148 protein-coding genes, 2 tRNA genes and 20 pseudogenes (1 of these 170 only partly in view) are annotated in these 106,602 nt (G+C 43.2%); 81 read left to right on the top strand and 89 right to left on the bottom strand.

Annotated features, from left to right (window positions below):
- The 4 genes and pseudogenes from K6984_RS11110 to K6984_RS33225 all read right to left on the bottom strand — a co-directional run.
- A pseudogene (locus K6984_RS11110) lies at nucleotides 1-258 on the bottom strand (IS701 family transposase); the annotation flags it as partial.
- Between the two features lie 79 nt (nucleotides 259-337).
- A pseudogene (locus K6984_RS11115) lies at nucleotides 338-790 on the bottom strand (IS30 family transposase); the annotation flags it as partial.
- 78 nt (nucleotides 791-868) lie between these two features.
- Nucleotides 869-1,687, bottom strand: a complete 819-nt coding sequence (locus K6984_RS11120; protein ID WP_221895609.1) for a transposase — start codon at nucleotides 1,685-1,687, stop codon at nucleotides 869-871.
- Nucleotides 1,660-1,788, bottom strand: a complete 129-nt coding sequence (locus K6984_RS33225; protein ID WP_263458720.1) for a hypothetical protein — start codon at nucleotides 1,786-1,788, stop codon at nucleotides 1,660-1,662. The genes K6984_RS11120 and K6984_RS33225 overlap by 28 nt, the downstream gene beginning before the upstream one ends.
- Between K6984_RS33225 and K6984_RS11125 the strand changes: the two genes are divergently transcribed.
- Nucleotides 1,745-1,975 (top strand): hypothetical protein, encoded by a 231-nt coding sequence (locus tag K6984_RS11125; RefSeq protein ID WP_221895610.1) that lies wholly within the window; start codon nucleotides 1,745-1,747, stop codon nucleotides 1,973-1,975. The two genes, K6984_RS33225 and K6984_RS11125, sit on opposite strands and share 44 nt — an antisense overlap.
- Here the strand turns inward: K6984_RS11125 and K6984_RS11130 are convergent.
- On the bottom strand, nucleotides 1,933-2,178 hold the full coding sequence (locus tag K6984_RS11130) for a hypothetical protein (protein WP_221895611.1): 246 nt from the start codon (nucleotides 2,176-2,178) through the stop codon (nucleotides 1,933-1,935). The genes K6984_RS11125 and K6984_RS11130 overlap by 43 nt on opposite strands.
- 390 nt (nucleotides 2,179-2,568) lie before the next feature.
- Here K6984_RS11130 and K6984_RS11135 point away from each other — a divergent pair, with 390 nt between their 5' ends.
- A complete protein-coding gene (locus K6984_RS11135) occupies nucleotides 2,569-2,727 on the top strand; it encodes a hypothetical protein (protein WP_221895612.1) in 159 nt (52 codons plus the stop codon).
- 188 nt (nucleotides 2,728-2,915) lie between these two features.
- On the opposite strand, the gene truA is transcribed toward K6984_RS11135, so the two are convergent.
- The 6 genes from truA to K6984_RS11165 form a co-directional block, all read right to left on the bottom strand.
- Complete coding sequence (gene truA / locus K6984_RS11140; RefSeq protein ID WP_221895613.1) at nucleotides 2,916-3,728, bottom strand: tRNA pseudouridine(38-40) synthase TruA; 813 nt, start codon at nucleotides 3,726-3,728, stop codon at nucleotides 2,916-2,918.
- Between the two features lie 11 nt (nucleotides 3,729-3,739).
- Nucleotides 3,740-4,459, bottom strand: a complete 720-nt coding sequence (locus K6984_RS11145) for a DUF2959 domain-containing protein (protein WP_221895614.1) — start codon at nucleotides 4,457-4,459, stop codon at nucleotides 3,740-3,742.
- The gene (locus K6984_RS11150; RefSeq protein WP_221895615.1) at nucleotides 4,452-5,033 is read right to left on the bottom strand and encodes an amino acid kinase family protein; all 582 of its coding nucleotides are present in this window, start codon (nucleotides 5,031-5,033) and stop codon (nucleotides 4,452-4,454) included. The genes K6984_RS11145 and K6984_RS11150 overlap by 8 nt, the downstream gene beginning before the upstream one ends.
- The gene (pabB, locus tag K6984_RS11155; RefSeq protein WP_221895616.1) at nucleotides 5,030-6,409 is read right to left on the bottom strand and encodes an aminodeoxychorismate synthase component I; all 1,380 of its coding nucleotides are present in this window, start codon (nucleotides 6,407-6,409) and stop codon (nucleotides 5,030-5,032) included. The genes K6984_RS11150 and pabB overlap by 4 nt, the downstream gene beginning before the upstream one ends.
- Nucleotides 6,410-6,836: 427 nt before the next feature.
- The gene (locus K6984_RS11160; RefSeq protein WP_221895617.1) at nucleotides 6,837-7,922 is read right to left on the bottom strand and encodes a hydantoinase/oxoprolinase family protein; all 1,086 of its coding nucleotides are present in this window, start codon (nucleotides 7,920-7,922) and stop codon (nucleotides 6,837-6,839) included.
- A complete protein-coding gene (locus K6984_RS11165; protein ID WP_221895618.1) occupies nucleotides 7,912-8,931 on the bottom strand; it encodes an ATP-grasp domain-containing protein in 1,020 nt (339 codons plus the stop codon). The genes K6984_RS11160 and K6984_RS11165 overlap by 11 nt, the downstream gene beginning before the upstream one ends.
- On the opposite strand from K6984_RS11165, the gene K6984_RS11170 reads away from it, so the two are divergent.
- Nucleotides 8,903-9,634 carry a HisA/HisF-related TIM barrel protein gene (locus K6984_RS11170; RefSeq protein WP_221895619.1) on the top strand — a complete coding sequence of 244 codons (732 nt, stop codon included), beginning with the start codon at nucleotides 8,903-8,905 and terminating at the stop codon, nucleotides 9,632-9,634. The genes K6984_RS11165 and K6984_RS11170 overlap by 29 nt on opposite strands.
- A 162-nt stretch (nucleotides 9,635-9,796) precedes the next feature.
- On the opposite strand, the pseudogene tnpC reads toward K6984_RS11170, so the two are convergent.
- Both tnpC and K6984_RS35690 read right to left on the bottom strand, forming a co-directional pair.
- Nucleotides 9,797-10,615, bottom strand: a pseudogene (gene tnpC / locus K6984_RS11175) (IS66 family transposase); the annotation flags it as partial.
- Nucleotides 10,616-10,856: 241 nt separating this feature from the next.
- Nucleotides 10,857-11,216 (bottom strand): type IIL restriction-modification enzyme MmeI, encoded by a 360-nt coding sequence (locus tag K6984_RS35690; RefSeq protein ID WP_338024488.1) that lies wholly within the window; start codon nucleotides 11,214-11,216, stop codon nucleotides 10,857-10,859.
- Between K6984_RS35690 and K6984_RS11185 the strand changes: the two genes are divergently transcribed.
- Entirely contained in the window at nucleotides 11,173-11,427 is a 255-nt protein-coding gene (locus K6984_RS11185) for a hypothetical protein (RefSeq protein ID WP_221895620.1), read from the top strand. The two genes, K6984_RS35690 and K6984_RS11185, sit on opposite strands and share 44 nt — an antisense overlap.
- On the opposite strand, the pseudogene K6984_RS11190 reads toward K6984_RS11185, so the two are convergent.
- Both K6984_RS11190 and K6984_RS11195 read right to left on the bottom strand, forming a co-directional pair.
- Nucleotides 11,386-11,876 (bottom strand): annotated as a pseudogene (locus tag K6984_RS11190) (type IIL restriction-modification enzyme MmeI); the annotation flags it as partial. The gene K6984_RS11185 and the pseudogene K6984_RS11190 overlap by 42 nt on opposite strands.
- Nucleotides 11,877-12,008: 132 nt before the next feature.
- The gene (locus K6984_RS11195) at nucleotides 12,009-12,170 is read right to left on the bottom strand and encodes a hypothetical protein (protein ID WP_221895622.1); all 162 of its coding nucleotides are present in this window, start codon (nucleotides 12,168-12,170) and stop codon (nucleotides 12,009-12,011) included.
- On the opposite strand from K6984_RS11195, the gene K6984_RS11200 reads away from it, so the two are divergent.
- The 3 genes and pseudogenes from K6984_RS11200 to K6984_RS11210 all read left to right on the top strand — a co-directional run bounded on the left by K6984_RS11200 (nucleotide 12,127) and on the right by K6984_RS11210 (nucleotide 14,902).
- Nucleotides 12,127-12,381, top strand: coding sequence for a hypothetical protein (locus tag K6984_RS11200; protein WP_221895623.1), 255 nt, complete (start codon nucleotides 12,127-12,129; stop codon nucleotides 12,379-12,381). The two genes, K6984_RS11195 and K6984_RS11200, sit on opposite strands and share 44 nt — an antisense overlap.
- Before the next feature lie 399 nt (nucleotides 12,382-12,780).
- Nucleotides 12,781-13,308, top strand: a pseudogene (locus tag K6984_RS11205) (IS30 family transposase); the annotation flags it as partial.
- A gap of 295 nt (nucleotides 13,309-13,603) precedes the next feature.
- Nucleotides 13,604-14,902, top strand: coding sequence for a transposase (locus tag K6984_RS11210; protein ID WP_221895624.1), 1,299 nt, complete (start codon nucleotides 13,604-13,606; stop codon nucleotides 14,900-14,902).
- Nucleotides 14,903-15,143: 241 nt separating this feature from the next.
- On the opposite strand, the pseudogene K6984_RS36125 reads toward K6984_RS11210, so the two are convergent.
- A pseudogene (locus K6984_RS36125) lies at nucleotides 15,144-15,350 on the bottom strand (type IIL restriction-modification enzyme MmeI); the annotation flags it as partial.
- 70 nt (nucleotides 15,351-15,420) lie between these two features.
- Here K6984_RS36125 and K6984_RS11220 point away from each other — a divergent pair.
- Nucleotides 15,421-15,675, top strand: a complete 255-nt coding sequence (locus K6984_RS11220) for a hypothetical protein (protein ID WP_221895620.1) — start codon at nucleotides 15,421-15,423, stop codon at nucleotides 15,673-15,675.
- Here K6984_RS11220 and K6984_RS11225 read toward each other — a convergent pair.
- Nucleotides 15,634-16,124: pseudogene (locus K6984_RS11225) on the bottom strand (type IIL restriction-modification enzyme MmeI); the annotation flags it as partial. The gene K6984_RS11220 and the pseudogene K6984_RS11225 overlap by 42 nt on opposite strands.
- Before the next feature lie 132 nt (nucleotides 16,125-16,256).
- Nucleotides 16,257-16,418: a hypothetical protein gene (locus K6984_RS11230; RefSeq protein WP_221895622.1), complete on the bottom strand. Its 162-nt coding sequence runs from the start codon at nucleotides 16,416-16,418 to the stop codon at nucleotides 16,257-16,259.
- On the opposite strand from K6984_RS11230, the gene K6984_RS11235 reads away from it, so the two are divergent.
- Both K6984_RS11235 and K6984_RS11240 read left to right on the top strand, forming a co-directional pair.
- Entirely contained in the window at nucleotides 16,375-16,629 is a 255-nt protein-coding gene (locus K6984_RS11235) for a hypothetical protein (protein ID WP_221895623.1), read from the top strand. The genes K6984_RS11230 and K6984_RS11235 overlap by 44 nt on opposite strands.
- A gap of 399 nt (nucleotides 16,630-17,028) precedes the next feature.
- Nucleotides 17,029-17,556, top strand: a pseudogene (locus tag K6984_RS11240) (IS30 family transposase); the annotation flags it as partial.
- 347 nt (nucleotides 17,557-17,903) lie between these two features.
- On the opposite strand, the gene K6984_RS11245 reads toward K6984_RS11240, so the two are convergent.
- Both K6984_RS11245 and ychF read right to left on the bottom strand, forming a co-directional pair.
- Nucleotides 17,904-17,981, bottom strand: a tRNA-Met gene (locus tag K6984_RS11245).
- Between the two features lie 82 nt (nucleotides 17,982-18,063).
- On the bottom strand, nucleotides 18,064-19,155 hold the full coding sequence (gene ychF, locus K6984_RS11250; RefSeq protein WP_221895625.1) for a redox-regulated ATPase YchF: 1,092 nt from the start codon (nucleotides 19,153-19,155) through the stop codon (nucleotides 18,064-18,066).
- A gap of 88 nt (nucleotides 19,156-19,243) precedes the next feature.
- On the opposite strand from ychF, the gene K6984_RS33230 reads away from it, so the two are divergent.
- Together K6984_RS33230 and K6984_RS33235 are read left to right on the top strand one after the other, a co-directional pair.
- Nucleotides 19,244-19,372 carry a hypothetical protein gene (locus tag K6984_RS33230; protein ID WP_263458596.1) on the top strand — a complete coding sequence of 43 codons (129 nt, stop codon included), beginning with the start codon at nucleotides 19,244-19,246 and terminating at the stop codon, nucleotides 19,370-19,372.
- Between the two features lie 27 nt (nucleotides 19,373-19,399).
- Nucleotides 19,400-19,525 carry a hypothetical protein gene (locus tag K6984_RS33235; protein WP_263458618.1) on the top strand — a complete coding sequence of 42 codons (126 nt, stop codon included), beginning with the start codon at nucleotides 19,400-19,402 and terminating at the stop codon, nucleotides 19,523-19,525.
- Nucleotides 19,526-19,596: 71 nt separating this feature from the next.
- Here the strand turns inward: K6984_RS33235 and K6984_RS11255 are convergent, their stop codons facing one another.
- Together K6984_RS11255 and K6984_RS11260 are read right to left on the bottom strand one after the other, a co-directional pair.
- A complete protein-coding gene (locus tag K6984_RS11255) occupies nucleotides 19,597-20,772 on the bottom strand; it encodes an NnrS family protein (RefSeq protein WP_221895626.1) in 1,176 nt (391 codons plus the stop codon).
- A 59-nt stretch (nucleotides 20,773-20,831) separates the two neighbouring features.
- On the bottom strand, nucleotides 20,832-21,638 hold the full coding sequence (locus K6984_RS11260) for a ferritin-like domain-containing protein (protein WP_221895627.1): 807 nt from the start codon (nucleotides 21,636-21,638) through the stop codon (nucleotides 20,832-20,834).
- A gap of 32 nt (nucleotides 21,639-21,670) precedes the next feature.
- Between K6984_RS11260 and K6984_RS11265 the strand changes: the two genes are divergently transcribed.
- Nucleotides 21,671-22,051: a VanZ family protein gene (locus tag K6984_RS11265; protein WP_221895628.1), complete on the top strand. Its 381-nt coding sequence runs from the start codon at nucleotides 21,671-21,673 to the stop codon at nucleotides 22,049-22,051.
- Between the two features lie 312 nt (nucleotides 22,052-22,363).
- Here the strand turns inward: K6984_RS11265 and K6984_RS11270 are convergent, their stop codons facing one another.
- Nucleotides 22,364-22,573 carry a sulfite exporter TauE/SafE family protein gene (locus K6984_RS11270; protein WP_230988047.1) on the bottom strand — a complete coding sequence of 70 codons (210 nt, stop codon included), beginning with the start codon at nucleotides 22,571-22,573 and terminating at the stop codon, nucleotides 22,364-22,366.
- On the bottom strand, nucleotides 22,545-22,709 hold the full coding sequence (locus tag K6984_RS11275) for a hypothetical protein (protein WP_221895630.1): 165 nt from the start codon (nucleotides 22,707-22,709) through the stop codon (nucleotides 22,545-22,547). Before K6984_RS11275 ends, K6984_RS11270 begins: the two co-directional genes overlap by 29 nt.
- Between K6984_RS11275 and K6984_RS11280 the strand changes: the two genes are divergently transcribed.
- A complete protein-coding gene (locus K6984_RS11280) occupies nucleotides 22,666-22,944 on the top strand; it encodes a hypothetical protein (protein ID WP_221895631.1) in 279 nt (92 codons plus the stop codon). The genes K6984_RS11275 and K6984_RS11280 overlap by 44 nt on opposite strands.
- Here the strand turns inward: K6984_RS11280 and K6984_RS11285 are convergent.
- The gene (locus tag K6984_RS11285; RefSeq protein ID WP_221895632.1) at nucleotides 22,854-23,525 is read right to left on the bottom strand and encodes a sulfite exporter TauE/SafE family protein; all 672 of its coding nucleotides are present in this window, start codon (nucleotides 23,523-23,525) and stop codon (nucleotides 22,854-22,856) included. The two genes, K6984_RS11280 and K6984_RS11285, sit on opposite strands and share 91 nt — an antisense overlap.
- Nucleotides 23,526-23,537: 12 nt before the next feature.
- Between K6984_RS11285 and K6984_RS30920 the strand changes: the two genes are divergently transcribed.
- Entirely contained in the window at nucleotides 23,538-23,690 is a 153-nt protein-coding gene (locus K6984_RS30920) for a hypothetical protein (RefSeq protein WP_230988024.1), read from the top strand.
- A gap of 56 nt (nucleotides 23,691-23,746) precedes the next feature.
- Here K6984_RS30920 and K6984_RS36130 read toward each other — a convergent pair.
- From K6984_RS36130 to K6984_RS11305, 4 genes and pseudogenes are all read right to left on the bottom strand, one after another.
- Nucleotides 23,747-23,824, bottom strand: a pseudogene (locus K6984_RS36130) (hypothetical protein); the annotation flags it as partial.
- Between the two features lie 132 nt (nucleotides 23,825-23,956).
- Nucleotides 23,957-24,040 (bottom strand): annotated as a pseudogene (locus K6984_RS33240) (multicopper oxidase domain-containing protein); the annotation flags it as partial.
- A gap of 85 nt (nucleotides 24,041-24,125) precedes the next feature.
- A complete protein-coding gene (locus K6984_RS11300) occupies nucleotides 24,126-24,350 on the bottom strand; it encodes a hypothetical protein (protein ID WP_221895633.1) in 225 nt (74 codons plus the stop codon).
- 74 nt (nucleotides 24,351-24,424) lie between these two features.
- A complete protein-coding gene (locus tag K6984_RS11305) occupies nucleotides 24,425-24,664 on the bottom strand; it encodes a hypothetical protein (RefSeq protein ID WP_221895634.1) in 240 nt (79 codons plus the stop codon).
- Nucleotides 24,665-24,967: 303 nt separating this feature from the next.
- Here K6984_RS11305 and K6984_RS33245 point away from each other — a divergent pair, with 303 nt between their 5' ends.
- Together K6984_RS33245 and K6984_RS11310 are read left to right on the top strand one after the other, a co-directional pair.
- Complete coding sequence (locus tag K6984_RS33245) at nucleotides 24,968-25,096, top strand: hypothetical protein (RefSeq protein WP_263458596.1); 129 nt, start codon at nucleotides 24,968-24,970, stop codon at nucleotides 25,094-25,096.
- A 27-nt stretch (nucleotides 25,097-25,123) separates the two neighbouring features.
- Nucleotides 25,124-25,384, top strand: coding sequence for a hypothetical protein (locus K6984_RS11310; protein WP_221895635.1), 261 nt, complete (start codon nucleotides 25,124-25,126; stop codon nucleotides 25,382-25,384).
- Here the strand turns inward: K6984_RS11310 and K6984_RS11315 are convergent.
- A complete protein-coding gene (locus K6984_RS11315; RefSeq protein WP_221895636.1) occupies nucleotides 25,358-26,350 on the bottom strand; it encodes an IS30 family transposase in 993 nt (330 codons plus the stop codon). The genes K6984_RS11310 and K6984_RS11315 overlap by 27 nt on opposite strands.
- Before the next feature lie 44 nt (nucleotides 26,351-26,394).
- On the opposite strand from K6984_RS11315, the gene K6984_RS11320 reads away from it, so the two are divergent.
- From K6984_RS11320 to K6984_RS11330, 3 genes are all read left to right on the top strand, one after another.
- Nucleotides 26,395-26,625 carry a hypothetical protein gene (locus K6984_RS11320; RefSeq protein ID WP_221895637.1) on the top strand — a complete coding sequence of 77 codons (231 nt, stop codon included), beginning with the start codon at nucleotides 26,395-26,397 and terminating at the stop codon, nucleotides 26,623-26,625.
- A 58-nt stretch (nucleotides 26,626-26,683) separates the two neighbouring features.
- Nucleotides 26,684-28,090: a transposase gene (locus tag K6984_RS11325; RefSeq protein ID WP_221895638.1), complete on the top strand. Its 1,407-nt coding sequence runs from the start codon at nucleotides 26,684-26,686 to the stop codon at nucleotides 28,088-28,090.
- 107 nt (nucleotides 28,091-28,197) lie between these two features.
- Nucleotides 28,198-28,506 carry a hypothetical protein gene (locus K6984_RS11330; protein WP_221895639.1) on the top strand — a complete coding sequence of 103 codons (309 nt, stop codon included), beginning with the start codon at nucleotides 28,198-28,200 and terminating at the stop codon, nucleotides 28,504-28,506.
- Here K6984_RS11330 and K6984_RS11335 read toward each other — a convergent pair.
- Nucleotides 28,477-29,052, bottom strand: a complete 576-nt coding sequence (locus K6984_RS11335; protein ID WP_221895640.1) for a hypothetical protein — start codon at nucleotides 29,050-29,052, stop codon at nucleotides 28,477-28,479. The two genes, K6984_RS11330 and K6984_RS11335, sit on opposite strands and share 30 nt — an antisense overlap.
- A 207-nt stretch (nucleotides 29,053-29,259) precedes the next feature.
- Between K6984_RS11335 and K6984_RS36135 the strand changes: the two are divergent.
- Nucleotides 29,260-30,495: pseudogene (locus tag K6984_RS36135) on the top strand (ABC transporter transmembrane domain-containing protein); the annotation flags it as partial.
- A gap of 43 nt (nucleotides 30,496-30,538) precedes the next feature.
- Here the strand turns inward: K6984_RS36135 and K6984_RS11345 are convergent.
- Nucleotides 30,539-31,630: a transposase gene (locus K6984_RS11345; protein ID WP_221895641.1), complete on the bottom strand. Its 1,092-nt coding sequence runs from the start codon at nucleotides 31,628-31,630 to the stop codon at nucleotides 30,539-30,541.
- Between the two features lie 291 nt (nucleotides 31,631-31,921).
- Between K6984_RS11345 and K6984_RS11350 the strand changes: the two are divergent.
- The 5 genes and pseudogenes from K6984_RS11350 to K6984_RS11370 form a co-directional block, all read left to right on the top strand.
- A pseudogene (locus tag K6984_RS11350) lies at nucleotides 31,922-32,494 on the top strand (ATP-binding cassette domain-containing protein); the annotation flags it as partial.
- Nucleotides 32,491-33,327 carry a PHP domain-containing protein gene (locus K6984_RS11355; protein ID WP_221895643.1) on the top strand — a complete coding sequence of 279 codons (837 nt, stop codon included), beginning with the start codon at nucleotides 32,491-32,493 and terminating at the stop codon, nucleotides 33,325-33,327. The pseudogene K6984_RS11350 and the gene K6984_RS11355, both read left to right, overlap by 4 nt.
- 109 nt (nucleotides 33,328-33,436) lie before the next feature.
- Nucleotides 33,437-33,522, top strand: a tRNA-Leu gene (locus K6984_RS11360).
- Nucleotides 33,523-33,608: 86 nt separating this feature from the next.
- Complete coding sequence (locus K6984_RS11365) at nucleotides 33,609-33,860, top strand: hypothetical protein (RefSeq protein WP_221895644.1); 252 nt, start codon at nucleotides 33,609-33,611, stop codon at nucleotides 33,858-33,860.
- 18 nt (nucleotides 33,861-33,878) lie between these two features.
- Entirely contained in the window at nucleotides 33,879-34,037 is a 159-nt protein-coding gene (locus K6984_RS11370) for a hypothetical protein (RefSeq protein WP_221895645.1), read from the top strand.
- On the opposite strand, the gene K6984_RS33250 is transcribed toward K6984_RS11370, so the two are convergent.
- The 3 genes from K6984_RS33250 to K6984_RS11380 form a co-directional block, all read right to left on the bottom strand.
- Nucleotides 34,027-34,152 (bottom strand): hypothetical protein, encoded by a 126-nt coding sequence (locus tag K6984_RS33250; RefSeq protein WP_263458721.1) that lies wholly within the window; start codon nucleotides 34,150-34,152, stop codon nucleotides 34,027-34,029. The two genes, K6984_RS11370 and K6984_RS33250, sit on opposite strands and share 11 nt — an antisense overlap.
- A 187-nt stretch (nucleotides 34,153-34,339) precedes the next feature.
- Nucleotides 34,340-35,368, bottom strand: coding sequence for a transposase (locus K6984_RS11375; RefSeq protein ID WP_338024497.1), 1,029 nt, complete (start codon nucleotides 35,366-35,368; stop codon nucleotides 34,340-34,342).
- Between the two features lie 56 nt (nucleotides 35,369-35,424).
- Nucleotides 35,425-35,586 (bottom strand): hypothetical protein, encoded by a 162-nt coding sequence (locus tag K6984_RS11380; protein WP_221895647.1) that lies wholly within the window; start codon nucleotides 35,584-35,586, stop codon nucleotides 35,425-35,427.
- A gap of 12 nt (nucleotides 35,587-35,598) precedes the next feature.
- On the opposite strand from K6984_RS11380, the gene K6984_RS11385 reads away from it, so the two are divergent.
- The 4 genes and pseudogenes from K6984_RS11385 to K6984_RS11395 form a co-directional block, all read left to right on the top strand.
- Nucleotides 35,599-35,775, top strand: coding sequence for a hypothetical protein (locus tag K6984_RS11385; RefSeq protein ID WP_221895648.1), 177 nt, complete (start codon nucleotides 35,599-35,601; stop codon nucleotides 35,773-35,775).
- On the top strand, nucleotides 35,754-36,167 hold the full coding sequence (locus K6984_RS11390; protein ID WP_221895649.1) for a helix-turn-helix domain-containing protein: 414 nt from the start codon (nucleotides 35,754-35,756) through the stop codon (nucleotides 36,165-36,167). The genes K6984_RS11385 and K6984_RS11390 overlap by 22 nt, the downstream gene beginning before the upstream one ends.
- A gap of 106 nt (nucleotides 36,168-36,273) precedes the next feature.
- Entirely contained in the window at nucleotides 36,274-36,402 is a 129-nt protein-coding gene (locus K6984_RS33255) for a hypothetical protein (RefSeq protein ID WP_263458596.1), read from the top strand.
- Between the two features lie 164 nt (nucleotides 36,403-36,566).
- Nucleotides 36,567-36,836 (top strand): annotated as a pseudogene (locus K6984_RS11395) (transposase); the annotation flags it as partial.
- Nucleotides 36,837-36,838: 2 nt separating this feature from the next.
- Here K6984_RS11395 and K6984_RS11400 read toward each other — a convergent pair.
- Complete coding sequence (locus K6984_RS11400; protein ID WP_221895650.1) at nucleotides 36,839-37,216, bottom strand: hypothetical protein; 378 nt, start codon at nucleotides 37,214-37,216, stop codon at nucleotides 36,839-36,841.
- Between the two features lie 133 nt (nucleotides 37,217-37,349).
- On the opposite strand from K6984_RS11400, the pseudogene K6984_RS11405 reads away from it, so the two are divergent.
- From K6984_RS11405 to recN, 3 genes and pseudogenes are all read left to right on the top strand, one after another.
- A pseudogene (locus K6984_RS11405) lies at nucleotides 37,350-37,823 on the top strand (transposase); the annotation flags it as partial.
- A 62-nt stretch (nucleotides 37,824-37,885) separates the two neighbouring features.
- Nucleotides 37,886-38,767: an NAD(+) kinase gene (locus K6984_RS11410; RefSeq protein ID WP_221895651.1), complete on the top strand. Its 882-nt coding sequence runs from the start codon at nucleotides 37,886-37,888 to the stop codon at nucleotides 38,765-38,767.
- Between the two features lie 2 nt (nucleotides 38,768-38,769).
- Nucleotides 38,770-40,449, top strand: coding sequence for a DNA repair protein RecN (gene recN / locus K6984_RS11415; protein WP_221895652.1), 1,680 nt, complete (start codon nucleotides 38,770-38,772; stop codon nucleotides 40,447-40,449).
- 563 nt (nucleotides 40,450-41,012) lie between these two features.
- Here recN and lpoB read toward each other — a convergent pair.
- Genes lpoB through K6984_RS33260 form a run of 3 tightly spaced genes read right to left on the bottom strand, consistent with a single transcriptional unit; the run spans nucleotide 41,013 to nucleotide 42,196 of the window.
- Nucleotides 41,013-41,627 carry a penicillin-binding protein activator LpoB gene (lpoB, locus tag K6984_RS11420; RefSeq protein ID WP_221895653.1) on the bottom strand — a complete coding sequence of 205 codons (615 nt, stop codon included), beginning with the start codon at nucleotides 41,625-41,627 and terminating at the stop codon, nucleotides 41,013-41,015.
- Between the two features lie 30 nt (nucleotides 41,628-41,657).
- Complete coding sequence (locus tag K6984_RS11425; protein ID WP_221895654.1) at nucleotides 41,658-42,095, bottom strand: DUF1425 domain-containing protein; 438 nt, start codon at nucleotides 42,093-42,095, stop codon at nucleotides 41,658-41,660.
- The gene (locus K6984_RS33260; RefSeq protein ID WP_263458722.1) at nucleotides 42,074-42,196 is read right to left on the bottom strand and encodes a hypothetical protein; all 123 of its coding nucleotides are present in this window, start codon (nucleotides 42,194-42,196) and stop codon (nucleotides 42,074-42,076) included. Before K6984_RS33260 ends, K6984_RS11425 begins: the two co-directional genes overlap by 22 nt.
- Here K6984_RS33260 and K6984_RS11430 point away from each other — a divergent pair.
- Complete coding sequence (locus tag K6984_RS11430; RefSeq protein WP_221895655.1) at nucleotides 42,153-42,380, top strand: hypothetical protein; 228 nt, start codon at nucleotides 42,153-42,155, stop codon at nucleotides 42,378-42,380. The two genes, K6984_RS33260 and K6984_RS11430, sit on opposite strands and share 44 nt — an antisense overlap.
- A gap of 45 nt (nucleotides 42,381-42,425) precedes the next feature.
- On the opposite strand, the gene K6984_RS11435 is transcribed toward K6984_RS11430, so the two are convergent.
- Together K6984_RS11435 and K6984_RS11440 are read right to left on the bottom strand one after the other, a co-directional pair.
- A complete protein-coding gene (locus K6984_RS11435; protein ID WP_221895656.1) occupies nucleotides 42,426-43,967 on the bottom strand; it encodes a COG3014 family protein in 1,542 nt (513 codons plus the stop codon).
- Nucleotides 43,968-44,367: 400 nt separating this feature from the next.
- Nucleotides 44,368-45,309, bottom strand: coding sequence for a CsgG/HfaB family protein (locus K6984_RS11440; RefSeq protein ID WP_221895657.1), 942 nt, complete (start codon nucleotides 45,307-45,309; stop codon nucleotides 44,368-44,370).
- 84 nt (nucleotides 45,310-45,393) lie between these two features.
- Here K6984_RS11440 and K6984_RS11445 point away from each other — a divergent pair, with 84 nt between their 5' ends.
- From K6984_RS11445 to cobT, 6 genes are all read left to right on the top strand, one after another.
- On the top strand, nucleotides 45,394-45,819 hold the full coding sequence (locus tag K6984_RS11445) for a hypothetical protein (RefSeq protein ID WP_221895658.1): 426 nt from the start codon (nucleotides 45,394-45,396) through the stop codon (nucleotides 45,817-45,819).
- Between the two features lie 105 nt (nucleotides 45,820-45,924).
- On the top strand, nucleotides 45,925-47,379 hold the full coding sequence (locus tag K6984_RS11450) for a transposase (RefSeq protein WP_230988026.1): 1,455 nt from the start codon (nucleotides 45,925-45,927) through the stop codon (nucleotides 47,377-47,379).
- Nucleotides 47,380-47,666: 287 nt separating this feature from the next.
- Nucleotides 47,667-48,965, top strand: coding sequence for a transposase (locus tag K6984_RS11455; RefSeq protein WP_221894003.1), 1,299 nt, complete (start codon nucleotides 47,667-47,669; stop codon nucleotides 48,963-48,965).
- Nucleotides 48,966-49,221: 256 nt separating this feature from the next.
- Nucleotides 49,222-49,665, top strand: a complete 444-nt coding sequence (locus tag K6984_RS11460; RefSeq protein WP_221895659.1) for a universal stress protein — start codon at nucleotides 49,222-49,224, stop codon at nucleotides 49,663-49,665.
- A gap of 3 nt (nucleotides 49,666-49,668) precedes the next feature.
- A complete protein-coding gene (cobU, locus tag K6984_RS11465; protein WP_221895660.1) occupies nucleotides 49,669-50,193 on the top strand; it encodes a bifunctional adenosylcobinamide kinase/adenosylcobinamide-phosphate guanylyltransferase in 525 nt (174 codons plus the stop codon).
- Between the two features lie 2 nt (nucleotides 50,194-50,195).
- Nucleotides 50,196-51,236, top strand: coding sequence for a nicotinate-nucleotide--dimethylbenzimidazole phosphoribosyltransferase (gene cobT, locus K6984_RS11470; protein ID WP_221895661.1), 1,041 nt, complete (start codon nucleotides 50,196-50,198; stop codon nucleotides 51,234-51,236).
- Here the strand turns inward: cobT and K6984_RS11475 are convergent.
- Together K6984_RS11475 and K6984_RS36140 are read right to left on the bottom strand one after the other, a co-directional pair.
- On the bottom strand, nucleotides 51,233-51,631 hold the full coding sequence (locus K6984_RS11475) for a DUF3465 domain-containing protein (RefSeq protein ID WP_221895796.1): 399 nt from the start codon (nucleotides 51,629-51,631) through the stop codon (nucleotides 51,233-51,235). The two genes, cobT and K6984_RS11475, sit on opposite strands and share 4 nt — an antisense overlap.
- 257 nt (nucleotides 51,632-51,888) lie before the next feature.
- Nucleotides 51,889-53,351, bottom strand: a pseudogene (locus K6984_RS36140) (IS1634 family transposase).
- A 495-nt stretch (nucleotides 53,352-53,846) separates the two neighbouring features.
- On the opposite strand from K6984_RS36140, the gene K6984_RS33265 reads away from it, so the two are divergent.
- The 5 genes from K6984_RS33265 to K6984_RS11500 all read left to right on the top strand — a co-directional run bounded on the left by K6984_RS33265 (nucleotide 53,847) and on the right by K6984_RS11500 (nucleotide 58,456).
- The gene (locus K6984_RS33265; protein ID WP_263458596.1) at nucleotides 53,847-53,975 is read left to right on the top strand and encodes a hypothetical protein; all 129 of its coding nucleotides are present in this window, start codon (nucleotides 53,847-53,849) and stop codon (nucleotides 53,973-53,975) included.
- 27 nt (nucleotides 53,976-54,002) lie between these two features.
- A complete protein-coding gene (locus tag K6984_RS33270) occupies nucleotides 54,003-54,134 on the top strand; it encodes a hypothetical protein (protein ID WP_263458723.1) in 132 nt (43 codons plus the stop codon).
- A gap of 795 nt (nucleotides 54,135-54,929) precedes the next feature.
- A complete protein-coding gene (locus tag K6984_RS11490; protein WP_221895664.1) occupies nucleotides 54,930-55,136 on the top strand; it encodes a thiosulfate oxidation carrier protein SoxY in 207 nt (68 codons plus the stop codon).
- A gap of 302 nt (nucleotides 55,137-55,438) precedes the next feature.
- On the top strand, nucleotides 55,439-56,701 hold the full coding sequence (gene moeA, locus K6984_RS11495) for a molybdopterin molybdotransferase MoeA (protein WP_221895665.1): 1,263 nt from the start codon (nucleotides 55,439-55,441) through the stop codon (nucleotides 56,699-56,701).
- A 177-nt stretch (nucleotides 56,702-56,878) separates the two neighbouring features.
- Nucleotides 56,879-58,456, top strand: coding sequence for a SulP family inorganic anion transporter (locus K6984_RS11500; protein ID WP_221895797.1), 1,578 nt, complete (start codon nucleotides 56,879-56,881; stop codon nucleotides 58,454-58,456).
- Between the two features lie 504 nt (nucleotides 58,457-58,960).
- Here K6984_RS11500 and K6984_RS11505 read toward each other — a convergent pair.
- Complete coding sequence (locus tag K6984_RS11505; protein WP_221895666.1) at nucleotides 58,961-59,128, bottom strand: hypothetical protein; 168 nt, start codon at nucleotides 59,126-59,128, stop codon at nucleotides 58,961-58,963.
- Here K6984_RS11505 and K6984_RS11510 point away from each other — a divergent pair.
- From K6984_RS11510 to K6984_RS11525, 4 genes are all read left to right on the top strand, one after another.
- Nucleotides 59,085-59,378, top strand: coding sequence for a hypothetical protein (locus K6984_RS11510; RefSeq protein WP_221895667.1), 294 nt, complete (start codon nucleotides 59,085-59,087; stop codon nucleotides 59,376-59,378). The genes K6984_RS11505 and K6984_RS11510 overlap by 44 nt on opposite strands.
- On the top strand, nucleotides 59,350-60,279 hold the full coding sequence (locus K6984_RS11515) for a magnesium transporter (RefSeq protein WP_221895668.1): 930 nt from the start codon (nucleotides 59,350-59,352) through the stop codon (nucleotides 60,277-60,279). Before K6984_RS11510 ends, K6984_RS11515 begins: the two co-directional genes overlap by 29 nt.
- 92 nt (nucleotides 60,280-60,371) lie before the next feature.
- Nucleotides 60,372-60,530, top strand: a complete 159-nt coding sequence (locus K6984_RS11520) for a hypothetical protein (protein ID WP_221893723.1) — start codon at nucleotides 60,372-60,374, stop codon at nucleotides 60,528-60,530.
- Between the two features lie 39 nt (nucleotides 60,531-60,569).
- Nucleotides 60,570-60,989 carry a winged helix-turn-helix domain-containing protein gene (locus K6984_RS11525; RefSeq protein WP_221895669.1) on the top strand — a complete coding sequence of 140 codons (420 nt, stop codon included), beginning with the start codon at nucleotides 60,570-60,572 and terminating at the stop codon, nucleotides 60,987-60,989.
- Nucleotides 60,990-61,360: 371 nt separating this feature from the next.
- Here the strand turns inward: K6984_RS11525 and K6984_RS33275 are convergent, their stop codons facing one another.
- Nucleotides 61,361-61,483, bottom strand: coding sequence for a hypothetical protein (locus tag K6984_RS33275; protein WP_263458724.1), 123 nt, complete (start codon nucleotides 61,481-61,483; stop codon nucleotides 61,361-61,363).
- On the opposite strand from K6984_RS33275, the gene K6984_RS11530 reads away from it, so the two are divergent.
- From K6984_RS11530 to K6984_RS11535, 3 genes are read left to right on the top strand one after another with little or no spacing between them, the layout of a single operon-like run.
- A complete protein-coding gene (locus tag K6984_RS11530; RefSeq protein WP_221895670.1) occupies nucleotides 61,440-61,595 on the top strand; it encodes a hypothetical protein in 156 nt (51 codons plus the stop codon). The two genes, K6984_RS33275 and K6984_RS11530, sit on opposite strands and share 44 nt — an antisense overlap.
- A complete protein-coding gene (locus K6984_RS33280) occupies nucleotides 61,544-61,672 on the top strand; it encodes a hypothetical protein (protein ID WP_263458691.1) in 129 nt (42 codons plus the stop codon). Before K6984_RS11530 ends, K6984_RS33280 begins: the two co-directional genes overlap by 52 nt.
- Nucleotides 61,673-61,699: 27 nt before the next feature.
- On the top strand, nucleotides 61,700-61,981 hold the full coding sequence (locus K6984_RS11535) for a hypothetical protein (protein ID WP_221895671.1): 282 nt from the start codon (nucleotides 61,700-61,702) through the stop codon (nucleotides 61,979-61,981).
- A 10-nt stretch (nucleotides 61,982-61,991) separates the two neighbouring features.
- Here K6984_RS11535 and K6984_RS11540 read toward each other — a convergent pair whose 3' ends face one another.
- Entirely contained in the window at nucleotides 61,992-62,162 is a 171-nt protein-coding gene (locus K6984_RS11540) for a hypothetical protein (protein WP_221895672.1), read from the bottom strand.
- Between the two features lie 12 nt (nucleotides 62,163-62,174).
- On the opposite strand from K6984_RS11540, the gene K6984_RS11545 reads away from it, so the two are divergent.
- From K6984_RS11545 to K6984_RS11555, 3 genes and pseudogenes are all read left to right on the top strand, one after another.
- The gene (locus K6984_RS11545) at nucleotides 62,175-62,360 is read left to right on the top strand and encodes a hypothetical protein (RefSeq protein WP_221895673.1); all 186 of its coding nucleotides are present in this window, start codon (nucleotides 62,175-62,177) and stop codon (nucleotides 62,358-62,360) included.
- Nucleotides 62,279-62,488, top strand: coding sequence for a hypothetical protein (locus tag K6984_RS11550; RefSeq protein WP_221895674.1), 210 nt, complete (start codon nucleotides 62,279-62,281; stop codon nucleotides 62,486-62,488). Before K6984_RS11545 ends, K6984_RS11550 begins: the two co-directional genes overlap by 82 nt.
- 31 nt (nucleotides 62,489-62,519) lie before the next feature.
- Nucleotides 62,520-63,086: pseudogene (locus tag K6984_RS11555) on the top strand (IS6 family transposase); the annotation flags it as partial.
- 399 nt (nucleotides 63,087-63,485) lie between these two features.
- Here K6984_RS11555 and K6984_RS11560 read toward each other — a convergent pair.
- Nucleotides 63,486-63,980 (bottom strand): DnaJ domain-containing protein, encoded by a 495-nt coding sequence (locus K6984_RS11560; protein ID WP_221895676.1) that lies wholly within the window; start codon nucleotides 63,978-63,980, stop codon nucleotides 63,486-63,488.
- 146 nt (nucleotides 63,981-64,126) lie between these two features.
- Nucleotides 64,127-65,317, bottom strand: coding sequence for an organoarsenical effux MFS transporter ArsJ (gene arsJ, locus K6984_RS11565; protein ID WP_221895677.1), 1,191 nt, complete (start codon nucleotides 65,315-65,317; stop codon nucleotides 64,127-64,129).
- Here arsJ and K6984_RS33285 point away from each other — a divergent pair.
- Nucleotides 65,295-65,423 (top strand): hypothetical protein, encoded by a 129-nt coding sequence (locus K6984_RS33285; RefSeq protein ID WP_263458596.1) that lies wholly within the window; start codon nucleotides 65,295-65,297, stop codon nucleotides 65,421-65,423. The two genes, arsJ and K6984_RS33285, sit on opposite strands and share 23 nt — an antisense overlap.
- A 27-nt stretch (nucleotides 65,424-65,450) precedes the next feature.
- Entirely contained in the window at nucleotides 65,451-65,624 is a 174-nt protein-coding gene (locus K6984_RS11570) for a hypothetical protein (RefSeq protein ID WP_221895678.1), read from the top strand.
- A 141-nt stretch (nucleotides 65,625-65,765) separates the two neighbouring features.
- On the opposite strand, the gene K6984_RS11575 is transcribed toward K6984_RS11570, so the two are convergent.
- A complete protein-coding gene (locus tag K6984_RS11575; RefSeq protein WP_221895679.1) occupies nucleotides 65,766-65,951 on the bottom strand; it encodes a hypothetical protein in 186 nt (61 codons plus the stop codon).
- A gap of 12 nt (nucleotides 65,952-65,963) precedes the next feature.
- Between K6984_RS11575 and K6984_RS11580 the strand changes: the two genes are divergently transcribed.
- Both K6984_RS11580 and K6984_RS11585 read left to right on the top strand, forming a co-directional pair.
- Entirely contained in the window at nucleotides 65,964-66,188 is a 225-nt protein-coding gene (locus K6984_RS11580; protein WP_221895680.1) for a hypothetical protein, read from the top strand.
- A gap of 20 nt (nucleotides 66,189-66,208) precedes the next feature.
- Complete coding sequence (locus K6984_RS11585; RefSeq protein WP_221895414.1) at nucleotides 66,209-66,424, top strand: hypothetical protein; 216 nt, start codon at nucleotides 66,209-66,211, stop codon at nucleotides 66,422-66,424.
- On the opposite strand, the gene K6984_RS11590 is transcribed toward K6984_RS11585, so the two are convergent.
- Together K6984_RS11590 and K6984_RS11595 are read right to left on the bottom strand one after the other, a co-directional pair.
- Nucleotides 66,414-67,112 (bottom strand): transposase, encoded by a 699-nt coding sequence (locus K6984_RS11590; protein WP_221895798.1) that lies wholly within the window; start codon nucleotides 67,110-67,112, stop codon nucleotides 66,414-66,416. The genes K6984_RS11585 and K6984_RS11590 overlap by 11 nt on opposite strands.
- Entirely contained in the window at nucleotides 67,061-67,243 is a 183-nt protein-coding gene (locus tag K6984_RS11595; RefSeq protein WP_221895681.1) for a hypothetical protein, read from the bottom strand. Before K6984_RS11595 ends, K6984_RS11590 begins: the two co-directional genes overlap by 52 nt.
- Before the next feature lie 90 nt (nucleotides 67,244-67,333).
- Between K6984_RS11595 and K6984_RS33290 the strand changes: the two genes are divergently transcribed.
- Entirely contained in the window at nucleotides 67,334-67,462 is a 129-nt protein-coding gene (locus tag K6984_RS33290) for a hypothetical protein (RefSeq protein WP_263458596.1), read from the top strand.
- A 55-nt stretch (nucleotides 67,463-67,517) separates the two neighbouring features.
- Here K6984_RS33290 and K6984_RS11600 read toward each other — a convergent pair whose 3' ends face one another.
- Nucleotides 67,518-67,658, bottom strand: coding sequence for a hypothetical protein (locus K6984_RS11600; protein ID WP_221895682.1), 141 nt, complete (start codon nucleotides 67,656-67,658; stop codon nucleotides 67,518-67,520).
- A 12-nt stretch (nucleotides 67,659-67,670) separates the two neighbouring features.
- Here K6984_RS11600 and K6984_RS11605 point away from each other — a divergent pair, with 12 nt between their 5' ends.
- Entirely contained in the window at nucleotides 67,671-67,847 is a 177-nt protein-coding gene (locus K6984_RS11605) for a hypothetical protein (protein ID WP_221895683.1), read from the top strand.
- Here the strand turns inward: K6984_RS11605 and K6984_RS11610 are convergent.
- Nucleotides 67,844-68,218 carry a hypothetical protein gene (locus tag K6984_RS11610; RefSeq protein WP_221895684.1) on the bottom strand — a complete coding sequence of 125 codons (375 nt, stop codon included), beginning with the start codon at nucleotides 68,216-68,218 and terminating at the stop codon, nucleotides 67,844-67,846. The two genes, K6984_RS11605 and K6984_RS11610, sit on opposite strands and share 4 nt — an antisense overlap.
- Before the next feature lie 93 nt (nucleotides 68,219-68,311).
- Here K6984_RS11610 and K6984_RS11615 point away from each other — a divergent pair.
- From K6984_RS11615 to K6984_RS11620, 3 genes and pseudogenes are all read left to right on the top strand, one after another.
- Nucleotides 68,312-68,485 (top strand): annotated as a pseudogene (locus K6984_RS11615) (IS6 family transposase); the annotation flags it as partial.
- A 52-nt stretch (nucleotides 68,486-68,537) separates the two neighbouring features.
- Complete coding sequence (locus tag K6984_RS33295; protein WP_263458596.1) at nucleotides 68,538-68,666, top strand: hypothetical protein; 129 nt, start codon at nucleotides 68,538-68,540, stop codon at nucleotides 68,664-68,666.
- A 144-nt stretch (nucleotides 68,667-68,810) separates the two neighbouring features.
- Nucleotides 68,811-69,306 (top strand): annotated as a pseudogene (locus K6984_RS11620) (IS6 family transposase); the annotation flags it as partial.
- Nucleotides 69,307-69,588: 282 nt separating this feature from the next.
- On the opposite strand, the gene K6984_RS11625 reads toward K6984_RS11620, so the two are convergent.
- The 3 genes from K6984_RS11625 to K6984_RS33300 form a co-directional block, all read right to left on the bottom strand.
- Nucleotides 69,589-70,887, bottom strand: a complete 1,299-nt coding sequence (locus K6984_RS11625; protein WP_221895624.1) for a transposase — start codon at nucleotides 70,885-70,887, stop codon at nucleotides 69,589-69,591.
- A gap of 198 nt (nucleotides 70,888-71,085) precedes the next feature.
- Entirely contained in the window at nucleotides 71,086-72,474 is a 1,389-nt protein-coding gene (locus K6984_RS11630) for an FAD-binding oxidoreductase (protein ID WP_221895685.1), read from the bottom strand.
- Between the two features lie 180 nt (nucleotides 72,475-72,654).
- Entirely contained in the window at nucleotides 72,655-72,780 is a 126-nt protein-coding gene (locus K6984_RS33300) for a hypothetical protein (RefSeq protein ID WP_263458725.1), read from the bottom strand.
- Between the two features lie 12 nt (nucleotides 72,781-72,792).
- Between K6984_RS33300 and K6984_RS11635 the strand changes: the two genes are divergently transcribed.
- Entirely contained in the window at nucleotides 72,793-72,942 is a 150-nt protein-coding gene (locus tag K6984_RS11635) for a hypothetical protein (RefSeq protein ID WP_221895686.1), read from the top strand.
- 43 nt (nucleotides 72,943-72,985) lie between these two features.
- Here K6984_RS11635 and K6984_RS11640 read toward each other — a convergent pair whose 3' ends face one another.
- A complete protein-coding gene (locus K6984_RS11640; RefSeq protein WP_221895687.1) occupies nucleotides 72,986-74,959 on the bottom strand; it encodes a diguanylate cyclase domain-containing protein in 1,974 nt (657 codons plus the stop codon).
- A 28-nt stretch (nucleotides 74,960-74,987) separates the two neighbouring features.
- Nucleotides 74,988-75,113: a hypothetical protein gene (locus tag K6984_RS33305; protein ID WP_263458726.1), complete on the bottom strand. Its 126-nt coding sequence runs from the start codon at nucleotides 75,111-75,113 to the stop codon at nucleotides 74,988-74,990.
- Between the two features lie 412 nt (nucleotides 75,114-75,525).
- Here K6984_RS33305 and K6984_RS11645 point away from each other — a divergent pair.
- From K6984_RS11645 to K6984_RS11650, 3 genes and pseudogenes are all read left to right on the top strand, one after another.
- Nucleotides 75,526-75,735 (top strand): annotated as a pseudogene (locus K6984_RS11645) (restriction endonuclease); the annotation flags it as partial.
- Between the two features lie 14 nt (nucleotides 75,736-75,749).
- Nucleotides 75,750-75,878: a hypothetical protein gene (locus tag K6984_RS33310; protein ID WP_263458596.1), complete on the top strand. Its 129-nt coding sequence runs from the start codon at nucleotides 75,750-75,752 to the stop codon at nucleotides 75,876-75,878.
- Between the two features lie 27 nt (nucleotides 75,879-75,905).
- Nucleotides 75,906-76,058 carry a hypothetical protein gene (locus K6984_RS11650; protein WP_221895688.1) on the top strand — a complete coding sequence of 51 codons (153 nt, stop codon included), beginning with the start codon at nucleotides 75,906-75,908 and terminating at the stop codon, nucleotides 76,056-76,058.
- Here K6984_RS11650 and K6984_RS11655 read toward each other — a convergent pair.
- On the bottom strand, nucleotides 75,991-77,493 hold the full coding sequence (locus K6984_RS11655; protein ID WP_221895689.1) for an RHS repeat-associated core domain-containing protein: 1,503 nt from the start codon (nucleotides 77,491-77,493) through the stop codon (nucleotides 75,991-75,993). The two genes, K6984_RS11650 and K6984_RS11655, sit on opposite strands and share 68 nt — an antisense overlap.
- Here K6984_RS11655 and K6984_RS11660 point away from each other — a divergent pair.
- A complete protein-coding gene (locus K6984_RS11660; RefSeq protein ID WP_221895690.1) occupies nucleotides 77,450-77,719 on the top strand; it encodes a hypothetical protein in 270 nt (89 codons plus the stop codon). The genes K6984_RS11655 and K6984_RS11660 overlap by 44 nt on opposite strands.
- Before the next feature lie 111 nt (nucleotides 77,720-77,830).
- The gene (locus tag K6984_RS11665; protein WP_221895691.1) at nucleotides 77,831-78,001 is read left to right on the top strand and encodes a hypothetical protein; all 171 of its coding nucleotides are present in this window, start codon (nucleotides 77,831-77,833) and stop codon (nucleotides 77,999-78,001) included.
- Here K6984_RS11665 and K6984_RS36920 read toward each other — a convergent pair.
- Nucleotides 77,966-78,781, bottom strand: coding sequence for a hypothetical protein (locus K6984_RS36920; protein WP_476693192.1), 816 nt, complete (start codon nucleotides 78,779-78,781; stop codon nucleotides 77,966-77,968). The genes K6984_RS11665 and K6984_RS36920 overlap by 36 nt on opposite strands.
- Before the next feature lie 21 nt (nucleotides 78,782-78,802).
- Between K6984_RS36920 and K6984_RS33315 the strand changes: the two genes are divergently transcribed.
- Nucleotides 78,803-78,931: a hypothetical protein gene (locus K6984_RS33315; protein ID WP_263458596.1), complete on the top strand. Its 129-nt coding sequence runs from the start codon at nucleotides 78,803-78,805 to the stop codon at nucleotides 78,929-78,931.
- A 27-nt stretch (nucleotides 78,932-78,958) separates the two neighbouring features.
- Entirely contained in the window at nucleotides 78,959-79,084 is a 126-nt protein-coding gene (locus K6984_RS33320; RefSeq protein WP_263458610.1) for a hypothetical protein, read from the top strand.
- Here the strand turns inward: K6984_RS33320 and K6984_RS11675 are convergent.
- Both K6984_RS11675 and K6984_RS11685 read right to left on the bottom strand, forming a co-directional pair.
- On the bottom strand, nucleotides 79,053-79,754 hold the full coding sequence (locus K6984_RS11675) for a hypothetical protein (RefSeq protein ID WP_476693191.1): 702 nt from the start codon (nucleotides 79,752-79,754) through the stop codon (nucleotides 79,053-79,055). The genes K6984_RS33320 and K6984_RS11675 overlap by 32 nt on opposite strands.
- 224 nt (nucleotides 79,755-79,978) lie before the next feature.
- Nucleotides 79,979-81,082: a DUF6531 domain-containing protein gene (locus K6984_RS11685; protein WP_221895694.1), complete on the bottom strand. Its 1,104-nt coding sequence runs from the start codon at nucleotides 81,080-81,082 to the stop codon at nucleotides 79,979-79,981.
- On the opposite strand from K6984_RS11685, the gene K6984_RS11690 reads away from it, so the two are divergent.
- On the top strand, nucleotides 81,039-81,386 hold the full coding sequence (locus K6984_RS11690) for a hypothetical protein (RefSeq protein ID WP_221895695.1): 348 nt from the start codon (nucleotides 81,039-81,041) through the stop codon (nucleotides 81,384-81,386). The two genes, K6984_RS11685 and K6984_RS11690, sit on opposite strands and share 44 nt — an antisense overlap.
- A 681-nt stretch (nucleotides 81,387-82,067) precedes the next feature.
- Here the strand turns inward: K6984_RS11690 and K6984_RS11695 are convergent.
- From K6984_RS11695 to K6984_RS33325, 5 genes are read right to left on the bottom strand one after another with little or no spacing between them, the layout of a single operon-like run.
- Nucleotides 82,068-82,346 carry a hypothetical protein gene (locus K6984_RS11695; RefSeq protein ID WP_221895696.1) on the bottom strand — a complete coding sequence of 93 codons (279 nt, stop codon included), beginning with the start codon at nucleotides 82,344-82,346 and terminating at the stop codon, nucleotides 82,068-82,070.
- 25 nt (nucleotides 82,347-82,371) lie between these two features.
- Entirely contained in the window at nucleotides 82,372-83,037 is a 666-nt protein-coding gene (locus K6984_RS11700) for a transposase (RefSeq protein ID WP_221895697.1), read from the bottom strand.
- A 58-nt stretch (nucleotides 83,038-83,095) separates the two neighbouring features.
- Nucleotides 83,096-83,458, bottom strand: coding sequence for a division plane positioning ATPase MipZ (locus K6984_RS36145; RefSeq protein WP_420831663.1), 363 nt, complete (start codon nucleotides 83,456-83,458; stop codon nucleotides 83,096-83,098).
- On the bottom strand, nucleotides 83,347-83,727 hold the full coding sequence (locus K6984_RS30925; RefSeq protein WP_230988030.1) for a hypothetical protein: 381 nt from the start codon (nucleotides 83,725-83,727) through the stop codon (nucleotides 83,347-83,349). The genes K6984_RS36145 and K6984_RS30925 overlap by 112 nt, the downstream gene beginning before the upstream one ends.
- Before the next feature lie 27 nt (nucleotides 83,728-83,754).
- A complete protein-coding gene (locus tag K6984_RS33325) occupies nucleotides 83,755-83,883 on the bottom strand; it encodes a hypothetical protein (protein ID WP_263458600.1) in 129 nt (42 codons plus the stop codon).
- Between K6984_RS33325 and K6984_RS11710 the strand changes: the two are divergent.
- A pseudogene (locus K6984_RS11710) lies at nucleotides 83,861-84,537 on the top strand (IS6 family transposase). The gene K6984_RS33325 and the pseudogene K6984_RS11710 sit on opposite strands and share 23 nt — an antisense overlap.
- 40 nt (nucleotides 84,538-84,577) lie before the next feature.
- The gene (locus K6984_RS11715) at nucleotides 84,578-85,189 is read left to right on the top strand and encodes a transposase (RefSeq protein ID WP_221895699.1); all 612 of its coding nucleotides are present in this window, start codon (nucleotides 84,578-84,580) and stop codon (nucleotides 85,187-85,189) included.
- A gap of 83 nt (nucleotides 85,190-85,272) precedes the next feature.
- Here the strand turns inward: K6984_RS11715 and K6984_RS33330 are convergent, their stop codons facing one another.
- Together K6984_RS33330 and K6984_RS33335 are read right to left on the bottom strand one after the other, a co-directional pair.
- Nucleotides 85,273-85,401, bottom strand: a complete 129-nt coding sequence (locus tag K6984_RS33330; RefSeq protein WP_263458727.1) for a hypothetical protein — start codon at nucleotides 85,399-85,401, stop codon at nucleotides 85,273-85,275.
- A gap of 27 nt (nucleotides 85,402-85,428) precedes the next feature.
- Nucleotides 85,429-85,557 (bottom strand): hypothetical protein, encoded by a 129-nt coding sequence (locus K6984_RS33335; RefSeq protein ID WP_263458596.1) that lies wholly within the window; start codon nucleotides 85,555-85,557, stop codon nucleotides 85,429-85,431.
- On the opposite strand from K6984_RS33335, the gene K6984_RS11720 reads away from it, so the two are divergent.
- On the top strand, nucleotides 85,535-85,720 hold the full coding sequence (locus tag K6984_RS11720) for a hypothetical protein (RefSeq protein WP_221895700.1): 186 nt from the start codon (nucleotides 85,535-85,537) through the stop codon (nucleotides 85,718-85,720). The genes K6984_RS33335 and K6984_RS11720 overlap by 23 nt on opposite strands.
- On the top strand, nucleotides 85,648-86,010 hold the full coding sequence (locus tag K6984_RS11725; protein WP_221895701.1) for a hypothetical protein: 363 nt from the start codon (nucleotides 85,648-85,650) through the stop codon (nucleotides 86,008-86,010). Before K6984_RS11720 ends, K6984_RS11725 begins: the two co-directional genes overlap by 73 nt.
- A 112-nt stretch (nucleotides 86,011-86,122) precedes the next feature.
- Here the strand turns inward: K6984_RS11725 and K6984_RS30930 are convergent, their stop codons facing one another.
- The 13 genes from K6984_RS30930 to K6984_RS11775 form a co-directional block, all read right to left on the bottom strand.
- Nucleotides 86,123-86,494 carry a Druantia anti-phage system protein DruA gene (locus K6984_RS30930; RefSeq protein ID WP_230988031.1) on the bottom strand — a complete coding sequence of 124 codons (372 nt, stop codon included), beginning with the start codon at nucleotides 86,492-86,494 and terminating at the stop codon, nucleotides 86,123-86,125.
- A 366-nt stretch (nucleotides 86,495-86,860) separates the two neighbouring features.
- Complete coding sequence (locus tag K6984_RS36150) at nucleotides 86,861-87,121, bottom strand: LapA family protein (protein ID WP_420831660.1); 261 nt, start codon at nucleotides 87,119-87,121, stop codon at nucleotides 86,861-86,863.
- A 23-nt stretch (nucleotides 87,122-87,144) separates the two neighbouring features.
- Nucleotides 87,145-87,450 (bottom strand): integration host factor subunit beta, encoded by a 306-nt coding sequence (locus K6984_RS11740; RefSeq protein ID WP_221895703.1) that lies wholly within the window; start codon nucleotides 87,448-87,450, stop codon nucleotides 87,145-87,147.
- A gap of 372 nt (nucleotides 87,451-87,822) precedes the next feature.
- Nucleotides 87,823-89,484 carry a 30S ribosomal protein S1 gene (gene rpsA, locus K6984_RS11745; RefSeq protein WP_221895704.1) on the bottom strand — a complete coding sequence of 554 codons (1,662 nt, stop codon included), beginning with the start codon at nucleotides 89,482-89,484 and terminating at the stop codon, nucleotides 87,823-87,825.
- 94 nt (nucleotides 89,485-89,578) lie between these two features.
- On the bottom strand, nucleotides 89,579-90,235 hold the full coding sequence (gene cmk / locus K6984_RS11750) for a (d)CMP kinase (RefSeq protein ID WP_221895705.1): 657 nt from the start codon (nucleotides 90,233-90,235) through the stop codon (nucleotides 89,579-89,581).
- Complete coding sequence (locus tag K6984_RS11755) at nucleotides 90,235-92,424, bottom strand: bifunctional prephenate dehydrogenase/3-phosphoshikimate 1-carboxyvinyltransferase (protein ID WP_221895706.1); 2,190 nt, start codon at nucleotides 92,422-92,424, stop codon at nucleotides 90,235-90,237. The genes cmk and K6984_RS11755 overlap by 1 nt, the downstream gene beginning before the upstream one ends.
- A complete protein-coding gene (hisC, locus tag K6984_RS11760; protein ID WP_221895707.1) occupies nucleotides 92,417-93,523 on the bottom strand; it encodes a histidinol-phosphate transaminase in 1,107 nt (368 codons plus the stop codon). The genes K6984_RS11755 and hisC overlap by 8 nt, the downstream gene beginning before the upstream one ends.
- A 390-nt stretch (nucleotides 93,524-93,913) precedes the next feature.
- Complete coding sequence (locus K6984_RS11765; RefSeq protein WP_221895801.1) at nucleotides 93,914-94,342, bottom strand: FAD synthase family protein; 429 nt, start codon at nucleotides 94,340-94,342, stop codon at nucleotides 93,914-93,916.
- Between the two features lie 61 nt (nucleotides 94,343-94,403).
- Nucleotides 94,404-94,526: a hypothetical protein gene (locus K6984_RS33340; RefSeq protein WP_263458728.1), complete on the bottom strand. Its 123-nt coding sequence runs from the start codon at nucleotides 94,524-94,526 to the stop codon at nucleotides 94,404-94,406.
- Nucleotides 94,527-94,542: 16 nt separating this feature from the next.
- Nucleotides 94,543-94,671: a hypothetical protein gene (locus K6984_RS33345; RefSeq protein ID WP_263458729.1), complete on the bottom strand. Its 129-nt coding sequence runs from the start codon at nucleotides 94,669-94,671 to the stop codon at nucleotides 94,543-94,545.
- A gap of 27 nt (nucleotides 94,672-94,698) precedes the next feature.
- Nucleotides 94,699-94,827 carry a hypothetical protein gene (locus tag K6984_RS33350; RefSeq protein WP_263458596.1) on the bottom strand — a complete coding sequence of 43 codons (129 nt, stop codon included), beginning with the start codon at nucleotides 94,825-94,827 and terminating at the stop codon, nucleotides 94,699-94,701.
- Nucleotides 94,828-94,892: 65 nt separating this feature from the next.
- On the bottom strand, nucleotides 94,893-96,365 hold the full coding sequence (locus K6984_RS11770; RefSeq protein WP_230988032.1) for a transposase: 1,473 nt from the start codon (nucleotides 96,363-96,365) through the stop codon (nucleotides 94,893-94,895).
- Nucleotides 96,366-96,456: 91 nt separating this feature from the next.
- Nucleotides 96,457-96,627 (bottom strand): hypothetical protein, encoded by a 171-nt coding sequence (locus tag K6984_RS11775; protein ID WP_221895708.1) that lies wholly within the window; start codon nucleotides 96,625-96,627, stop codon nucleotides 96,457-96,459.
- On the opposite strand from K6984_RS11775, the gene K6984_RS35710 reads away from it, so the two are divergent.
- Nucleotides 96,584-97,141 (top strand): CDP-alcohol phosphatidyltransferase family protein, encoded by a 558-nt coding sequence (locus tag K6984_RS35710; RefSeq protein WP_338024493.1) that lies wholly within the window; start codon nucleotides 96,584-96,586, stop codon nucleotides 97,139-97,141. The two genes, K6984_RS11775 and K6984_RS35710, sit on opposite strands and share 44 nt — an antisense overlap.
- Before the next feature lie 218 nt (nucleotides 97,142-97,359).
- Here the strand turns inward: K6984_RS35710 and K6984_RS11785 are convergent, their stop codons facing one another.
- A complete protein-coding gene (locus K6984_RS11785) occupies nucleotides 97,360-98,292 on the bottom strand; it encodes a hypothetical protein (RefSeq protein ID WP_221895709.1) in 933 nt (310 codons plus the stop codon).
- A 167-nt stretch (nucleotides 98,293-98,459) separates the two neighbouring features.
- Between K6984_RS11785 and K6984_RS11790 the strand changes: the two genes are divergently transcribed.
- Entirely contained in the window at nucleotides 98,460-98,690 is a 231-nt protein-coding gene (locus tag K6984_RS11790) for a hypothetical protein (RefSeq protein WP_221895710.1), read from the top strand.
- Nucleotides 98,691-98,880: 190 nt separating this feature from the next.
- Here the strand turns inward: K6984_RS11790 and pheA are convergent, their stop codons facing one another.
- The 3 genes from pheA to gyrA form a co-directional block, all read right to left on the bottom strand.
- On the bottom strand, nucleotides 98,881-99,966 hold the full coding sequence (pheA, locus tag K6984_RS11795; protein WP_221895711.1) for a prephenate dehydratase: 1,086 nt from the start codon (nucleotides 99,964-99,966) through the stop codon (nucleotides 98,881-98,883).
- Between the two features lie 280 nt (nucleotides 99,967-100,246).
- Nucleotides 100,247-101,326, bottom strand: a complete 1,080-nt coding sequence (gene serC / locus K6984_RS11800) for a 3-phosphoserine/phosphohydroxythreonine transaminase (RefSeq protein ID WP_221895712.1) — start codon at nucleotides 101,324-101,326, stop codon at nucleotides 100,247-100,249.
- The gene (gene gyrA, locus K6984_RS11805) at nucleotides 101,326-103,965 is read right to left on the bottom strand and encodes a DNA gyrase subunit A (protein ID WP_221895713.1); all 2,640 of its coding nucleotides are present in this window, start codon (nucleotides 103,963-103,965) and stop codon (nucleotides 101,326-101,328) included. The genes serC and gyrA overlap by 1 nt, the downstream gene beginning before the upstream one ends.
- Nucleotides 103,966-104,127: 162 nt before the next feature.
- Here gyrA and K6984_RS33355 point away from each other — a divergent pair, with 162 nt between their 5' ends.
- Nucleotides 104,128-104,256 (top strand): hypothetical protein, encoded by a 129-nt coding sequence (locus tag K6984_RS33355; RefSeq protein ID WP_263458596.1) that lies wholly within the window; start codon nucleotides 104,128-104,130, stop codon nucleotides 104,254-104,256.
- A 179-nt stretch (nucleotides 104,257-104,435) separates the two neighbouring features.
- Complete coding sequence (locus tag K6984_RS11810; protein WP_147883128.1) at nucleotides 104,436-104,621, top strand: hypothetical protein; 186 nt, start codon at nucleotides 104,436-104,438, stop codon at nucleotides 104,619-104,621.
- A gap of 79 nt (nucleotides 104,622-104,700) precedes the next feature.
- Here K6984_RS11810 and K6984_RS11815 read toward each other — a convergent pair whose 3' ends face one another.
- From K6984_RS11815 to K6984_RS11825, 3 genes are all read right to left on the bottom strand, one after another.
- Nucleotides 104,701-105,009 (bottom strand): hypothetical protein, encoded by a 309-nt coding sequence (locus K6984_RS11815; RefSeq protein ID WP_221894087.1) that lies wholly within the window; start codon nucleotides 105,007-105,009, stop codon nucleotides 104,701-104,703.
- Between the two features lie 187 nt (nucleotides 105,010-105,196).
- On the bottom strand, nucleotides 105,197-106,156 hold the full coding sequence (locus K6984_RS11820; protein WP_221895714.1) for a transposase: 960 nt from the start codon (nucleotides 106,154-106,156) through the stop codon (nucleotides 105,197-105,199).
- A gap of 322 nt (nucleotides 106,157-106,478) precedes the next feature.
- Nucleotides 106,479-106,602, bottom strand: partial view of a TlpA disulfide reductase family protein gene (locus K6984_RS11825; RefSeq protein WP_221895715.1) — the 3' portion only. Its footprint extends 350 nt past the window's final position; only the last 124 of its 474 coding nucleotides appear in the window; the start codon falls outside the window, past its right edge — the gene reads right to left on this strand; the stop codon is at nucleotides 106,479-106,481.

A 106,602-nucleotide genomic window follows, 5' to 3' on the forward strand; every position in this document is an offset into this window, starting at 1 on the left:
CACCCGTAGCAACCAGTCCCAGGGTATACTTGCTTTACGAAACACCCAGGATAATGCGGCTACTTTGCAATCTCCAAGGCTTGCTCGCTCAAACTTAGCCCAGCAAACAGAGTTCATTAGCAGTATGCCCGTTAAACAAGTGCCCAACCAAGCGGCTTGAATCCGTGTCAAAGCGGCTCCGGGTTTTAGCTGATTGAGCGCATCATTTAAATCGTCAATATAGCTCTGGATAAAGGTGGCTGGGGCATTCATTAACATGGGCTTACACCGATAAAATTACAACAACCTCAGAATACCTGATTTTACCTTCTCAATATCAAAAACTTGAACATCGAGTATTAGGGATTCCTGTCCTATTATGGGCTGACCCATACCGCTTGCGATAGGTTTTGTTCTGATGCCGAAGATGCTTGTATAGTTCACCCCCTGCCTTTTTGTCCGCCAGAATATGCTGGTAGATTGTTTCATGATGAAGACTAATTATACCTTCTTGTTTTAACCGCCCTGCAATCTGCTCAGGACTCCAGTCATCCTCAATGCGAACATTAACAATGCCTTTTATTTCGTCCGTTAATTTAACCTCTTTAGGCTTGTTTTTGTGTCGTTCTTGGGCAAAATCTTCTGCTTGTTTATGCCTGTAGCCTCTTTGACCTGTATTGCGTTTAATCTCGCGTGAAATATTGCTTTGGCTTCGTTCTAAGGCTTCTGCTATTTTATTCTGTGAAGTTCCCTTTTTTAATTCAATTTCTATATAATATCTTTCTTCAGGACATAGGTGTGTATAGCTCATTTGTAGCCTCTGTAAATTGTTTGGTAGCTGTTTACTTTACACCTATGTCTTGTCTTAATTCAACAGGTGTTAGTCTCATCAGTGCTCCCCTATCAATTGAGGCCGTAAAACTAACCTCGCCACAAGAGAGCTCATAAAGCACTGTAAAGACATTCCTGTTATTATTGCGTTTTGAACTGCCCGAATGGTATACGAGCTGATACGAGATATTCTTGCCTGGAAAAATAATGGATTCACAAAACGATCTCGTTTTTGAGCCTGTTGCTGCCTAATCTCCAGAGCCTCGCTATATTTTTTATCCGATGGATGAATCAATTCTGGCTGTTGTGTTTTTGAAATCTCTTCAAACACGCGCATTAAATTATAGCTCATTGCAGTCAGGCGCATTTGATTTTCAAGTGAGCGGGTATTGGAAGACCAAGCTTTAGTTTCCTTGAAATTACTTTCAGTGTTATTGAATGTCTTTTCAATCGTCCATCGCTTGAAATACAGCATGGCAATGGTTCCAGGGTTAATAGTCATTGGCAAGGTTGTCACAAACCGGTGAAGTTTTCCGGTTTCTGGATCACGGTAATCCACCACGTTAAATTTGATGCCCTTGTTTTCGTACACACTGTATGCTTCAACCCCTGTATTGATCTCATGGTGGGAGTCAAAAGGGATAGACTCAACCAGAGTCGCAATTGAATTTTCTTTTAGCATTGAAATCATGTAATTAGCATGTCGTTTCTGCCGATCCCACCAGACAAAGTCGGTGACGGCTTTATCGTAGACATAGAGATGTTTCTGAGAGCTGTTATTTCCCTTGTTTTGCTTTTCAATATGATCTCGTAACACAGGTATTTCTTGATGTCTCTGAGTTTCGTTTGTCACCAGACAAAGAAACAGGCGCGCCATGCTACCTCACGAAATTCCGGGACTCCTGTCGCCATAATTCGTTTACCTACGCAGCGGATGGGAGATGCCCTGAACGCCCTGCGTCCGCAACGACTACGCACAAAAGCCGCTTCGTCATTACTACCTCACTGGCTGGACGACTATTCGGAATGCAATTCTTGCTCCTCTCGCGTGCTGCTAGCACACGTCGAATCAGCGAATTGCCCTGTCGCCTATCAGGGACTAAAAATCACCACTTCGCTAAGCTACGTTTCCATGATTTTCAGCGGGGGAAGCAGCTGGCCATAAATCTGTTCATTGGTTTGGAGGAAATGGCTACCACTATCGACTACACTGATACAGCGTAATAACCCAAGGCGAATAAAGTCGATATCCTTCAACTCTGGGCATGAACGAGCCCACAAAGGATGACGCTCTGCTAACAGGGCACGTTCCATACTTTCATTGCAGTGTTGGTGAATATGTTCAGAGAGTGGTAGGTCTTTAAGCATGGGTGATATCCGTTTATGAGGTGATTAAAACGGAAATTTTTAGAAAATTTCTTCGGCAATTGCAAGCTTTATTTGAAATTATTTGTTGTTTTTTTACGGTGCCTACAGAGTGTCTATTTGCTGTTATAAGTGATTAAAATCAAAAAGATGGAAATATTCGAGTGGTGCTACCTTCAGGTAGGTCATAGGCTGCTTTGTTTAGGTACTTCTTCTTTCAATGGGAACACTGATGGTTAGTCTAGCCAATACTTGCAGAGGGTTATGCACTTACTTATACGAATTCAGGAGATTTCAAAAACACAACAGCCAGAATTGATTCATCCATCGGATAAAAAATATAGCGAGGCTCTGTAGATTAGGCCGCAACAGGCTCAAAAACGAGATCGTTTTGTGAATCCGTCATTTTTCCAGGCAAGAATATCTCGTATCAGCTCGTATACCATTCGGGCAGTTCAAAACGCAATAATAACAGGAATGTCTTTACAGTGCTTTATGAGCTCTCTTGTGGCGAGGTTAGTTTCACGGCCTCAATTGATAGGGGAACACTGATGCCTTAATTAGATGATCCGAGTGATCGAAGCTAGCTTGAATCCCACCAAAACTTTTGCCTTCAACTTGACATTCACGTAGATCCTCTTCTTTTTGTTTTTCAATAAAAGCCGTAGCGACACCCTCGCCAAAACTAGCACAGCCCGAAATCACCAGACTGATTAATATTAAAAGTATTTTTTTCATATCTAAATCTCATGTTGAAATCGCTGCGCTGTGGCAGGTAATTTATTAAAAATTGCATGTTTAGGCAGAGCATATTTTTGCGGATAATATACCCCCACTAAATATAGACCATGCGCGGGCGCTGTCACACCTCCGACCTGTCTATTTTTACATGCCAGTAATTCTTCTGTCCATTGCACAGGTTTATCACCCATACCGATAGCCATTAAAACGCCAGCTATATTACGTACCATATGGTGTAAAAATGCATTCGCGGATATATCCATAATGACTTGCTCACCTTGCCGATATACTTCAATAAAATACATCAGGCGCATAGGACTGACAGACTGGCATTTAAGCGCTCTAAATGACGTAAAATCATGGCTGCCCACTAAGGCCTGTGCAGCCTGATGCATTTTTTCAGCTTCCAGTTGATGGTGGCACCAGGTCACGCGGTCACGATGTATGGCAGAACGGGTGTCACGATTTAGAATAATATAGCGGTAAAATCTAGCGATGGCACTATAGCGTGCATGAAAATCACCTACAGCTTCCTGCACCCAGATTACTCGCACATCAGCTGGTAGATTGGCATTAATGCCCATCAACCAGGAGTGATGACTGCGCTGCGACTCAGTATCAAAGTGCACTACCTGCTCTAAAGCATGCACACCGGTATCAGTACGCCCGGTACAAACAATAGTCACCGTATGGTTAGCCACTTTAGAGGCTGCTTGTTGCACTGCATCCTGTACTGTGCGCAAACCTCCCTCCTGCCATTGCCAGCCAAAAAATGCACTGCCATCATACTCAACGCCTAAAACTATGCGCATCTTTTTAATCCTTAAGATTTTGCAGCGGGTAAGACTGGTAAATTCTTATGTTCGACCAGTATATGCACAAAATGGTTTGCTTCAGAGATAGATTTTTCCATGGCCTGAATGAGCTGTGAAATATCGAAGCAAATTTCTGAAAATTCATGCTGTAGCGCAGCAATAGCATTGGCATTAAGATTATGTTTTAAAAACAATACCTGATCTCTGAAGGCGCCTAAAACGGGTTGAATTTTCTGCTCGGCTTTGAGCATGGCTTTAATCAGACGCATATAATGCTGTTTTGATAGTTTTAATTGTTGCCTACTCTGTGCACGCAAGGAACGGTTAGTATATTCTTTTAGTTCTGCTTCCCATTCCTTAAACAAGGCATCGCTGACCTCTTCAATCGACTGTATTTTATTGTGCACAATTTCAGAGCGTAGCGTACAAAAATCAAATTGTTGCTTGAGCAGTCGATATTTATCTTCCAGGCTTCCCGATTCAACATTCACAACTGATTTAAAGCGCTCCAGTGCATCTAAAAGTTGTATCTTAGTTTCTTGTAGGCTCTCACTGGCATCCTCTACACGCATAACCACCAAGTCGCGCTTGTGCTGGCCAAACGATTCTTTAGTTCGATAGTAGACATGCTGAAACTTGTATGTCAAAAAACGCGACAGCAATTTAACAGAGCGTTCAGTCAAGCCTCTAATGGATAATAATGAACGGGACTGGGTATATTTAGACATGGGCTTTTAAACTGGCGGCAAGAGCAGATAACTGATGATATGCAATACAATCAATCTGCAGCGAGTGTTGTTGTACAAATGTGGCAAATGCTTTATCAATAACACCTGATGCAGATAATTGCGCTATGCTACTATCGGACGAAAACTCAGCTGATTTGAGCAGTATGACATGTTCCATTGATAATTGTACTGCTAACCATGCCGCCAGAGTGTCCGATGTAATATCCCAGCTTGCAGGAATGCCTGCAGCATCCAGCTCACTGCTTAATGGCGACCAGATCACCGTATGCTGTTGCATACTCGCACGAATCATTGCCACATTATTGACTACCACAAGCCCGCTGCATAAACTCTGCAACAAGAGAGCTATTTGTTGCATCGCCAGGATTGCCATGTAATGCGCGGTACGATCATCATACTGCCATTGTTGCTGTGTTATGCGCACCTGTTCGGCAAAAACACCGCCGCCAGGTACAATCACAAGCTGCCCGTTACCTGTTCGTGTTGCCAACTGGAGAATCCGGGTAACTGGGGCATGCGACAATAAGCTGCCGCCTAATTTTAATACCATCATGCGACTTGCATTTGTTGCAAAAGGTGTAGGATGACAGCCGCTTTATCAAAACTTTCTTGATATTCTGCTGCTGCTTCCGAGTCATTAACAATCCCGCCGCCAGCCCAGAAACGTATGCTATGCTCCGAGTGTACCAAAGTACGAATAGTGATATTACTATCCATATTGCCATTAAAGCCGATATAGGCAATCGAGCCACAATAAATACCGCGCCGGTGTGGCTCCAGCTCTTCAATAATTTCCATCGCACGGATTTTAGGTGCGCCAGTAATAGACCCTCCCGGAAAACAACTGCGTAGTAAATCCAGTGCATGACTGCCCTCAGCTAACTGTCCCGAAACCGTACTGACCAAATGATGTACCGTCGCATAACTTTCTATAGCAAATATTTTAGGTACTTTAACTGAACCCGGCAGACAATTTTTACTAATATCATTGCGTAATAAATCAACAATCATGACATTCTCTGCGCGGTCTTTATGGCTACTTTTCAAGTCATCGATTTGCTGCTGATCCGCCAGCGCACTTGCTTTTCTGGGGCGCGTGCCTTTAATCGGTTTAGTTTCCACCCGCCCGGCTGAGACCTTTAAGAAACGTTCCGGTGAAGAGCTTAGAACCTGTACTCCCGGAACATTTAAATAGCCACTAAAGGGCGCTGAGTTGACTTGGCGTAATTGACAGTAAGCTGCCCACGGATCGCCCTGGCATTCAGCCACAAAGCGCTGCGCCAGGTTTACCTGATAACAGTCACCTTCTTTTAAGTAATTTTTAATTTTAGCAAATGCCTGGTTATAGAGCACCTTGCTCATATTAGACTGAATATCGCCAGTTACCTTAAAGTCGTTTACTTGCCGCTGTTCCGGGTACTCGCTAAATTGTGCGATTAAAGCATGCCAATGCGCTGGATTATCCGCTTTACCGACTAGATAACTGCGCTCCAGCAGGTGGTCAATGACGACTGCCCACTGGTAGATGCCGGCCGCCATATCTGGAATATATTCTGCATCCTGAGCAATTTCGGGTAAAATTTCCAGCTGTCTGCCTAAATCATAGGCAAAGTAACCGATTGCCCCACCATTAAAAGGCACTTCAGGAAAATCCGGCTTTTGTGCTAATTGCTGCTTGACCAGGGTAAATGGATCTAGCTGCGAAATGCTTGTTTTACCCGCCTGCGTAATCCGGGTTTGCTTTCCCTCTGTAAGCAAAGTACAAACTGGCTGAGTAGCCAAAATATCATACCGACCCTGACGTTTTGCTGCCGAACCACTATCTAAAAAAACCGCCCACGGCTGATCCGCAATACTTGAAAACAATCGGGCACTATCTGCTAAATAAGGCAAAGCATGTAGCTGGGAACTTGAACAGGGGTTAGACATTAGTTGAATTGGACGAATTGCATAGCGGTGGACTAAGTAAACTGAAGTTTCCCAATAATTATTTATGGTGAAATTGAAACTATGCTACAACTATATGAAAAAATAGTCTTTTCATTCGTTTCAAATGCTATTGCCTAAGGGGAATTAAGTAGGGGTTTGCTATAAACATGGCAAAACCACCTAGAATAAACCTCGATACACCAGCATTGTGTATTTCAGCTACTCAATAATTGGGAAACTTCAGCTAAGTAAAAACAAGTCTTTTAATTTGACTTGCTGCACTTGTGCGGATGATATGAGTATAAGATCTTTGGTTATTCAAGTAGTTGATTTTAGCAAAAATTAGTTTAACTAGTACAGCACCGTGTTGTTTTAATGGATAGGGCATTTCATAAACTACTGATTTAAAATATATCACAATTAACTATTAGCCCATCTGACACGGTGCTGCACTAGCATCTACTATAGCTAAATAAGCCACCGCTACTGCGGGAGCACAATCAGCGATCTGCATGGATGTTTTTTGCGCTGGCATTGTAAATAAAGCATCAAAATCAATATATTCCATACCCAGCTTATCTGCAATTTCCCGGACTAGAAAACGACCTATGCCGGCGCCTATTAGCCGGGGAATACTAGCCGGTGCAGCACGCTGTAATTGCTTTTCGCAGGCTAGTTGTATTCTACAAAGTTGTTGCTCTCGAATAATATGCGCCAATTGTCGCCACTGCGCAACTGGAAAATCTTCTGCATCACAGCCTATCATACGCGCTAATCGTCGTGCGCTTGCTTGTCGTGTTTTTGCCTGGCCATCAGCGGTAGTACTTTGATCATGCAGCTCATTTAATTCATTAGTTAAACGGTAAATATCGGCCGTGCTCGCAAAGTATTCACTCATAACGCCCACCGCTTGACCTGCAAAATGAACCTCCTGGCTAACCGCCATCACTGCGGTCCTTACAATGCCTGTGTACACTAATTCAGCTGAAGCCAGGCGCTGAAAATCAGTGTAGCCCAGCACATCAGGCTGCTGGTGCTGGAATAATAAGATGTCCGTCGTGGTACTGCCGATATCGACTAATAGTCCCTGCTCTAACTGCCTGGCAACATAAGACACACTTGCCAGCCAGTTAGCCGAGGCGATATCATCAATATCTTCAGCTAACACATCAGCTGCTAAAATAAAGCCTTTCCGCCCAGCATAAACCTGTAGAGCTTGCTGCTCTAATACCCGCTGCATAAGCGCAATAATTTCAACCACACCCTCTGCCCGAGTGGAAAATAAATCAACCAACTCACCAGACATGGTAATAATATGCTGTACTGCTTGCCTTGGTAATTGTATGAGAATCGCTGTCAGGGCTTTTTCCAGCTTGTTCAGACCCTGCCATAATGGACAGGGTTCTTGATAAACAGCGATAACTTCACCATAAGCATTGAGCCAGGCTGCTTTTAAATGCGCACCGCCGATATCCCAGCCGATAAATACAGGCGTTTTTATATTAGCCTGCATAAGCACCATGCAGATCAATGTTCACCCGCACCTGCTGGTTTCGGGGTGTATTCAATAGCCCCTGTGTATTATGCAGATTTAAAACCAACTCGGCAATATTAATCCCTAACGCTTGTTTTAAGCCGGCATAAGAGGTGGTTAAGCGTGGATTAATCTCTAAAACCAGGATTTCACCTGTCTTGCTTACTATTAAATCGATCCCGGCATAGCCAAATAATTGAGGCAGTGCTGTTGCAATTTTCTGACAAATTTTTTGGTAGTCTGCTTGATGCTTACTCTGAATATTCACTGTGCATGCGGTTAATATGAATTGTTGTTGCTCTATATTGATATGCTGCTGATTACAGCATAGATAATACGCCTTCCCCTGATAAAACAGACAGGATAAGCTAAACGACTTACCCCCGATAAAGGGCTGAATAATATAAGTTTTATCATCTTGCAATATAGCTACTACACGCTGCCAATCCGGCTCAGACTGTACCAGATAGACCTGATCACAACCTACTGAATCATTCACTTTAAGCACCCAGCTTCCTTTCCTGTAGCTTGCAGAATGTGCATATTTATCACTCGGCACACAAGCGATACCGGCACTTTGTAACAGCCTTGTGGTCGCTAATTTATCCTGGCATTGGGATACAACTGCATGACCGGACGTATATAAATACTTTCCTTGTGCGCTAAAATACTGACACCAAAAGGCGAGAATCCCATCCGTTTCTGGCGCAATTAACCAGACCGCATCATACTCAGTCTGCCTGGTTAATAACAGTGCCTGCATGTCCGTGTGCGCTGAAATCATTATAATTTGCCAGGCAATATTTAGTTCAACATCATGCCGACTAAGTCTTACATCTTGCATAAGCAATATTTCCAGACCTTGTATGCTGCGCAAATCATCCAGCAAGGCATTGCGCATTAAATACCCTTCCTGCAATAATGATGCCGGTAATGGCTGCTTTATAAGCCCGCCCCCCGTGATAAATTCAAAAACCAATAAACGCATGCTGCAAATTATTCCTGTTATTGATATAAAAGCTGGGCAAGTAGTTCTAGCCAGGCAAGGCAAAAGGTACTGTTACCGCCTACTTTCGACACCGCTATGCCAGTCTAGCCAGATAGATGATGTGATTAATGCGTATTTAAATGTCTCTTGCTTCACCCGTATTTATATCGCTGATCTTGATGCCCTAATGAATACAGGCAACAATCACAGTTTGATTAATGAATTATTTTGTCGCTACCCTGAGATTAACTTTATGATTGATAGTGGCTCGATGCAACCGCTTTACACTCCTCCACAGGCAAAACAATTTACAGCAATTATTGCGACCGAAGCTATCGTAGAAAAAGAGCTAATTGAGCTAAAACAACAAACTGACAACTTTATCTTGTCGCTAGATTTCTCTAGCCAGGATGCACCTATGGGTGATTCCTGGCTATATTATTCTCCTGCTTTATGGCCAAAGCAGCTCATTCTGATGACGCTGAGTTTAGTAGGAACAAATAGCGGTCCCGATCTGAATAAACTGGCGCACTATCGTCAGGCATATCCGCAGCACGAGTTTATTGCAGCTGGCGGAATTCGCGGTATAAAAGATTTATTACAGCTCAAAACCATAGGTATCAAAACAGCACTGGTTGCCAGTGCGCTGCATCATGGCAAGTTAAGCGGTGAGGATATTCGGCAATTAAATGGACAAGTTTAAACCCCTAACCCAGTTTTCGAAAATAGTGGACAGCAATTCACTTACCACATAACATATTGAAAAACATGCATTTAAATTGCATGCCAAAATACACTATGTAGTACCATAAAGTTTAGTTTATCTTATTGTAACTACTCAGCGAAGCTGAGTAGTTCAATGAAATTATAACGCAAACTCAGGTAACTTTCCTTCAAAAACCAGCATCATTGCCTGAGTTGCACTTAGACCTTGTTTACGGCACGTTGATAAATACCCTCGGACACGACAAAATATCTCGGCGCCCTTGGTACTACGAAAACAGCCCGATATTTTCTGTTGAACCTTGGTCATCCGAATCGAATTTTCTGCGGCATTATTGGTAAATGGCACGCAGGCCTGTGTCATGAAGCGCAACACATCCTCTTCATAATTAATCAGCCTTTCCAGTAAGTTTCTAGCCTTACTGCGTTTTATTCGTCCCCGTTTTGCTTCTTTAGGCTTATCGGGTGGAGGGCATTCAATCTCCGCTTTGCCAAGTAATTCTCTGTATTGTACTTTCCATTTTTCCGCTTCTTTATGTGGAAGTATGCCGCTTGCTTCACTGACGGTATCATTCATTTTCTCAAGCAGTCGCTTCATTTCAAGCGCCCACTCCTGTTTGTCCTGCTCCCAGGCACACGTCAATTCCCTCAGATGATGCGCATTGCAAAGCGAATGAGTACAATCATATTTATAGTAGGGCTTCCAGTGGTCATGACATAAGATGCCATGATATCGGGGTAAAATCCCAATGTCATTCATTGCCTCCGTGCCTCGTTTGGCATGAGGAAAGAAGTGTGTCCATTGATCATTAGAAGTCCCAAGTAACCAATGGCGCTTACCATTAATATTAATTCCTGTTTCATCCGCATGGATACATGGGGATTCGATTAGGTGTTCTTTACTGATCGTTTCAAATTCGGCCAGTTGTTCATAAGCCAGCTTATTGAAATTATAGACTGAAGTTTCCCAATAATTATTTATGGTAAAATTGAAACTATGCTACAACTATATGAAAAAAAATAGTCTTTTCATTCATTTCAAATGCTATTGCCTAAGGGGAATTACGTAGGGGGTTGCTATAAACATGGCAAAACCACCTAAAATAAACCTCGATACACCAGCATTGTGTATTTCAGCTACTCAATAATTGGGAAACTTCAGATTATAGATAGAGCCTTCACTAATCGGCATATCTAATTGATCAGCGAAATACTCCTGTATCCGGTTGTAGGGCAATAACATTCACATAGGGAAAGTCTTGTAAAAATTGCGGGTAATCGGTTCGGCCTTGTAAATTAAGTACGCTGAATAATTTTTGCAGATAAGCTTGTAAATCCTTGCCATCTTTAGCAGTATGCGAGGCGATGGCATTAGTAAATTGTCCTGCCTTAAAAATCCTCGTATCTTCGGCAAAAAAACAAAATAACAAACGAGAAAGAAAGATATTCCAGGCGCGCCATGCTACCTCACGAAATTCCGGGACTCCTGTCGCCATAATTCGTTCACCTACGCAGCGGATGGGAGATGCCCTGAACGCCCTGCGTCCGCAACGACTACGCACAAAAGCCGCTTCGTCATTACTACCTCACTGGCTGGACGGCTATTCGGAATGCAATTCTTGCTCCTCTCGCGTGCTGCTAGCACACGTCGAATCAGCGAATTGCCCTGTCGCCTATCAGGGACTAAAAATCACCACTTCGCTAAGCTCCGTTTCCATGATTTTCAGCGAATGCGTGTATCTGGTCTTTTTCTTCTGTGGGATTATCTTCTAAAATTAAGTCATACAATCGCCCCATGCGCTCCGCTGCTTTTACATCCGCAGGGTTTTCATTTTGCAACTGAGATTTTTACATCCCAGCCCAAGGCAGAAAAAATCATAATGTTTAGCCAGGTCAGCTAGGGGAATATCTAAGCTATCGGCTGTTTTTGTGTCGATTGCCAATAAAGATTTAAAATCCGTGATAACGATAAAACGGGGGTGCTGTTTGGCTATTGTCTTATCCGTTTTTAGCTGGCCAATCAAGACATGTAGGTCAGCCGTCTTTTCTTGTTTGAAAAAAATCTTTTTCTTCCAGAGTATTTCACCGTCAACTTTAGACAAGTTATAGTCACCTTTATGCAGTCGAGTAATAGAAGATTTGGGCTGTCCATAGACTAATAATAAATCATAAATAAATGATTCTTTATTGAGGCTGGACCTGAATTCGTATAATAAGTGCATAACCCTCTGCAAGTATTGGCTAGACTAACACCTGTTGAATTAAGACAAGACATAGGTGTAAAGTAAACAGCTACCAAACAACTTACAGAGGCTACAAATGAGCTATACACACCTATGTCCTGAAGAAAGATATTATATAGAAATTGAATTAAAAAAGGGAACTTCACAGAATAAAATAGCACAGGCGCGCCATGCTACCTCACGAAATTCTGGGACTCCTGTCGCCATAATTCGTTCACCTACGCAGCGGATGGGAGATGCCCTGAACGCCCTGCGTCCGCAACGACTACGCACAAAAGCCGCTTCGTCATTACTACCTCACTGGCTGGACGGCTATTCGGAATGCAATTCTTGCTCCTCTCGCGTGCTGCTAGCACACGTCGAATCAGCGAATTGCCCTGTCGCCTATCAGGGACTAAAAGTCACCACTTCGCTAAGCTCCGTTTCCATGATTTTCAGCGGAAGCCTTAGAACGAAGCCAAAGCAATATTTCACGCGAGATTAAACGCAATACAGGTCAAAGAGGCTACAGGCATAAACAAGCAGAAGATTTTGCCCAAGAACGACACAAAAACAAGCCTAACCCATCTTCGTCACTATTGATGATGTAGTTGTTATAAATCAATTGGTTGAAATTTTAAAAAGTAGCCAGTTGGCACTACAGATTTTGTGTTTTTGTATAAAACGTTGGATTTTTTAGAGTATTTTTGTCGCATGTAAATTACACTCAAATAATGATGATTTTTTTGACAAAAGTCAATGAATTTATCGACAAAAATAATATAAATGGCACTACAAAACTTTCAAAAAAAACACCATTGATTTTAAAGAGAATTTTTCGACAAAAAATCGCTTAAACCGATGAATCAATGGCTTAGAAAGATGAAAGTGACGAAGATGGGCTAAAGAGGTTAAATTAACGGATGAAATAAAAGGCATTGTTAATGTTCGCATTGAGGATGACTGGAGTCCTGAGCAGATTGCAGGGCGGTTAAAACAAGAAGGTATAATTAGTCTTCATCATGAAACAATCTACCAGCATATTCTGGCGGACAAAAAGGCAGGGGGTGAACTATACAAGCATCTTCGGCATCAGAACAAAACCTATCGCAAGCGGTATGGGTCAGCCCATAATAGGACAGGAATCCCTAATAGAGTCGATATAGATGAGCGTCCTGAAGAGGTCAACAACCGTAAGCGTATAGGTGGTTGGGAGGCAGATACAATCATTGGGAAAAATCACAAAGGGGCGATTGTAACGTTGGATGAGCGAGTCTCTAAATTACGGTTGGCCTTCCCTTTAGCGGGGAAAAAGGCTCAATATGTATTAGACGCAACCGCTGAAATACACAATGCTGGTGTATCGAGGTTTATTTTAGGTGGTTTTTCCATGTTTATAGCAAACCCCTACTTAATTCCCCTTAGGCAATAGCATTTGAAACGAATGAAAAGACTGTTTTTTTCATATAGTTGTAGCATAGTTTCAATTTTAACCATCAGTGTTCCCATTGAAAGAAGAAGTACCTAAACAAAGCAGCCTATAACCTACCTGAAGGTAGCACCACTCGAATATTTCCATCTTTTTGATTTTAATCACTTATAACAGAAAATAGACACTCTGTAGGCACCGTAAAAAAACAACAAATAATTTCAAATAAAGCTTGCAATTGCCGAAAAAATTTTTCTAAAAATTTCCGTTTTAATCACCTCATAAACGGATATCACCCATGCTTAAAGACCTACCACTCTCTGAACATATTCACCAACACTGCAATGAAAGTATGGAACGTGCCCTGTTAGCAGAGCGTCATCCTTTGTGGGCTCGTTCATGCCCAGAGTTGAAGGATATCGACTTTATTCGCCTTGGGTTATTACGCTGTATCAGTGTAGTCGATAGTGGTCGCCATTTCCTCCAAACCAATGAACAGATTTATGGCCAGCTGCTTCCCCACTCAACGTATTTTAAATCACTGAAGTCGCATAGACGAACAAGTATGCTTGAGGCATTTGAACAGCAGAGCTATCATCTTCACGCTGAAACACTGCTATCGCAAGGCATTGATTATCTTAAAGCATTCCCGGAACTTGACGAATACACCATAGAAGCAGCGGATGGACATTTTATTGATCATGCCTGCCATACTGAAAAAAACAGCAAGGGGAAAGTTTATGCGGCTGGGGGGATTTACGCGTTGAATCTCAGAAGTGGGTTGCTCAGATTTCTTTGTCTGGTGACAAACGGAACTCAGAGGCATCAAGAAATACCTGTGTTACGAGATCATATTGAAAAGCAAAACAAGGGAAATAACAGCTCTCAGAAACATCTCTATGTCTACGATAAAGCCGTCACCGACTTTGTCTGGTGGGATCGGCAGAAACGACATGCTAATTACATGATTTCAATGCTAAAAGAAAATTCAATTGCGACTCTGGTTGAGTCTATCCCTTTTGACTCCCGCCATGAGATCAATACAGGGGTTGAAGCATACAGTGTGTACGAAAACAAGGGCATCAAATTTAACGTGGTGGATTACCGTGATCCAGAAACCGGAAAACTTCACCGGTTTGTGACAACCTTGCCAATGACTATTAACCCTGGAACCATTGCCATGCTGTATTTCAAGCGATGGACGATTGAAAAGACATTCAATAACACTAAAAGTAATTTCAAGGAAACTAAAGCTTGGTCTTCCAATACCCGCTCACTTGAAAATCAAATGCGCCTGACTGCAATGAGCTATAATTTAATGCGCGTGTTTGAAGAGAGTTCAAAAACACAACAGCCAGAATTGATTCATCCATCGGATAAAAAATATAGCGAGGCTCTGGAGATAAGGCAGCAACAGGCTCAAAAACGAGATCGTTTTGTGAATCCATTATTTTTCCAGGCAAGAATATCTCGTATCAGCTCGTATACCATTCGGGCAGTTCAAAACGCAATAATAACAGGAATGTCTTTACAGTGCTTTATGAGCTCTCTTGTGGCGAGGTTAGTCTCACGGCATCAATTGATAGGGGAACACTGATGACAACTATATGAAAAAAAATAGTCTTTTCATTCATTTCAAATGCTATTGCCTAAGGGGAATTACGTAGGGGGTTGCTATAAACATGGCAAAACCACCTAAAATAAACCTCGATACACCAGCATTGTGTATTTCAGCTACTCAATAATTGGGAAACTTCAGATTATAGATAGAGCCTTCACTAATCGGCATATCTAATTGATCAGCGAAATACTCCTGTATCCGGTTGTAGGGCAATAACATTCACATAGGGAAAGTCTTGTAAAAATTGCGGGTAATCGGTTCGGCCTTGTAAATTAAGTACGCTGAATAATTTTTGCAGATAAGCTTGTAAATCCTTGCCATCTTTAGCAGTATGCGAGGCGATGGCATTAGTAAATTGTCCTGCCTTAAAAATCCTCGTATCTTCGGCAAAAAAACAAAATAACAAACGAGAAAGAAAGATATTCCAGGCGCGCCATGCTACCTCACGAAATTCCGGGACTCCTGTCGCCATAATTCGTTCACCTACGCAGCGGATGGGAGATGCCCTGAACGCCCTGCGTCCGCAACGACTACGCACAAAAGCCGCTTCGTCATTACTACCTCACTGGCTGGACGGCTATTCGGAATGCAATTCTTGCTCCTCTCGCGTGCTGCTAGCACACGTCGAATCAGCGAATTGCCCTGTCGCCTATCAGGGACTAAAAATCACCACTTCGCTAAGCTCCGTTTCCATGATTTTCAGCGAATGCGTGTATCTGGTCTTTTTCTTCTGTGGGATTATCTTCTAAAATTAAGTCATACAATCGCCCCATGCGCTCCGCTGCTTTTACATCCGCAGGGTTTTCATTTTGCAACTGAGATTTTTACATCCCAGCCCAAGGCAGAAAAAATCATAATGTTTAGCCAGGTCAGCTAGGGGAATATCTAAGCTATCGGCTGTTTTTGTGTCGATTGCCAATAAAGATTTAAAATCCGTGATAACGATAAAACGGGGGTGCTGTTTGGCTATTGTCTTATCCGTTTTTAGCTGGCCAATCAAGACATGTAGGTCAGCCGTCTTTTCTTGTTTGAAAAAAATCTTTTTCTTCCAGAGTATTTCACCGTCAACTTTAGACAAGTTATAGTCACCTTTATGCAGTCGAGTAATAGAAGATTTGGGCTGTCCATAGACTAATAATAAATCATAAATAAATGATTCTTTATTGAGGCTGGACCTGAATTCGTATAATAAGTGCATAACCCTCTGCAAGTATTGGCTAGACTAACACCTGTTGAATTAAGACAAGACATAGGTGTAAAGTAAACAGCTACCAAACAACTTACAGAGGCTACAAATGAGCTATACACACCTATGTCCTGAAGAAAGATATTATATAGAAATTGAATTAAAAAAGGGAACTTCACAGAATAAAATAGCACAGGCGCGCCATGCTACCTCACGAAATTCTGGGACTCCTGTCGCCATAATTCGTTCACCTACGCAGCGGATGGGAGATGCCCTGAACGCCCTGCGTCCGCAACGACTACGCACAAAAGCCGCTTCGTCATTACTACCTCACTGGCTGGACGGCTATTCGGAATGCAATTCTTGCTCCTCTCGCGTGCTGCTAGCACACGTCGAATCAGCGAATTGCCCTGTCGCCTATCAGGGACTAAAAGTCACCACTTCGCTAAGCTCCGTTTCCATGATTTTCAGCGGAAGCCTTAGAACGAAGCCAAAGCAATATTTCACGCGAGATTAAACGCAATACAGGTCAAAGAGGCTACAGGCATAAACAAGCAGAAGATTTTGCCCAAGAACGACACAAAAACAAGCCTAACCCATCTTCGTCACTATTGATGATGTAGTTGTTATAAATCAATTGGTTGAAATTTTAAAAAGTAGCCAGTTGGCACTACAGATTTTGTGTTTTTGTATAAAACGTTGGATTTTTTAGAGTATTTTTGTCGCATGTAAATTACACTCAAATAATGATGATTTTTTTGACAAAAGTCAATGAATTTATCGACAAAAATAATATAAATGGCACTACAAAACTTTCAAAAAAAACACCATTGATTTTAAAGAGAATTTTTCGACAAAAAATCGCTTAAACCGATGAATCAATGGCTTAGAAAGATGAAAGTGACGAAGATGGGCTAAAGAGGTTAAATTAACGGATGAAATAAAAGGCATTGTTAATGTTCGCATTGAGGATGACTGGAGTCCTGAGCAGATTGCAGGGCGGTTAAAACAAGAAGGTATAATTAGTCTTCATCATGAAACAATCTACCAGCATATTCTGGCGGACAAAAAGGCAGGGGGTGAACTATACAAGCATCTTCGGCATCAGAACAAAACCTATCGCAAGCGGTATGGGTCAGCCCATAATAGGACAGGAATCCCTAATAGAGTCGATATAGATGAGCGTCCTGAAGAGGTCAACAACCGTAAGCGTATAGGTGGTTGGGAGGCAGATACAATCATTGGGAAAAATCACAAAGGGGCGATTGTAACGTTGGATGAGCGAGTCTCTAAATTACGGTTGGCCTTCCCTTTAGCGGGGAAAAAGGCTCAATATGTATTAGACGCAACCGCTGAAATACACAATGCTGGTGTATCGAGGTTTATTTTAGGTGGTTTTTCCATGTTTATAGCAAACCCCTACTTAATTCCCCTTAGGCAATAGCATTTGAAACGAATGAAAAGACTGTTTTTTTCATATAGTTGTAGCATAGTTTCAATTTTACCATAAATAATTATTGGGAAACTTCAGTCTTAAATAGTGTCCGGTTTTTGTTGACCATTACATTAGTAGTTGGTTTAGCTGACCGGATAACAATATCTGTAAGAAGTTCTTTAGCCATTTGCAGTAACTCCTAATGCAATTACTGCATATTCTGTAGTTACTATAAAAGTTACTGCAATATTATGCAGTAGCTTAGACAGAGCTTCGCTATACACTTCCAAGTATGTAGTGTAACTACTTGAAACTAAAGTACCTATATAGGTATAGAAGATGTATACTGAAAAGAATGGTGGCGATAGTGGGGATCGAACCTACGACCTCAGGGTTATGAATCCTGCGCTCTAACCGGACTGAGCTATATCGCCTTATCTTGATGTGTTACTTGATAAGCAACCCTAATAAAGAGCGGAAAGTATAACCGCTCTTTTGATAGTCGTCAATTACAAATTATACGTTAAAGCGAAAGTGTACTACGTCACCATCTTGCACAATATAGTCTTTACCTTCCAGACGCCATTTTCCGGCATCTTTTGCACCCTGTTCTCCTTTGTATTGAACGAAATCGTCATAAGCGATTACTTCGGCACGAATAAATCCTTTTTCAAAATCGGTATGGATAACGCCTGCAGCTTGTGGTGCGGATGCGCCTACTGGAATAGTCCAGGCTCTTACTTCCATCACCCCCGCTGTAAAGTAAGTGGATAAATCAAGTAATTTATAAGCTGCTCTAATTACACGATTTAACCCAGGTTCTTCTAGCCCCAGGTCATCCATAAACTCCTGTTTTTCATCTTCTTCTAACTGGATTATATCGGCTTCTATTGCCGCACAGACTGACACGACTACTGCTCCTTCTTTATCTGCCAGTGCCTGTACTGCATCTAGTAAAGGGTTATTTTCAAAACCGTCTTCTTGTACATTAGCAACATACATGGTGGGTTTTATCGTCAATAAAAACAAATCTTTGATCAACAGCAACTCATCGTCTGACAAGCTTAAAGATCGCACCTGGCCGCCTTCATCCAGGTGCTTAAGGATTTTTTCATACAATGTTTTTTTTGCCAGCTCTTCTTTGTTACCTGTTCTCGCCGCTTTACCGGATTTTACCAGTGCTTTTTCAATACTGGCCATATCTGCTAAGGCTAACTCAGTGTTGATAACTTCTATATCACCAATTGGGTCAATTTTCCCAGCGACATGTACGACATTTTCATCTTCAAAGCAACGTACTACATGAACAATCGCATCTGTTTCGCGGATATTCCCCAAAAATTTATTACCTAGCCCCTCACCTTTTGATGCGCCTGCGACTAATCCGGCTATATCCACAAATTCTATTGTGGTAGGTAATACACGCTCTGGTTTTACTATGTCTGCCAGTGCATCCATACGGGCATCTGGCACAGGAACAACCCCAACATTTGGGTCTATCGTACAGAAGGGGTAATTTTCCGCCGAAATTTCAGCATTAGTCAATGCATTAAATAAGGTTGATTTACCCACATTGGGTAAACCGACAATTCCACAATAAAGTGCCATATTTTCTCTTGGTTAATAAAGTTAAGATTTGCCTCTCTGCCTGTATAGCAGTGAGTGAATTTTTTATATCGTCGGGGAGTCGCTATTTTTGCGAAAGCTTGTTTTGGGCATCCCAGCCCAAGCAAGCAGCAAAAACTTAACGCGACCACTTATGCCTCCGGCGGCCCCGATTCGTCCTCGTCACCTCGTCCCGACCCAACAAGGGGTCGGAACATAGGCTCCAAATGACTTGACGCCGTGTCGGATGGCCTTTTATTTTGTCTCCACCTTCGCTAACGCTCAGACTCCGACAAAACAACGGCCCTACGGCTATCGCGGACTAAAAATCTTCACTTCGCTAAAGCTCCGTTTCCAGGATTTTCAGCGGTAGAACCTGGGTTTAGCTCGCCATGATCACAAGTATGGAAAAAAACCGGCTAAAGCCACGCCCTATTCTCATACTCAGCCTTGCATGCCATCCACCCTTGCAGAACTTAAGATTGGCGTATAGACAAAGGCAAACAACGCAAAAGCGACTAACCATAAGATGGTTGACGCATAAATTATAGTGGTATACCAACCGGGGAATAGTATAGGTATTAAGACTCTTACCAGCGCGGCTAAATTAATCAAAACAAATGCAATGGCCATTGCTTGCGATGCTTTTAATGCTCTCCCTGTATGGCCTAAAGATACCCGCGCCATCATTCCCAGAGTAATGACACCTATACCCCCTACAGTAAAAGCATGTAATGCCAGACTAGGCTGAATAATACCTAATGCGCCGAGTGCTGTTAAAAAAAATCCGATGATTATCCAGGCATAGCCTATATATAGCACCCATAGCAAGGGAACGAACCAGACTCTAAATTCATACCAGTCCTTCACTCTTAATATATTGATAACTGTCGCAAAGCTTGCCGCTACCGCTAAAAGAGCGCCCGAAACCTGCATAATAGATAATGCAAAAACCAGCACTGCCGAAGCAATTGATAGTGCATCATATAATGGGTTGCGAACTATTAATGTACCCGAAAGCCCCTTTTCTGTAAAAAATGGAAACACCCGACCCGCTATCACCAGAATCATCACTATAATCAACGCGATAACTATTTGAAAACCTGCCCAGGCAGTTTGCTCCGCCAGCCCCAGGATTTCCATATGAATAAGCCCATTACCAAGGCTCATAATCAATAGCAGTCCAATAAAAATATACCCTCGCATATATTGCGCCGCCATAATGGGCTTGAGCAGACAAAACGCAAGCACTGGTAAATACAGGAATTCAACTAAAGCGATAAATTCATCCGCTAATAGCCCAGAGTAAAAGGGCAAAATTCTGCCATAAACCCATAATAACGCCAAGCAAGCCAGTCCAGCACCTGTTAAAGTTTGCTGCCCTGTCCAGTTTTTTACCGCCGTTAATAAAAAACCGGAAATCACTGCAACGCTATAGCCCAGTAACATTTCATGTGCATGCCAGTAGTTATTAGCAAAATAATTGTCCACCACCAGGCTGCCATCATATAAGGATCGCCATAAAATCATCAAGATTAAGGCGGATATTCCTGATAGTACAAAAAAGGTTCTAAATCCTAGCGCAAAAAATGGAATATTAAAGGGTTTGCTATGTTTCATAGTGTTTCTACTCAACCGTTATTGTACGATACAGCCAGCATGTGCTGTATAAATTATGATCACTCTGCCAGCCAGGCTAATTCTTTTGCAGTGAAACCTGCTTTTAAGCGCATTTCGACATTAAAGGGACCTTTCGGCTTGTTATTCTTAAAATACTTTAAAATCATTTTTCTAAAAGTTGCTACTGGTTCCAGAGCCTGTGCCTGTGCCTGTGCCTGACACTGCTGGTTAAACCATTTTGAACCAATTGCCACATGCTGCTGCTCATCTTCGAGTATGCGCTGTAGAATTTTAACCCCGGCACCATCTTTTAATATGCGAATTTTCTCTATCATCCCGGGAGTAACATCCAGCCCTCTGGCTTCCATACACCGGGGAATAATCGCAAGCCGTGCCAATAAGTCGTGTGCAGTATCTTGCGCATGCTCCCACAGCCCCTGATGTGCCGGCAAGTCGCCATAATCTATGCCTAACGTCCTTAAATGACTACGAATCAAATTAAAATGCACAGCATCTTCTTGTGCAACCCGTAACCAGTCTTGATAAAATTCCTGAGGCAAATCTCGAAACCGGTAAAGTATATCCCAGGCAAGATAAATGGCAATAAATTCAATATGCGCCAAAGCGTGGTAAAAGGCTTGCACACCTTCAGGTGTGCCTAATTTACGTCTTGCCATAAATCGTGGCGCAAGTAGTTCGGGCTTCTCAGGAAAGCATACATGCTCTATCCCAAATGACGCAGATAAAGAATCAAACTTTAATTCACCCTGTTGATATAATTGCCAGGCTTCTGCCGTCAATCGCAATTTTTCATCAACCTCTGTTCGGTGCAAGCAAGCTGCAGCATAATCAAATACATTATTCATTTATCAAAGCCACAGTTTCACCCAAATCTCACATGACTAACCATTATAGCAAAGCATTAGACAGCGCACAGCTTATCCTCTACTGCGTTCTGATTTACTGGCTCTCAGCCCAGTCTACTCTTCCTACGCCTGAGTTATTTCAACACCAGGATAAAGTGGTCCATGCAGGAGCCTATTTTGTGCTGGCTGTCTTCACACTGCGTGCATTGTGTCATTTCATATCATCCCTAACCATGTTGCTGTTAAGTAGCCTGGTATTTTGCAGTGTTTATGGGGTGTTAGATGAATGGCATCAGTCATTTGTGCCAGGAAGAATAAGTGATGTTAATGACTGGCTAGCTGATACTGTTGGGGCGATATTATTTCTTGGCTGGTATTACCTGTGTCACAGGAGATGTTTTAGCCATGTGTAAAACCTAAGCTTTCCTTCAACCTAGAAACCGCAGTTGACCGCTATATAACATTGTAATCCGCTGAATATTAAAAATAATGATCGTAAAAATTTGTCACCTGCTGGGTGAGTGTCCTCCGCTGCACAGTTTGTGAATCAATCTGTGCTCAACTGCGGTTTCTAAGTTCCATATAGGATGCGCTGACGATAGGAAACGTATCATTCGTGGCATAAGTTTGTGCAGTACCTAATATCACTTCGAGATTAGAGCTGCTATTGGCTGCCCGACTGATAGTTAAATATATCAATTATCAACCATCCAATTTAAAATCCATCAGCACTCATACTGACGCTGAAAATCATGGAGCCCCATCACTAGCAAAATAACTCCGGAAATTTTTGTAATCCTCTGGGTCATTGCGCCTGATAGCCAGCGTGTAGCCATACCAAAACCTAGCAAAGCGGGTAAGGTACCTAAGCCAAATGCCACTAAAAACTTTGCACCTTCAATCGGATCAGCATTGCCGGCAGCCATTACATACATGGCTTGCAAAGGACCACAGCCCACAGGCGCGCCATGCTACCTCACGAAATTCCGGGACTCCTGTCGCCATAATTCGTTCACCTACGCAGCGGATGGGAGATGCCCTGAACGCCCTGCGTCCGCAACGACTACGCACAAAAGACGCTTCGTCATTACTACCTCACTGGCTGGACGGCTATTCGGAATGCAATTCTTGCTCCTCTCGCGTGCTGCTAGCACACGTCGAATCAGCGAATTGCCCTGTCGCCTATCAGGGACTAAAAATCACCACTTCGCTAAGCTACGTTTCCATGATTTTCAGCGATAGAAAACCTGTGAAAAAGCCAATAAAAAAGGGGCTGCGCGAATTACGTCGTTTTTTGTTAGCATAGCGAGCCATGCTCTGTGGCTGTTTAATACGGACTCGTTTTAATTCAGCAAATAAATTGAGCGTATTGAGTCCAAAAATAATTAAAAACACGCCTGCCAATAAAATACTCACGCCACTGATAAAGGGCGTAATGCTGACCACTGAACCTATAAAACCAAACAGCGCACCAAACATGGCATAAGAAATTGTTTTTCCCGCAGCATAAAGTAAATGTGAAAAATAAGCTGAATGCCCCTGCTCAGCATCTTTAACGGTATAGCGAATGACAAAATTTCCACACATACCGATACAATGCAGTCCGGTAATTAAACCTACCACAAAAATCATGCCGTAACTTAATTGCGAGCTAATATCAGGCACATTGAATTGATGCCATAATTTGCGTGAAAAAAACATAATCACAACAATGCCGATTAATGCCAGTATCGAAATACTGATTTTGATAAACACATTCCTTTTATTAATCCAGGCGCGCCATGCTACCTCACGAAATTCCGGGACTCCTGTCGCCGTAATTCGTTCACCTACGCAGCGAATAGGAGATGCTCCAGCCGCCCTGCGTCCGCCACAGACTGAGCACAAAGCAGCTCAGTCATGGCTACCACAAATGGCTCTACGGCTATTCGGGATAAAATTTTAGCCTCCCTCGCGCGCTATCGCGCACTTCGGATTGGCAAATTTCCCTGCGCCTTCTGGAGACTATCAGCCCGTCCGGGGCTGACAGCGGGAGCCAGACCTAGCTGGTAGCCTTTGCCTTCAATAACCTGATAAATATTTTCGAGGCTGGTCTTATTATTTTCAAAACTAACAGTACATAGCCCAGCAGGATAATCAACTTTGACCTCAATAACCCCGTCTATGTTGTTGACTGCTTCTTCTATAACTGCCTCTCAACCACCACAGACCATTCCTTTAATATTGATCTTTTTGCTTGTTTGCATAAGGTTTTCCTGCGCTTCTATTTAATGAGCAAGTGCCAAAATGATTTTATTTCCATTCTGTTGCATAAGCACCTATTTCACCAATAGATCACGCATCATACCCATATCTTCATGCTCTAGGTTGTGGCAGTGATACATAAAAATACAGGTATAGTCCATCAGTGCTCCCCTATCAATTGAGGCCGTGAAACTAACCTCGCCACAAGAGAGCTCATAAAGCACTGTAAAGACATTCCTGTTATTATTGCGTTTTGAACTGCTCGAATGGTATACGAGCAGATACGAGATATTCTTGCCTAGAAAATAATGGATTCACAAAACGATCTCGTTTTTGGGCCTGTTGCTGCCTTATCTCCAGAGCCTCGCTATATTTTTTATCCGATGGATGAATCAATTCTGGCTGTTGTGTTTTTGGAATCTCTTCAAACACGCGCATTAAATTATAGCTCATTGCAGTCAGGCGCATTTGATTTTCAAGTGAGCGGGTATTGGAAGACCAAGCTTTAGTTTCCTTGAAATCTGAAGTTTCCCAATAATTATTTATGGTAAAATTGAAACTATGCTACAACCGCTGAAAATCATGGAAACGGAGCTTAGCGAAGTGGTGATTTTTAGTCCCTGATAGGCGACAGGGCAATTCGCTGATTCGACGTGTGCTAGCAGCACGCGAGAGGAGCAAGAATTGCATTCCGAATAGCCGTCCAGCCAGTGAGGTAGTAATGACGAAGCGGCTTTTGTGCGTAGTCGTTGCGGACGCAGGGCGTTCAGGGCATCTCCCATCCGCTGCGTAGGTGAACGAATTATGGCGACAGGAGTCCCGGAATTTCGTGAGGTAGCATGGCGCGCCTGTATATGAAAAAAATAGTCTTTTCATTCGTTTCAAATGCTATTGCCTAAGGGGAATTAAGTAGGGGTTTGCTATAAACATGGCAAAACCACCTAAAATAAACCTCGATACACCAGCATTGTGTATTTCAGCTACTCAATAATTGGGAAACTTCAGCTTGAAATTACTTTTACTCGATGTTCAAGTTTTTGATATTGAGAAGGTAAAATCAGGTATTCTTCGGGGAGTCGCTATTTTTGCGAAAGCTTGTTTTGGGCATCCCAGCCCAAGCAAGCAGCAAAAACTTAACGCGACCACTTATGCCTCCGGCGGCCCCGATTCGTCCTCGTCACCTCGTCCCGACCCAACAAGGGGTCGGAACATAGGCTCCAAATGACTTGACGCCGTGTCGGATGGCCTTTTATTTTGTCTCCACCTTCGCTAACGCTCAGACTCCGACAAAACAACGGCCCTACGGCTATCGCGGACTAAAAATCATCACTTCGCTTAGGCTCCGTTTCCCTGATTTTCAGCGACGGTTGAAAAAGAGCGGTATAGCAAAAAAATATCGGCCTATTAAGCCTGAACGTGACAGTGCCTACCCGACCAAAACAGAGATTGCATTAGGCTTATTAAAAGACCTGAATTCAATTCATAAGTGCATAACCCAATAAATTTTTCATATCTATCCCAGTCAGCCCTTCAAATACCTCATAAGGTGTTTTGTAATTGAGACACTTTTTAGGGCGACTATTTAGCTTATCAACGGCTATAAAAACCTCTTTTATCGTAACATCAATCAACTCCATTACTTTAGGGAAATACTGTCTTAATAAGCCATTAGCATTCTCATTTTGCCCTCTTTCCCAAGAGCTGTAGGGAGTCGAAAAATACGTATCACAACCTAGTGCTTCTGCTATTTTTTCATGCAGGGTAAACTCTTTCCCGTTATCAAAAGTAATTGTTTTAACAAAGCTTTTTATAGGATCAAGCATTAAAATAGTTGCGTCTAATACATATTGAGCCTTTTTCCCCGCTAAAGGGAAGGCCAACCGTAATTTAGAGACTCGCTCATCCAGCGTTACAATCGCCCCTTTGTGATTTTTCCCAATGATTGTATCTGCCTCCCAATCACCTATACGCTTACGGTTGTTGACCTCTTCAGGACGCTCATCTATATCGACTCTATTAGGGATTCCTGTCCTATTATGGGCTGACCCATACCGCTTGCGATAGGTTTTGTTCTGATGCCGAAGATGCTTGTATAGTTCACCCCCTGCCTTTTTGTCCGCCAGAATATGCTGGTAGATTGTTTCATGATGAAGACTAATTATACCTTCTTGTTTTAACCGCCCTGCAATCTGCTCAGGACTCCAGTCATCCTCAATGCGAACATTAACAATGCCTTTTATTTCATCCGTTAATTTAACCTCTTTAGGCTTGTTTTTGTGTCGTTCTTGGGCAAAATCTTCTGCTTGTTTATGCCTGTAGCCTCTTTGACCTGTATTGCGTTTAATCTCGCGTGAAATATTGCTTTGGCTTCGTTCTAAGGCTTCTGCTATTTTATTCTGTGAAGTTCCCTTTTTTAATTCAATTTCTATATAATATCTTTCTTCAGGACATAGGTGTGTATAGCTCATTTGTAGCCTCTGTAAATTGTTTGGTAGCTGTTTACTTTACACCTATGTCTTGTCTTAATTCAACAGGTGTTAGTCTAGCCAATACTTGCAGAGGGTTATGCACTTATTATACGAATTCAGGAGAGTTTAAAGTTGCGCATAGCCTGATTAAAATTAAAGGCGTACTGGCTGATGCGCTGTATGGTGAAAAAGCCTTTATGGACGAAGCCGCTAAAGAATCTGGAGGCTCGCAGGTGATTAGCCAATTACGTAAAACTCGATGTTCAAGTTTTTGATATTGAGAAGGTAAAATCAGGTATTCTGAGGTTGTTGTAATTTTATCGGTGTAAGCCCATGTTAATGAATGCCCCAGCCACCTTTATCCAAAGCTATATTGACGATTTAAATGATGCGCTCAATCAGCTAAAACCCGGAGCCGCTTTGACACGGATTCAAGCCGCTTGGTTGGGCGCTTGTTTAACGGGCATACTGCTAATGAACTCTGTTTGCTGGGCTAAGTTTGAGCGAGCAAGCCTTGGAGATTGCAAAGTAGCCGCATTATCCTGGGTGTTTCGTAAAGCAAGTATACCCTGGGACTGGTTGCTACGGGTGAGTGTGGTCTTAATTTTAAAACGTTATGGCATTACTGAAGGTGTGTTGGCCTTTGATGAATCAGACCGAGCACGATCTAAGTCTACAAAACGTATTTATAAGGTTTACAAGCAGAAACACAAAGGCTCCGGCGGGTATGTTAATGGACAAACGATAGTATTATTGCTGCTAGTTACCTCATCCATTACAGTGCCTGTCGGTTTTTTCTTTTATATGCCGGATCCAGCCTTAAAGCAGTGGGATAAAGAAGATAAACGGTTGAAAAAGAGCGGTATAGCAAAAAAAGATCGGCCTATTAAGCCTGAACGTGACAGTGCCTACCCGACCAAAACAGAGATTGCATTAGGCTTATTAAAAGAGTTTAAAGTTGCGCATAGCCTGATTAAAATTAAAGGCGTACAGGCTGATGCGCTGTATGGTGAAAAAGCCTTTATGGACGAAGCCGCTAAAGAATCTGGAGGCTCGCAGGTGATTAGCCAATTACGTAAAAACCAAAATATTGAATATAGAGGTAGAATAAGGTCAGTCGAGAGCTACTTTAATTCGATTAACAAAGGCATTGATCAGATAATACGTGTACGTGGCGGAAAAGAGATTAAAGTGACTGTCAGCAGTGCACGATTAAAGGTGAGTTCTCACAGTAAAAAACGCTTTGTCATTGCCTTAAAATATGACGGTGAAAACGACTATCGCTATTTAGTGGCGACAGACCTGACTTGGCGCACACAAGATATTATTCAAGCCTATACGTTGAGATGGCTGATTGAGGTTTTCTTTGAGGACTGGAAGCTTTATGAAGGATGGGGGCGTGAGGCCAAACAATTAGATGAAGAGGGATCAAGCCGTGGCCTGATTCTGAGTCTTTTGTTTGACCATTGCCTTCTCCTTCACCCAGAGCAAATAGCCCGCATTGAAAGCAAACTACCTGCGTATACCGTAGGTAGCTTACAGCGCAAGTCTCAAATGGATGTACTGCTTGAGTTCATCACGTCATTGCTAAAGTTTCCAGATCCTGGTGATAAGCTGAAAGAGTTAGGTGAATTAATAAAGGATGTGTTTCAACTGATGCCATCAGGAAAACATATGACTGGCAGAGATTTAGGGCGCTTAGGGCCAACAGCATCATTAAAGTATTGTTCTGCTGGGTGAAGGTAAGAGTTTGATGGCAATGGGATGGAAAAACTTGAACATCGAGTAAAAGTAATTTCAAGGAAACTAAAGCTTGGTCTTCCAATACCCGCTCACTTGAAAATCAAATGCGCCTGACTGCAATGAGCTATAATTTAATGCGCGTGTTTGAAGAGATTCCAAAAACACAACAGCCAGAATTGATTCATCCATCGGATAAAAAATATAGCGAGGCTCTGGAGATTAGGCAGCAACAGGCCCAAAAACGAGATCGTTTTGTGAATCCATTATTTTTCCAGGCAAGAATATCTCGTATCAGCTCGTATACCATTCGGGCAGTTCAAAACGCAATAATAACAGGAATGTCTTCACAGTGCTTTATGAGCTCTCTTGTGGCGAGGTTAGTTTTACCGCCTCAATTGATAGGGGAACACTGATGTCAGCTTTAGCCATTTATCTGCGGCTTTTACCGCCGTTGCACTGTTAAGTTTCTTACTTAAATAAGTTGCTAGACTATATTGCCTGGCTTTAGCCGCCAGAATAAACCGCTGCCAAATCAACTTTTGGGTTAAAAAAGAGGACTGAGTAAATTTGTTCAGTAGCGGATCACAATCTTTCGGTAAGGAATGACCTGTTAACCAGATTTTTTGTGTCGCGGTTAACGCCTTAGTCTTATAATTACGCTGATACTCAGCCCAATGATACCGGCACTGCATTAATTGACTGCTAGATGATCGGTAATTCGCTACAAAGCTATCCCACTTGCCCTGCTTATAAAGATGATTCAGCCATTTCCGGCGTAATTTACGCGCATATAAAGACTTGTGACTCTTATTTAGAAAGTGAAGAATTTGCTTCTCTTGGTCAAGATGCTTGCTTAACCATTGGTATTGCAAATAAAAATACAGGGGGTATGTTTTTAGTCCAGCGCTAATAACAGCATAGCCCTTATCATCACCCGAGCTAATCATCTGTTCGGCCATCAGAAAGCTCTTGCGTTGCAACTCCAACACATTTGCATTACTCGCAAACGAGCCCGTGAGCAGAAGTAATACTAATAATTGCTGTAACCTATTTTTCACATCACCCTCATAAATAGCTGCTATATCAACTTTTTAAAACGTCAGAATTAACCAAAAAAAGCTATAATCTCTACCTAAATTATTCACACGCAACCCCAGATTATCATCGTGAAAAATCAACATACGCCTACCAAAGCTATTTACACATGGTCTTATATATTAGGCATCGCCAGACAACACAAGAAAGAATTAATCAGCGCCCAGTTACTCGCCATTCTGGCAACCATTGCAACAGTGACAGTGCCCTTATTAATGCCCCTGCTGGTAGACGAAGTATTACTCAATAAGCTAGGCTTTACCATTCATACTGTAAATCAATTTGCGCCTGTTCAATGGCAGACACCCCTACTGTATATCAGCGTAATATTAATCACCAGCCTTGTTTTAAGAACACTGGGGATTATTTTCAATATCATCCAGTCGCGTCAATTTTGTCGCATCTCTAAAGATATTATTTTTCGTATCCGCAAAGATCAAATTAACCACCTGAAGCATATCTCGATGGCCGAATATGAGAGCTTAGGCAGTGGTACAGTTATCCCCCACCTGTTCACCGACCTGGATACTATCGACACCTTTATTGGTAGCACCACCAGCAAACTGCTAGTTGCCAGCTTAACCATTATAGGTACCGGCGCCATCCTGTTATGGATGCACTGGCAATTATGTTTGTTTATCTTATTGCTCAATCCCATCGTCATTTTCTTTACCCGCAGCCTGGGCAAGCGCGTCAAAAATCTTTAAGCACGGGAAAATTCAGCCTACGGCATATTCCAGCAAGCCCTATCCGAAACCCTGGAAGCCATCCAGCAAATACGCGTGAGTAACCGTAAAATGCATTATTATAAAAAACTGATCGCATCTGCCGCCGAGGTAAAAGAACACTCGGTTTCCTTTGCCTGGAAAAGTGATGCTGCCAGCCGCTTCAGTTTCTTAATCTTCTTATTTGGCTTCGATATCTTTCGTGCCGCAGCCATGCTGATGGTGTTATATTCAAATTTAACTATCGGCGAAATGCTCGCCGTATTTGGCTATCTATGGTTTATGATGGCGCCGGTACAAGAGATCCTGGGCATACAATATTCGTTTTTTGGCGCAAAAGCAGCACTTGCCCGAATTAACCGCCTGCAAGCCTTGCAACAAGAGCCTATATACCCAGCGCTTATCAACCCATTTAAAAATAAGCATACCGTTAGCTTGCGCATTGAAGATCTGCACTTTAATTATGCCAATGATCAGGATGAAGTCCTCACAGGCATCAATTTAACCATTAAAGCGGGCGATAAAACAGCCCTGGTTGGCGCCAGCGGCGGTGGAAAATCCACCTTGATTCAAACCCTGATATAGTTTCTCAGATAAATAATTTCCAAATTTGGAGCGCTTAAACTTAGGCGGTAACAACGAAATCTTCCCGCAATTTTTGCATAACACAAATCACTTTACTGGCATCATGCATATAAGTGTTAAAAGTTTGCACAACTGAATCATGAAGATCTTCAAAAGTTTTAAAATACTTCATATGAGTCGAATCGCGTTTCGTATTTTTCCATAATTTCTCAATCGGATTAAAATCCGGCGAGAACGCAGGGAGACGTTCTACTGTCAAACGATCTACATTAGCTAACTTAAATTCCTTAATAACACCGCTTCCATGATACGGGGCACCATCTTCAATTAGAATAATCTTGCCTTTATAATAAGCCAGCAATTGTGTTAAAAACTCAACATAGCTTTCACCATTAAAACGCCCAGATGTTTCAGCGTGTTGTAATATCATTGGCTTATAACTCTCGATTAAGACGTTGTCGGCAATAGAATATATCGCTTCCATAAAAAGCTTCTGTGTTGGATATTTCTCATTTTTTAAGCTTTTAAGAATAGCTAAAAATTCTTGAGGCAGCCCAGCTTCTTTTAAAAGTCTAAGTGACTTTGGTTTTATCTCATAAGCCAATGATTCTCGGTATTGAAAACTCCCTCCTTCGAGTTCGATCGTACCAAACATTTTCAACCCTTTTCGAATCCCTGATGTTTTCACTGTGGGTTGCTCTCCTATTGGAGCCCAGGTTCGTGCCAATGAACCCCACATAGCAAATGACACCTCATCACCGAATAAAACGACACTCTTTTCTTCTACCGCCTTTTCCATAATGGCAGGCAATGTTTCTTCCAGCCACGTTTTTCTTTCAAGCTCGTACTTTTCTTCTTCTTGGCGATCAGTCACAAAACGAGCTTTTTGATAACTGAAGCCCAGTTTTTTCATTAGGCTTGATAAATAGTTCAAGTTATAACGAACTTCAAATTTTAACCAAATAAGCTCGGCAATCATCGCAGTATTCCATATTCCACAATGGAATCCATTGTCTTCTGGGCCTTTCTTTATCAACTCAACCAATCTATTTTTCTGGTCTTTAGTTAACTTTGACTTCCGACCACGTCCTTGATAGTGTTGCCCTATTAACCAACCGACACCTTTATGCATGAATGTTTTCAGCCAATTTATAATGGTTTTTTCACAGACTCACATTAGGCGTGCTATTTCTTTGATTCCCATGCATTCACTGAACCAGAGTAGAGCTTGAGTTAATCGATATAAACAAATATTACTTAGCTTGAGAGCTGTCGCCATATTTTTTTTAGTCGGTCTACAATTGACTTTGAAAAAGTGAGGGATACCATTTTTGACTGTTTCCGTTAGTGTTGGAACGAAAATTATAAGCCAGTTTCCCCTCTGTCGTTTTTGTTTGTTCGGAAATTAATTTTCTGAAAGTCTATAGGTCTCTACCCGGCAAAAAGCGGGATGATTTATTACGATGATGTGCCGATTAATAAAATAGGCTTTGACCTGGTTAGAGAGCATGTGGTCACCGTACTGCAACACCCCATACTCTTTAATGACACGATCCGCGAAAACCTGTCACTAGGCAAATTAGCTAGCGATACAGAATTATGGAATGCGCTGGAAATAGCCCAGCTAAAAGACACTGTTAGCCAACTGGACAATGGATTGGATACTATTATCGGCCCTCAGGGTATGCGCCTGTCTGGAGGACAAAGACAGCGTATGGCCATTGCCCGCATGGTGATCGCAAAGCCCAGCATCGTAGTGCTTGATGAAGCCACCTCTGCGCTAGATACAGAGACCGAACGCAAGCTGCATCTAGCGCTTGCTGATTTTCTAAAAAATCGCACCACTATCATTATTGCCTACCGGCTTAGCGCAATTAAACAGGCAGACCATGTCTATGTATTTGAAGAAGGTAAAATTTGTGAACAAGGTAGCCACGATAAATTAATTAATCAAAATGGACTTTATGCAAAACTGTATGGAGAATACCAGCAATGACTGAACAAAAATATGATCTGCATTGCCACTCCAGTTTTTCCGATGGCTCACTATCCCCTACTGATGTTATTTTACGCGCCAAGGAACACGGAGTAACTACACTTGCTCTTACAGACCATGACACCCTTACCGGCTTAGCCGAAGCACAGCAGGCTGCAGATCAACATGCACTTAACTTTATTCCGGGTATTGAACTCTCTTGTATCTGGAATAAAAAAACATTCCATATATTAGGGCTAAACGTAAATGCCAATAACGCAGAACTTCTGGCAGGCACGCATCAATTACAAAAGATTCGCCTAGAACGGGCAAAGAAAATTGCCGCCAAACTGGAAAAAAATAAGATTCCGGATGCTTTCGAAGCTGTGCATGAAAAGGCAGGCATAGGCATGATCACCCGCCCCCATTTTGCCAATTTTTTAATCAGCAAGGGTCATGTCAGCACGATGCAAGAAGCCTTTGATCGTTATCTAGGTCAGGGTAAATCCGCTTTTGTAAATACCGATTGGGTAGAACTGGAAGATGCCGTACACTGGATTACCGCTGCAGGCGGCATTGCGGTCGTAGCTCATCCTATGCGCTATAAACTCACAGCAAGCTGGATGCGCCGATTTTTAACCACCTTTAAAGAAATGGGAGGATGGGGAATAGAAGTGATTACCGCACGCAGCAATCCTGATGAAATAAGACGAGCCATACATTTTGCACAACAATATGCATTATATGGATCGGTAGGTTCAGATTTCCATAGTCCCAAAAATCAATATGTCGAACTAGGCCGCTTAGCCCCCTTACCGACTAGCATCAAGCCCGTATGGGAATTATTTAATTAAATTCCTCATACAAACAATATATTACAGAGAAGTCGTCTAATTCAGTAAAAATTTACTAGTCAAACCTCAAAAAAGCATTATAATAGTAGGCTCTCTATCAGAGATAGATGCCTCGGTGGCGAAATTGGTAGACGCAAGGGACTTAAAATCCCTCGCCTTCTGGGCGTGCCGGTTCGATTCCGGCCCGAGGCACCACAGATAGATAAAAGCTTCAGGCGCGCCATGCTACCTCACGAAATTCCGGGACTCCTGTCGCCATAATTCGTTCACCTACGCAGCGGATGGGAGATGCCCTGAACGCCCTGCGTCCGCAACGACTACGCACAAAAGCCGCTTCGTCATTACTACCTCACTGGCTGGACGGCTATTCGGAATGCAATTCTTGCTCCTCTCGCGTGCTGCTAGCACACGTCGAATCAGCGACAGGCGCGCCATGCTACCTCACGAAATTCCGGGACTCCTGTCGCCGTAATTCGTTCACCTACGCAGCGAATAGGAGATGCTCCAGCCGCCCTGCGTCCGCCACAGACTGAGCACAAAGCAGCTCAGTCATGGCTACCACAAATGGCTCTACGGCTATTCGGGATAAAATTTTAGCCTCCCTCGCGCGCTATCGCGCACTTCGGATTGGCAAATTTCCCTGCGCCTTCTGGAGACTATCAGCCCGTCCGGGGCTGACAGCGATTGCCCTGTCGCCTATCAGGGGCTAAAAATCACCACTTCGCTAAGCTCCGTTTCCATGATTTTCAGCGATGGTGTTTTTTTTGAAAGTTTTGTAGTGCCATTTATATTATTTTTGTCGATAAATTCATTGACTTTTGTCAAAAAAATCATCATTATTTGAGTGTAATTTACATGCGACAAAAATACTCTAAAAAATCCAACGTTTTATACAAAAACACAAAATCTGTAGTGCCAACTGGCTACTTTTTAAAATTTCAACCAATTGATTTATAACAACTACATCATCAATAGTGACGAAGATGGGCTAAGCGCCCTAAATCTCTGCCAATCATATGTTTTCCTGATGCATCAGTTGAAACACATCCTTTATTAATTCACCTAACTCTTTCAGCTTATCACCAGGATCTGGAAACTCTAGCAATGACGTGATGAACTCAAGCAGTACATCCATTTGAGACTTGCGCTGTAAGCTTCCTACGGTATACGCAGGTAGTTTGCTTTCAATGCGGGCTATTTGCTCTGGGTGAAGGAGAAGGCAATGGTCAAACAAAAGACTCAGAATCAGGCCACGGCTTGATCCCTCTTCATCTAATTGTTTGGCCTCACGCCCCCATCCTTCATAAAGCTTCCAGTCCTCAAAGAAAACCTCAATCAGCCATCTCAACGTATAGGCTTGAATAATATCTTGTGTGCGCCAAGTCAGGTCTGTCGCCACTAAATAGCGATAGTCGTTTTCACCGTCATATTTTAAGGCAATGACAAAGCGCTTTTTACTGTGAGAACTCACCTTTAATCGTGCACTGCTGACAGTCACTTTAATCTCTTTGCCGCCACGTACACGTATTATCTGATCAATGCCTTTGTTAATCGAATTAAAGTAGCTCTCGACTGACCTTATTCTACCTCTATATTCAATATTTTGGTTTTTACGTAATTGGCTAATCACCTGCGAGCCTCCAGATTCTTTAGCGGCTTCGTCCATAAAGGCTTTTTCACCATACAGTGCATCAGCCAGTACGCCTTTAATTTTAATCAGGCTATGCGCAACTTTAAACTCTTTTAATAAGCCTAATGCAATCTCTGTTTTGGTCGGGTAGGCACTGTCACGTTCAGGCTTAATAGGCCGATATTTTTTTGCTATACCGCTCTTTTTCAACCGTTTATCTTCTTTATCCCACTGCTTTAAGGCTGGATCCGGCATATAAAAGAAAAAACCGACAGGCACTGTAATGGATGAGGTAACTAGCAGCAATAATACTATCGTTTGTCCATTAACATACCCGCCGGAGCCTTTGTGTTTCTGCTTGTAAACCTTATAAATACGTTTTGTAGACTTATAGACTTTCAGAAAATTAATTTCCGAACAAACAAAAACGACAGAGGGGAAACTGGCTTATAATTTTCGTCCCAACACTAACGGAAACAGTCAAAAATGGTATCCCTCACTTTTTCAAAGTCACAGGCGCGCCATGCTACCTCACGAAATTCCGGGACTCCTGTCGCCGTAATTCGTTCACCTACGCAGCGAATAGGAGATGCTCCAGCCGCCCTGCGTCCGCCACAGACTGAGCACAAAGCAGCTCAGTCATGGCTACCTCAAATGGCTCTACGGCTATTCGGGATAAAATTTTAGCCTCCCTCGCGCGCTATCGCGCACTTCGGATTGGCAAATTTCCCTGCGCCTTCTGGAGACTATCAGCCCGTCCGGGGCTGACAGCGATTGTAGACCGACTAAAAAAAATATGGCGACAGCTCTCAAGCTAAGTAATATTTGTTTATATCGATTAACTCAAGCTCTACTCTGGTTCAGTGAATGCATGGGAATCAAAGAAATAGCACGCCTAATGGGAGTCTGTGAAAAAACCATTATAAATTGGCTGAAAACATTCATGCATAAAGGTGTCGGTTGGTTAATAGGGCAACACTATCAAGGACGTGGTCGGAAGTCAAAGTTAACTAAAGACCAGAAAAATAAATTGGTTGAGTTGATAAAGAAAGGCCCAGAAGACAATGGATTTCATTGTGGAATATGGAATACTGCGATGATTGCCGAGCTTATTTGGTTAAAATTTGAAGTTCGTTATAACTTGAACTATCTTATCAAGCCTAATGAAAAAACTGGGCTTCAGTTATCAAAAAGCTCGTTTTGTGACTGATCGCCAAGAAGAAGAAAAGTACGAGCTTGAAAGAAAAACGTGGCTGGAAGAAACATTGCCTGCCATTATGGAAAAGGCGGTAGAAGAAATCGGGGAGTCGCTATTTTTGCGAAAGCTTGTTTTGGGCATCCCAGCCCAAGCAAGCAGCAAAAACTTAACGCGACCACTTATGCCTCCGGCGGCCCCGATTCGTCCTCGTCACCTCGTCCCGACCCAACAAGGGGTCGGAACATAGGCTCCAAATGACTTGACGCCGTGTCGGATGGCCTTTTATTTTGTCTCCACCTTCGCTAACGCTCAGACTCCGACAAAATAACGGCCCTACGGCTATCGCGGACTAAAAATCATCACTTCGCTTAGGCTCCGTTTCCCTGATTTTCAGCGGAAGATGGTGCCCCGTATCATGGAAGCGGTGTTATTAAGGAATTTAAGTTAGCTAATGTAGATCGTTTGACAGTAGAACGTCTCCCTGCGTTCTCGCCGGATTTTAATCCGATTGAGAAATTATGGAAAAATACGAAACGCGATTCGACTCATATGAAGTATTTTAAAACTTTTGAAGATCTTCATGATTCAGTTGTGCAAACTTTTAACACTTATATGTATGATGCCAGTAAAGTGATTTGTGTTATGCAAAAATTGCGGGAAGATTTCGTTGTTACCGCCTAAGTTTAAGCGCTCCAAATTTGGAAATTATTTATCTGAGAAACTATAGATCGTGCTCGGTCTGATTCATCAAAGGCCAACACACCTTCAGTAATGCCATAACGTTTTAAAATTAAGACCACACTCACCCGTAGCAAACAGTCCCAGGGTATACTTGCTTTACGAAACACCCAGGATAATGCGGCTACTTTGCAATCTCCAAGGCTTGCTCGCTCAAACTTAGCCCAGCAAACAGAGTTCATTAGCAGTATGCCCGTTAAACAAGCGCCCAACCAAGCGGCTTGAATCCGTGTCAAAGCGGCTCCGGGTTTTAGCTGATTGAGCGCATCATTTAAATCGTCAATATAGCTTTGGATAAAGGTGGCTGGGGCATTCATTAACATGGGATTACACCGATAAAATTACAACAACCTCAGAATACCTGATTTTACCTTCTCAATATCAAAAACTTGAACATCGAGTATCAGGGACTAAAAATCACCACTTCGCTAAGCTCCGTTTCCATGATTTTCAGCGGAAGTCAGGGCTTATAGCCGCGTTGTCATGCTGAAAACATTGAAACGACCCTTTCAGGTTGTCTGGGTGTTTCGTCGCACACAGTGGATTGTTTTGTTTACGACCGATCTAAGTTTATCCGTCACACAGATTATTGAGTATTATGGTGCGCGATGGAAAATCGAATCCAGGTTCAAAGAGCTCAAGCAAGACATAGGGAGTCAGAAAAGTCAGTGTCGAAATGCGCAGGCAGTGACCAACCATTTGAACTTCTGTATGATGGCAACAACGCTGACGTGGATTTACGCGGATCGTTTAAAAACCGATCCGGAACGTCGACACAAAGTGAAGGGGCGAGCCAGTTTCGCCTTTCCAGATATCCGCCGCATCATTGCCGAAGCGGCTTTGGATCCGGATTTTGAAAGGGTTTGCCCCAAATACAGCAGCTCCCCTGTAAATTCGGTGGTAGCCGTTTTATTGCGAATGGTTGCTTGATGAATTTCTAAGAAACTTCAGCTCAGGAATACTTCGCTATTATTGATGTACTGATAACACCTATGTCTACAGAATTTAAAACCATTGGTATTTTAGGCAAATCCGGCGCGCCTGAAATCGCAGAAACACTGATAGCATTGCATGAATTTCTGAAGCCTCATTACCAGCTTTGTATCGATTCGGTCAGTGCTCCGCTCATCCCTGATTTTAGTGGCAAAATACAGCCGCTGATTAGTCTTGCTCAGCATTGCGACCTGCTAATTGCCGTGGGTGGTGATGGCACTTTTTTATCCGCCGCGCGTATAGCATCGGGTTGCAACATCCCATTAATTGGTATCAACCTGGGACGGCTTGGTTTTTTGGTGGATATTTCCCCTGCTGAACTGGAAACAAAATTAAACGCTATATTGCAGGGGCATTTTCGCCAGGAAACACGATTTTTACTGCATACAAAAATTATCCGTGATACGCAAGTCATTCATGAAGAAACCGCCGTTAACGAGGTGGTTGTGCATCGCTGGATCACGCCCAGCATGATTGAATTAAAAACCACGATTGATGGCGTTTATCTCAACACCCAGCGCTCCGATGGCTTGATTATATCCACCCCTACTGGATCGACTGCCTATTCTCTCTCCGCTGGCGGTCCTATCATTCACCCTGAACTAGATGCATTATTATTGCTTCCGCTTAATCCGCACACTTTATCCAATCGGCCTATTGTGATTAATGCTTCGGCGGAAATTGAAATCAACTTTATTAAAACTAAAGAGATTAATGCCCAGGTCACCTGTGATCATATTCGCATTCCAGACGTATTAATTAGTGATACAATTTTAATCAATAAAGATCCTAATCCTATCACTATACTGCACCCCGAGAATCACGATTTTTTCCATACCTTGCGTGACAAACTTAATTGGAGCAGTGGCTACAATTTCTAATCATGCTACAAAACCTTAATATCATTGACCTTGCTATCGTCAAATCACTCGATTTAAACCTGGAAAAAGGCCTATCAGTACTCACCGGTGAGACAGGCGCAGGCAAGTCTATTTTGCTCACCGCCCTGGGGTTGGCCTTAGGGGATCGCGCAGATGCAAGCTATGTACGCCCTGACTGCGAGCGTGCAGAAATTAACCTAAGCTTTGATTTATCTGATGCACCAGCCGCCCAGGCCTGGCTGGAAGAAAATGAATTTGATGCCGATGAACAATGCCTCATTCGACGCACTATACGTCAGGATGGTCGCTCCAAAGCTTATATTAATGGCCGACCGACTACCTTACAGGCGCTAAAGCTACTCAGCTCCCAATTGGTAGAAATTCACGGCCAGCATGCGCATCTGACTTTATTAGATAGTGATGAGCAGCGTAAGTTTCTGGATGGCTATGCAAAAAATACTGACTTGCTGGAAAAATCTAACCAGGCCTATCTGCAATGGCGTAGTAACCATATAGAACTGGAAGGCTTAATTAAATCCTCAACCGATCTCAGCAACCAGGAGGATTTATATCGTTATCAGCTAAACGAACTGGAACAGCTTGATTTAACGCACTATGATTACCCTGCCCTATCAACCGAACATACTAAACTGGCGAACCTGGAGCAGATATTAAAAGTAGGACAAACTCAGTTGGACCTACTGTCTGAAAATGAACATCAATCAGCTAACCAGATGGTTAGTCAGAGTATTAGCGCCTTAACGGACCTCAGTTTGTTAGCGAGTGAATTTGAAGAGCCCAATAAATTATTAATTGAAGCGCAGATTCAAATCCATGAAGCTACGCAGCAATTGCGTCATTTCCTGGAAGCCCAGGAAATTGATCCGCTACGACTACAGGAACTGGAAGATCAGATTGGTATTATTCAAGCCTTATCCCGTAAACACCATGTAGACCCTGAAGAGCTACCTGATATTGCCGAAAAACTCAGTCAGGAACTCGCTAATTTAAGCCATAGTAGCGAGCGTATAGATGAACTGAAACACCTGGTAGAGCAAAACCAGCAGGATTACTTTGCGTTTGCACAAGCTTTGCATCAGCAACGCGTTAAAGCAGGTAAAGATCTATCGAACCTTATCTCGACGATGATTCATGAGCTGGGTATGCCGCAGGGAAAATTCAGTATTAGTATATCGGCACAGGAAATCAGCCAGCCCAGGATTAACGGTAATGATAAAATTGAATTTTTAGTCAGTGCTAACCCCGGGCTTCCACTACGACCTTTGGCCAAAGTAGCGTCAGGGGGAGAATTATCCAGAATTAGCTTAGCCATTCAGGTCAGTACTAGTCATGACAAAGATGTTCCAACCATGATCTTTGATGAAGTGGATTCTGGAATTGGCGGGGGAATCGCAGAGATTGTCGGACAAAAACTACGCACTTTAGGTAAAAGTACGCAGGTTTTATGTGTAACCCATCTACCGCAAGTTGCTGCACAGGCGCATCAGCATTTATTTGTATTTAAAACCAGCGATGCAGTTATGACCACCTCACAGGTTAAGACATTATCCACCGAACAGCGCATAGAAGAAACTGCACGTATGCTGGGTGGCGTTAATATCACTGATTCAACATTGACCCATGCTAAAGAAATGCTAATGACAGGGATGGCAGGTAACTAATAGCTGAAAACCAGTTTTCTGCTCGCAACGTATCCCATTCATACCCAAAACTTTTATCAGGAAGCCCTGGTTAAAAATAAGATCAGGCGCAAACCTGGAAAAACCCTTTAAACATTGAATTTTAGTGCAAGCAGTAAAGCACAACATGTACAGCATCATTTTATCGGAACGCGCCTTGTAGAAATACGGGGCGAACCACATATGTCCCTATTATTTCCTTTATCCTGCTTTTCTCCTTAAACCAACTTAAGGGTAACGCTGCCAATGTCATTAAGTTAAGCACTAAAACATTGATTTATTCAGCAATTATCAATGAGAGTTTCTCCAACAAATTTCCAATGTTGTAGCAAGATTATGCAAATGGCGATCTCGTGTCCAAAGAAAAGTATTTGCTGTCAATAATTTCGAATACAACAGCTTTAGTTAATGCAGAATTTTGGATTGATGGGTAGATATTCTATTAAAATACATCCATCAATCCAAAGTTGCCGAAGTACTTGCGCTTAGTCACTAGAAAAAAGCCAAAGTTTTTTACTCCTGCATATTTAATATATCTACGCCACCTACCAGCCCATCAATGGTTTTTTACCCTGCTTGGCAATTTCTACATTGTCTTCCCAGACAGCTAACCCTGTTGCCAGATCTGTCAGCGCCATATGGAAGAAAAAATAAGATTCGCGCATTCTTCCCTGTGAACTGGTCTGTTGTACAATTTCACCTGAAAAACTCATATCCGGTGCAATTGCCGTGCCGCGTTTTTGTACTGTGGATTGATTGAACATATCATCTTCTTCCAGCCTGCGCACCTGCTTGCTGGCCATATCATCTGGCCCATTGCCTCCAACAGCGGTCGTCGTCAGTACTTTTCCAGAGCGTAGTAATGCCTGCCTGATTTTATCGGTCAATATGCGGGTATTGATATGTTGCATGGTGGAATTTTTTACCGTGCTGATCATTAATATGCTTTTACGTCCATCTGAGCGATTAAGCACACCTGATGCCAGTAGGGAATTAATGCCCTTTTCAGCTGCAATCTGCCAGTCTTTAAAGTCAACTTCATCGACCGTAACCAGGCCCTCATTACCGGTCGCATCTATGCGCTTTACAGAGGGACCACAGGCTGTCAGTAACAATGCTGTGCTGGTAATTCCGATCAGTGATATGATTTTTGTATTCATTTAAATGTCCTGTTTTTGCAATCTTTAAGTTTAACCTCGAGCAGCATCATTTTCTCTAATGCTCAAAGTAAAGTCCTTACATCTGGGGTTTGGAGAAACCGCATTCAGCCGGACAGTATCGCCAGGAATAACGGTCTTAGGTATCCAGGTACTGGCAGCAGTTTCAACTTCCATGCCATCTATATCCAGCCAGGTAAAACGGTAGGCAATTTGGTACGGATTATCGCCCATAAACCAGGATGCCAGTTGCGTCCAGAATCCGGTTCTTACATTTCGTGCAGTGACCTGAACTTTTAGCAAGCCGTCCGGCAGTTCTTTTTTATCCACTCGAACAATCTCCAGGCGGTTTTTAAGAAAGGCATCGGTTGATACTTTAGACGTATCCACTGCAGCAACCTGCATGCTCTTTTGCTCATTTTCAACGGTATTTGCAGTGGCCTGGCATGCTAAAAGCAACAGGCGCGCCATGCTACCTCACGAAATTCCGGGACTCCTGTCGCCATAATTCGTTCACCTACGCAGCGGATGGGAGATGCCCTGAACGCCCTGCGTCCGCAACGACTACGCACAAAAGCCGCTTCGTCATTACTACCTCACTGGCTGGACGGCTATTCGGAATGCAATTCTTGCTCCTCTCGCGTGCTGCTAGCACACGTCGAATCAGCGAATTGCCCTGTCGCCTATCAGGGACTAAAAATCAACACTTCGCTAAGCTCCGTTTCCATGATTTTCAGCGGAGGCAGCTTAGGGTAGTAATATAAATTTTTTTCATAGTGAGTCCTTGTTTTAAAATGAATCTTATTGTAATTCGACTAATTTATAAATCAGTTTATTCGCAGATAAAGCCCGAATATAGACGATAGCGATATTCGTGTCTTTTTCTATTGCAAGCTCTTTGCCTCCCCCACTCGCACCTATCGGGCTGATTTTTAATACTCCGTCCTTAGGCAAAGGTACATGAGCGATCTGCACTTCTTTGGGTAAGGTTTCCCAGCCTCGGGTATCGGCGGTATTAAACATAAACTTATAAATCCCCGTCAGTGCATAGGCACCAATCTCGGCGCCACTGTTCCCAGATTGTCTGGCAGCATGAACTATTGCATAACTCTCCAGCTCTTTAGTCAAGGTTGAAACCACTAGCCGAGTGATCATTGATGGTAATTTATCATGATATTCCTGCGACATAATTGCATCAAAATCTGAAACCACTTCAGTGCGCACCGATTGCTGCTGATTATTATATCTGTATTCGACATCCAGCCCCGGTAATAAAGTCGGGAAATATTCGTAGCGGGGAAATGCTATGCCTGTATAACCGACATAAGGTAGCACTATTTGAAATTTTTCCTGTTTAAGCGCTGGTGCACGGCCATTAAATAAAACCACAAAAACTATTTTTTTATTCAGCGGGTATTGATAAGGTGCTACACCTGCCAATTGCGTTGGAACTCTACTACCTATACGCTTCGCTGCGGTAACATAGTCTCTTTGAATCAATCTGTTATCTGGATTCATTTTATACAGATTACGAAAGTCGACTAGGGCCTCACTGTAATTATTTTCCATTAAATAACCTATAGCAGAAAAATAACTGACAAAAGGGTTTGCCAGGCTGCCATAGAGCTTATTAGCTTTGTTCGCTGAAGTTGTATAGGCTTTATTAACCTCTGGGATTTTGACTATGGCTCCGAAAGGTATCGTGGTATTTTGATTACCGAGAGAGCGACTTTGTTGCTGGTTTTTTCGGTTTTTCGCATCTATTTCTTTCTGACTAGTATGAATTTCATCAGCAAATTTCCTAACCACCTGCTTTTGCGCTGCACGCATCCTGCGTAATTCGACCTGCGCACCTACCAGCTCATTCAGGGAAAAATAATTCAGTGCTTTATAGGCATTCAGCATCACTCTATCCAGGTACATACCCTGATAGGGTAATGCATTTGGATTGGTCAGCGCAGAACCAACCTCTGAACCGGCTGCTCGCGCATTAATCACGGCTCGTTGATCAAAGTCCTTAAGCAGTGTTTCAGCTTCCTCAAACTTGCGCAGGCTGGTTTGATACTCACTCGCGCTGTAATTGGCGGTGCCGGCTTCTAAGTTCCACATTAATGCATCACCGGTATCGCTTCTATCCTCGCTTTTTTCAGTTAAATCTTTTGCTGCACGTGTTACATTCCCCGAATAATAGACATCCATATACGGCTTTTTCTGCTTGTTGGCATCAATAATAGAAGAACAACCTGCCATCAAGCTATTGATACAAACCAACAGTAATATACCTGTTAGTTTTTTATAAAGAGTTTTTTCCACTGAAGTTTCCCAATAACTGAAGTTTCCCATATCCCTTCCTGATTATCCCTAACCCTCAGCCATATTCAAACACGCACATCATTCCTGCATGTTGTTAGCAGGAATCAATAGACCTAAGCAATAGATTCCCGATAAAAGGCTTAGAGAATGACGCAGCCGAGTATTCATAAGGTACTGATATTAAATACTTTTATCATGATCGCTGAGCATTGTACCTTAATATACTTCGCGCAGTCACGGATGCGGAAAATATAGTGAGCTGATTTTTGTCGAGAGCAAGGCGATGAAACTAGCACATAGCTGGCTACGTAACGGTTTCAGCAACATAGCTATTGGCAAAAACTCAGCCGCTAGAAATCCACAGTCGTGACCGTGCGAAGTATAAGTACCCATTAAGCTTAAGCTATTAGTTGCATTTGATACCAGTTCGTTACCACCCGGGAGTCACTCTAGGATACGCTGCATCGTTCTCTCTAATCTCTGTCTGCAGTAACCTGCAGATATCCCCGTAATGAATGCGTCCTGCACCAGAGATTATTTTGGCCTTGCTGAATTTACCTTCTACCGATGTTACTTCGATAATCCCCACTTGCTCTTCGTAACCACCTAATGCTTCTCCTGTATCTGCATCAATGATTGCTTCGCCTTGACTGACGACTTTACATTGCTTACCTACTTCCAGGCCAACACCTTTACCCCGGTTTAAAACAACTCCGGTGCTGGATACTTTAATGACTTTAATCGGATAAATGCCAGCAAGAATTGCATTACCAACCTCTGTTGCCGCTTTGGTAAACAGCAGATCGCTATAATCAGCAACCGTCCAGTAGCGTCGCTCAGATGAAGGAATTTCCCGACGTATTTGGTCAAATCTTATTTTCTGAATCACCTGATCAGCTAATACGATCTTTCCTGTACTGCTTTGAATGATCTGAAATTGGCTTTTAAATGTTGCCACTAACCTTGGCAATGTTTCACCAGTGATAGTGATATTTTGCCTTACCGCACTGACTTCCAGTCTGTTGATGACTCCGGTAACAAGATAATCCGCAACCAGCAGTTTGCCCATAAGTTCAATTTGCCCGGGTTCTGCCCAGTAGGATTCAGTCAGGCGGTTCTCTGCCATAACTTTGTTGATCTGGGTACGGGTCAGCATATTAAATTTTCGGGATTTTTCCAGAAACTGAATAAGCTGATTAGAAAATTCTCGTTCTGCCAAAGTACGTGTAATTTCCACCTCACCAATATGCGTGGTATCAACAACCGGACTGAGTTGAAACGGTAATACAGCCATTGTTGGCTGCTTGGCTGGTGCACCATAGGCTAGCGGTACAAACAATAAAGCTATCAGTAAAAAGATATTTTTTTGCATAATGTTTCCCTTATAAATTGCTGTTAAATTATACTGTATCCATGGCTGCATTTCTTAGAAGGTCCGCAGGAACTCCCTCATTCCATGCAACTCTTACGCCTGTCTGCCATTGCCTATGCTCTGATCAGTTACCTGCTTACCCTGGTTTCTACTGACGGCTTCAGCGCTCTGCTTCAGGTCTTGACGGAACTTATTATTACCATTGCCTTTGCCTGGCTAATGCTGAGTATCACAAAAAAGCAGGTACGTTTTATACAAACCACCAGTACCTTGCTGGGTGCCGATGCACTGATCAGCGCGTTTGCTATTCCTGTGCTCACTGCACTGCATCAATACGCAAGTAATATGCCAGCTATTTATACCATGCTGGCGCTTATGTTATGGAACTGGTTGGTTACTGCGCATATTATTCGCCATGCATTAGACAAGTCGTTTTCATTTGCATTAGGTATCGCATTCTTATATGTGTTCAGCGCGTCACAAATTATGGGGCTATTATTTCCCATCTGAAGTTTCCCAATTATTGAGTAGCTGAAACTCGATGTTCAAGTTTTTGATATTGAGAAGGTAAAATCAGGTATTCTGAGGTTGTTGTAATTTTATCGGTGTAATCCCATGTTAATGAATGCCCCAGCCACCTTTATCCAAAGCTATATTGACGATTTAAATGATGCGCTCAATCAGCTAAAACCCGGAGCCGCTTTGACACGGATTCAAGCCGCTTGGTTGGGCACTTGTTTAACGTGCATACTGCTAATGAACTCTGTTTGCTGGGCTAAGTTTGAGCGAGCAAGCCTTGGAGATTGCAAAGTAGCCGCATTATCCTGGGTGTTTCGTAAAGCAAGTATACCCTGGGACTGGTTGCTACGGTTGAGTGTGGTCTTAATTTTAAAACGTTATGGCATTACTGAAGGTGTGTTGGCCTTTGATGAATCAGACCGAGCACGATCTAAGTCTACAAAACGTATTTATAAGGTTTACAAGCAGAAACACAAAGGCTCCCGCGGGTATGTTAATGGACAAACGATAGTATTATTGCTGCTAGTTACCTCATCCATTACAGTGCCTGTCGGTTTTTTCTTTTATATGCCGGGTCCAGCCTTAAAGCAGTGGGATAAAGAAGATAAACGGTTGAAAAAGAGCGGTATAGCAAAAAAAGATCGGCCTATTAAGCCTGAACGTGACAGTGCCTACCCGACCAAAACAGAGATTGCATTAGGCTTATTAAAAGAGTTTAAAGTTGCGCATAGCCTGATTAAAATTAAAGGCGTACTGGCTGATGCGCTGTATGGTGAAAAAGCCTTTATGGACGAAGCCGCTAAAGAATCTGGAGGCTCGCAGGTGATTAGCCAATTACGTAAAAACCAAAATATTGAATATAGAGGTAGAATAAGGTCAGTCGAGAGCTACTTTAATTCGATTAACAAAGGCATTGATCAGATAATACGTGTACGTGGCGGCAAAGAGATTAAAGTGACTGTCAGCAGTGCACGATTAAAGGTGAGTTCTCACAGTAAAAAGCGCTTTGTCATTGCCTTAAAATATGACGGTGAAAACGACTATCGCTATTTAGTGGCGACAGACCTGACTTGGCGCACACAAGATATTATTCAAGCCTATACGTTGAGATGGCTGATTGAGGTTTTCTTTGAGGACTGGAAGCTTTATGAAGGATGGGGGCGTGAGGCCAAACAATTAGATGAAGAGGGATCAAGCCGTGGCCTGATTCTGAGTCTTTTGTTTGACCATTGCCTTCTCCTTCACCCAGAGCAAATAGCCCGCATTGAAAGCAAACTACCTGCGTATACCGTAGGAAGCTTACAGCGCAAGTCTCAAATGGATGTACTGCTTGAGTTCATCACGTCATTGCTAGAGTTTCCAGATCCTGGTGATAAGCTGAAAGAGTTAGGTGAATTAATAAAGGATGTGTTTCAACTGATGCCATCAGGAAAACATATGATTGGCAGAGATTTAGGGCGCTTAGGGCCAACAGCATCATTAAAGTATTGTTCTGCTGGGGAAGGTAAGAGTTTGATGGCAATGGGATGGAAAAACTTGAACATCGAGTGAAATACACAATGCTGGTGTATCGAGGTTTATTTTAGGTGGTTTTGCCATGTTTATCATCAGTGTTCCCATTGAAAGAAGAAGTACCTAAACAAAGCAGCCTATAACCTACCTGAAGGTAGCACCACTCGAATATTTCCATCTTTTTGATTTTAATCACTTATAACAGCAAATAGACACTCTGTAGGCACCGTAAAAAAACAACAAATAATTTCAAATAAAGCTTGCAATTGCCGAAAAAATTTTTCTAAAAATTTCCGTTTTAATCACCTCATAAACGGATATCACCCATGCTTAAAGACCTACCACTCTCTGAACATATTCACCAACACTGCAATGAAAGTATGGAACGTGCCCTGTTAGCAGAGCGTCATCCTTTGTGGGCTCGTTCATGCCCAGAGTTGAAGGATATCGACTTTATTCGCCTTGGGTTATTACGCTGTATCAGTGTAGTCGATAGTGGTCGCCATTTCCTCCAAACCAATGAACAGATTTATGGCCAGCTGCTTCCCCACTCAACGTATTTTAAATCACTGAAGTCGCATAGACGAACAAGTATGCTTGAGGCATTTGAACAGCAGAGCTACCATCTTCACTCTGAAACACTGCTATCGCAAGGCATTGATTATCTTAAAGCATTCCCAGAACTTGACGAATACACCATAGAAGCAGCGGATGGACATTTTATTGATCATGCCTGCCATACTGAAAAAAACAGCAAGGGGAAAGTTTATGCGGCCGGGGGGATTTACGCGTTGAATCTCAGAAGTGGGTTGCTCAGATTTCTTTGTCTGGTGACAAACGGAACTCAGAGGCATCAAGAAATACCTGTGTTACGAGATCATATTGAAAAGCAAAACAAGGGAAATAACAGCTCTCAGAAACATCTCTATGTCTACGATAAAGCCGTCACCGACTTTGTCTGGTGGGATCGGCAGAAACGACATGCTAATTACATGATTTCAATGCTAAAAGAAAATTCAATTGCGACTCTGGTTGAGTCTATCCCTTTTGACTCCCGCCATGAGATCAATACAGGGGTTGAAGCATACAGTGTGTACGAAAACAAGGGCATCAAATTTAACGTGGTGGATTACCGTGATCCAGAAACCGGAAAACTTCACCGGTTTGTGACAACCTTGCCAATGACTATTAACCCTGGAACCATTGCCATGCTGTATTTCAAGCGATGGACGATTGAAAAGACATTCAATAACACTAAAAGTAATTTCAAGGAAACTAAAGCTTGGTCTTCCAATACCCGCTCACTTGAAAATCAAATGCGCCTGACTGCAATGAGCTATAATTTAATGCGCGTATTTGAAGAGATTTCAAAAACACAACAGCCAGAATTGATTCATCCATCGGATAAAAAATATAGCGAGGCTCTGGAGATAAGGCAGCAACAGGCCCAAAAACGAGATCGTTTTGTGAATCCATTATTTTTCCAGGCAAGAATATCTCGTATCAGCTCGTATACCATTCGGGCAGTTCAAAACGCAATAATAACAGGAATGTCTTTACAGTGCTTTATGAGCTCTCTTGTGGCGAGGTTAGTTTCACGGCCTCAATTGATAGGGGAACACTGATGATGTTTATAGCAAACCCCTACTTAATTCCCCTTAGGCAATAGCATTTGAAACGAATGAAAAGACTGTTTTTTTCATATAGTTGTAGCATAGTTTCAATTTTACCATAAATAATTATTGGGAAACTTCAGCTTCCCATCAACCCGGCATCTTAAGTTCTCAATATTAAAAATCCAGGTTAATTAGCTAGACAGCTTATGCACTTAGCTGTAAAAAATGTTAAATTAACATTAAGCAATTATTAAAGGTGAGAAAAATGAATAACTATCAGCATATTTTATTAGCTGTCGATTTTTCTGAACATGGTGACTTCGTCGCGCAAAAAGCACGTTACCTGGCGGGTAAATATCAGGCAAAACTGAGTATTATTCATATCGTTGATAACCTTCCCATCACCGATGCGGCCTATGGTCCGGTTATTCCTTTCGATATTGATTTAAACGAAGAATTAATGAATGCCGCTAAAAAACGCCTGGCCGAACTGGGGAAACAATTGTCTGTCCCCGAAGATAGACAGCTCCTGGAAATGGGCAGTGCAAAACTGGAAATCGTGGCCACCGCCGAAGAGCAGCATGTCGATCTGATTGTTCTCGGCTCACATGGTCGGCACGGGCTTGCGCTATTATTAGGCTCAACTGCAAATGGCGTGCTACATCATGCAAAATGTGATGTGCTGGCAGTACGCTTAAAGGATGATTAAGCCATGCAACATCTTATTTTAGGCGGCGCCCGTTCTGGTAAAAGCCATTATGCCGAACAGCTCGCAGAGGCAAGTAATAAACAAGTTATCTACATTGCAACGGGTACGGCGGGTGATGATGAAATGCAGGAGCGCATCAACAAACACCAGTCTGAACGCCACCGATACTGGGAGACTATAGAAGAACCTATGCTGATTGCAGATATAATAAAGAAATATGCCAGCAGCAATAATTACCTTCTTGTCGATTGCCTGACCTTATGGCTAAGCAATATTCTGTTTGATGCTCAGGGGCATTATCAGGAAGATGTTTTTCTCCAGCAAAAGCAGGCGCTACTGGACATCTTGCCCGATTGTCACACTGATATTGCCCTAGTCAGTAATGAAGTGGGTTCGGGGGTTGTACCTATGGACAAGATGACGCGCCGCTTTGTTGATGAAGCAGGAAGATTACATCAACAGCTGGCAAAAATCTGCTCGCATGTCACTTTAGTGACCGCTGGGTTGCCTCTGGCGCTAAAACACTAACAATGGACTGGCTCAAGCACCCTATTCCCAAACCTGATCAAAACTACCAGCAAGCCGCGATCAAGCGACAGCAGCAACTAACAAAACCCTCCCGATCCCTGGGCGATCTGGAACAACTATCGATCAAACTTGCAACGCTACAGGCCACTAATACGCCCAGTGTTGATAACATCTGGATCAGCATATTTGCTGCTGATCATGGAATTGCTGAGACAGGTGTGTCAGCATTTCCCCAGACGGTTACTGCGGAAATGGTAAAAAACTTTGTCCATGGCGGCGCTGCAATCAATGTTCTGGCAAAGCAACACCAGGCGCATCTGGAAATTATCGATGTCGGCGTTGCCAGTTCATTAATTGATTTAGATATTATTCATCAAAAAGTCGCCTTTGGCACGGCTAACTTCCTGACTCAGCCCGCCATGCCTGAAAAGCAGTTAGCACTGGCATTACAGGCTGGCAAAGATGCTGTAAGCAGAGCGCTTGTCAAACATAGCCAATTGTTTATCGCGGGTGAAATGGGTATAGCTAATACCAGTAGCGCGGCTGCCATTGCCTGTCACTTACTAGAGATGAATGCCCGGCAATTAACTGGCGCAGGTACAGGGCTGGACTCTTCCGGCATACGGCACAAAGCCAGTATCATCCAGCAAGCACTGGATAAACATAAGAAAACAATCACAACACCATTCGCAGCTTTACAATACCTCGGCGGTTTTGAAATAGCCGCCTTAACAGCCGCTTATCTGACTGCTGCACAGCATCAGTTACCCGTATTGGTTGATGGCTTTATCTGTAGTGTTGCGGCATTACTCGCTACACGCATCAATGCCGATATAAAACCCTGGCTAATATATGCGCACCAATCTCAAGAACAGGGGCATTCTGTAATACTTAAAGCCCTGGATGCCAAACCCTTATTAAGTCTAAATATGCGCCTGGGTGAAGCCAGCGGTGCAGCGGTTGCAATTCCCTTATTACGCTCAGCCTGTGCTTTACACAATCAAATGGCAACATTTGCACAGGCACAGGTTTCAGAGAGTTAATCACTTAGGCTTTGATAAAAAATACCATCATGCAGAATCCAGCCATCTTCATGCTTCCCTGCTGGGTCATAGTGCGTCCAGTGGATTACACCACCCTTCTCATTCCATTCATATTCACCATAAAACTCAATATGATCGCCTAAAAACAAAGAATTTATTCTTGGCGCTAAATCAATATTGTGCGCGATCAGCAAAGTTTGTCCAGATGCTAACTCTATAATAAATCGCTGATGGCGTGACCCTTGAAGATCATCAGCCAAAATAACCAGCACTATACCCACACCACGCACTTGCACATCATTTGTACCACTTGCATACAATTCCGCTAATATATCATCATAGTCTGGTTCAAGTTCGATAAAGTCAGTAACCGAAGTTTCCCAATAATTATTTATGGTAAAATTGAAACTATGCTACAACTATATGAAAAAAATAGTCTTTTCATTCTTTTCAAATGCTATTGCCTAAGGGGAATTAAGTAGGGGTTTGCTATAAACATGGCAAAACCACCTAAAATAAACCTCGATACACCAGCATTGTGTATTTCAGCTACTCAATAATTGGGAAACTTCAGATCAGTAATATTGCCAACTTTTAACCTATCTTCGTGACATATACAGTCAATTTCCCATTATTTCAATGAGTTAAATTTTCAATCGGCCCCAGTTGGCACTACAGGTTTCATATCAACGATCGTTTTAACTTTTCCAATCGGGTCGGGGTTAATATTCAACGCAGTGTATATTTGTTTTTGTCTGGTTTCTGCTTTGCTTGTGGTTCGCAGGTGAATGATTGTATCGTTATCCGTGGGTAAAGTAATGGTCATGCGTTGCTGGGTCGACATCCTGTTGCGAATGCTTTCCCAGCTTAGATGGATGTCCTGCAATCTAAGTTGATAACGCAGTACATGTACCAGGTGGTAAGCTAATAATGTGATGAATAGGTGTCCGGTAACCCGCTCTTCTTTTTTGTGATAGACAGGGCGCAAGCCTAGCTCGGTTTTCAGGCTTCTAAAGGTCGCTTCAATCTCAGTCAGCATGGTATAGGTTAGCCATAACTGTTCTTCCGACCAGTCAGGGATATTCGTTCTTAGGCAGTAAACACCACAGTGCTTATCTTTTTGGTCACTTTCAGGTTTACGTTGCCATTCTATACCGATGGCTTTGTTTTTTTTGTCATCCGCGATAACGTTAATGGTGTAATCTGCAGCAACACGGCTATGTTTTTCACGTAGTCGTCCGATACGTTCCAGTATTTTGTCGTATTTTTTAAGGGTGCCTTTTTTGCTCAGACCTGTGTGCAGTTTTTCCAGGGCCTCTTCCAGACGAGCATGGAAGCGATTACGGATACCTTCGCTTTCGGGTTTCGGGCGCACTGGCCTTCAAAATAAGTATTGGTCAGATCGTACAATACAATCTTGCGGTTTAAATTGAACAACGTCTGCTCTCGGTCAGCCAGAAAATATTCAAGAGTTGCCTGACGTTTGAGTAGCTTGTCACTGACTGTATATAATCGCGTCAGGCTGGTGTTACCGTAGTCATGACCCAGTAATTCGCCCAGGCCTGTTCGATTTTGCAACCAGTCATGTGTTTGCAGTTCACTGCCGGGTGAAACCATACGTCCTATGATAGTGCCCAGGGCCGTCGCCGTATCTACTTTATTAAAGCCCAGCGCCATGAGTTTTTCGTCTAGCTGTAACTGCTGTGCGGCATGCAGTGCCAGGGTTTCAACACCAATACTACGGGCATTAATGGCTTCGACATGATTAATATCGACATGATGAAAATCTCGCGTTGTTGTTTTTGAATCTAGCGGTTGTGACAGTTTTGCAGTCATCAGTGAGCTATAGCGCTGGGCTGTTGCTTCCAGAAGTTGATTTAAATCATCGGCTAAATTGAATAGCTCTTCCTGATGTGGTTCCAAACCTTGCTGTAATTGTTCGATTCTGGCCGTCAGCAAGGGCCAGTACTTTTTATCAATCGTAAAGTCCGCACCTATATTGAGCAATGTACGTTGCTTGACTTGTTTTCCTATACGCACAGATTCTACAATGCGGTAAGTGAAATAAGCTGAGCCGTCTTCAAGGCTTTTTGTTTTGGTTCTTCGAATATACATACCACTAGCATCGGTGAAAAACCAGGGAAAATCAAGGGCCAGAGCAAGTTAAGATGGCACTACAGAGACCCTCAAAAAAAACACCATTGATTCTAAAGGGATTTTTACGATGAATTTTTAATGCGAATTATAAATCAATGACTTGAAGAGATAAAAGTGACGAAGATAGGTTAATTCTGCAAATTTATTTGCTGCAGAAGAATCTATTTCCAGCATGTTTCCGGTCTGGCCTTTTTTTGCGATTCTTTTTGTGATCTTGATTTTCAGAAAGCAACTCAATTGCGTTCCTCCTCTTGTACTAGAAGAAGAACCAGCCATAGATAACCCTCCCGAGCCAGCTGAAGCAGAAGCACCTACCATAGCAATCGCAGAAAATCACATCACAGCAGAAGTTTCCGAAACAGAGATATCTGCTCCTATTGCTACACCCGAACCAGAGCCTGAAGTCAGCCTGGAAACTAAAGCTAAAAATAATGTCTCGGGGAGTCGCTATTTTTGCGAAAGCTTGTTTTGGGCATCCCAGCCCAAGCAAGCAGCAAAAACTTAACGCGACCACTTATGCCTCCGGCGGCCCCGATTCGTCCTCGTCACCTCGTCCCGACCCAACAAGGGGTCGGAACATAGGCTCCAAATGACTTGACGCCGTGTCGGATGGCCTTTTATTTTGTCTCCACCTTCGCTAACGCTCAGACTCCGACAAAACAACGGCCCTACGGCTATCGCGGACTAAAAATCTTCACTTCGCTAAAGCTCCGTTTCCAGGATTTTCAGCGATTGACTTGAAAGATGATAGCCAGTGTCAGGGTAGTACCGCTAAAGGCACAAGGTGTAAGCGCAAAAACTCACTGTAAAATGAGGCCGGTTTGTTTGTATAATCAATGTGTTAGAAACTTTCATTATACACTAAAACTAGGCCTCATTCACGATTAACCTGTTGTTTTTAAAAAGAACTCAAGGCTTTTAGTCAACGGAATGCCATTAATATTAGTAATATCTAATATCTAATAAAAATAAGCATTAGCTGATATTCTTATGCTTTAAAAACTAGGAAACTTCAGTTTTATCTATAACCCATATAATAGTCGGTACTTACTAGACTGAAGTTTCCCAATAATTATTTATGGTAAAATTGAGACTATGCTACAACTATATGAAAAAAATAGTCTTTTCATTCGTTTCAAATGCTATTGCCTAAGGGGAATTAAGTAGGGGTTTGCTATAAACATGGCAAAACCACCTAAAATAAACCTCGATACACCAGCATTGTGTATTTCAGCTACTCAATAATTGGGAAACTTCAGCTTGAAATTACTTTTACTCGATGTTCAAGTTTTTTAACTGATTGATTTTATTGATAATTTTACTGACAAAGAAAGCATCAACATCATTGTAAATCAATCACTTATAAAACAAAGCCGGAAAAATTTACTTTTCTTAGCCCAGTTATAGCTGAAAACTTGAACATCGAGTAGAAATACTAAGTAATCAGTCACTAAATATATTGCCAGATATTTATTCTTGGCCTATACCCTATATAATAGATGAACTTCAACGCTACTATTTTTTTCAGATTTTTTTATGCTCTCATCTCGCCGCAAATTTTTAACCAATATGCTCACGCTGGTCTGCTCTAGCTTAGCGCTGATTTTTTCCAAAACCGATAAAATCAAATTAAAGCTGCCGCGCATCGCTGAAAATGGCTCTGTTGTACCTATTACAATAACCAGTAATATCCAAAATTCCGATACTGTTTATATCTTTTCGGAAAAAACCCGGTGCCTTTAGTGGCTAAATTTAGCCTGAACCCTGCATTAGACACATTTATAGGCGCACGCTTTAAAATGCAGGAAACTTGTCAGGCGCGCCATGCTACCTCACGAAATTCCGGGACTCCTGTCGCCATAATTCGTTCACCTACGCAGCGGATGGGAGATGCCCTGAACGCCCTGCGTCCGCAACGACTACGCACAAAAGCCGCTTCTTCGTGCAAAAGTTGATCCCGCACAAAGCACGGCGTTAAGACAGCTAGAGTATTTTTTAAGTTATCTGGACGCAGGTCTACCACTGAATGGCCCCTCTACGCGCAAATGAATACCACACAACCCAGTTGCACTGATATAAACGAACCTGGCTTGCTTCACATAGACCAGGCAAGAAAGACTATTTTGCAAACAATGCCTGTATTACAGGAAAGTCAGCAAATCCCTATCGAGCAGGCAAAAGGTCGTTGCCTGGCGGAGGCTATTATCAGTCCACTGCAAGTACCAGGACATACCAATTCAGCCGTTGATGGCTATGCTCTACGATATAGTGATCTGGCAGAGAGAAATGCACAAACCCAGCTAAAAATTAAGGCAACCGTACTGGCAGGACAACTGTATCGCGAAAACTGTCTGCCCGGTCATTGTATCCGCATCATGACTGGTGCTGCCATGCCGGCAGGCCTTGATACTGTCATTATGCAGGAACATTGCCTGGTTACGGGGAATGTCATGCAACTAGATGGTACTCATAAAAAGGGCGAAAATGTACGCCAGGCAGGCGAAGATATCCAAAGAGACGCAACAGTATTGGCCAAGGGGAAAATGCTATATCCTGCCGATATTGGCTTACTTGCATCCCTTGGTATCACCGAGATTAAAGTTATACGTAAGCTGCGTATTGCTATCGCTAGCACAGGCAATGAAATCAACAAAATTGCATCGGTTCTACCTGATGGTGGACTTTACGACAGCAACCGCTACTGTTTGCATGCAGCTCTGGCTCGCCCCGATATAGAGCTTATTGACCTGGGGATTATCCCGGATAATGAATCAGAGCTATTAAAGCACTTTAATGATGCTGCCGATTATGCCGATATTATTATTTCCACCGGCGGAGTCTCTATTGGAGAAGCTGATTTTACCAAAGCGGCACTTCAGAACAGTGGCAATATTGCTTTCTGGAAGGTCGCCATCAAACCAGGGCGTCCTATCGCCTTCGGTAAAATCAGGCAAAGTGTTTTCTTCGGCCTGCCAGGCAACCCAGTTGCAGTGTTAATCACGCTATACCAGTTTGTGCTTCCCGCCCTGGAAAAAATGCTCGGCATGACTGATAAACCCATTGCGCCACTTATTCAGGCGCGCAGTCTGGAAGCCATGCGCAAAAAACCAGGGCGTACTGAGGTGCAACGTGGTATAGTCGGCCAGACTGCAAGCGGTGAACTGCAGGTTAAAACTACGGGCAAACAAGGTTCGGGGATATTAACTTCAATCAGTATGGCCAACTGCTTTATTATCCTGGAGCATGACCGGGATGGCATAGAGCAAGGTGACTGGGTAGATGTACAATTATTTTCAGGTTTAATTTGAAGCACATCACATTCTTGATATTAAAGCCATAAGCTGATAAACAAGCTGTTTATAATACCGATTTAAATTTTACCAGGTATCATTTTATTGCTTTGCAATAACCTAACCCGCCTACAAATTTATTACCCTGCGATATCACACTTGCTTTAATTGCGCATACAAATCCGAGAAGAATTTATGATTCACAAACATATCGACTATTATAAAAGTTATATAAAAACCGATATTGCTGCTGGTCTGGTGGTCTTTCTGGTCGCTCTGCCCCTCTGTCTGGGTATCGCCATGGCATCTGGCGCTCCGTTGTTTTCGGGTTTAATTGCCGGTATTATCGGTGGTGTGATTGTTTCGTGGCTTAGTGGCTCGCAATTAAGTGTCTCTGGACCTGCGGCCGGTTTAACCGTGATTATACTCAATGCTATAGAGCAATTAGGCAGCTTTTCGGGATTTCTTATCTGCGTTGTTATAGCCGGGGTTTTGCAAATAATATTCGGTTATCTACGTGCCGGTGTTATCGGGGCATTTTTTCCTTCCGCTGTCATCAAGGGAATGTTAGCAGCCATTGGTCTGATTTTGATTATCAAGCAATTACCTCACTCAGTTGGCTATGATAAGCATTTTGAAGGCGATGAAAGCTATATGGATGAAACCGCAGCTGAAAGTTTTCAGGATATATTCGATGCATTTTCATTTATGTCTTTAGGTGCGACAATCATTACTGTGGGTGCTCTATTGATTTTGATAATCTGGGATATGCGCTTATTACAACGCTTTAGCCTGATTAAACTGATTCCGGGCCAGCTAGTCGCAGTTATCTGGGGAATAGGATTTAATTACATAGCCTTGCAATGGTACCCAGATCTTGCAGTGATGAATCGGCACCTGGTATCTCTACCTATTACTGAAAGCCTGTCCGACTTTCTGGATTTATTTACCTTGCCTGATTTCAGCTTTCTGGCCAAGCCGGAAGTCTATACTATTGCCATTACGCTTGCGATTATCGGCAGCCTGGAAACTTTACTAAGCCTGGAAGCGGTTGATAAGCTCGATCCATTAAAGCGCATTGCACCGACTAATCGTGAGCTAAAAGCGCAAGGTGTCGGTAACTTATTGAGTGGGCTGGTTGGTGGGCTGCCTATTACTGCTGTTGTGGTACGTAGTTCTGCTAATATTAATGCCGGTGGTCGTACCCGGATAGCCAGTTTTGTTCACGGTATATTTTTACTATTGAGTATTTTATTTCTTACCCGAACTTTAAATTTGATTCCCCTGGGTTGTCTTGCCGCTATCTTATTACAAACTGGTTATAAGCTAGCTCGGCCGCAATTATTTCAAGCTATGTACCAGCAAGGATGGAATCAGTTTTTGCCATTTCTCATTACGATAGTGGTTATTTTAACTACCGACCTACTGCAAGGTGTGGTCATTGGCATTATCATCGGTTTGCTATTTGTCATGAAATCTAATTACCTTGAGTCTATTACGCTGGAGTCCGGGAATGAATATGACACTTTGTCACTAAACAAAGATGTTTCATTCTTAAATAAGGCATTGTTAAGAAAACTATTATCTAAGGTTAAGGTAAATTCCACTTTGGTTATTGATGCCTCTAAAGCACAGTTTATTGACCATGACATTAAGGAAACCCTGGTGGATTTTCTAAAAACAGCGGCTAGTGATAATATTACAGTCAAGATATGTGGTTTTGACGAGCATCAGGTACCAGACCCGGATACGGTGTATGTAGGTGCGCACTAGTGTTCCGGAAACTTTGGTTTGATTGATGTTTTTTTGTTGCGTGGGTTAGCTTATCAAGCGTAGCGGGATAAGCTAACCCAACCTACCCATCAATCCATAATGCAGCTCTCTTAGTACAGAAAAAACATCTAACCATGCTTTTAATAATTGTTAATATGCTTGTTTAAGGTGATTTCTGTCAAAGAATATTCCACCTTACTGGTCTTTTTGTCCGTCTTCTGCGTTGTAGTAACTTTACGCAGCTTGCTATGTGTCTGTTACTACGTCTTGAATACGAACAAAAATCCTGCCCAATATTGGACAATTATTTATTTCCAGCTCCCTAAGACTATTTCAATCAGAAAATAACTAACAATATTATGCCGACAACTAAAGCTAATTTTAATACCGATCAAGTTCATGGTATTCCACATGATGTAGAAAATCCAGCGCAAATCGCCAAAAAATTACATCAACAATACACAGCTGATGTGGGCGTTTTTTTTACCGAAATAGCACTATTACCTATAAAGAAATTGTGCAAAATACTGTACGAATTGCCCAGTCATATATTTGAAGACAGGCGCGCCATGCTACCTCACGAAATGCCGGGACTCCTGTCGCCATAATTCGTTCACCTACGCAGCGGATGGGAGATGCCCTGAACGCCCTGCGTCCGCAGCGACTACGCACAAAAGCCGCTTCGTCATTACTACCTCACTGGCTGGACGGCTATTCAGAATGCAATTCTTGCTCCTCTCGCGTGCTGCTAGCACACGTCGAATCAGCGAATTGCCCTGTCGCCTATCAGGGACTAAAAATCACCACTTCGCTAAGCTCCGTTTCCATGATTTTCAGCGGAGGTTACACAGTTATCACAATTTACGGAAGACCAGGCAGGTGCATATATGCAAATGGAAATGGTCACGGCAGAATTGCATGATACCCTGCTAAAAGTGAAGCAAAAAGTTCGCAATTTTCGTATAGAAGAACCGGATAGCCCGATTTATAAATTATTTGTCGTCGATACTGATCAGCATTTAGTGGCGGTGCTACACTTTACCGACCTGTTACTTTTTGATGACCACGATAGTATGCAGGAAATTATTGACCGGGCGGCAATACACCACCAAAAACCACTGAGCATTCATGATACCACCCTGATTACCACAGTTATCCATTTATTTGAGGAATATGAACTCAGTGTCATTGCTGTTATCAACAAAGATGAACAACTGCAAGGTCGCATTGTGTTTGAAGATATCTATGATCTGATTCGCGTGCAGGAGCAGGGCCAGGCGCTAAAAATGGCTGGGGCTGATAAAGGCGCCGAAAATGAAAGTCTGGAATCCGCTCGTAAAGCACGATTACACGGGCTACTTATTAATCTTACTGCGCTAACATGTGCCGCCCTTGTCGTCAATATATTTGCTGAAACGATTGAACACATAGTCGCGCTCGCGGTACTAATGCCTATAGTTGCTGCATTAGGTGGCAATGTGGGTAATCAGGCGGTCACAGTAACGGTTAGAAAAATAGCTCTGGGTCAGGTTGACTGGCAAAATGCCTATCCGGTAATTCTGCGGGAAATCAAGATAAGCAGTATCAATGGGCTGATAATGGGAGGTGCTGTATCGATCCTGACAATGGCATGGTTTCACCAGGCGCTATTGGGATTGGTGATTGCTATAGCCATTATCGTTAATTTAGCAATAGCCGGTTTAATTGGCTCGCTAATCCCCTTATTAATTAAAAAGTTTGGAGGAGACCCTGCCATTGCATCGCCGTTATTACTCACAACGACAACAGATGCGATCGGTTTTTTTGTATTTTTAGGTCTATAGACTTTCAGAAAATTAATTTCCGAACAAACAAAAACGACAGAGGGGAAACTGGCTTATAATTTTCGTCCCAACACTAACGGAAACAGTCAAAAATGGTATCCCTCACTTTTTCAAAGTCAATTGTAGACCGACTAAAAAAAAATATGGCGACAGCTCTCAAGCTAAGTAATATTTGTTTATATCGATTAACTCAAGCTCTACTCTGGTTCAGTGAATGCATGGGAATCAAAGAAATAGCACGCCTAATGTGAGTCTGTGAAAAAACCATTATAAATTGGCTGAAAACATTCATGCATAAAGGTGTCGGTTGGTTAATAGGGCAACACTATCAAGGACGTGGTCGGAAGTCAAAGTTAACTAAAGACCAGAAAAATAAATTGGTTGAGTTGATAAAGAAAGGCCCAGAAGACAATGGATTTCATTGTGGAATATGGAATACTGCGATGATTGCCGAGCTTATTTGGTTAAAATTTGAAGTTCGTTATAACTTGAACTATTTATCAAGCCTAATGAAAAAACTGGGCTTCAGTTATCAAAAAGCTCGTTTTGTGACTGATCGCCAAGAAGAAGAAAAGTACGAGCTTGAAAGAAAAACGTGGCTGGAAGAAACATTGCCTGCCATTATGGAAAAGGCGGTAGAAGAAAAGAGTGTCGTTTTATTCGGTGATGAGGTGTCATTTGCTATGTGGGGTTCATTGGCACGAACCTAGGCTCCAATAGGAGAGCAACCCACAGTGAAAACATCAGGGATTCGAAAAGGGTTGGTACGATCGAACTCGAAGGAGGGAGTTTTCAATACCGAGAATCATTGGCTTATGAGATAAAACCAAAGTCACTTAGACTTTTAAAAGAAGCTGGGCTGCCTCAAGAATTTTTAGCTATTCTTAAAAGCTTAAAAAATGAGAAATATCCAACACAGAAGCTTTTTATGGAAGCGATATATTCTATTGCCGACAACGTCTTAATCGAGAGTTATAAGCCAATGATATTACAACACGCTGAAACATCTGGGCGTTTTAATGGTGAAAGCTATGTTGAGTTTTTAACACAATTGCTGGCTTATTATAAAGGCAAGATTATTCTAATTGAAGCAGGCGCGCCATGCTACCTCACGAAATTCCGGGACTCCTGTCGCCATAATTCGTTCACCTACGCAGCGGATGGGAGATGCCCTGAACGCCCTGCGTCCGCAACGACTACGCACAAAAGCCGCTTCGTCATTACTACCTCACTGGCTGGACGGCTATTCGGGGAGTCGCTATTTTTGCGAAAGCTTGTTTTGGGCATCCCAGCCCAAGCAAGCAGCAAAAACTTAACGCGACCACTTATGCTTCCGGCGGCCCCGATTCGTCCTCGTCACCTCGTCCCGACCCAACAAGGGGTCGGAACATAGGCTCCAAATGACTTGACGCCGTGTCGGATGGCCTTTTATTTTGTCTCCACCTTCGCTAACGCTCAGACTCCGACAAAACAACGGCCCTACGGCTATCGCGGACTAAAGATCATCACTTCGCTTAGGCTACGTTTCCATGATTTTCAGCGTCTCGGAATGCAATTCTTGCTCCTCTCGCGTGCTGCTAGCACACGTCGAATCAGCGAATTGCCCTGTCGCCTATCAGGGACTAAAAATCACCACTTCGCTAAGCTACGTTTCCATGATTTTCAGCGATGGTGCCCCGTATCATGGAAGCGGTGTTATTAAGGAATTTAAGTTAGCTAATGTAGATCGTTTGACAGTAGAACGTCTCCCTCGCTGTCAGCCCCGGACGGGCTGATAGTCTCCAGAAGGCGCAGGGAAATTTGCCAATCCGAAGTGCGCGATAGCGCGCGAGGGATGCTAAAATTTTATCCCGAATAGCCGTAGAGCCATTTGTGGTAGCCATGACTGAGCTGCTTTGTGCTCAGTCTGTGGCGGACGCAGGGCGGCTGGAGCATCTCCTATTCGCTGCGTAGGTGAACGAATTACGGCGACAGGAGTCCCGGAATTTCGTGAGGTAGCATGGCGCGCCTGGCGTTCTCGCCGGATTTTAATCCGATTGAGAAATTATGGAAAAATACGAAACGCGATTCGACTCATATGAAGTATTTTAAAACTTTTGAAGATCTTCATGATTCAGTTGTGCAAACTTTTAACACTTATATGTATGATGCCAGTAAAGTGATTTGTGTTATGCAAAAATTGCGGGAAGATTTCGTTGTTACCGCCTAAGTTTAAGCGCTCCAAATTTGGAAATTATTTAATTGAAGTGGATCATGCTACGCTCAATCATTGGGTTATCCGTTATTCTCCTGCCATTGCTGTAAAAGCTAAATCTCAGAAACGAGAAACCAATAAATCGTGGCGCATGGATGAAACGTATATCAAAGTGAAGGGTCAGTGGACCTATTTATACCGAGCTGTTGATAGTCACGGGGATACGCTTGATTTCATGCTTTCTGAGCACCGTGATGAAGAGGCTGAAACCGCATTTTTCAAACAAACGATTAACAATAATGGCTTTCCTGATAAGGTCGTTATGGATAAAAATGGCGCTAACTATGCAGGATTAGCCAATATTAACCTCTTGTTAATCCTCGCTGGGTTTGCCACTATGATTGACATATTACAAGTTAAATATTTGAATAACATCATCGAACAGGATCATCGCTTTATCAAAAAAATAACAAAACCGATGATGGGCTTTAAAGCGTTTCACTCCGCCCAAGCAACAATTGATGGAATTGAAACGGCACATATCATCCGAAAGGGGCAATTGTCTGAGGAAAATATTCCTGCTTATAAGCAGTTTATGGCTTTAGCAGGATAGTTATGCCTGAAGACCAGGAGGTCTGTGCTTTTGATAATTATTGCGACAGAACCAAAAAAACAACTTGTGCGTAATTAATAAATAACAACGCGGGGAGTCGCTATTTTTGCGAAAGCTTGTTTTGGGCATCCCAGCCCAAGCAAGCGGCAAAAACTTAACGCGACCACTAATGCCTTCGGCGCCCCAGACGTCCTGCGTACGTGCCACTTCGCCATTACCATCGTAAACTCGGTGCTGGCTTCGTAACACTCCCTCAAATGACTGGACGGCGTTTCGGAATGCCTTTTATTTTGTCTACACCTACGCTAGCGCTACGATTCCGACAAAACAACGGCCCTACGCCTTCTGGGGACTACCAGCCCTCGCTTTCGCTCTCCATGGCTGGCAGCGAAGGCATATCTATTTAATTTTTAGCAGCATTTCTTTAGCCCGGTTGATTTGTGCTGCAATATAACTGGAACCACCCCGATCAGGATGATTTTTTAACATTAACTTACGATGCGCCTCAATAATTTCCTGTCGACTTGCAGACAGACTCAGCCCCAATATCTTATAAGCCTGTTCCGCAGTCATCACACCTGCATGATTGCCACTTCCTGGATTTCCTGCAGCAGAAGCACTGCTCTCACGAAACATAAACCACAAGCGCTGCAGTTGCCGCGCATAGCGCAACAGCACTGGCAAAAAACGCGACACAAATGCAATAACCACACTTAAGGCCGCAATAACCCAGTTTAAGCGCCCCATCGTAGCTAGGAGTAAAAAGCTTAAAGCCACTGCATACAGAGCACTTATTTTAAGAAAACGCTGCCGCTCATCCGGTGGTTTGTGTAGAAAAGATTTTAGCCAAAAGAACGCAGCAATAATAAAAACTAATATATAAACTCTAATCAAGACTTATCCTTTATATTTCTTATTGCTATACAGACCAATAGAATCAGTGATAAAGCATACTACAGAAGATTCAGAAACAAGAATAAAATAAGCAAATAATTAGCATCACCTAACTCATGCACAGAAATACATGAAGTTTAGACTTTTTATTTTGCCGGCAATACATCCGCTTGTCGAGGAAGCGCAATTGAAATGATACTGGTGATAATAATAAATACAGCCGAGAGTAAAAGACAGGCTATCAGGCCTGAAGACTGATACACCCAGCCTGATAATAGGGTACCTATTAATCGACCTGATGCATTAGCCATATAATAAAAGCCTACATCCAAAGATACGCCCTCCTCCTTGGCATAGGCTACTATAAGATAAGAATGCACAGCGGAATTAACGGCAAATACAACACCAAAACCCAATAAACCTATAATTAACACCTTTTCAGCCGGCCAACTAGCATAAAGCATCGCTGCAATAATCAGCGGCAGTGTAGCCAGGCAAATTGACCAGAGCATTGCCGTTCTGCCATCAGGAATCATGCCGCGCCGAATCCCTGTGATTAAAGGTGCAATAGACTGCACAAAACCATAACCAATCACCCAGACAGCTAAAAAAGCACCCACATCGGTATAATCCCAGTGCAATTGCTCTTGCAGAAACATCGGCAGCGCAATCACAAACCAGATATCACGCGCGCCAAATAAAAAGAAACGTGCGGCAGAAAGATAATTAACCGCCGCGCTTGTAGAAAATATATCGCTAAACCCGGGTTTATATGTAGTTTTCCCCAGATTCTTTTGTAAAACCACATAACTAAACAGTAAAACTAGGGTCAAGCAGCCCGCCATCAAAGCTACAGTTCCTCTAAAGCCGATCAACGTCAATAGCAACGCACCCAGAAAAAACCCTATACCTTTAATGGTGTTTTTTGACCCGGTCAATAAAGCTATCCATTGATACAGTTTCCCCTGCGCATGAGCAGGCAACAATAATTTAATGCTACTCTTGGCGCTCATTTTATTCAGGTCTTTAGCTATGCCTGATATCGCCTGGGCGAACATAACATAAACCACACTGAGATAAACTGGCTCCACCAACAACATAGTCAAGGCAAGTATCTGCAGCGCCAGCCCGAAATGCATGGTAGCATTTAAACCCATATGTGCAGCAAACCAGCCGCCAACCAGATTAGTAATGACCCCACAAAACTCATATAACAAAAACAGGCTGGCAACTTCCAGCGGGCTATAACCTAACTGGTGAAAATACAGAATCACCAGCATTCTCAACGCACCATCCGGCGGGGAGTCGCTATTTTTGCGAAAGCTTGTTTTGGGCATCCCAGCCCAAGCAAGCAGCAAAAACTTAACGCGACCACTTATGCCTCCGGCGGCCCCGATTCGTCCTCGTCACCTCGTCCCGACCCAACAAGGGGTCGGAACATAGACTCCAAATGACTTGACGCCGTGTCGGATGGCCTTTTATTTTGTCTCCACCTTCGCTAACGCTCAGACTCCGACAAAACAACGGCCCTACGGCTATCGCGGACTAAAAATCATCACTTCGCTTAGGCTACGTTTCCCTGATTTTCAGCGTCAGAGTAAATGCCCAGTAATTAGCGGTAACCACGGCATATTGCCGTACTGAACTATTCATCTGAAGTTTCCCAATTATTGAGTAGCTGAAATACAGGTTCTGTCGCATAAATCCCCCTTCCCGACGTTATCTGCTATCATAATTCTCAATTTCAATAAAACTCGATGTTCAAGTTTTTCCATCCCATTGCCATCAAACTCTTACCTTCACCCAGTAGAACAATACTTTAATGATGCTGTTGGCCCTCGCTGTCAGCCCCGGACGGGCTGATAGTCTCCAGAAGGCGCAGGGAAATTTGCCAATCCGAAGTGCGCGATAGCGCGCGAGGGAGGCTAAAATTTTATCCCGAATAGCCGTAGAGCCATTTGTGGTAGCCATGACTGAGCTGCTTTGTGCTCAGTCTGTGGCGGACGCAGGGCGGCTGGAGCATCTCCTATTCGCTGCGTAGGTGAACGAATTACGGCGACAGGAGTCCCTGAATTTCGTGAGGTAGCATGGCGCGCCTGTATTAATTCACCTAACTCTTTCAGCTTATCACCAGGATCTGGAAACTCTAGCAATGACGTCAGGCGCGCCATGCTACCTCACGAAATTCCGGGACTCCTGTCGCCATAATTCGTTCACCTACGCAGCGGATGGGAGATGCCCTGAACGCCCTGCGTCCGCAACGACTACGCACAAAAGCCGCTTCGTCATTACTACCTCACTGGCTGGACGGCTATTCGGAATGCAATTCTTGCTCCTCTCGCGTGCTGCTAGCACACGTCGAATCAGCGAATTGCCCTGTCGCCTATCAGGGACTAAAAATCACCACTTCGCTAAGCTACGTTTCCATGATTTTCAGCGGATGAACTCAAGCAGTACATCCATTTGAGACTTGCGCTGTAAGCTTCCTACGGTATACGCAGGTAGTTTGCTTTCAATGCGGGCTATTTGCTCTGGGTGAAGGAGAAGGCAATGGTCAAACAAAAGACTCAGAATCAGGCCACGGCTTGATCCCTCTTCATCTAATTGTTTGGCCTCACGCCCCCATCCTTCATAAAGCTTCCAGTCCTCAAAGAAAACCTCAATCAGCCATCTCAACGTATAGGCTTGAATAATATCTTGTGTGCGCCAAGTCAGGTCTGTCGCCACTAAATAGCGATAGTCGTTTTCACCGTCATATTTTAAGGCAATGACAAAGCGCTTTTTACTGTGAGAACTCACCTTTAATCGTGCACTGCTGACAGTCACTTTAATCTCTTTGCCGCCACGTACACGTATTATCTGATCAATGCCTTTGTTAATCGAATTAAAGTAGCTCTCGACTGACCTTATTCTACCTCTATATTCAATATTTTGGTTTTTACGTAATTGGCTAATCACCTGCGAGCCTCCAGATTCTTTAGCGGCTTCGTCCATAAAGGCTTTTTCACCATAAAGCGCATTAGCCAGTACGCCTTTAATCTTAATCAGGCTATGCGCAACTTTAAACTCTTTTAATAAGCCTAATGCAATCTCTGTTTTGGTCGGGTAGGCACTGTCACGTTCAGGCTTAATAGGCCGATCTTTTTTTCTATACCGCTCTTTTTCAACCGTTTATCTTCTTTATCCCACTGCTTTAAGGCTGGATCCGGCATATAAAAGAAAAAACCGACAGGCACTGTAATGGATGAGGTAACTAGCAGCAATAATACTATCGTTTGTCCATTAACATACCCGCCGGAGCCTTTGTGTTTCTGCTTGTAAACCTTATAAATACGTTCGGGGAGTCGCTATTTTTGCGAAAGCTTGTTTTGGGCATCCCAGCCCAAGCAAGCAGCAAAAACTTAACGCGACCACTTATGCCTCCGGCGGCCCCGATTCGTCCTCGTCACCTCGTCCCGACCCAACAAGGGGTCGGAACATAGGCTCCAAATGACTTGACGCCGTGTCGGATGGCCTTTTATTTTGTCTCCACCTTCGCTAACGCTCAGACTCCGACAAAACACAGGCGCGCCATGCTACCTCACGAAATTCCGGGACTCCTGTCGCCGTAATTCGTTCACCTACGCAGCGAATAGGAGATGCTCCAGCCGCCCTGCGTCCGCCACAGACTGAGCACAAAGCAGCTCAGTCATGGCTACCACAAATGGCTCTACGGCTATTCGGGATAAAATTTTGGCCTCCCTCGCGCGCTATCGCGCACTTCGGATTGGCAAATTTCCCTGCGCCTTCTGGAGACTATCAGCCCGTCCGGGGCTGACAGCGACGGCCCTACGGCTATCGCGGACTAAAAATCATCACTTCGCTTAGGCTCCGTTTCCCTGATTTTCAGCGTTTGTAGACTTAGATCGTGCTCGGTCTGATTCATCAAAGGCCAACACACCTTCAGTAATGCCATAACGTTTTAAAATTAAGACCACACTCACCCGTAGCAACCAGTCCCAGGGTATACTTGCTTTACGAAACACCCAGGATAATGCGGCTACTTTGCAATCTCCAAGGCTTGATCGCTCAAACTTAGCCCAGCAAACAGAGTTCATTAGCAGTATGCCCGTTAAACAAGTGCCCAACCAAGCGGCTTGAATCCGTGTCAAAGCGGCTCCGGTTTTTAGCTGATTGAGCGCATCATTTAAATCGTCAATATAGCTTTGGATAAAGGTGGCTGGGGCATTCATTAACATGGGATTACACCGATAAAATTACAACAACCTCAGAATACCTGATTTTACCTTCTCAATATCAAAAACTTGAACATCGAGTAAAAGGTGGATCACATGCTCAGCTTCAAAGGCGCTCACTTTCAAAAAGATGTCATTCTTTATGCTGTTTTCTTTTATGTCAGGTATGGCGTTTCGTATCGCGACCTTGAAGAAATTATGGAAGAAAGAGGTCTTGAAGTGGATCATGCTACGCTCAATCGTTGGGTTATCCCTTATTCTCCTGCCATTGCTGTAAAAGCTAAATCTTGGGGAGTCGCTATTTTTCGGGGAGTCGCTATTTTTGCGAAAGCTTGTTTTGGGCATCCCAGCCCAAGCAAGCAGCAAAAACTTAACGCGACCACTTATGCCTCCGGCGGCCCCGATTCGTCCTCGTCACCTCGTCCCGACCCAACAAGGGGTCGGAACATAGGCTCCAAATGACTTGACGCCGTGTCGGATGGCCTTTTATTTTGTCTCCACCTTCGCTAACGCTCAGACTCCGACAAAATAACGGCCCTACGGCTATCGCGGACTAAAAATCATCACTTCGCTTAGGCTCCGTTTCCCTGATTTTCAGCGTCAGAAACGAGAAACCAATAAATCGTGGCGCATGGATGAAACGTATATCAAAGTGAGGTCAGTGGACCTATTTATACCGAGCTGTTGATAGTCACGGGGATACGCTTGATTTCATGCTTTCTGAGCACCGTGATGAAGAGGCTGAAACCGCATTTTTCAAACAAACGATTAACAATAATGGCTTTCCTGATAAGGTCGTTATGGATAAAAATGGCGCTAACTATGCAGGATTAGCCAATATTAACCTCTTGTTAATCCTCGCTGGGTTTGCCACTATGATTGACATATTACAAGTTAAATATTTGAATAACATCATCGAACAGGATCATCGCTTTATCAAAAAAATAACAAAACCGATGATGGGCTTTAAAGCGTTTCACTCCGCCCAAGCAACAATTGATGGAATTGAAACGGCACATATCATCCGAAAGGGGCAATTGTCTGAGGAAAATATTCCTGCTTATAAGCAGTTTATGGCTTTAGCAGGATAGTTATGCCTGAAGACCAGGAGGTCTGTGCTTTTGATAATTATTGCGACAGAACCCCTGTTTAGCCTGCCTACCCGTTTAAGAAGACGGATAGGCAGGCTAAAATCATGCCATATAGTTGCAATCTTTAAGTTCGTGCCGCTCGCGACACTTTATCATATGGTTCTGGAAAGGCTTTTAAAGCACCTGTTTGCTCACGTAGTTTATCCAGTAAGGTATGGTCAAACATTTTGCGTATTTCTTCTCGAGTTTGATAAGTATCCGCATATAAAGCCTGGAAACCCATCAGTGTTCCCCTATCAATTGATGCCGTGAGACTAACCTCGCCACAAGAGAGCTCATAAAGCACTGTAAAGACATTCCTGTTATTATTGCGTTTTGAACTGCCCGAATGGTATACGAGCTGATACGAGATATTCTTGCCTGGAAAAATAATGGATTCACAAAACGATCTCGTTTTTGAGCCTGTTGCTGCCTTATCTCCAGAGCCTCGCTATATTTTTTATCCGATGGATGAATCAATTCTGGCTGTTGTGTTTTTGAACTCTCTTCAAACACGCGCATTAAATTATAGCTCATTGCAGTCAGGCGCATTTGATTTTCAAGTGAGCGGGTATTGGAAGACCAAGCTTTAGTTTCCTTGAAATTACTTTTAGTGTTATTGAATGTCTTTTCAATCGTCCATCGCTTGAAATACAGCATGGCAATGGTTCCAGGGTTAATAGTCATTGGCAAGGTTGTCACAAACCGGTGAAGTTTTCCGGTTTCTGGATCACGGTAATCCACCACGTTAAATTTGATGCCCTTGTTTTCGTACACACTGTATGCTTCAACCCCTGTATTGATCTCATGGCGGGAGTCAAAAGGGATAGACTCAACCAGAGTCGCAATTGAATTTTCTTTTAGCATTGAAATCATGTAATTAGCATGTCGTTTCTGCCGATCCCACCAGACAAAGTCGGTGACGGCTTTATCGTAGACATAGAGATGTTTCTGAGAGCTGTTATTTCCCTTGTTTTGCTTTTCAATATGATCTCGTAACACAGGTATTTCTTGATGCCTCTGAGTTCCGTTTGTCACCAGACAAAGAAATCTGAGCAACCCACTTCTGAGATTCAACGCGTAAATCCCCCCAGCCGCATAAACTTTCCCCTTGCTGTTTTTTTCAGTATGGCAGGCATGATCAATAAAATGTCCATCCGCTGCTTCTATGGTGTATTCGTCAAGTTCCGGGAATGCTTTAAGATAATCAATGCCTTGCGACAGCAGTGTTTCAGCGTGAAGATGATAGCTCTGCTGTTCAAATGCCTCAAGCATACTTGTTCGTCTATGCGACTTCAGTGATTTAAAATACGTTGAGTGGGGAAGCAGCTGGCCATAAATCTGTTCATTGGTTTGGAGGAAATGGCGACCACTATCGACTACACTGATACAGCGTAATAACCCAAGGCGAATAAAGTCGATATCCTTCAACTCTGGGCATGAACGAGCCCACAAAGGATGACGCTCTGCTAACAGGGCACGTTCCATACTTTCATTGCAGTGTTGGTGAATATGTTCAGAGAGTGGTAGGTCTTTAAGCATGGGTGATATCCGTTTATGAGGTGATTAAAACGGAAATTTTTAGAAAATTTTTTCGGCAATTGCAAGCTTTATTTGAAATTATTTGTTGTTTTTTTACGGTGCCTACAGAGTGTCTATTTTCTGTTATAAGTGATTAAAATCAAAAAGATGGAAATATTCGAGTGGTGCTACCTTCAGGTAGGTTATAGGCTGCTTTGTTTAGGTACTTCTTCTTTCAATGGGAACACTGATGTGGAAACCACCGATTTCACGCATAAAGGCTTCTAACTTACGTGTAGTCTCTTTTGCACTGTAGTTAGGAACATTAGGCTCGCCATAAATACCCACATCGACAAAAATTTGCTCATTTGGTAAGGGATTCACCATGCCGCGTATGGGTGTATCAAATATGCGCATAGGGCAGAGCCATAACGGATAAAATTCGACTTGCTGATGGAAGTAACTCAGGGACTTGTCCAGTGTGCTGATCGGTAGTAAGAAGTCCTGATCCATATGATGGGTATCATATAGTTCATGTATGGCCTCTGTTTCAGTCAGCTTGATTAATGAAATGTCAGGCGGTGACATCCAGCCTAACAGATAGCGAAACCAAGGGCTATTGCCAAAGGGGATAATCTGCTCCATCTCCCAGAAAAAAGAACGGGTATGACGGTGATAATAGTGACGTAAGGGAATATATTCTTCCTGCTCCTGTCTTTGCTTTAGAATGCTGCGTACATGCTCGTAAAACCAGGGTTTCCAGAAGTTATTCAGTGCATTTCTGGTTTTGCCAGCAGGGACTTTATCGGCAAAGTTGCCCAGCATTAATACGCCTTCCTGCTCAGAATACATCAGGCCTTCAATAAAATCATAAGCCTCATCAAAGGATTTCAAAGATTCTTCGGTAAAACGATCTACCATCGCTTGTTTGCTAGTATATGGAATATATCTTAGCTGTACAAAGTCCTTACTGGGTACAATTTTTATTTCCGCACAGACTAAAAAGCCTAGTGAACCGTATGACCAGGGAATTGCATAATAGAGTTCGCTATTTTCATCTTTAGAGCACTTAACCAACTCCCCATCTGCAGTAACGATTTCCAGACTTACGCAAATATGCTGGAATAGTCCATATTTATGCGAACTAGCCTCGATACCGAAGCCATTAATCAGGCCGCCGACGGTTAAGGCATCCAATTCGGGGACTACGGCTAAAGACAGCCCCAACGGCTTGAGCATTGCTGAAATCTGTCCCATATTCGCCATGGGTTCAACGCGTACTGTGCCTTTTTCCTCATCGATATCCAGGATATCCATTAAGCTGACATCAACCTGGTAATGGGTCTTTTTATAATTACCCTGCTTTAATGACATTGCCTGCCAGCCTGGCCGGGCAGTACACATAGGGATATTGCCGCCAGTTATTTTGTGCCAGTCTTTGACTTGTTGCTGCACTTTTTTTACTTTGTCATCATGCTTTTCCGGCGCACTATTTAACCAGAAAACTAAGCGGTTGCGAGTGCCCATATAGGCTTTAAAAATAAGTGAGGCAGGCAGTACGAAAAGCACAACAAAAATCCCGCGATATTTGATTAAAAAGTCCAGCATGATTAAATCCCGGTTATGGTTATTTGAAATTAATTAGGAGCGCGCACGGAATAAATTGAGCATCTGGCGCAGTATTTTTATTCGTATTCAAGGCACATAGCCAGCTACGTAAGTGCGCCTATAATGCAGAAGACAGATAAAAAGACAAGCCAATTGTTTCAGTTATTCCATGCACATTCTTTAGCAAGCACAGGCGCGCCATGCTACCTCACGAAATTCCGGGACTCCTGTCGCCGTAATTCGTTCACCTACGCAGCGAATAGGAGATGCTCCAGCCGCCCTGCGTCCGCCACAGACTGAGCACAAAGCAGCTCAGTCATGGCTACCACAAATGGCTCTACGGCTATTCGGGATAAAATTTTAGCCTCCCTCGCGCGCTATCGCGCACTTCGGATTGGCAAATTCCCCTGCGCCTTCTGGAGACTATCAGCCCGTCCGAGGCTGACAGCGAGGGTAAATGTCCTTTAGCCAATAATGTACAGCTAAAGCCTAGATTTTAATAAATGTTGGATTATACAATAACTACGCAATTACGCCACTGTTGTTTTGCCTGATACATTGCAGTATCGGCGGCGCTAATGATTTTTTCATAGCTATTAAATTCTTGATGAAACAGGCTGATACCAACACTAATGGTAATCTCGTGGCCAAGAAATTGCCGGCTAAGGGTTTTTCCCTGTTGTTCTACTTCCAGCCTGATGCGTTCTGCATAGCTGTATACCCCTTTTTTGTCTGTGCTTTGCAATACAAATACAAATTCATCTCCCCCATAACGGCCGATAAAATCACCCGGGCGGGTCAGCGAGCGCATGATCTGGGCTACCATAACAAGGGCTTCATCACCTACCTGGTGACCGCAGCTATCATTAAATTGCTTAAAGAAATCAATATCAATAAACCCGACTGCAATTTGACTAAGTTGAGAAATATCCTGACGAAATAAGTTGCTTAAGAACTCGCTTAGCTTGCGACTATTTGATAGACCGGTTAGGGAATCGAGCTCCGCCCGGTTGCGCTCTAATATAAAAGATTGCGCATTTGCCAGCGCTATGCCTAATTCATGGATAATGGGCGCAATATACGTGATGCACTGTGGATCCATTAATCGGCAGCTTAGATGGTTGTCCGCATAAAGCAGGGCAACAAGTCGGTCATTGCTGACAATAGGCAGCAGCAGAAATTCATCAACTTTAAATGGTTCCAGCAGTATTTTATTTTCCGGGTGGTTACTGTTAATAATAACCGCTTTGCGTTCACGTAAATTGCCTAACAGTGTATTGGGCAATACATCCATCGGAATGTTAAAGTGTTGTAATGAGCTGTCTTTTAGTGATGCAGGCCAGTTATAGGTGGTTTCCAGATTGCGCTGCTTAGGGTTAATATTGAGCATGATTAAGCGCTCAAAATGAAAATATTGCTGAATAGCCGCAAGGGTCGCAGGGATGATTTCATCAGGGTCCAGACTTTTATGCGGTATGGTCAAGCTCTTGACAGATATATTGCCGGGTAATGAGTTAGTGTGTTGAACGTGCCAACTGCAATGAATGGCAGTTTCAACTAATGAAGCGCGTATTTTATATAGGTTAGGCGATTTGATACCAAACATTGCACAGGTATTTTGCATTTCATTATCAACTATATTCAATAATTCTTTAATATCTATGGTTTCAATATCAAACTGGTTTAATACTTCCGGGTGCAATAGCGGTGAGTACTTTGCAGTAGTAGAACCTATGCCCTGTACGCTGGCTATATAATTGGCCAGGCTGATAATGGCGATTTCCAGCTTGCAGTCGGCAAAATGGCTATGATCGTCAGGCATCGTGTGATGACAATAAACGCCCGCAGTGATAGGTTTGGGGATCTTCCACTGCTGACAGAAAACAAAGCCTATTTCTGCATGATTTAAACCAAAAAAACTCTGCTCACTTTGTAGGGATAGATCTAGGCCGTCGCGACCGTGGCGAATAAAGTCGCTATAGTTATTTTTAGCATGTGTCTCCAGAATTATTTTTCCAATATCATGTAGTAAGCCAGCGCTGTACATTAAATCAGGGTCTTTATAATTTAAGCTAGTTGCGATAGTACGTGCAAGTGTCGCGACGAATAGGCAGTGATGCCAGAAGAACAGCTGATCAAAGTCGAAATTTGCCTTGTGGTAAATCAGTTTATTGTAAATCAGCTGGTTTAAGGCAATTTGCCTGACTCCAGAATCCCCTAAAATTAAAATTGCCTGCTTAATAGACTTTATTTTTTGATAGTGTAAAAGTACTACTGAATTTACATTACTCAGTACTTTTTCTGCAAGTGCCGGCTCACTGCTAATTAAAGTAGATAATTCGGCTGCACGGTTAGTATTGTCACGGTTTAAGCGTAATAGTTTAATAGCCAGGAGGGGGATTACCTGCAAGTGATCAACGTCATGCTTCAAGATGGAGCTTGTCGTTTGATGAAGCGCTATATGAGGGTTGATATTTTTGCTCATGATCAGTGCAGAAGTAACTGGATTATGCTCAGTTTATCCTAGAAACCGCCGGTGAGCACTGAGTTTTTGGAAAATCTGTACATGAAAAATCAGCACAGCTAGCAAACAAAAGAATGACATCTTTTTGAAAGTGAGCGCCTTTGAAGCTGAGCATGTGATCCACCTTTTATTGAAATTGAGAATTATGATAGCAGATAACGTCGGGAAGGGGGATTTATGCGACAGAACCCTCTAAGACGCATTAAACACCATCACGTAGATAAGGCAAGCATTTAATCCATGACCGTTAGCACACAAAAACAAAATATGACCGCTTTAAATGATTTACTCACTAATTACCGTAAAGTATCAAAGTCAGAAAGAGAAAAAGGCACATATTTTGAAGAGCTGAAGTTTCCCAATTATTGAGTAGCTGAAATACACAATGCTGGTGTATCGAGGTTTATTTTAGGTGGTTTTGCCATGTTTATAGCAAACCCCTACTTAATTCCCCTTAGGCAATAGCATTTGAAACGAATGAAAAGACTATTTTTTTCATATAGTTGTAGCATAGTTTCAATTTTACCATAAATAATTATTGGGAAACTTCAGTTGAAGAGCTAATTCGTACTTATTTCCGTCATGAAGCCAGTTATAAGGATTTATATAGTGATGTATGGTTGTATTCAGATTGGGCAGGTGAGCGCGGTCTATGTAAGACTGATACAGGTATCGACTTAGTTGCAAAAACCAGAGATACAAATGAATATCATGCCATCCAATGTAAGTTTTATTCGGGGAGTCGCTATTTTTGCGAAAGCTTGTTTTGGGCATCCCAGCCCAAGCAAGCAGCAAAAACTTAACGCGACCACTTATGCCTCCGGCGGCCCCGATTCGTCCTCGTCACCTCGTCCCGACCCAACAAGGGGTCGGAACATAGGCTCCAAATGACTTGACGCCGTGTCGGATGGCCTTTTATTTTGTCTCCACCTTCGCTAACGCTCAGACTCCGACAAAACAACGGCCCTACGGCTATCGCGGACTAAAAATCTTCACTTCGCTAAAGCTCCGTTTCCAGGATTTTCAGCGACCGAAGCTATATCAATGCCATAATCTATAACATTATCAACGATATTTTCGAAGCTACTTCCTGAAGAAAAATAATTCTGATCCTCTGTATAACTAGGCGTATAGGCACTGCTATTAACACTAGTCCCATAAGGATCAGAGTAGTTAATCGGGCTATTAACCGCATAAGCATATTTATTAATTCCATCAATAAACCCTTTAGGGTCTTGCTGAGTAAATCGACCTGTTTGAGGTTGGTAGTATCTGGTTCGGTAGTAGATTAAGCCAGTGTTGTTAGGCTCTCTACCTTGGTAGCCGTATTGGGGTGTTTTGGTGGTGCTTTGGTTTTTAGTGTTTCCCCAGCTGTCGTATTGTTGGTAGCTAGTTAAACTCCCTTGTTGGTCGGTGGTGCCGAGGATGTTGTTGTGTGCACCTTGTAGGTAATAGGTGGTTTGTTCTGTTTCGTTGTATCTGCTGAGCGGTTGGTCTAGGCCTAGCTGGACGTATCTGTAATGTGGGTTGGTGCTGTCTCTGGTGGTGTATTGGGCATAGATATTGTCGCCATTGTAGTGGTATCTTGTTTTGTTGGGGTTGTTGGGGCTATTTTCGCCGATAATTTTTTCTATTCTTCGACCTTGGCTGTCATATTTGTAGTGTTCGGTGGGAATACCTGTTTTATTGACTTGGATTAGTTCTTGGTCGGCATTATAGATTAACTCTATTTCGGTGCTTCCTGTACAGTCGTTTGTTGTGGTATTTCGGGTAACGCTGGTGCCTTGGCAGTCTTTAATCTGGTTGCCGTTGCCGTCGTAGATAAAGGCTTGTTTGAGGGTGCCTGTGGATGTGGTGCTTCTGATTTCTATCAGTTGGTTTGTTGCATCGTGGATTGATATTTCTGTGCTTTCTGTCCCTGTACTGATGCCTGTTGTTTGTTGGGTTCTATTGCCGAATGCGTCATAGCGCCAGTTTTGTTTTGTGGCGGGACGTTGGTTGTCTGCTTGTGTCAGTCTGCCCAGTGGATCATATAGGTAATCGGTAGTTTCTGTCGTATTGTTTAGGGTTTCTATTTTTTGTTTTATTCTACCTAATGGGTCAATTTGGTAGTGTTGCTCGAGTATTGGATTGCCGCTGCCTGTGTTTTTGACTAAATGGCTTTTTAGGCTGTCGTCTGCACGATAGCTGTAGCTTTGGCTGATGTGGTTGGGGTTGCTTTGTTGGGTTAGCCTGCCGCCGGCATCATAGGTAAATTGAGTGCTGTCCCATAAAGTGGTGAGTCGGCCTGTGGGGTCGTAGCGGTAGTCGGTTTCTTGGCCTTGGTTGTCGGTTAGGCGGTCGAGTAGTCCACCTGGGCTGTATTTATAATGCAGGGATTTGCAGGCGCGCCATGCTACCTCACGAAATTCCGGGACTCCTGTCGCCATAATTCGTTCACCTACGCAGCGGATGGGAGATGCCCTGAACGCCCTGCGTCCGCAACGACTACGCACAAAAGCCGCTTCGTCATTACTACCTCACTGGCTGGACGGCTATTCGGAATGCAATTCTTGCTCCTCTCGCGTGCTGCTAGAACACGTCGAATCAGCGAATTGCCCTGTCGCCTATCAGGGACTAAAAATCACCACTTCGCTAAGCTCCGTTTCCATGATTTTCAGCGGCGGTGGCTTGGCCTGTTTCTGCTGTCCAGCTTTGTCTTGCGTCATAGCTGCTTTTTAGGCGGTGGCTTGCATCGTATTCATAGTTGTTGATGCTGTGCTTGTCTTGTGCCTGAGTGATTTTCCCTAGCGCGTTATAGTCGTAGCTGTTTGTTCCTGCGCTGTTGTTTTTTTGTTTGAGCAGGTTGCCTTGTTGCCATTGGTAGCTAGTGATGTCGTTGTTGCCATCTTTGCTTTGGCTAAGCTGGTTGTGGTTGTTGTACTGATATGTGTGGCTTCTGTTGAGTGCGTCGGTGCTTTGTGTGAGTCAATTAAAGTCATCGTAGTCTTGTTGTTTCTGTAGGCTGGTTTGATCCTGTTTTCTCTCGGCTGGATCGGTTGTATAACCTGCGTAAATATCAGTTTGTTGCCCTAATAGATTGTAGTGATAAAGGGTTACGGGGTAGATCGTTTGATTATAGGTGACTGAGTCTAGGTTATTATCCAGATAGCCGGGCTGAACGATTCTGATGGCTCTGCCTGCGGCATCGTATTCGGTTGTGGTGCTGTGGCCTTCGTGGTCTATATATTTGCTAACTTGTCCTGTGGGGGTGTAGTGGTATTCACTAACTCGGTTGAGGGCGTCATATTTTCTATATAGGCGGCCGTTGTCACTAGCACCGTAGTATTCATAACGCTGTGTATTGCCGTTGGGGTCGGTAATGCTTTGGATTATTCCCAGGGCATCCAGTTTTCGGGTGACTTGGTGCTGTCCTTTATCTTCTGCACTCGTCCAGTGGCCGCGTTGGTCGTAGTCTAGTGTGAGCGTGTAGTTGTCGGGGTCGGTGATTTTTATCAGGTTGCCACTACGGTCGTACTGGTACTGGCTAGTCTCTCCGCCGGCATCAATGCTTTGGCTGAGTCTTCCCGCTTGATCATAGCGGTATTGTTTGCTGTCGTGCTGGGTGTTGCCTATCAGCAGCTGTCTTTGTAGCAGTTGGTTGTCTTGGTTGTAGGTATAGCTGTGGAGTTGCCCTTGGTTGTCGCTGCTTTGGGTGCTTCTATTGTTGCTGTCGTAATGAGTTTTGGTTGGGTACCAACTGGCATCAATACCTTGTGTTTTCCTACCCAGGGTATCGTAGATAACAGCGGGGAGTCGCTATTTTTGCGAAAGCTTGTTTTGGGCATCCCAGCCCAAGCAAGCAGCAAAAACTTAACGCGACCACTTATGCCTCCGGCGGCCCCGATTCGTCCTCGTCACCTCGTCCCGACCCAACAAGGGGTCGGAACATAGGCTCCAAATGACTTGACGCCGTGTCGGATGGCCTTTTATTTTGTCTCCACCTTCGCTAACGCTCAGACTCCGACAAAACAACGGCCCTACGGCTATCGCGGACTAAAAATCTTCACTTCGCTTAGGCTACGTTTCCCTGATTTTCAGCGGTAGCGGTTTGGCATTCTTGTTTGTCTGTAGTGTTATCTTCATTCAGATCAGCGGCACCACAGCGGCTAATATTTATTAGATAAAGCGCGTTACTGTCATAAGTTTTTCTGACAATAGGGCCTAAGGGTAGTGTCCCGCTTTCTTCTATTAATGATTTAATTTGCTGGATTTGAATATTATTGCCGTATCTGTCGTATTCAAAGCGTGTCCAGCTAAGAACATCGGTTTCTATCGGGGTGTAGGGAGTTTTATTGGTTTCTGGATCTCGGTCTATGCCTGCTTTTAATTTGATACTGTCGGTCAAGTTGCCTTGGCTGTCGTATTGCATCAGATTGATATTGCCGCGGGCATCTTGTACTTTTTGTGCTTGATGATAAGTGTTGTAAAAACCGTACTGAATAGTATCACCAGAGGGCTGGGTGATTTTTATTAAGTCACCGGTTCCGTTACTGTTGTATTCATATTGGGTTTTTAATCCGCCTTTATTAGTATGCGCCAATCGGTTTAACGGTTCTGCAGGATCATATTCAAAGGTTTCTGTGGCACCATCAGCATCCACAATCTTAACTGGGTTTCCATATTCATCGAAGAAGTGATGTGTAGCGTACCCGCGCTCGTCTGTGACGACCGTTTCACGACGAAAGTTATTGTAATTAAATCGCAGGCGCGCCATGCTACCTCACGAAATTCCGGGACTCCTGTCGCCGTAATTCGTTCACCTACGCAGCGAATAGGAGATGCTCCAGCCGCCCTGCGTCCGCCACAGACTGAGCACAAAGCAGCTCAGTCATGGCTACCACAAATGGCTCTACGGCTATTCGGGATAAAATTTTAGCCTCCCTCGCGCGCTATCGCGCACTTCGGATTGGCAAATTTCCCTGCGCCTTCTGGAGACTATCAGCCCGTCCGGGGCTGACAGCGTATGCTGCCACCGAGATCGTCCGTATGTTTGAATACTTGGCCGTTGGCATAGTATTCAAAAGTCATACCTTTACCTTCGGCACTTTGTTTTCTTTTTAATAGATGGGCTTTATTGTGACCGTCTGCTGCAGTGTAGTAATTGTAAATCAATGGAGCCATAGTTCCTTCCACTACCAAAGGGGGTTTGACTTCGATTAAATCACCGGCTGTATTAATATTATAGTGCCATTGTCTACCACTAAAGTAAGTTAAACTTTCGATATAATGGCTACTTCCACCATTGGCATAAGCCAAGGTTAAACTACGGTTTAGATCATCACTGACACTAAGGAGTTTATCCTGATTGCTATTATTGTAATTAAGGGTGAGCTGGTTGTTATTTTTATCTTTTATGAATAATAGCTTGGCTTTTTGATCATTTGTTGCGCCTGCATTTGAGGCAAAGGTGTAGGTCAGGCCATTTTTCTGGGTAATACTGTATTGGCCATTGCTTTCTCTTTTTAAAACAACATGTACGCCGACATCATTTTCAAAGTCGGGGCTGTTGGTGGGGACGGTTGCCCCAGGTAAAGAAAAAAACTTCTCGCCGCCAGAGCCATCTACCCAGCTGACTTTTACGCGGTTGTCTGCGGTATCGTGGCCGTAGAATTTTAAAAACTGATTAAAGCTATGTGTCCAGCCGTAGCCTAGTGGGCTATCTTCTGGGTCTTGGGAGTTGTAGGTTCGTTCAAAAACAAACGACAGGCCACCCCGGCCTGGGATGATCAGGTCTTGCTCGTTATGGTAGAAGTTTCCTGTGACTAGGTTAACTGGATCGCCGCTAAACACTTGATTAACGTTAAAACCCTTTGAGGCGGTGGTGGAGTTGTAAGGGATACCAGTGTTGACTATATGCTCATTAACCACGGGTGGAATGTAGCTAACAGGGACATAACCTATATTTATATCTGGGTTGTAAATAACCGGACAGGCGCGCCATGCTACCTCACGAAATTCCGGGACTCCTGTCGCCATAATTCGTTCACCTACGCAGCGGATGGGAGATGCCCTGAACGCCCTGCGTCCGCAACGACTACGCACAAAAGACGCTTCGTCATTACTACCTCACTGGCTGGACGGCTATTCGGAATGCAATTCTTGCTCCTCTCGCGTGCTGCTAGCACACGTCGAATCAGCAAATTGCCCTGTCGCCTATCAGGGACTAAAAATCACCACTTCGCTAAGCTACGTTTCCATGATTTTCAGCGGGGGAAGAAGCATTTCTGGGGAGTGTGTATCCACCAGCATAGCCACCACTGATAATATATCCAGCCTTAACAGCACCATCACCCTGACAATTATTACATTCAGCAACAAAAACCACCCCTTTCCAGCTATCATATAGAATCTGGCTTCTAGGTACCTTAACCGTGTAACCTTTATCAATATAATTGCTTTTTATACTATTGATCTGAGCAGTGCTGTAGTTTAATGAGGAATCGGTATTGGAGGTAAATTTACTCTGCTCACTTTCCCAGTTACTACTTGTTAGTTGTAACTCTTCTATCCCTTGCTCATTAGCAAACTGTAATCCTCGCACAGACGATACTGCATCAAGTGCTGCATTTTCCTGCCAGATATAAGATTCATATGCCGATGCGGAATAACCTGAAAGCAAAAAGCTATCCCAATCTATTAGACCTGTAGTTAAATCAATATTTCTAGTTTGTCCTCCTGGTATATCCACCAGCATACCCCCGCGATGAACGGCAAAGGGGATATCAAACAGATATTCGACTTTCATTTTTGTGGAGGTTAAGCCCATATGGCAACCACTGTCTCCTGTACCATTACTTAACAAGGCAATGGTTTTAGTAGAGTCACTCAGGTGCCGCATATATTGTAATCCGACAATATGTAAATATTCACCTTCCGTCTCATCCACATTGCTATTACTCGATGTTCAAGTTTTCAGCTATAACTGGGCTAAGAAAAGTAAATTTTTCCGGCTTTGTTTTATGAGTGATTGATTTACAATGATGTTGATGCTTTCTTTGTCAGTAAAATTATCAATAAAATCAGTCAGTTAAAAAACTTGAACATCGAGTATTAGGATTTCTATGTCATATTTTAAGGCAATGACAAAGCGTTTTTTACTGTGTGAACTCACCTTTAATCGTGCACTGCTGACAGTCACTTTAATCTCTTTTCCGCCACGTACACGTATTATCTGATCAATGCCTTTGTTAATCGAATTAAAGTAGCTCTCGACTGACCTTATTCTACCTCTATATTCAATATTTTGGTTTTTACGTAATTGGCTAATCACCTGCGAGCCTCCAGATTCTTTAGCTGCTTCGTCCATAAAGGCTTTTTCACCATACAGCGCATCAAGCCAGTACGCCTTTAATTTTAATCAGGCTATGCGCAACTTTAAACTCTTTTAATAAGCCTAATGCAATCTCTGTTTTGGTCGGGTAGGCACTGTCACGTTCAGGCTTAATAGGCCGATCTTTTTTTGCTATACCGCTCTTTTTCAACCGTTTATCTTCTTTATCCCACTGCTTTAAGGCTGGATCCGGCATATAAAAGAAAAAACCGACAGGCACTGTAATGGATGAGGTAACTAGCAGCAATAATACTATCGTTTGTCCATTAACATACCCGCCGGAGCCTTTGTGTTTCTGCTTGTAAACCTTATAAATACGTTTTGTAGACTTAGATCGTGCTCGGTCTGATTCATCAAAGGCCAACACACCTTCAGTAATGCCATAACGTTTTAAAATTAAGACCACACTCAACCGTAGCAACCAGTCCCAGGGTATACTTGCTTTACGAAACACCCAGGATAATGCGGCTACTTTGCAATCTCCAAGGCTTGCTCGCTCAAACTTAGCCCAGCAAACAGAGTTCATTAGCAGTATGCACGTTAAACAAGTGCCCAACCAAGCGGCTTGAATCCGTGTCAAAGCGGCTCCGGGTTTTAGCTGATTGAGCGCATCATTTAAATCGTCAATATAGCTTTGGATAAAGGTGGCTGGGGCATTCATTAACATGGGCTTACACCGATAAAATTACAACAACCTCAGAATACCTGATTTTACCTTCTCAATATCAAAAACTTGAACATCGAGTAAAAGGCTTATCAAGGCTTTTAATCATATTAGCGGTGCTTGGTATTGCCTCAAGATCAAAAACAGACGGTTGAACAGGAACAATACAAAGTGTTGCAAATCCGATAATCACATTATGCAGGGTATCGCTTGCGCCTTTAGTATCGAAAATCACTAAATCATAACCCTGTTTTTGTGCAAACCCGTAAATCTCTTTTACCTTTTCTATATCATGGGGAACAATAACCGCTTTTATATCGTCCTCGATTTCCCGTCTTTTCCACCAATTCGCGGCGGATTTTTGTTTCTCGTCCAGATCGACAAGCAAAACCTTTTTTCCAGCTCTCGCGGCGCATACCGCCATATTGGTAGAAATTGTAGACTTTCCAAGGTTCTGTCGCATAAATCCCCCTTCCCGACGTTATCTGCTATCATAATTCTCAATTTCAATAAAAGGTGGATCACATGCTCAGCTTCAAAGGCGCTCACTTTCAAAAAGATGTCATTCTTTCGCTGAAAATCAGGGAAACGGAGCCTAAGCGAAGTGATGATTTTTAGTCCGCGATAGCCGTAGGGCCGTTGTTTTGTCGGAGTCTGAGCGTTAGCGAAGGTGGAGACAAAATAAAAGGCCATCCGACACGGCGTCAAGTCATTTGGAGCCTATGTTCCGACCCCTTGTTGGGTCGGGACGAGGTGACGAGGACGAATCGGGGCCGCCGGAGGCATAAGTGGTCGCGTTAAGTTTTTGCCGCTTGCTTGGGCTGGGATGCCCAAAACAAGCTTTCGCAAAAATAGCGACTCCCCGCATGCTGTTTTCTTTTATGTCAGGTATGGCGTTTCGTATCGCTACCTTGAAGAAATTATGGAAGAAAGAGGTGTTGAAGTGGATCATGCTACGCTCAATCGTTGGGTTATCCGTTATTCTCCTGCCATTGCTGTAAAAGCTAAATCTCAGAAACGAGAAACCAATAAATCGTGGCGCATGGATGAAACGTATATCAAAGTGAAGGGTCAGTGGACCTATTTATACCGAGCTGTTGATAGTCACGGGGATACGCTTGATTTCATGCTTCCTGAGCACCATGATGAAGAGGCTGCAACCGCATTTTTCAAACAAACGATTAACAATAATGGCTTTCCTGATAAGGTCGTTATGGATAAAAGTGGCGCTAACTATGCAGGATTAGCCAATATTAACCTCTTGTTAATCCTCGCTGGGTTTGCCACTATGATTGACATATTACAAGTTAAATGTTTGAATAACATCATCGAACAGGATCATCGCTTTATCAAAAAAATAACAAAACCGATGATGGCTTTAAAGCGTTTCACTCCGCCCAAGCAACAATTGATGGAATTGAAACGGCACATATGATCCGAAAGGGCCAATTGTCTGAGGAAAATATTCCTGCTTATACGCAGTTTATGGCTTTAGCAGGATAGTTATGCCTGAAGACCAGGAGGTCTGTGCTTTTGATAATTATTGCGACAGAACCGGATTTACGCGTTGAATCTCAGAAGTGGGTTGCTCAGATTTCTTTGTCTGGTGACAAACGGAACTCAGAGACATCAAGAAATACCTGTGTTACGAGATCATATTGAAAAGCAAAACAAGGGAAATAACAGCTCTCAGAAACATCTCTATGTCTACGATAAAGCCGTCACCGACTTTGTCTGGTGGGATCGGCAGGAACGACATGCTAATTACATGATTTCAATGCTAAAAGAAAATTCAATTGCGACTCTGGTTGAGTCTATCCCTTTTGACTCCCAGCATGAGATCAATACAGGAGTTGAAGCATACAGTGTGTACGAAAACAAGGGCATCAAATTTAACGTGGTGGATTACCGTGATCCAGAAACCGGAAAACTTCACCGGTTTGTGACAACCTTGCCAATGACTATTAACCCTGGAACCATTGCCATGCTGTATTTCAAGCGATGGACGATTGAAAAGACATTCAATAACACTAAAAGTAATTTCAAGGAAACTAAAGCTTGGTCTTCCAATACCCGCTCACTTGAAAATCAAATGCGCCTGACTGCCAGGCGCGCCATGCTACCTCACGAAATTCCGGGACTCCTGTCGCCATAATTCGTTCACCTACGCAGCGGATGGGAGATGCCCTGAACGCCCTGCGTCCGCAACGACTACGCACAAAAGCCGCTTCGTCATTACTACCTCCGCTGAAAATCCTGGAAACGGAGCTTTAGCGAAGTGAAGATTTTTAGTCCGCGATAGCCGTAGGGCCGTTGTTTTGTCGGAGTCTGAGCGTTAGCGAAGGTGGAGACAAAATAAAAGGCCATCCGACACGGCGTCAAGTCATTTGGAGCCTATGTTCCGACCCCTTGTTGGGTCGGGACGAGGTGACGAGGACGAATCGGGGCCGCCGGAGGCATAAGTGGTCGCGTTAAGTTTTTGCTGCTTGCTTGGGCTGGGATGCCCAAAACAAGCTTTCGCAAAAATGGCGACTCCACGAACTGGCTGGACGGCTATTCGGAATGCAATTCTTGCTCCTCTCGCGTGCTGCTAGCACACGTCGAATCAGCGAATTGCCCTGTCGCCTATCAGGGACTAAAAATCACCACTTCGCTAAGCTACGTTTCCATGATTTTCAGCGAATGAGCTATAATTTAATGCGCGTGTTTGAAGAGATTTCAAAAACACAACAGCCAGAATTTATTCATCCATCGGATAAAAAATATAGCGAGGCTCTGGAAATAAGGCAGCAACAGGCTCAAAAACGAGATCGTTTTGTGAATCCATTATTTTTCCAGGCAAGAATATCTTGTATCAGCTCGTATACCATTCGGGCAGTTCAAAACACAATAATAACAGGAATGTCTTTACAGTGCTTTATGAGCTCTCTTGTGGAGAGGTTAGTTTCACGGCCTCAATTGATAGGGGAACACTGATGATCTTTACTCATGGATTTAATGTGGGGTAATGAATGACGTCGCCCTTGTGTGCGGCGTGGATCGGGAATGTCGGCAAAAAATTCGGGCAAGGTGCGCATTTGATCAGCCATTAACATGATTTTGGGTGCTCCATAGCAATAATAAGGGCCAAGAATAGACTGTGATAATCGAGCTCGAGAGCGCGATGATAAAGGGCGCACATAGATCTGTTCCGGGGCTTCCGGGTTGAGCTATAACCCTTACTAGTGCGGCTAGATCCGCGCGCCTCACCCACATGAATCCAGTTTGCAGCACGGTAAATAGTGCCATAAAAATACTGGGGATCAACGAAAGTTTCTAATAATAGCAAGGGGTAGCCAAAGTGTTTCTGCCAATCCAGAGAAATGCGTCGCTCGCAGAGCGAAAGAATACGAGAAGCAAGATTAGGGTAATGCTGCTCAGGAATAATCAGAAAGCGACTATTGTTAGCAATCAGATGCAATCGGTCGTATTGATATCAAAAAATTCAGCCAATCCACTGATCACGTGCCGCACATTTCCAGGCCGCTGCAAAAAAAACTGATGAATACTCGCCATGCGTTTTTGTAGCAGACTACATACCACAAGGTATGACCTATCTTTGGTAATGCCCCTAGATAATGATGAGCTTCCATTAACGACTGGAAGCGTTTCTGCTCACTTGGAAGAATAAGCTGTAAGATGATTTCTTGTAGGTTCAAAGCAAACTATCTCAAACATAAAATCTCAGGATGATTTATAAGTGAAAATAAGAGGGCTTGTCCAGAACTAATTATTATCCTATTGATTGTATAGCTTAAAGGCGGGCAGGAGCACCCACCCATAATAATTACAATGAGCCTGGTGGAAAAGTATTACGTACTTTTTTGTCCAGCAGCCTATATTGAGATTTCAACTTCAGGATATGTATAAATGCCACTAAAAAGCCGATAAAAATTCCGGCAAATAATTCTAGGGTTAACGCTAATGCCAAAGGCATGCGTATGGTCGTAAAGTACAGATCTATATCTATAATCTGAAAATTACGTAAAGAGAAGATTAAAGCAATCACTGCTATCAGTGAAAAAAAAGCAAATATTACAATCCGCATAATAGAACCATCTCTTCTGTTTGTTAATCCGTTATTTTATGCGTATGTCTAGATCCATCAACACGGTCACGTAGTTCCTTGCCCGGCTTAAAATGAGGAACATATTTTTCTGTTAGGGACACTGCATCCCCTGTCTTTGGATTACGCCCCATTCTCGGCTTACGGTGATGTAAGGAAAAACTACCAAAACCACGCACTTCTATTCTTTCATTGGCCGATAAAGACTGACTCATTTGCTCTAGCATACACTTTACAGCAAGCTCTACATCCTGCAAAGCCAAATGAGGTTGTTTCTTTGCTAATTGTTCAATTAATTCAGATTTAGTCACATTTTTTCCTATGTGTTGTTATATGCCTGTATTTTACCTTTACCTAAAAACCGCAGTTGACCGCTATAAAACATTATAAGCAATTGAATATTAAATGAAATACTCATAAATAATTATCAACTGCTGGGTGAATATTACCGCACTTCACGGTTTTGTGAATAAACCTGCGTACGAAATACTATGTTACAGCTCCTGCCAAGGACCACAGGCCATTGCCTGCAAGATATCTTTCACACGCAGATTTTACACAACAGCGTGTCCAACTACGGCTTCTAGGTTTATCGCTATTTACTGTCTACAACTATACCAATCTTGCGTAAAAAAGGGGTTTAATCTTTGCAAATTAAATCCCTCCATTTCAAGCTAGCTTATTTATTTTTCCAAATTCTTGAATAAATCACCCATAGTAGGTGTTCCAGAAGCTTGCTCTGAATACTCTTTCATCACGCTTGCTTCATCATCAGAATCTTTGGCTTTAATAGATAGAGAAATAGATTTATTTTTCTTGTCTACGCCAATAAATTTAGCTTCAATTTCGTCGCCTACCGTTAGCAATTTAGTGGCATCTTCAACACGGTCACGCTGTATTTCAGAAGCTCGTAAATAGCCTTCGATATTTTCTGCCAAGGTAATTACTGCACCTTTTGCATCAACTTCTTTTACAGTCCCTTTAACCATGCTACCTTTTTCGTTAATAGCAATATAGTTCTGGAATGGATCTTGCTGTAATTGCTTGATACCCAGTGAAATACGCTCACGTTCAGCATCAACAGCTAAAATAACCGTCTCTACTTCATCACCCTTCTGGTATTCACGGATAGACTCTTCCTGTGCATCAGACCATGAAATATCAGACATATGCACCAGACCATCAATATTACCTTCAAGACCAATAAAGATACCGAAGTCGGTAATTGACTTGATCTTACCTGAGATTTTATCCCCTTTGTTATGCGTTGCTGCAAACTCATCCCATGGATTAGTGCGACACTGCTTCATGCCTAGTGAAATACGCCGTCTTTCTTCGTCGATTTCAAGAATCATCACTTCAACTTCGTCACCTAGCTGTACAACTTTAGCTGGGTTAACGTTTTTGTTAGTCCAATCCATTTCAGAAACGTGAACTAGACCTTCAACGCCTTCTTCAATTTCTATAAAACAACCATAGTCAGTCAGATTATTGACTTTACCCGTAACGCGCGTACCTGCAGGGTAACGGTTAGCAATATCAGTCCATGGATCTTCCGCCATTTGCTTCATACCTAATGAAACGCGGGTTTTTTCTTTGTCGAACTTAAGCACCTTAACTTCGATTTCCTGACCGATTTCCACACACTCAGATGGATGGCGTACACGACGCCATGCCATATCTGTAATATGTAATAGACCGTCGATACCGCCCAAGTCGATAAATGCACCGTAGTCAGTCAAGTTCTTGACTATCCCTTTTACAACAATGCCATCAGCCAGTGTTTTAAGTAATTCATCTCTTTCTGCACTGTATTCTTTTTCAACCACAGCACGACGAGATAACACAACATTGTTGCGTTTTTGATCGATTTTAATAACTTTGAATTCAAGATCACGACCTTCTAGGAAGGTTGTATCTCTAATAGGACGGACATCAACTAATGAGCCAGGTAAGAAAGCACGTAATGCGCCTACTGCGACTGTAAAACCGCCACGAACTTTTCCGTTAATGCGGCCTACAATTGTCTCTTCCGCTTCAAAAGCAGTTTCAAGCTCACCCCAAGCTCTATGTTTCTTCGCTTTGTCACGAGAAAGTAAAGTCGCGCCTAGACCATCTTCGATTAAATCTAATGCAACCTCAACTTCATCACCTACATTAACTTCAAGGTCACCTTCTTCATTTAAGAATTGCCATTTAGGAATCACTCCTTCTGATTTTAACCCTGCACTGACAATAACTTTATCGTTATCGATGTCTACGACTGTACCTACTAGCATTGCGCCAGTACGCATTTCCGTTTGTTTTATACTTTCTTCAAATAATTCAGCAAAGCTCTCGCTCATTGTTTTCTGTCCCAGACTTGTATGTACAATCCAAGTCTCTATCTCTGTAGTTAAAAAAAGCTGTATGTCATCATACAGCCGGTAAATGTATTACTTATCCAGTTAAAATCATGACCTGATTAATGACCTCATCGACGCTTAAATCAGATGAATCCAGATAAAAAGCATCTTCTGCCGGAATCAATGGCGCGTTTTTTCGTTCACTATCACGCCGATCACGCAATATAATATCGTTAGTAATCTGGTCAAGATTAGCATCAATTCCTTTTTCTTTCAACTGTTTAAATCTTCTCATTCCTCTTTCTTTGGCGCTGGCGGTTAAAAACACCTTAAACGGAGCATCTTTAAAAACCACGGTACCCATATCCCTGCCATCAGCAACCAGCCCTGGCAACCGACGAAAATCTTTTTGCTTTTGCAATAAAACAGCGCGCACCTCTGGATAGGCGGCTATCTGCGATGCAGCCGCACCGGTCGTTTCACCTGCCAGCCGGGCGGTAATATCCGTATCATTCAGCTTTACCACCAGCTCGTCTTCACAATCAAAAGCCAGATGCATTTGCTGCGCAAGCTCTGCAACTGCTGCGGCACTCTGTAAGTCTAGTTGCCTATCCAAAGCAAAAATGGCTAAAGATCGGTAAATAGAGCCACTATCCAGGTAATGCCAGCCTAATTTTTTTGCAACTGCCCGGCTCACGGTACCCTTCCCTGCACCACTCGGACCATCAATAGTTAATACAGGAACACTCATTAGCCTTCCTCGCTACTGATATTCAGTCCTAGCCCTGAAGTTAATGAAACAAAGCCCGGAAATGAGGTGTTCACATTTTCACAATCCTGAATCACGATAGGGGCAGTTGTGCGTAGGCCCGCCATAGAGAATGCCATGGCAATACGATGATCACCATGCGATACGACAGTACCTCCTCCAATAGAGCCGCCGTTAATAACCATACCATCGTCAGTAGGCTGCGCGTCGACACCGAGTATTTGCAAGCCATCTGCCATCACCTGAATACGGTCACTTTCTTTCACTCGTAATTCTTTTGCACCTGTTAAAGTAGTTGTTCCGTCAGCACAAGCTGCGGCAACAAATAGCACTGGGAACTCATCTATTGCCAGCGCAACGAATTCTTCCGGGATAGCGATCCCTTTTAACGCAGCACTACGCACCCGTATATCAGCAACAGGCTCACCACCAACTATGCGCTGATTAAATAATTCGATATTAGCACCCATTAATTGCAGAATATTGATAACGCCGGTACGAGTTGGGTTAATGCCCACATGCTGCAAAGTCAGATCAGAATTTTCGGCAATCGATGCGCCTACCAGAAAAAAGGCAGCCGATGAAATATCACTAGGCACATCTATATCAGTTGCAACTAGCTTTCCCTGTCGGGAAATAGTCACCTTATTGCCATCCTGCTTAACTGGATGGGAAAAACCAGAAAGCATGCGTTCAGTATGATCGCGCGTTGGCGTAGGTTCAGTGACCGAAGTTTCACCCCGCGCATACAAACCCGCTAGCAATAAACAGGACTTAACCTGAGCACTGGCAATCGGCATATCATAATGGATTCCTTGTAAGTTGCTCTGTCCTCTTATGGTTAAGGGTGCCGTGCCATTTTCGGTGCTTTCAATAACGGCACCCATTTTAGCTAAAGGGTCGGTTACCCGGCGCATGGGGCGCCCCGATAAAGACTTATCACCCGTCAGCGTTGCATCAAATTTTTGCCCCGCCAGCAAGCCGCAGATCAGGCGCATGGAAGTACCTGAATTCCCTAGATAAATAGGTTCTTTTGGTGCTAGCAAACCATCCAGCCCAACTCCATTGATAGTCACTTTGCCATTCTCGGGACCCTCGATTTTCACCCCCATAGACTGAAAAGCACGCAAAGTTGCCAAAGCATCATCGCCTTCTAAAAAACCACTCACATGCGTGACACCTTCAGCAAGTGAGCCCAGCATAATGGAGCGATGAGAGATTGATTTATCCCCTGGCACACGCACTTGACCTTGCAAGTGGCCACCCGGTTGAATAGTAAAAGTTATCGATTGATTCATATTATTGTGTTGATCTAAAAAACGCTGCCGCGCATTTCTGGCATAAGTAAAGGTATCGTGCAGTGCCTGAGCTTGATTGTCTTGCAGCATGTGCTTAACGGTCTCTAACTCGGAGCATAGCTGCTCAATTAAAGGAATAATGTGTTGCTTGTTGGCCATGCAGATATCCTGCCACATGGTAGGGTCGCTGGATGCAATGCGGGTAAGGTCCTTAAAGCCCCCTGCCGCATATTTGAATATTTCTTCTTGCTCATCTTTGCGACCGAGCAAGTCCACCAACGCAAATGCCATGATATGCGGCAAGTGACTGGTCGCTGCAAGCACAGTATCATGTTGCGCTACCTGCATTTCTGAAACGCTGCTCCCCAGTCCCTGCCAAAATTGCTTCGCCAGTTGCAGAAATTTTTTATCGGTCTGTGCGCAAGGGGTAAGAATCACCCGTTTTTGCTGGAATAAATCAACTAATGCCGCATCGACACCACTTTTCTCCTCGCCAGCAATGGGGTGAGCAGGGACAAAATTGTCCGGCAGCGTAGTAAAGATTATACCTAATGCCTCAACCACACTGCCTTTAGTACTGCCGGCATCCATATAAAGCACATGCTCTGACCAGTAAGGAGCCAACTGTTGCAAGATGTCAGGCATAGCCCCTACCGGGGTGGCAATAATCACGCAGTCTGCGTCTGTAACCGCCTCTTCCATTTCCAGACTGTAACTATCTATAACTTGCAGAGCCAGCGCTTGTTGCAAATTAGCAAGGTCTTGCTCGCGGCCAAAAGCCGAGACTTGTGTACATAATTTATTTTCCCGGGCAGCGCGGGCTATAGAGCCCCCTATCAGTCCGACACCAATAATGCACAGCTTATTAAACATCTACTAAGACAGCTTTAAGCGCGTTAATAAAAAATTTATTTTCCGCTTTTGTGCCGATACTGATGCGTAAATGATTGGGCATTTCATAATTGGCTACCGGACGGACTATTACGCCTTTATGTAATAAAGCTGTATTAATGCTATTCGCCTCACGCTGCAAATCGACAGCAATAAAATTACCCATTGATGCTATCCAGGGTAAACCCATTTCTGTAAAGGCATCGCTTAGAAACTGCATTCCAGCATTATTCAAAGCAACAGTTTCCGCAAGATACTCAGTGTCCTGCAGGGCAACCTCCGCTGCAGCCAATGCCAGAGAATTATTATTAAAGGGTTGGCGCACTCGATTTAAAATATCTGCCATTTCCGCACTCGATAAACTATAACCCACTCGTAGTCCAGCCAAACCATAGGCTTTTGAAAATGTACGGGTAATTATCAAGTTTGGATATTGTGCTAACCAGGCAATGGAATCCGGATAATCGGCTTTAGCAACATATTCATAATAAGCTTCGTCTAGCACACAAATAACATGCTCAGGAACGGCGGCTAAAAACTCACTCAAAGCCTGCGCAGTCAAATAAGTACCGGTAGGGTTATTCGGATTAGCAATAAATAGCAGACGCGTCTTATCGGTAATTGCCGCAAGCATGCCATGTAAATCATGTCCGTAGTCTATTGCCGGAACAACTCTAGCCTGAGCGCCAACGGCCTGCGTAACCAGCGGATACACCGCAAACGCATGCTGCGAAAAAACCACTTCATGTTCAATGGTTAAAAAAGCCCGAGCTAATAATTCCAGAATTTCATTTGAACCATTTCCCAAGGTAATTTGATCGCTATCAACCCCCCACTTTGCTGATAATGCTGTTTTTAAAGCAAAACCATTACCGTCAGGATAACGTGATAAATCAGTAAAACTTGCCTGGATTGCTTCTTTGACTTTTTCACTGGGGCCCAAAGGGTTTTCATTCGAGGCCAGTTTAATAATTTCTGTTAACCCTAGTTCACGCTCTAAATCAGCAATGGGCTTCCCTGGCTGGTAGGGAACTAAAGTTTGTACGCCTGCTGTGGCGAGTTGCAAGATGCTTTGTGGCATATTAAAAATTTAATCAGGAGTTAATTGAATTAGGAGCAATATTTTTTTACCATGAAGAGCATGAAGGACTTGTGCAGCACCTATATTTAGTTTGATGGATAGGAATCCTCATAAGCTACTGATTTAATATATAAATTACAGTTAACTATTGATCCGTCCGAAATAGGTGCTGCACTTGAAGAAATACCTAAATCAACCTAAGCCCCTCTGAAAGTGTGTTGAAAAAATTAAATAGTTTTGATTAATACTGAGAAAACGGCATAGTGCAAATAACCATCATAATTGACTGACTCATAACGACCCACTGCAGTCACAGCGTAAATTACTTTGACACGGAATAACCTAATCCCTTAGAAGATGTTTGTACAATGTAAAAGAAATAATTCTGTCTTAAACTCTTTCACCTGTCAGCGGCAAAGACAAAACAACTTTTTTAATTTTAGTCGATGAATTTCTTGGGCTATATTTAATTTGAACAACCTCTTTACCTTGAGATTTTAAAAATTTCTCAATACCTTGATTATGAGGCTTTTTTCCCCAGTCTTCACCAATAACAAAAATATCAGCCTTAACTTGCTTATAAACGTCAATATAATCCAACTCGTGATATGGTAATACAATATCTACACAGCGCAGTGCCTGAAGCATTTCTATACGCTGCGCAAGTGGAATAACTGGGATATTAGGCTTATACAATTTCACCACTTCATCAGAAGCAACACCAACAGCAACAGTATCCCCCAAAGCATCACAGTATTCTAATAAAGCGAGATGACCTACATGCAATAAATCAAATGTACCAACAGTGTATACAACCATAATTAAATCCTTTAACTCGATGTTCAAGTTTTTCCATCCCATTGCCATCAAACTCTTACCTTCACCCACAGGCGCGCCATGCTACCTCACGAAATTCCGGGACTCCTGTCGCCGTAATTCGTTCACCTACGCAGCGAATAGGAGATGCTCCAGCCGCCCTGCGTCCGCCACAGACTGAGCACAAAGCAGCTCAGTCATGGCTACCACCGCTGAAAATCAGGGAAACGTAGCCTAAGCGAAGTGATGATTTTTAGTCCGCGATAGCCGTAGGGCCGTTGTTTTGTCGGAGTCTGAGCGTTAGCGAAGGTGGAGACAAAATAAAAGGCCATCCGACACGGCGTCAAGTCATTTGGAGCCTATGTTCCGACCCCTTGTTGGGTCGGGACGAGGTGACGAGGACGAATCGGGGCCGCCGGAGGCATAAGTGGTCGCGTTAAGTTTTTGCTGCTTGCTTGGGCTGGGATGCCCAAAACAAGCTTTCGCAAAAATAGCGACTCCCCGAAAATGGCTCTACGGCTATTCGGGATAAAATTTTAGCCTCCCTCGCGCGCTATCGCGCACTTCGGATTGGCAAATTTCCCTGCGCCTTCTGGAGACTATCAGCCCGTCCGGGGCTGACAGCGGCAGAACAATACTTTAATGATGCTGTTGGCCCTAAGCGCCCTAAATCTCTGCCAATCATATGTTTTCCTGATGGCATCAGTTGAAACACATCCTTTATTAATTCACCTAACTCTTTCAGCTTATCACCAGGATCTGGAAACTCTAGCAATGACGTGATGAACTCAAGCAGTACATCCATTTGAGACTTGCGCTGTAAGCTTCCTACGGTATACGCAGGTAGTTTGCTTTCAATGCGGGCTATTTGCTCTGGGTGAAGGAGAAGGCAATGGTCAAACAAAAGACTCAGAATCAGGCCACGGCTTGATCCCTCTTCATCTAATTGTTTGGCCTCACGCCCCCATCCTTCATAAAGCTTCCAGTCCTCAAAGAAAACCTCAATCAGCCATCTCAACGTATAGGCTTGAATAATATCTTGTGTGCGCCAAGTCAGGTCTGTCGCCACTAAATAGCGATAGTCGTTTTCACCCTCATATTTTAAGGCAATGACAAAGCGCTTTTTACTGTGAGAACTCACCTTTAATCGTGCACTGCTGACAGTCACTTTAATCTCTTTGCCGCCACGTACACGTATTATCTGATCAATGCCTTTGTTAATCGAATTAAAGTAGCTCTCGACTGACCTTATTCTACCTCTATATTCAATATTCTGGTTTTTACGTAATTGGCTAATCACCTGCGAGCCTCCAGATTCTTTAGCGGCTTCGTCCATAAAGGCTTTTTCACCATACAGCGCATCAGCCTGTACGCCTTTAATTTTAATCAGGCTATGCGCAACTTTAAACTCTTTTAATAAGCCTAATGCAATCTCTGTTTTGGTCGGGTAGGCACTGTCACGTTCAGGCTTAATAGGCCGATATTTTTTTGCTATACCGCTCTTTTTCAACCGTTTATCTTCTTTATCCCACTGCTTTAAGGCTGGATCCGGCATATAAAAGAAAAAACCGACAGGCACTGTAATGGATGAGGTAACTAGCAGCAATAATACTATCGTTTGTCCATTAACATACCCGCGGGAGCCTTTGTGTTTCTGCTTGTAAACCTTATAAATACGTTTTGTAGACTTAGATCGTGCTCGGTCTGATTCATCAAAGGCCAACACACCTTCAGTAATGCCATAACGTTTTAAAATTAAGACCACACTCACCCGTAGCAACCAGTCCCAGGGTATACTTGCTTTACGAAACACCCAGGATAATGCGGCTACTTTGCAATCTCCAAGGCTTGCTCGCTCAAACTTAGCCCAGCAAACAGAGTTCATTAGCAGTATGCACGTTAAACAAGCGCCCAACCAAGCGGCTTGAATACGTGTCAAAGCCGCTCCGGGTTTTAGCTGATTGAGCGCATCATTTAAATCGTCAATATAGCTTTGGATAAAGGTGGCTGGGGCATTCATTAACATGGGATTACACCGATAAAATTACAACAACCTCAGAATACCTGATTTTACCTTCTCAATATCAAAAACTTGAACATCGAGTTTAAACAATCATCTATGATAACATATATAATCTTACAGACAGATTTATATCATAATAGGTTGGACAACTACAGGCGCGCCATGCTACCTCACGAAATTCCGGGACTCCTGTCGCCATAATTCGTTCACCTACGCAGCGGATGGGAGATGCCCTGAACGCCCTGCGTCCGCAACGACTACGCACAAAAGCCGCTTCGTCATTACTACCTCACTGGCTGGACGGCTATTCGGAATGCAATTCTTGCTCCTCTCGCGTGCTGCTAGCACACGTCGAATCAGCGAATTGCCCTGTCGCCTATCAGGGACTAAAAATCACCACTTCGCTAAGCTACGTTTCCATGATTTTCATCGAAGGAATCAGTATTACAACAGAAAAATCGTTACCTAATAAAGAGCAACCAGGCACCATACTTTCTTATGTCAATGATGTTCCTAACCTTTGTTCATTAGCAGGTTTGGCTTGTACCCTATTAGCTATTTACACTAGTATTATAGGTGTTTATGCCATTACTATGATTGGTATGATTTGGGCTGTTGCATTTGATTGGGCTGATGGGCTTATTGCGCGAAGCATGAAAGGTAGGACTAAACAGCAAGGCGTTTTTGGCGGTCAACTTGATGTCTTAATTGATATTGTAAGTTATGGTGTAACCCCTGCTATTCTATTACTGAAGTTTCCCAATAATTATTTATGGTAAAATTGAAACTATGCTACAACTATATGAAAAAAATAGTCTTTTCATTCGTTTCAAATGCTATTGCCTAAGGGGAATTAAGTAGGGGGTTGCTATAAACATGGCAAAACCACCTAAAATAAACCTCGATACACCAGCATTGCGTATTTCAGCTACTCAATAATTGGGGAACATCAGTTGTCTAGGACTCACCGCTTTGGATGTATCACAGATTAAAACCATCAGTGTTCCCCTATCAATTGAGGCCGTGAAACCAACCTCGCCACAAGAGAGCTCATAAAGCACTGTAAAGACATTCCTGTTATTATTGCGTTTTGGACTGCCCGAATGGTATACGAGCTGATACGAGATATTCTTGCCTGGAAAAATAATGGATTCACAAAACGATCTCGTTTTTGAGCCTGTTGCTGCCTAATCTCATGGCGGGAGTCAAAAGGGATAGACTCAACCAGAGTCGCAATTGAATTTTCTTTTAGCATTGAAATCATGTAATTAGCATGTCGTTTCTGCCGATCCCACCAGACAAAGTCGGTGACGGTTTTATCGTAGACATAGAGATGTTTCTGAGAGCTGTTATTTCCCTTGTTTTGCTTTTCAATATGATCTCGTAACACAGGTATTTCTTGATGTCTCTGAGTTCCGCTTGTCACCAGACAAAGAAATCTGAGCAACCCACTTCTGAGATTCAACGCGTAAATCCCCCCGGCCGCATAAACTTTCCCCTTGCTGTTTTTTTCAGTATGGCAGGCATGATCAATAAAATGTCCATCCGCTGCTTCTATGGTGTATTCGTCAAGTTCCGGGGATTCTTTAAGATAATCAATGCCTTGCGATAGCAGTGTTTCAGAGTGAAGATGATAGCTCTGCTGTTCAAATGCCTCAAGCATACTTGTTCGTCTATGCGACTTCAGTGATTTAAAATACGTTGAGTGGGGAAGCAGCTGGCCATAAATCTGTTCATTGGCTTGGAGGAAATGGCGACCACTATCGACTACACTGATACAGCGTAATAACCCAAGGCGAATAAAGTCGATATCCTTCAACTCTGGGCATGAACGAGCCCACAAAGGATGACGCTCTGCTAACAGGGCACGTTCCATACTTTCATTGCAGTGTTGGTGAATATGTTCAGAGAGTGGTAGGTCTTTAAGCATGGGTGATATCCGTTTATGAGGTGATTAAAACGGAAATTTCAGGCGCGCCATGCTACCTCACGAAATTCCGGGACTCCTGTCGCCGTAATTCGTTCACCTACGCAGCGAATAGGAGATGCTCCAGCCGCCCTGCGTCCGCCACAGACTGAGCACAAAGCAGCTCAGTCATGGCTACCACAAATGGCTCTACGGCTATTCGGGATAAAATTTTAGCCTCCCTCGCGCGCTATCGCGCACTTCGGATTGGCAAATTTCCCTGCGCCTTCTGGAGACTATCAGCCCGTCCGGGGCTGACAGCGTTAGAAAAATTTTTTCGGCAAATGCAAGCTTTATTTGAAATTATTTGTTGTTTTTTTACGGTGCCTACAGAGTGTCTATTTGCTGTTATAAGTGATTAAAATCAAAAAGATGGAAATATTCGAGTGGTGCTACCTTCAGGTAGGTTATAGGCTGCTTTGTTTAGGTACTTCTTCTTTCAATGGGAACACTGATGTTCATGGTAGTAATCTATCCTTGGGCTGCAACATAGTTGAAACACCTGTTTCCCGTATTACGCAAGCTTCATACGGGCTACGATCAGGTCATTATTTACAAAATCGCTTTAGGGTAGGAACCTAGAATCTTTATCATAGTGACACGCGACTCCAACTCTTCTAGCGCGCTGGTAATTTCCTGATCCGTTTGATGCCCATCAAGATCAATAAAAAACAGGTAATCCCACAAACCTTGCCGCGAAGGTCGCGACTCAATTTTTGTCATGCTAATGCCATGTTTTGCAAATGGCTCCAAAATACTATACAGAGCACCAGCATGGTTTTTAGTGGAAATCAGCAAAGAAGTTTTATCCTGAGCCGTTGATGCCGAAGTAAGACTCCCGATAATAACAAAGCGCGTGGTGTTATCCGGCTGATCTTCTATACTATACTCAAGAATCGGCAACTTATAAATTTCCGCTGCGACTTCACCTGCAATTGCCGCGACACCCTGTTGTGTAGATGCAATTTTAGCCGCCTCTGCATTACTGTTAACTTCTATACAAGGCACCCCTGGCATATATTTATCCAGCCACTGACGACATTGTGCTAATGATTGCCTATGTGAATACACCTCAGTCACTGCACTCAATTTGCTAGCATGAATCATCAGATTATGCTGTATCCGGATTGCCACTTCGCCACATATTTGCACAGGGGATGCCACAAAGCGGTCTAGCGTTGGCGTGACTACGCCTTCGGTTGAATTTTCTATCGGTACCACGCCAAACTGACATCGCCCTGATTCTACCGCCTGAAAAATATCTTCTATAGTAGTCACTGGCAGGGTGCTAACCGCATGCCCAAAATGCTTAAAAGCAGCCTGCTGAGTAAAAGTGCCCTCCGGCCCTAGAAAAGCGACTTGCAAGGGTTTTTCCAGCGCCAGACAAGCAGACATAAGTTCACGAAAAAATCGTGCAGCGGTATCATCACTTAACGGCCCTGGATTCAGCTCCTTTATACGCCTTAAAACCAATGCTTCCCGGTCTGGACGATAAAAACAGCTATCTTCACCTGATGCAATCTTGGTTTTAGCAACTTCTTCAGCTAGCGATGCACGCTGATTAATCAATTGCAGTATCTGCTGATCAATTGAATCTATCTGCTTTCTTAAATCAGCTAAGGGAATTACATTCGTCATGGTCAGAAAATATAATTAAGAAAATATGGGCAGCAGACTTTAGAGACTTTGAAAATATTCAACGTAGGCTGTGGTTGAAGTACGAAACCCAGCAACAACAAAAAGCCGGTATTACGCAAGTGCAGCATCGTGTTGGATAAATTAATACCTGAATGAAGATTCAATATTAAATCAAAGAGCCCTATCCATCAAAATAACACTGTGCTACGCAAGCTTCATCCCGGCCTACATTGATTATCGTACGAGCAGGCTAAAACTCAATCCCCAAAGTCATTCAAATTTAGTGAGTACGCTCAAACTCAGCCATAAATTGTATTAAGGCATCAACACCTGATTCCGGCATGGCATTATAAATACTGGCACGCATACCACCAACCGAGCGATGTCCTTTTAAGGATAAAAAGCCCTGCTCTTTTGCGGTACTTAAAAATATCTTATCTAGCTCACTATCGCTAAGAATAAACGGCACATTCATTCGTGATCTATCTGCAACGGCAACAGGGTTACTATATAGGCTAGACTGATCAATTGCAGCGTACAGCTTAGCCGCCTTACGCTGGTTGATCTGCTCTATTGCCGCAACGCCGCCCTGTGCCTTTATCCATTGCAATACCAGGCCGACCAAATACCAGGTATAAGTGGCAGGCGTATTCAGCATCGAATCTTGCTTAGCCTGTTTTTCATAGTTAAAAATATCCGGTAAACCTTTTTGCGCTTTACCGATCAAGTCATCTCTAACTATCACCACGGCCGCGCCTGCTGGTCCCATATTTTTCTGTGTGCCAGCATAAATAATACCGAATTTACTGACATCGATTTCACGCGACAGGATATTAGAAGACATATCTGCAACTAACGGTAAATCACCTACCTCTGGAATATCCTGAAATTCAACCCCATGAATTGTTTCATTAGGTGTGTAATGCAGATAAGCCGCCTGCTGATCAATATTCCAAGTCGAACGATCTGGAATAGCCGTGAAATTATTAGCGTCAGCATTGGCTGAAATAATCACATCACAATAAGACTTAGCGCTTTTAATGGCTTTTTCAGACCAGGCACCCGTGTTGATATAACAAGCCTTCTGTTTACCATCCAATATATTCGCTGGAATAAACGAAAACTGTGCTGTTGCTCCACCCTGTAAAAACAGAATCTTATAATTATCAGGAATCACCATTAATTCCCGCAGGTCATCATGCAAAGTTTTAGCTATCCCCATAAACTCAGCGCCGCGATGACTCATTTCCATCACCGACATACCCGAACCCTGCCAGTCCAGCATTTCTGCCTGCGCTTGTTTTAATACAGCCTGCGGCAACATAGAAGGCCCGGCACTAAAATTATATATTTTACTCATTATTCACTCTCGCCCGCTTCCGGGTCTACTTTATCCACTGCAGGGTTTGCTACATCATCCAAATCAGTAGCTTGCTCATCAACTATCGTTTCATCCTGGTCGATATCCTCATCAACCAGACCAACAATTTTATCCACACCAATCAGCTTTTCCTTGCTATCAAGGCGAATCACTCTAACTCCTTGCGTGTTACGTCCGACTATCGAGATTTCATTAACCCGGGTGCGCACCAGGACACCACCATCGGTAATCAGCATAATTTCATCATTATCGGCAACTAACACAGCACCAACTAACTTGCCGTTACGCTCCGAGGTTTGCATGGCAATCATGCCCTGCCCGCCCCGCTTATGTCGTGTAAATTCTGTTAATCGCGTGCGTTTACCATAGCCATTTTCAGTGATATTCAAAACCGTGCCTTCCGAAGAGGTAATCATTGAAATGATAGTCTGCCCTTCAGGCAATCGCATGCCACGCACGCCCATTGCAGTACGCCCCATGGAGCGCACATCTGACTCATTAAAACAGTTTGCTTTACCATTACTGCTGAATAACAGAATATTTTGCTGGCCATCGGTTACCGCAACGCCGACTAATTTATCGCCTTCGCGTAAGTCTATGGCAATCTTGCCATTGGTACGCTGGCGCTCAAATTCTTTTAGCGGTGTTTTCTTAACTGTACCCGCTGTCGTCGCCATAAAGATATACTGCGTTTCGCTATATTCACGCACCGTCAGCATCGCGCTGATTTTCTCATCCTTTTCCAAAGGTAATAAATTAACAAAGGGCTTACCACGTGATGCGCGGCTAGCAATCGGTAATTGATAAACTTTTAGCCAGTAAACTTTACCTGCAGAAGAAAAGCACAAGATAGTATCGTGGGTGTTGGCAACAATAAGCTGATCGACAAAATCCTCTTCTTTAGTTGCGGTTGCGGATTTGCCACGTCCACCCCGACGCTGCGCCTGATAATCTTCCAGACGCTGTGATTTCACATAGCCTTCATGCGACATGGTAACAACCACATCTTCTTCGGTGATAAAGTCTTCTTCGCTCAGGCTGAGTTGATCAACAACAATTTCAGTTCGACGCTCATCAGCATATTCTTCCTTAATAGCCTCTAGCTCTTCACGAATCACTTCCATTAAGCGTATTGCACTACCAAGAATTTCCAGATACTCATCAATCAAATCTAGCAGCTTTTTATATTCATAAACAATTTTATCTTGCTCTAAGCCCGTCAAGCGGTGCAAGCGTAAATCTAAAATTGCCGATGCCTGTGCTTCAGACAGACGATATTCACTACCATGTATACCAAATTCAATAGCCAATCCATCCGGGCGTGAACGATCAGCATCAGCCCATTCTAGCAAAGAAGCCACCAGACCTGAACTCCAGGACTTAGCCAGCAAGCCACTTTTAGCTTCTGCAGGATTAGCTGAATTTTTAATGAGCGCAATCATCTCATCAATATTGGACATGGCAACCGCTAAACCTTCTAGTACATGTGCACGCTCACGTGCCTTACGCAATAAATAGATAGTGCGCCGGGTGACGACTTCACGACGGTGATTAATAAAGGCATGCAGAATTTCTTTTAAATTCATGCACTGTGGACGGCCATTGAGAATAGCCACCATATTGATCCCAAATACAGTACGCATTTGAGTTTGTTTGTACAGATTATTCAGCACAACTTCAGGCACTTCACCACGGCGCACCTCGATTACCATACGCATGCCGTCTTTATCCGACTCATCACGCAGACCAGAAACCCCTTCGATTTTAGACTCTTTAACTAGGTCTGCAATTTTTTCTAGCAAGCGAGCTTTATTTACCTGATACGGTAATTCGGTAACAATAATGGCCTGACGCGTGCCCTGATTATAATCTTCAGCATGGCTACGTGCGCGTATATACACTTTGCCACGACCTGTGCAATAGGCATCATAAATGCCTGCTACGCCATTAATAATACCCGCAGTAGGAAAATCTGGCCCTGGAATATATTCCATTAAATCCCGAATAGCAATATCTGGCTCATCTATCTGCGCCAGACAAGCACTAATCACTTCTCCTAGATTATGTGGTGGAATATTGGTTGCCATGCCCACGGCAATACCGGAAGAACCGTTCACTAATAGAGCAGGAACACGCGCTGGTAATACAGCAGGCTCTGACTCAGACTCATCATAGTTAGCATTGAAGTCTACTGTTTCTTTATCCAGATCAGCCAGCATTTCATGCGCAATTTTAGACATACGCACTTCGGTATAACGCATTGCAGCAGGAGAATCACCATCAACAGAACCAAAGTTACCCTGACCATCAATCAGCATATAACGCAAGGAAAATGGCTGAGCCATGCGTACGATAGTATCATAGACGGCAGTATCACCATGTGGATGGTATTTACCGATCACATCCCCGACTACACGCGCTGATTTTTTATAAGCTTTATTCCAGTCATTACCCAGCACATTCATTGCGTATAAAACACGCCTATGTACTGGCTTTAAGCCATCTCTAACATCCGGGAGCGCCCGACCTACAATAACGCTCATCGCGTAATCCAGGTACGACTGCTGCATCTCGTCTTCGAGATTGACTAGGGTAATTTCTTTAGCAAATTCTGACATGAGTCCATCTATATCTCGCCGATAAATCTATTTATCAGCTAGTAGTTTTTTCTTAATAACCTGGGCTTTCAATCCAGATCGACATGAATTTCGGTAACTGCTTATTATAGCAACAATCTCAGGCGCATGAAGGCTAAAAATTAATTCGGGGAGTCGCTATTTTTGCGAAAGCTTGTTTTGGGCATCCCAGCCCAAGCAAGCAGCAAAAACTTAACGCGACCACTTATGCCTCCGGCGGCCCCGATTCGTCCTCGTCACCTCGTCCCGACCCAACAAGGGGTCGGAACATAGGCTCCAAATGACTTGACGCCGTGTCGGATGGCCTTTTATTTTGTCTCCACCTTCGCTAACGCTCAGACTCCGACAAAATAACGGCCCTACGGCTATCGCGGACTAAAAATCATCACTTCGCTTAGGCTCCGTTTCCCTGATTTTCAGCGACCGTAGGAAGCTTACAGCGCAAGTCTCAAATGGATGTACTGCTTGAGTTCATCACGTCATTGCTAGAGTTTCCAGATCCTGGTGATAAGCTGAAAGAGTTAGGTGAATTAATAAAGGATGTGTTTCAACTGATGCCATCAGGAAAACATATGATTGGCAGAGATTTAGGGCGCTTAGAGCCAACACCATCATTAAAGTATTGTTCTGCTGGGTGAAGGTAAGAGTTTGATGGCAATGGGATGGAAAAACTTGAACATCGAGTGATACGCACGTCATATTAGTGTCTAAAGATCATCAGTGTTCCCCTATCAATTGAGGCCGTGAAACTAACCTCGCCACAAGAGAGCTCATAAAGCACTGTAAAGACATTCCTGTTATTATTGCGTTTTGAACTGCTCGAATGGTATACGAGCTGATACGAGATATTCTTGCCTGGAAAAATAATGGATTCACAAAACGATCTCGTTTTTGGGCCTGTTGCTGCCTTATCTCCAGAGCCTCGCTATATTTTTTATCCGATGGATGAATCAATTCTGGCTGTTGTGTTTTTGAAATCTCTTCAAACACGCGCATTAAATTATAGCTCATTGCAGTCAGGCGCATTTGATTTTCAAGTGAGCGGGTATTGGAAGACCAAGCTTTAGTTTCCTTGAAATTACTTTTACTCGATGTTCAAGTTTTTTAACCGATTGATTTTATTGATAATTTTACTGACAAAGAAAGCATCAACATCATTGTAAATCAATCACCTATAAAACAAAGCCGGAAAAATTTACTTTTCTTAGCCCAGTTATAGCTGAAAACTTGAACATCGAGTTTTAGTGTTATTGAATGTCTTTTCAATCGTCCATCGTTTGAAATATAGCATGGCAATGGCTCCAGGGTTAATAGTCATTGGCAAGGTTGTAACAAACCGGTGAAGTTTTCCGGTTTCTGGATCACGGTAATCCACCACGTTAAATTTGATGCCCTTGTTTTCGTACACACTGTATGCTTCAACCCCTGTATTGATCTTATGGCGGGAGTCAAAAGGGATAGGCTCAACCAGAGTCGCAATTGAATTTTCTTTTAGCATTGAAATCATGTAATTAGCATGTCGCTTCTGCCGATCCCACCAGACAAAGTCGGTGACGGCTTTATCGTAGACATAGAGATGTTTCTGAGAGCTGTTATTTCCCTTGTTTTGCTTTTCAATATGATCTCGTAACACAGGTATTTCTTGATGCCTCTGAGTTCCGTTTGTCACCAGACAAAGAAATCTGAGCAACCCACTTCTGAGATTCAACGCGTAAATCCCCCCGGCCGCATAAACTTTCCCCTTGCTGTTTTTTTCAGTATGGCAGGCATGATCAATAAAATGTCCATCCGCTGCTTCTATGGTGTATTCGTCAAGTTCCGGGAATGCTTTAAGATAATCAATGCCTTGCGATAGCAGTGTTTCAGCGTGAAGATGATAGCTCTGCTGTTCAAATGCCTCAAGCATACTTGTTCGTCTATGCGACTTCAGTGATTTAAAATACGTTGAGTGGGGAAGCAGCTGGCCATAAATCTGTTCATTGGTTTGGAGGAAATGGCGACCACTATCGACTACACTGATACAGCGTAATAACCCAAGGCGAATAAAGTCGATATCCTTCAACTCTGGGCATGAACGAGACCACAAAGGATGACGCTCTGCTAACAGGGCACGTTCCATACTTTCATTGCAGTGTTGGTGAATATGTTCAGAGAGTGGTAGGTCTTTAAGCATGGGTGATATCCGTTTATGAGGTGATTAAAACGGAAATTTTTAGAAGAATTTTTTCGGTAATTGCAAGCTTTATTTGAAATTATTTGTTGTTTTTTTACGCTGCCTACAGAGTGTCTATTTGCTGTTATAAGTGGTTAAAATCAAAAAGATGGAAATATTCGATTGGTGCTACCTTCATGTAGGTTATAGGCTGCTTTGTTTAGGTACTTCTTCTTTCAATGGGAACACTGATGACGTATTCAGGATAACTTATGCAGTTAGTCAGCGATCAACTGATGTTTTTAGATTGATGGGCTGGTGAAAATTCAAAGCTAGAATGTCGTTATAATTGTTCTGCAATCCGCTTTTGCATCTTAATTAAATCAAGCAGCCCTGTTGCGCGATAGATAATTTCTCCCTGCGGATTCAACAACAGCGTTGTTGGTGTCAAGCTAATATCACCAAAT

It is taken from the genome of Bathymodiolus japonicus methanotrophic gill symbiont (assembly GCF_019721995.1).
Lineage (GTDB): Bacteria > Pseudomonadota > Gammaproteobacteria > Methylococcales > Methylomonadaceae > Methyloprofundus.

Coding starts and splice junctions, on each gene's coding strand:
- K6984_RS11120 (WP_221895609.1), bottom strand. CDS start 1,687: ATGGCGCGCCTGTTTCTTTGTCTGGTGACAAACGAAACTCAGAGACAT.
- K6984_RS11125 (WP_221895610.1), top strand. CDS start 1,745: ATGGGAGATGCCCTGAACGCCCTGCGTCCGCAACGACTACGCACAAAA.
- K6984_RS11130 (WP_221895611.1), bottom strand. CDS start 2,178: ATGCTTAAAGACCTACCACTCTCTGAACATATTCACCAACACTGCAAT.
- truA (WP_221895613.1), bottom strand. CDS start 3,728: ATGCGCATAGTTTTAGGCGTTGAGTATGATGGCAGTGCATTTTTTGGC.
- K6984_RS11145 (WP_221895614.1), bottom strand. CDS start 4,459: ATGTCTAAATATACCCAGTCCCGTTCATTATTATCCATTAGAGGCTTG.
- K6984_RS11150 (WP_221895615.1), bottom strand. CDS start 5,033: ATGATGGTATTAAAATTAGGCGGCAGCTTATTGTCGCATGCCCCAGTT.
- pabB (WP_221895616.1), bottom strand. CDS start 6,409: ATGTCTAACCCCTGTTCAAGTTCCCAGCTACATGCTTTGCCTTATTTA.
- K6984_RS11160 (WP_221895617.1), bottom strand. CDS start 7,922: ATGCAGGCTAATATAAAAACGCCTGTATTTATCGGCTGGGATATCGGC.
- K6984_RS11165 (WP_221895618.1), bottom strand. CDS start 8,931: ATGCGTTTATTGGTTTTTGAATTTATCACGGGGGGCGGGCTTATAAAG.
- K6984_RS11185 (WP_221895620.1), top strand. CDS start 11,173: ATGGGAGATGCCCTGAACGCCCTGCGTCCGCAACGACTACGCACAAAA.
- K6984_RS11200 (WP_221895623.1), top strand. CDS start 12,127: ATGGGAGATGCCCTGAACGCCCTGCGTCCGCAACGACTACGCACAAAA.
- K6984_RS11210 (WP_221895624.1), top strand. CDS start 13,604: ATGCTTAAAGACCTACCACTCTCTGAACATATTCACCAACACTGCAAT.
- K6984_RS11220 (WP_221895620.1), top strand. CDS start 15,421: ATGGGAGATGCCCTGAACGCCCTGCGTCCGCAACGACTACGCACAAAA.
- K6984_RS11235 (WP_221895623.1), top strand. CDS start 16,375: ATGGGAGATGCCCTGAACGCCCTGCGTCCGCAACGACTACGCACAAAA.
- ychF (WP_221895625.1), bottom strand. CDS start 19,155: ATGGCACTTTATTGTGGAATTGTCGGTTTACCCAATGTGGGTAAATCA.
- K6984_RS33235 (WP_263458618.1), top strand. CDS start 19,400: ATGGCCTTTTATTTTGTCTCCACCTTCGCTAACGCTCAGACTCCGACA.
- K6984_RS11255 (WP_221895626.1), bottom strand. CDS start 20,772: ATGAAACATAGCAAACCCTTTAATATTCCATTTTTTGCGCTAGGATTT.
- K6984_RS11260 (WP_221895627.1), bottom strand. CDS start 21,638: ATGAATAATGTATTTGATTATGCTGCAGCTTGCTTGCACCGAACAGAG.
- K6984_RS11265 (WP_221895628.1), top strand. CDS start 21,671: ATGACTAACCATTATAGCAAAGCATTAGACAGCGCACAGCTTATCCTC.
- K6984_RS11270 (WP_230988047.1), bottom strand. CDS start 22,573: ATGTATGTAATGGCTGCCGGCAATGCTGATCCGATTGAAGGTGCAAAG.
- K6984_RS11280 (WP_221895631.1), top strand. CDS start 22,666: ATGGGAGATGCCCTGAACGCCCTGCGTCCGCAACGACTACGCACAAAA.
- K6984_RS30920 (WP_230988024.1), top strand. CDS start 23,538: ATGGCTACCACAAATGGCTCTACGGCTATTCGGGATAAAATTTTAGCC.
- K6984_RS11300 (WP_221895633.1), bottom strand. CDS start 24,350: ATGCGCCTGACTGCAATGAGCTATAATTTAATGCGCGTGTTTGAAGAG.
- K6984_RS11305 (WP_221895634.1), bottom strand. CDS start 24,664: ATGGGAGATGCCCTGAACGCCCTGCGTCCGCAACGACTACGCACAAAA.
- K6984_RS11310 (WP_221895635.1), top strand. CDS start 25,124: ATGGCCTTTTATTTTGTCTCCACCTTCGCTAACGCTCAGACTCCGACA.
- K6984_RS11315 (WP_221895636.1), bottom strand. CDS start 26,350: ATGAGCTATACACACCTATGTCCTGAAGAAAGATATTATATAGAAATT.
- K6984_RS11320 (WP_221895637.1), top strand. CDS start 26,395: ATGTCTTGTCTTAATTCAACAGGTGTTAGTCTAGCCAATACTTGCAGA.
- K6984_RS11325 (WP_221895638.1), top strand. CDS start 26,684: ATGTTAATGAATGCCCCAGCCACCTTTATCCAAAGCTATATTGACGAT.
- K6984_RS11330 (WP_221895639.1), top strand. CDS start 28,198: ATGCGCCTGACTGCAATGAGCTATAATTTAATGCGCGTGTTTGAAGAG.
- K6984_RS11335 (WP_221895640.1), bottom strand. CDS start 29,052: ATGGCCGAACAGATGATTAGCTCGGGTGATGATAAGGGCTATGCTGTT.
- K6984_RS11345 (WP_221895641.1), bottom strand. CDS start 31,630: ATGCATAAAGGTGTCGGTTGGTTAATAGGGCAACACTATCAAGGACGT.
- K6984_RS11355 (WP_221895643.1), top strand. CDS start 32,491: ATGACTGAACAAAAATATGATCTGCATTGCCACTCCAGTTTTTCCGAT.
- K6984_RS11365 (WP_221895644.1), top strand. CDS start 33,609: ATGGGAGATGCCCTGAACGCCCTGCGTCCGCAACGACTACGCACAAAA.
- K6984_RS11370 (WP_221895645.1), top strand. CDS start 33,879: ATGGCTACCACAAATGGCTCTACGGCTATTCGGGATAAAATTTTAGCC.
- K6984_RS11385 (WP_221895648.1), top strand. CDS start 35,599: ATGGCTACCTCAAATGGCTCTACGGCTATTCGGGATAAAATTTTAGCC.
- K6984_RS11390 (WP_221895649.1), top strand. CDS start 35,754: ATGGCGACAGCTCTCAAGCTAAGTAATATTTGTTTATATCGATTAACT.
- K6984_RS11400 (WP_221895650.1), bottom strand. CDS start 37,216: ATGTTAATGAATGCCCCAGCCACCTTTATCCAAAGCTATATTGACGAT.
- K6984_RS11410 (WP_221895651.1), top strand. CDS start 37,886: ATGTCTACAGAATTTAAAACCATTGGTATTTTAGGCAAATCCGGCGCG.
- recN (WP_221895652.1), top strand. CDS start 38,770: ATGCTACAAAACCTTAATATCATTGACCTTGCTATCGTCAAATCACTC.
- lpoB (WP_221895653.1), bottom strand. CDS start 41,627: ATGAATACAAAAATCATATCACTGATCGGAATTACCAGCACAGCATTG.
- K6984_RS11425 (WP_221895654.1), bottom strand. CDS start 42,095: ATGGCGCGCCTGTTGCTTTTAGCATGCCAGGCCACTGCAAATACCGTT.
- K6984_RS11430 (WP_221895655.1), top strand. CDS start 42,153: ATGGGAGATGCCCTGAACGCCCTGCGTCCGCAACGACTACGCACAAAA.
- K6984_RS11435 (WP_221895656.1), bottom strand. CDS start 43,967: ATGGGAAACTTCAGTTATTGGGAAACTTCAGTGGAAAAAACTCTTTAT.
- K6984_RS11440 (WP_221895657.1), bottom strand. CDS start 45,309: ATGCAAAAAAATATCTTTTTACTGATAGCTTTATTGTTTGTACCGCTA.
- K6984_RS11445 (WP_221895658.1), top strand. CDS start 45,394: ATGCAACTCTTACGCCTGTCTGCCATTGCCTATGCTCTGATCAGTTAC.
- K6984_RS11450 (WP_230988026.1), top strand. CDS start 45,925: ATGTTAATGAATGCCCCAGCCACCTTTATCCAAAGCTATATTGACGAT.
- K6984_RS11455 (WP_221894003.1), top strand. CDS start 47,667: ATGCTTAAAGACCTACCACTCTCTGAACATATTCACCAACACTGCAAT.
- K6984_RS11460 (WP_221895659.1), top strand. CDS start 49,222: ATGAATAACTATCAGCATATTTTATTAGCTGTCGATTTTTCTGAACAT.
- cobU (WP_221895660.1), top strand. CDS start 49,669: ATGCAACATCTTATTTTAGGCGGCGCCCGTTCTGGTAAAAGCCATTAT.
- cobT (WP_221895661.1), top strand. CDS start 50,196: ATGGACTGGCTCAAGCACCCTATTCCCAAACCTGATCAAAACTACCAG.
- K6984_RS33270 (WP_263458723.1), top strand. CDS start 54,003: ATGGCCTTTTATTTTGTCTCCACCTTCGCTAACGCTCAGACTCCGACA.
- K6984_RS11490 (WP_221895664.1), top strand. CDS start 54,930: ATGCTCTCATCTCGCCGCAAATTTTTAACCAATATGCTCACGCTGGTC.
- moeA (WP_221895665.1), top strand. CDS start 55,439: ATGAATACCACACAACCCAGTTGCACTGATATAAACGAACCTGGCTTG.
- K6984_RS11500 (WP_221895797.1), top strand. CDS start 56,879: ATGATTCACAAACATATCGACTATTATAAAAGTTATATAAAAACCGAT.
- K6984_RS11510 (WP_221895667.1), top strand. CDS start 59,085: ATGGGAGATGCCCTGAACGCCCTGCGTCCGCAGCGACTACGCACAAAA.
- K6984_RS11515 (WP_221895668.1), top strand. CDS start 59,350: ATGGAAATGGTCACGGCAGAATTGCATGATACCCTGCTAAAAGTGAAG.
- K6984_RS11520 (WP_221893723.1), top strand. CDS start 60,372: ATGGTATCCCTCACTTTTTCAAAGTCAATTGTAGACCGACTAAAAAAA.
- K6984_RS11525 (WP_221895669.1), top strand. CDS start 60,570: ATGCATAAAGGTGTCGGTTGGTTAATAGGGCAACACTATCAAGGACGT.
- K6984_RS11530 (WP_221895670.1), top strand. CDS start 61,440: ATGGGAGATGCCCTGAACGCCCTGCGTCCGCAACGACTACGCACAAAA.
- K6984_RS11535 (WP_221895671.1), top strand. CDS start 61,700: ATGGCCTTTTATTTTGTCTCCACCTTCGCTAACGCTCAGACTCCGACA.
- K6984_RS11540 (WP_221895672.1), bottom strand. CDS start 62,162: ATGGCTACCACAAATGGCTCTACGGCTATTCGGGATAAAATTTTAGCA.
- K6984_RS11550 (WP_221895674.1), top strand. CDS start 62,279: ATGGCGCGCCTGGCGTTCTCGCCGGATTTTAATCCGATTGAGAAATTA.
- arsJ (WP_221895677.1), bottom strand. CDS start 65,317: ATGCCCAAAACAAGCTTTCGCAAAAATAGCGACTCCCCGCCGGATGGT.
- K6984_RS11570 (WP_221895678.1), top strand. CDS start 65,451: ATGGCCTTTTATTTTGTCTCCACCTTCGCTAACGCTCAGACTCCGACA.
- K6984_RS11575 (WP_221895679.1), bottom strand. CDS start 65,951: ATGGCTACCACAAATGGCTCTACGGCTATTCGGGATAAAATTTTAGCC.
- K6984_RS11585 (WP_221895414.1), top strand. CDS start 66,209: ATGGGAGATGCCCTGAACGCCCTGCGTCCGCAACGACTACGCACAAAA.
- K6984_RS11605 (WP_221895683.1), top strand. CDS start 67,671: ATGGCTACCACAAATGGCTCTACGGCTATTCGGGATAAAATTTTGGCC.
- K6984_RS11610 (WP_221895684.1), bottom strand. CDS start 68,218: ATGTTAATGAATGCCCCAGCCACCTTTATCCAAAGCTATATTGACGAT.
- K6984_RS11625 (WP_221895624.1), bottom strand. CDS start 70,887: ATGCTTAAAGACCTACCACTCTCTGAACATATTCACCAACACTGCAAT.
- K6984_RS11630 (WP_221895685.1), bottom strand. CDS start 72,474: ATGCTGGACTTTTTAATCAAATATCGCGGGATTTTTGTTGTGCTTTTC.
- K6984_RS11635 (WP_221895686.1), top strand. CDS start 72,793: ATGGCTACCACAAATGGCTCTACGGCTATTCGGGATAAAATTTTAGCC.
- K6984_RS11640 (WP_221895687.1), bottom strand. CDS start 74,959: ATGAGCAAAAATATCAACCCTCATATAGCGCTTCATCAAACGACAAGC.
- K6984_RS33305 (WP_263458726.1), bottom strand. CDS start 75,113: ATGCTCAGCTTCAAAGGCGCTCACTTTCAAAAAGATGTCATTCTTTTG.
- K6984_RS11650 (WP_221895688.1), top strand. CDS start 75,906: ATGGCCTTTTATTTTGTCTCCACCTTCGCTAACGCTCAGACTCCGACA.
- K6984_RS11660 (WP_221895690.1), top strand. CDS start 77,450: ATGGGAGATGCCCTGAACGCCCTGCGTCCGCAACGACTACGCACAAAA.
- K6984_RS33320 (WP_263458610.1), top strand. CDS start 78,959: ATGGCCTTTTATTTTGTCTCCACCTTCGCTAACGCTCAGACTCCGACA.
- K6984_RS11675 (WP_476693191.1), bottom strand. CDS start 79,754: ATGGCGCGCCTGCGATTTAATTACAATAACTTTCGTCGTGAAACGGTC.
- K6984_RS11690 (WP_221895695.1), top strand. CDS start 81,039: ATGGGAGATGCCCTGAACGCCCTGCGTCCGCAACGACTACGCACAAAA.
- K6984_RS11695 (WP_221895696.1), bottom strand. CDS start 82,346: ATGGACGAAGCAGCTAAAGAATCTGGAGGCTCGCAGGTGATTAGCCAA.
- K6984_RS11700 (WP_221895697.1), bottom strand. CDS start 83,037: ATGTTAATGAATGCCCCAGCCACCTTTATCCAAAGCTATATTGACGAT.
- K6984_RS36145 (WP_420831663.1), bottom strand. CDS start 83,458: ATGGCGGTATGCGCCGCGAGAGCTGGAAAAAAGGTTTTGCTTGTCGAT.
- K6984_RS30925 (WP_230988030.1), bottom strand. CDS start 83,727: ATGGCCTTTTATTTTGTCTCCACCTTCGCTAACGCTCAGACTCCGACA.
- K6984_RS33330 (WP_263458727.1), bottom strand. CDS start 85,401: ATGGCCTTTTATTTTGTCTCCACCTTCGCTAACGCTCAGACTCCGACA.
- K6984_RS11720 (WP_221895700.1), top strand. CDS start 85,535: ATGCCCAAAACAAGCTTTCGCAAAAATGGCGACTCCACGAACTGGCTG.
- K6984_RS36150 (WP_420831660.1), bottom strand. CDS start 87,121: ATGCGGATTGTAATATTTGCTTTTTTTTCACTGATAGCAGTGATTGCT.
- rpsA (WP_221895704.1), bottom strand. CDS start 89,484: ATGAGCGAGAGCTTTGCTGAATTATTTGAAGAAAGTATAAAACAAACG.
- cmk (WP_221895705.1), bottom strand. CDS start 90,235: ATGAGTGTTCCTGTATTAACTATTGATGGTCCGAGTGGTGCAGGGAAG.
- K6984_RS11755 (WP_221895706.1), bottom strand. CDS start 92,424: ATGTTTAATAAGCTGTGCATTATTGGTGTCGGACTGATAGGGGGCTCT.
- hisC (WP_221895707.1), bottom strand. CDS start 93,523: ATGCCACAAAGCATCTTGCAACTCGCCACAGCAGGCGTACAAACTTTA.
- K6984_RS11765 (WP_221895801.1), bottom strand. CDS start 94,342: ATGGTTGTATACACTGTTGGTACATTTGATTTATTGCATGTAGGTCAT.
- K6984_RS33345 (WP_263458729.1), bottom strand. CDS start 94,671: ATGGCCTTTTATTTTGTCTCCACCTTCGCTAACGCTCAGACTCCGACA.
- K6984_RS11770 (WP_230988032.1), bottom strand. CDS start 96,365: ATGTTAATGAATGCCCCAGCCACCTTTATCCAAAGCTATATTGACGAT.
- K6984_RS35710 (WP_338024493.1), top strand. CDS start 96,584: ATGGGAGATGCCCTGAACGCCCTGCGTCCGCAACGACTACGCACAAAA.
- K6984_RS11785 (WP_221895709.1), bottom strand. CDS start 98,292: ATGCTTAAAGACCTACCACTCTCTGAACATATTCACCAACACTGCAAT.
- K6984_RS11790 (WP_221895710.1), top strand. CDS start 98,460: ATGGCTACCACAAATGGCTCTACGGCTATTCGGGATAAAATTTTAGCC.
- pheA (WP_221895711.1), bottom strand. CDS start 99,966: ATGACGAATGTAATTCCCTTAGCTGATTTAAGAAAGCAGATAGATTCA.
- serC (WP_221895712.1), bottom strand. CDS start 101,326: ATGAGTAAAATATATAATTTTAGTGCCGGGCCTTCTATGTTGCCGCAG.
- gyrA (WP_221895713.1), bottom strand. CDS start 103,965: ATGTCAGAATTTGCTAAAGAAATTACCCTAGTCAATCTCGAAGACGAG.
- K6984_RS11810 (WP_147883128.1), top strand. CDS start 104,436: ATGGATGTACTGCTTGAGTTCATCACGTCATTGCTAGAGTTTCCAGAT.
- K6984_RS11815 (WP_221894087.1), bottom strand. CDS start 105,009: ATGCGCCTGACTGCAATGAGCTATAATTTAATGCGCGTGTTTGAAGAG.
- K6984_RS11820 (WP_221895714.1), bottom strand. CDS start 106,156: ATGCTTAAAGACCTACCACTCTCTGAACATATTCACCAACACTGCAAT.